This window comes from Halobacillus sp. B23F22_1, assembly GCF_043497005.1.
GTDB lineage: Bacteria > Bacillota > Bacilli > Bacillales > Halobacillaceae > Halobacillus_A.
In genome coordinates this window covers 1-115,343 of sequence record NZ_JBIEKE010000002.1, presented here as the reverse complement: position 1 = coordinate 115,343, position 115,343 = coordinate 1, and the positions used below count along the sequence as shown (strand labels likewise).

The following is a 115,343-nucleotide window of genomic DNA, read 5'->3' as shown; positions in this document are numbered from 1 at the left end:
AGCATAATCGAAACGCGGTCGCCTTTCTCAAGACCCAGCTTTTGCAAATAGCTTGCGAACGCTTTTGTATCTTCATAAACTTCGTTGTAGGTTAATTCTTTCCCTAAAAAATAAAGCGCTTTCTTTTCTCCGTAAACTTTTGCACTCTCTTCTAAATACTGGTGCAGCGGCTTCTCATCATACGTCATGCTAGTAGGAATCTCAGGTGGGTAATGCACATGCCATGGACGTGTTCCAATTGTCATTTTACTTCCCTCCCACTGTATTGTACTTTCATTATAACGATATATCTCTAGAATTTGAAATATTATTTAAATTATTGAAAATATTGAAAGTAAATTGTTGTTTTGGTTTGTTATTTACTTACAGTGACAACGGACACGCTGGAACTTTGCACCGTGTAAATTGGAAGGAGACTGGCCGGACGCTGACAAGTAGTGATTTACGTCAATTTTCCCATCGTGGGCAGACAGAAATATCGAGACCTTTATCATACTTGTAATTCCATTTAGAGTGAAAATATTTTACTTTTTTGAACTCGTCGGTGGGCATAACTCCAAATACATCCTTTTGAGCTGGCCGTGACAAATAGGGTTGGTTACTTATCAGGCATCTTCCAGGGTGAGCTAGGTAAAGGAGAGTCTTTTTCTATCTTAAGGATATGCCAAGGAGGGAGGCCCCTTCCAGTCTTCCTGCGAAAGGACGAGTGAGCCGAGATCGCTGAGCGTGGGTTTCGAGAGGAAACTAGGGTGCTCGTCGCTGGAAGGGAAAGACTTTCGCTCCTGGCGGCAAGAATAAAGCTTGTGGAGAAACCTCTGTTTCTCCACAAGCTGAACCTTCCAATAAAGGAAAGTTTAAACAATCACCATATAAATAACCCCAATAATTATAAAAAGGGCTGCAACTACCATTAAAACTTTTGCTAAAGTCTCCAACATCAGTCTCCTCACATAATATTAGCTCCTATTACATATGACAAACCGACAGAGATGATTAAAGAAATAAAGCCTACTGCACGATTGTCAGCTGCTATTTCCTCATCAATTTTAAAAGAAGGAGTAAGAAATTCAAAGATAAAATATCCAATTACTAATAATATAAACCCATATATCCCCCAGCCCATGGTTTGGAATAAGGTATCATTGTGTTCAATGGAATATCTGAAAATATTAGCAATCCCGAATATTTTCCCTCCCGTTGCCATAGCCACGGCAACGTTTCCTGCTTTGATTTCCTTCCAGTTGTTATAAGAGGTCACGATTTCAAAGATAGCCATGAAGACGATTAAACATAAAACAACTACACTATAGCTTGCGGCTGTTTCTACATAAATGTTTTCCCAAAACCCCGTCATCTAAATCCCCCTGCACATTATCACTTAAGTTCTAATACCGTTACTCCGCTACCGCCCTCATTCATTCCACCGAAACGGTAAGAGGAAATTGAACGATGTTTTTTAGCGTAATTTTGAACGGCTGTTCGTAAAGCGCCTGTACCTTTACCATGAATGATAGAAACTGTTGGATAACCAGCTAACAAAGCATCATCTACATATTTTTCAAGTTTTTTCAATGCATCTTCATACCGTTCTCCGCGTAAGTCAAGCTCGGGCTTAACGTGGTGGCTTTTTCCTCTTACTGTGGCCATAGGTTTCTCTTTAGTCGGCTGCTTTGTCTTTATAAACTCAATATCTTTTCTTTTAGCTTTTACTTTCATCACGCCTACTTGTACTTGAAATTCATTTGACCCTGTTTGCCCTACTATCGTACCTTGTTGATTGAGAGTAAGCAATTTCACTTCGTCTCCCGCTTGTAACTCTTTTTGAGGTTGAGTCGAGGGTTGTGTGTTGTTTTTTTGTTTACTCGCTAAGTTGGGCTGAGCTTCGTCAAGCATTTTTCGTGCTTCAATCCATTCGTGCTCTTTCAGCTCCGCACTATTTTTCATATTGCGAATTTCATTCACAATTTCTTCCGCTTCTTCTCTTGCCTTACGAATCGCTCTCTCTGCTTTTTCTTCAGCTTTTTTATATAACTTCTCTTTCTGCTGTTCGAATTGGCGCCACTGCTCCTGTAAATCTTGATGAAGCTGCTCTGCTTCCTGTCTCTTAAGATCAGCTTGTTCGTAATCTTTTTCTGCTTCTCTTGTTGAAGCTTCTAAAGAAGCAATCATATTTTCAACGCTTTGTGAATCGACTCCCACATGCTGTTTCGCTGTTTCAATAATGTTCTCCTCTAATCCTAAGCGTCTTGAAATTTCAAATGCATTACTTCTGCCTGGTACTCCAATCAGCAGGCGATACGTAGGCTTCAAAGTTTGAATATCAAACTCTACAGAGGCATTAATCACACCATTTCGATTATATCCATAAGCTTTTAATTCAGGATAGTGGGTTGTAGCAATAACACGAGCGTCTCGGCTGACTACTTCATCTAAAATTGACATCGCTAACGCAGCCCCTTCTTGAGGGTCTGTGCCCGCTCCTAATTCATCAAAAAGTACTAACGTACGATTGTTTACGTGTTTTAATATTTCTACAATATTCGTCATATGTGAAGAGAACGTTGACAAGCTTTGTTCTATCGATTGTTCATCACCTATATCAGCAAAAACTTGTTCAAATACGGCAAGTTCGCCCCCATCCATGGCTGGGACTTGAAGTCCTGACTGAGCCATGAGGGTAAATAGCCCTAAAAGTTTCAAGGTCACCGTTTTTCCACCTGTATTCGGTCCCGTAATTACGATTGAAGTAAAATTTTCTCCAATTTCAATATCATTAGGGACCACCTCTTCTGGAGATATAAGGGGATGACGTGCTTGTTTTATTTTTACTCGTCCTTCATCATTCATTACTGGCATAGAAGCTTTCATAGAGGCACCAAGTTTTGCTCTAGCGAACATGAAATCGACATGACCTAATCGATCCACGTTATTGTAGAGAGCACTTTGTTCCTCAGCGATCGCCTGCGATAATTGGGACAAAATCCTCTCTACTTCCTGCTTTTCTTCCACCCGGGCCTGCTGTAATTGATTATTTACTTCCACTACAGCTTGAGGCTCAATAAATAGTGTGGCGCCTGACGCTGATTGATCGTGTACAATTCCTCCGATTGATCCACGGTACTCTTGTTTAACAGGAAGAACATAGCGATCATTTCGTATGGTGACAATAGAATCAGAAAGCATTTTAGATTTTGACTTTGTATATGAATCTAACTTGTCACGAACACGGCTTTCAGAAGTCCGGATTTTAGAGCGGATCGTGCGTAGTTTATCTGAAGCTCCATCCATCACTGAACCATGGTCATCAATACAGCTTTTAATGTTTCGTTCCAGTTCGGATAAAGGAAGTAACTCTTTCACTAAATCTCTTAAAATCGGCATTTCTGGTTCTTCCATGTCTTCAATAAAACGTTTTAACTGTCGTCCCCCATAAATCGTGCTTGCTACATCCAAACATTCCAGAGAACTTAAAATACCACCAATCATCGTCCTCTTAATATTAGGTTTAATATCAAAGATCCCACCTAATGGGACATGCCCTTTTAAACGCAGCACCTGGGCTGCCTCATCCGTTTCATTTTGCAGGTTTATTACTTCTTCTAAATGAACGGAGGGTTTTAAAGAAGCTGCTTTCTCTTCACCTAAAGAAGAAGCGGTATGCTGTGTTAATTGAGAAATAATCTTATTATATTCTAAAACATTAAGGATACGTTCATTCATATCGGTATCTCCTTTTACTAACTGAGTCCTAACCTCTTCATCAATTGTTTCGTAGTCATTGTATTTATTACTGATTCCTTTTTCAGCCACCCTTTACGGGCAGTACCGACCCCGATCTCCATATGTTCAAGCATCGGATAACTATGGGCATCTGTGTTTATTGCAATTTTGACCCCTTCTTCTTGGGCAGTCCTTACCCAGTTAGAATTTAAGTCCAGTCGATTGGGGTTCGCATTAAGTTCCAGAATAGTCCCTGTTTCTTTAGCACCTTTAATGAGGGATTCAACGTCTATTCGATAGCCTTCCCTGCGTCCAATTAATCGTCCAGTGGGATGAGCAATCATATTTACATACGGATTTTCTAATGCATTTCTTAACCTCTTCATAATTAAGTTTTCTGACTGACTGAAGCTAGAGTGAATGGATCCGATAACAAAATCCATTTCTTTGAGAAAATCATCATTAAAATCAAGAGACCCATCTGGTAAAATATCCATTTCTATACCACAAAAAATGTGAAAATCTTTCATTTCTTCATTAATCTTTTCGATTTCTTCTCTTTGCATACGCAGACGTTTTTCATCTAACCCGTTAGCAACACGCAGATACTTAGAATGGTCCGTAATGGCTATATAATCATAACCCATTTCTTTACTCTGCTGCGCCATTTCTTTTATAGATTGAGCCCCGTCACTCCACGTTGAGTGCATATGAAGATCACCACGAATGTCTTCATGCTCTAACAAGGAAACTTCTTCGTGATAAGCTTCTACTTCGCCTGTATTTTCACGAACTTCAGGAGGAATGTAATTCAAGCCAAAATGGTTAAAAAATTCTTTTTCAGACTTGAACGTAACTACTTCCCCTGTATCAGAGTTTTCTACTCCATATTCACTAATTTTTTCATTTTTTTCTTTAGCTAATTGCCTCATAGCCACATTGTGATCTTTTGAACCTGTGAAATGATGAAGCGTGGTTGAAAATTCGTGAGGAGCTACAATTCTAAAGTCCACCCCTATATCATAGCCTTCATGAACTATAACAGATACTTTTGTCTCCCCTGAAGCTATCACTTCCGTTATTTCTGCAAAACTTAACAATTCGTCTCTAGTAGCTTGTGCATCATTAGAAGCAATGATAAAGTCCAAATCTTTAATGGTTTCTTTCATTCTTCTTACACTACCAGCTCGAGAAAAGGTAACCGGTGTTTCAAGCTGAGCTAAGAAAGACCCGATTTTTTCTGCGATCGGCAGCATCCTTGCTATAGGAAGGCGTTCTGGTCTTGAACCTGCTTCTTCGAGGGATTTGAGCATCTTTTCAGCTGATTTCTTACCGAAACCTTCGAGCTCTTCGACTTTACCAGATTCAAGTGCTGACTTTAACGTTTCTGCATTTGTCACACCGAGCTGTTGATAGAGCTTAGCAAGCTTTTTACCTCCAAGGCCTGGTAAGTCTAATAAAGGCACTAATCCAGAAGGAACTTCTGCTTCTAATTGCCGGAGGGTTTCGGAATCCCCATTTTGTACAAATTCTTCAATAACAGAAGCTGTTCCCTTCCCAATGCCTTTCATCTTTGTAAAATCATTGATTTCAATTAATGAATGATCATCTGTCTCTAGTGCCTGTGCTGCTTTGCGGTAAGCAGAAATTTTAAAAGGATTTTCACCTTTAAGCTCCAAATATACAGCGATTTTTTCCAATAGTTGAATAACCTGTTTTTTATTCACCGACATGACGTTTCTCATCCTCTCTAAATTTACCTTACTCATACAAGAAAGAGCCGCTATGCATATAGCGGCTCTTTTATTACCGTTTCGTTAGAACATACTTGCCACTTGTTCTATCCATAGATTTTTCAACTGGGCAGACAGTACCGGGGTATGCTCAATAATCAACTGAGCTAAAAACGAACCGTCAATTGCATTTTGTATCCCTGAGACTGGAACAAGTGCAGATATATATAACAATATAAAAACAATTACATAACGCTCTACAAATCCCAGGATCGCTCCTAATAAGTTATTTATGGAATTTAAAATAGGAAGTTCCGATACAAAGTCAAGCATTGACGCTACGATGGAGAGCGCGATTTTAACACCAAAAAATATAATAGCAAAAGCTATGGCATTATAAAAACCAGCTTCCAGCGGTAAATTGTCTAAGAATACAGCCCACGAACTATCTTGTGGAAGATCTGGGTAAGGGATCCACAGCACCAGTTTAGGTGCTAGATCGTCGTAAAAAAGCACCCCTGCAACAAATGCCACAATAAATCCAATCAGGTGAAACAGCTGTAATATGAAACCACGCTTAAAACCTGTAAAAATACCTAGTAGTAAAATTATAATTATAAGTAAATCAATCATTTTAATTGTCTTCCTTTTCCTCTAGCTTCTCGATGTAATTCATTAGTTCAGTACATTCTTCTTTAAGTTTTATGTACTCATTCATTGTATTAACGGCTGTTAATACGGCTAGTTTTGATGTGTCTAAAGTTGGGTTGGCTTCATGGATTTCTCGCATCTTCTGATCGACAAGGTTAGATACCATGCGGATATGGTGTGATTCTTCTTTGCCTATTACTGTGTAAGAGCGATTATAAATTTCAACTGTAATTCGTTTGCGTTCTTGATTTGATTGGGACACATCCATACCCCCTTGATTCTAATATCCTACGCTTAATAGTAACACGAAGCTATTCAATTAGGAAACCAATAAGATTCATTTCCTGAGCCATGCTGTCATTTGCTATAATTAAGGAAGAAATCTATAGGAAAGGGACTCAATATGCCACAAGTAGTACTTAAATTACCAAAAACCAAGTTAGCGGAATTAAAAAAACATTATCGTACTTTTTTGAAAAGCAGCACCCCAACCCATGCTGCGTTTGCAGCAAGGACTCCCCATTGTACAGTAACTGCCTATACTTCAGGGAAAGTCCTCTTTCAAGGACAAAACCCTGAAGCAGAAGCAAATAAATGGGGGGATCCAAGTCCAGAAAAAAAGGGGAAAACACCATCGAAAAAACAGCACCGTTTCCATCCCCCGGAGAAATTATTCACAAGCTCTCACATTGGTTCTGATGAAGCGGGTACTGGTGATTTCTTCGGACCGATTACTGTGGCCGCAGCTTATGTTAAAGACCACCAGATAGGACAATTAAAATCAATTGGTGTTAAAGATTCTAAACACTTATCCGATGATCAAATTGCTCATCTTGCAAAAGAAATCGTTAAAATGAAAGTTCCTTATACTTTAATGCGACTTCATAATACCAAATACAATCAATGGCAGGAAAAAGGGTGGTCCCAAGGGAAGATGAAAACGATCCTCCACCACCAAGCTATTGAAAAACTGATGGAAAAAATTCAACCAGAACAACCTGAAGGAATATTAATCGACCAATTTTCTCAACCAGACGTCTATCAAAAGCACCTTCGCTCAGAGAAAAAAGAGCTACAACCTAATGTGTACTTTATGACGAAAGCCGAAAGTTCCTCCATTGCTGTTGCCGTTGGGTCAATTATTGCCAGATCAAGTTTTGTGAAAGCCATGAAACAGCTGGAGATGGATACAGGACTTTCCATCCCAAAAGGAGCTTCACCTATAGTAGATAAAGCAGCTGCTAAAGTGATCGAAGTATACGGGGAGGAGAAGCTCCATGAATTAGCAAAAGTTCATTTTGCAAATAAAGAAAAAGCAAAAAAATTAATCAAATAAATAAAGCGGGCATTGAGCCCGCTTTATTTTATCCTCTTAATTCAGCATTATGGTTTTCCTTAACCGAGCTTAAGATTTGTTGATGAGCAGTTTCGACTTCTTCATCTTTAAGTGTTCGTTCTGGATCAAGGTATAACAAACGGTAAGCTAATGATTTCTTGCCTTTTTGCAAATGTTCCCCTTGATACACGTCAAATACACGTACTTGCTTTACTAACGGAGCCCCTGCTTCATATATTGTACTTTCAATATGACCAGCTGGAACTTCTTCGTCTACGACCAGGGCGATATCACGATTTACACTAGGGAAGCGGGGGATCGTTTCAAACGCTTCTTCTTTTTGATAGAGCTCGATTAATTTTTCAGCATTGATATCAAAAACATAGGTTTCCTTTAATCCCCATTCTTTTTGAAGTTTAGGATGAACCTGACCTAAGAACCCAATGTTCTCATTGTTCCTTTTAATAAGAGCGGTTCTACCAGGATGCATTCCATCTACTTTAGCTTTAACAAATTCAACATCAATATTTAACCACTGGACCAGCCCTTCTACAATCCCTTTAACCACAAAGAAGTCTGCCTCTTTTTTTTCTTGCTGCCAAGGATGAGACATCCATTCCCCTGTAAGGGCTCCAGCTGCTCTCAGCATTTCATGCGGTTGTTTTGTAACTTGTTCTTCCTCGCTAAGGAATACCGTTCCTACTTCATAATAAGCAACATTATGCTGTTTACGAGCGACGTTATAACTAATGGACTGGAGCAATTCCGGCAAAATGCTCAAACGTAAATGACTATGATCTTCACTCATAGGCATAGCAAGCTTAACTGGTGATTTTGCATTTTGTTTAACTTCTTCACTCACAAGCATTTCAGCTTGCTGTTCGCTTGTTAATGAATAAGTAATGGTCTCATCTAAGCCCACCCCTTCAAAGTAGGATTTCATGCGTCGTTTCAACTCTTGCTCACGAGATAAACCGCCAGCTTGAGACGCACCGCTTGGTAACGTAAACGGAAGATTATCATATCCGTAAATTCGAGCAACCTCTTCTAATATATCTTCAAAACGTTCCACATCCCCTCTTCTAGTTGGGACGTACACAGTAAAATTGTCATCATTTTGATCATAGTTGAATTGTAAACGTTCTAGAATTTGTTGGATTTCTTCATTTGAGATCGTTGTACCTAACCGATCATTAATTCGATTCGAATTCATCTCCACCGTTTTTTCGGATCGGTCCAGTTGATCAACCTTTGCTACACCTTCTAATACGATTGCGCCTGCATATTTTTGTAACAACTCACAGGCACGAACGCCTGCACGTTCTACACGATTGGGGTCCACACCTTTTTCGAATCGTGTACTTGCTTCACTGCGTAAGCCATGATCTTTAGCGGCTTGTCGCACGTTAGCAGGATTAAAATAGGCAGCTTCTAATAAGATGGTTGTTGTATCTTCCTGTACTTCTGAGTCTGCTCCTCCCATGACACCAGCGATCGCATGCGCTGATTCTCCGTTTGTAATCACTAAATGGTCTGGAGTCAGTGTACGTTCTTGATCGTCTAACGTCTTGATCTTCTCTCCATCTTTTGCTCTTCGAGTCACAACCTTGTTGGAGCCAAAACGGTCGTAATCAAACGCATGAAGGGGCTGACCATATTCCAATAATACATAATTTGTAATATCTACAACGTTATTGATCGGTCTAACACCAGCTGCCGTTAAACGATTTTGCATCCATAAAGGAGATTTACCAACGGTCACATCTCGTAAGATAAACGCTCCATAATATGGGTTAGCCTGTGGATCATCTACTAGTACTTCTACAACCTCTGAAGCATCTTCTTTCGATCTTTCTACTCTTTCTTCAGCTAATTGGTAATCACGATCTAAAGCAGCAGCCACTTCATAGGCTACCCCCGCCATGCTTAAACAGTCTGCGCGGTTAGGAGTTAATCCAAGTTCAATAATGATGTCATTAAGATTCAATAAAGAAATCGCATCGTCTCCTGCTTTAACATCCTCAGGATAAACGTAAATACCATCCTGGTACTCTTTAGGTACTTCTTTTTCGTCAACGCCTAATTCTTGTAAAGAACAAATCATGCCGTTTGAAACTTCGCCTCTGAGCTTCGTTTTCTTAATTTTGAAATTCCCAGGTAAAACGGCCCCAGGAGTGGCTACGGCCACTTTTTGACCTTGAGCTACGTTTGGAGCACCACAAATGATTTGTAAAATTCCTTCACCTACATCAACTTGACATAATGATAATTTATCCGCATTCGGATGCTGCTCACAAGATACTACATGTCCCACCACTACTCCTGTCACGGCTTCAGCTACCGGCTCAACACTTTCTACTTCAATCCCTGTTTTCGTAATAATCTCTGCCAGGTCTTCTGGTTTATAATCACTTACATCAATATAATCATTTAACCAATTTAATGAAACTAACATCGTTATTCCTCCTTACGCCTTATGATATTGTTTTAAGAATCGTTGATCATTAATATAAAAGTTACGGATATCGTCGACACCATATTTCAACATGGCTATACGTTCCGGACCCATCCCAAAAGCAAAGCCGGAATACTCTTTCGGATCATATCCAGCCATTTCAAGCACATTTGGGTGAACCATCCCTGCACCAAGTATTTCGATCCAGCCGGTACCTTTACAGACAGAACAGCCTTCTCCCCCGCAAACTTTACAAGATATATCCATTTCTACAGATGGTTCTGTAAAAGGGAAGAAACTTGGACGCAGACGAATTTCTCGTTCCTCCCCAAACATTTGCTTAGCAAACGTATTAAGTACACCTTTCAAATCACTCATACGAACATGTTTATCTACAAGCAAGCCTTCAATTTGAGTAAATTGGTGAGAGTGTGTCGCATCATCCGTGTCACGTCGGTACACTTTCCCGGGACAGATCATTTTAACGGGTTCGTTACCGTTTTTCATTCCCATCGTTCTTGCTTGAACAGGAGAAGTGTGGGTTCTTAATAGTAACTCTTCAGTAATGTAAAAAGAATCTTGCATATCACGAGCCGGATGACCTTTTGGTAAGTTTAAAGCTTCAAAATTGTAGTAGTCGGTTTCAACTTCAGGTCCTTCTTTAATTTCAAAACCCATTCCAATAAATAAGTTTTCAATTTCTTCAACAATGCTCGTCAGTAAATGTGGTCCACCTACTTGAACTGGACGACCCGGGAGTGTTACGTCTATACTTTCAGCTTCAAGCTGTTCCTCTAAGACCGCTTCTTCTAATCCGGTCTGCTTCTTTTCAATCGCTTGAGCAATTTCTTCTCGCACGTCATTGGCAAGCTGACCAATAACCGGCCTTTCTTCCTTCGATAATTTCCCCATCCCTCTTAATACTTCTGTAATTGGACCTTTCTTTCCTAAATATTCAACGCGAACATTTTTTAAGTCCTGTATTTCTTCAGCTTTTTCTACTTTATTTAACGCTTCAGCTTTTAACTCTTGTAAACGTTCCTTCATGGTACGTTCCTCCTTTTAAAAAATAAAAAAGCCCCATCCCCATAAAAAGGGACGAGACTTGAATAATCGTTTCGCGGTACCACCCTTGTTGACACTATGTGCCCACTTAGATCATTAGATAACGGACTAAAATCCGGACGCTCATCGGCGTCAGCTCCAGAGTGAAAATTCAATCCTTGCCACGTTAGAAATGCTTCCAGTCTAAGGCATTTCTTCCCTAAAACGCTGATGCAATTATTTACTTTGCTCTTTCCTAGCTTTTGTCTATATAACTGTTGATAATTATAGAGAAAAGACGCTCGTAATGCAACCCTAGGCTTTAAAATGATACATTAATATAGCAGCCGCAATAGCAACATTAAGTGATTCCGCCTTACCGTAAATCGGAATATTTACATTTTGATCAACAAGGTTCAGTATATCTTCACGAACGCCCTGCCCTTCGTTTCCAACGAGTAAGGCTACATTCGATTGAGCTTCCATACGCTTATATGGAACAGAGTCTGCTAACGTAGCAGCATATACATAAACATCCTTTTCTTTTAAATAAGGAATAACTTCTTCTAACTCTGCTTGGATCACGGGTAAGTGAAAGAGCGATCCTTGGGTTGCTCGAACTACCTTTTCATTAAAAACATCAACGGAGCCTTTCCCTACAATCACTTGATTAAATCCTGCAGCATCCGCTGTTCGAATAAGCGTTCCCAAGTTTCCTGGATCTTGTACAGAATCAATAAGCAATGAATAAGGAGCGGGCTCATAACTAAAATCTTTAAACTCTATAACCGCCGCTACTCCTTGAGGGGTTTTCGTTTCTGCAATTTCATTAAAAACTTGGTCACTCACATACGTAACTGGAAGATCATTCACAGATTCTAATGAAGCTTCTTTCCGAAGAATGATCTCTCTTACCGTCCAGTCACTCTTGACCGCTTCTTCCACTAAGTGATGTCCTTCTACTAAAAACTGACCATTAATCTCCCGATATTTTCTCTTTTGCAGTTTTTTCCACTCTTTTACTTTTTGATTCGTTAAGGATGTTAACATAAAAGACCTCATTTTCATTAAAGTTCTACCTTATCATACATAGGCTTATCATAATTGGTCAAACTAAACATAAACACAAATGGAGGTTAACACAGATGAACTTAAACTTACGACAAGCCATCCTTTCAAACGTATCTGGACACAATGCTGATCAACTAGAAGCAACGATTGATGATGCTCTACAAAAAGGTGAAGAAAAGATGCTTCCAGGGTTGGGAGTATTTTTTGAAATGCTTTGGAAAGAATCCGAAGAACAGGATCGTCAAGAAATACTTCAAACATTAGAAAAAGGTTTGGCAGAATAAAAAGAAAGCGCGTAAAATCAGATTTTAAATCTTGATTTTACGCGCTTCTTTTGAGCCGAGTATTATCCGGCAATCTTAAATTAATTAAATGTGATTTCTTTTACTTTTTTATCGTCCAACCCTTTGATAACTTCTACAATTAAACGAACGGCATTTTCAAAATCATCACGATGAAGCATCGCTGCATGAGAATGAATGTATCGAGTTGCAACAGTAATAGAGAGAGCAGGTACACCGTTGTGACTTATGTGAATAGCTCCTGAATCTGTTCCGCCGCCTGCTAAAGAATCAAATTGATATGGAATTGAATGTTCATCCGCCGTATCAACAACTAAATCACGTAATCCTTTATGAGAAACCATGGAAGCATCATATAAAATAATCTGAGGACCCTCTCCCATTTTACTTGAAGCATCGCGGTCTGAAACACCAGGCGTGTCGCCAGCGATTCCTACATCTACACCAAAAGCAATATCTGGGTTGATTAAATTAGCAGAGGTACGTGCTCCGCGTAAACCAACTTCTTCTTGGACAGTCCCAACGCCATAAACAATATTAGGATGCTTTTCACCTTTTAATTGCTTAAGTACTTCAATCGCAATGGCACAGCCGATACGATTATCCCAAGCTTTAGCTAATAGCATTTTTTCATTTTTCATTTGTGTAAATTCAAAATATGGAACAATTGAATCTCCCGGGGTCACACCGAATTCTTTCGCTTCCTCTCGGCTGGAAGCCCCAATATCAATAAACATATCTTTAATATCTACTGCTTTTTTACGCTGGTCTGCAGGAAGGATGTGCGGCGGTTTAGACCCTATAATTCCTGTTAAATCTCCATTTCGAGTCATAATTGTCACTCGCTGAGCTAACATTACCTGACTCCACCAGCCTCCAACCGGCTGAAAATAAATATAACCACTTTCGTCAATACGAGTCACCATGAAACCTACCTCATCTAAGTGACCAGCTACCATTATCCTTGGACCTTTTTTATTACCCGTTTTTTTCGCAACCAGACTTCCTAAATTATCAGTGTATACTTCATCCGCAAACGGAGAAATGTAACGAGACATAACTTCTCTTGCCTCACGCTCGTTTCCAGGTATACCCTTCGCGTCTGTAAGTTCTTTCAACATCTGCAACGTTTCATCTTTATTTGCCATATGTAAAAATTACCTCCTTTATTCTCTCCTTTTATTATATATCTTTAGGTAAAAATAAACAAAAATTATCCAATAGTTAATACCCTTGATCCTGTCTTTGAAAGTTAACTTTATTCTTTTCCTCATAGGCTTTTTGCAAATCTCTCTCTGTGATTCCTAATGTCTGGCCAAGAATTAGATAGTTTTCAAACATTCTCTGATACGATCGATTATCTTTATCATGTTTAAACTGCTCAATCGAAGTAAAAACATCCAAAAAGGCTTCTGTCTTTTCGGTCGTATAGTTAAATGATCGTGAACGATACCGTAGATCTAAATCTAAACCTAAAGATAAAATAAAATGGAGCCCGTCAACGTACTCCTCTAGAACTACCGACTGATCGCTGGATGGTTTAGTGCTCCAAAACTTAAAACAGCGTGTTTCGTTTGCTAGTTCACCAACTTCAACGAACAGCGCTAATAATTTATCTTCAACCATTGATGTATTTTCCAAATTCTGTTTTTTTACAATGTGGGCATCTAGTTGAGCCTGACTGTCATAAAATGCGTCCCAATTCATTCTTTATCACTCCTCTTTATTCTTTCTTTATAAATGTATCATTTTTTGAAACTAAAAAGCATGCGTAAACGTACAAGAAGTTACAACTGATTACAGGGAGACGATTGTAATGGTAATGATCATATTATTCCGTATCCTCCTGCTTATAGCCTTTGCAGTAATTCTATATACTGCTATTAAATTTTATAGAAACCCCCGAAGGAAATTAGAACAATCTCATCAACAATGTGAATTTTATTTTTGGGATGATCCAGAAAACACAAAACATAACTTCTTAATTACTTACAGAGGAATGATGTTTGAAGGTGAAAAGTATTTAGGAGCGACAGAACATGCATTTGAAGTACTGACCATTCAAATGTCATCTAAAGAACCTGAAAAGCTGCAAGGATTAGAAAGAAACGACATTTACTTTCTTGAAGAACAGGTTTTAATGAAGTACCCTTATGCAAAGATTGAATGGAAATACCCAGTTAATCGATTAAACATAAAACCTCTCCCCGAAGATGAAAAATAAGGCCGCTAATAAATAGCGGCCCTAACTCGCTTGAAAAAACTCCTTCCAGACGAAAACTTCAGATTTTCTTCTTATCGTATAACAAAATAAAAGCAGAAAACTTGTCAATAGTGCTATTACAGGGATTGAAAACAACGTAATCCATTGCCCCATTGAAGTATATACGACGGCCAAAGGGATGTTAGCAAAAAAAGATGATTTTGCATAATCTTTAAAGTCTGAGCTTATTTGTATGAGACAATAAGAAAGAAGGTGAAAATGAATAAATGGGATAAGGCGAAGGATAGCTACTTGCTTGACAGTGAGCTTTATTCTTCGGTTGTTCCACCTCTCATACATTTGCTGAAGCTTTTTAAACCCTGAAGGAACAAGAAGAATCATTCGATAAAATAAAAGGCTGGATAACAAAGTACCTATGACCGAATACGCAGTCCCGGCAACAGGACCAAATAACACACCTCCAGTAATACAAACGAGCATTACCGGTAAAAAAAGAAAGGGGCGCAGCAAATGAATGACGATAAATAGAAGGGGTGCCCATAATCCTTGATGCTCGATCCAACTTAGTAGTGCAGATGATGCTTCACTCATGAAGTTCGCACCTCCTACCTACAGCATATGAACTAAATAAAGGTTTAGACCAGTAAATACCATAGTAAAACAATGACTTGAATAGCAGTAAGGACTGGCATGCCTGCTTTAAAGGAACGGTGCTTTGTTTTGTGTCTGAAAATTTCCATCCCTGAATAACTACCTGCTGCTCCACCTATCCATGCGACCAACCACAAATTCTTTTCACTTATTCTTCTGCTACTCTTAACAGCTTGCCGTTTATCAAAACCCATTAAAATGAATGAAAGTACATTAAGGGTTGTGAGATAAATTAATAATAAGGAAATATCCATAATGATGACTCCAGTTCTATATAAAAAAGTCATTTCCTACCGAACGGAAATGACTTCTTCTTTACTTATTTAAGAGCTGATTTTGCTTGGTCTGCAAGACTTGCGAAACCTTTTTCATCATTTACGGCGAGGTCTGCAAGCATCTTACGGTTCACTTCGATACCAGCAAGCTTAAGACCGTGCATTAAACGGCTGTACGAAATATCATTCATACGAGCTGCAGCGTTAATACGTGCAATCCAAAGCTTACGGAAGTCGCGCTTTTTCTGACGACGGTCACGATAAGCGTACTGACCTGATTTCATTACTTGTTGTTTTGCTGTTTTAAATAAAGCGTGTTTTGAACCATAATAACCTTTTGCTAGTTTAAGGACACGATTACGACGTTTACGTGTCACTGTTCCACCTTTTACTCGTGGCATGGGAATTCCCTCCTATATAATTCTATAATTATCTTTTATTTTTTCGGAAGCATGTGCTTAATACGACGGAAGTCTCCGGCAGAGACGAACGTTGCTTTACGTAGTTTACGTTTCTGCTTCGTAGATTTATTAGCAAACAAGTGACTAGTGAAAGCGTGAGAGCGTTTCACCTTTCCGTTACCTGTTTTCTTAAAACGTTTTTGAGAACCTTTGTGGGTTTTCATTTTAGGCATTACAATTTCCTCCTTCAGCTAATTTTGCTTACTTCTCATTTATAGGAGCAAGCATCATAAACATATTACGACCTTCCATTTTAGGCTTGGTCTCAATTGTAGCGACATCTTTACATTCCTCAGCCAGTCGATCAAGAACTTTTTGTCCAAGTTCTTTGTGCGTAATGGCACGACCGCGGAAACGGACAGAAGCTTTCACTTTATCGCCTTTTGTTAAAAATTTACGAGCATTACGCAGCTTCGTGTTGAAGTCATGCTCTTCAATTCCCGGGCTTAAGCGTACTTCTTTAATTTTTATCGTTGTTTGATTCTTACGAGCTTCTTTTTCCTTCTTCTGCTGCTCATAACGATATTTCCCGTAATCCATAATGCGGCAGACCGGAGGCTTCGCATTAGGTGCAACCATAACAAGGTCAAGATTTGCATTAGCTGCAATATCTAGTGCTTCATTCTTAGATTTAACACCTAGTTGTTCGCCGTTTACATCAATGAGGCGTACTTCACGTGCACGAATTTTCTCATTAACATTCATGTTATCTTTGCTAATATCTAGCCACCTCCAACATATTTTAGAAACCTTATATAAGATCCGTCATCGACAAGTAGTTTTAATCCCATAAAAAAAGTGCCGGTACACATAATGCACCCACACGTCTCCTATCAAAGTCAAAGGATAAGTAACCTGCCAACTGCGTTATGCGTCGATCAGGTGAGAAGCGGGTGCTTCTTCTTGTCTCAGATCCGTTCATTCAGTTACCTAAATTATAATATCATGGTCATTAGCTTGTGTCAATTATCACTACAACAACTTTCTTACTACTTAACAGATAGTATAGGATATTTAACAATAAATCAATAGCATAAAAAGAAAAAGATAAAAATTAAGGATACTCTTCACACGAATAAGCTTATAGAAAAACACATGGTTTTTCTATAAGCTAAAAGCCGTGCATATAAATTTTTATTTACTTATTTAGTAACTTTTGATCAATCTCGTTACGTATCTCTTTGATGAAAGAATCAACAGCTTTTGATTCAGAATTTTGTTGACTGTAACGGCGAACGTTAACTGCGTGATCCTCAATTTCACGATCACCAACCACTAAGGCATACGGAATTTTTTGAGTCTGAGTCTCTCGAATCTTATAACCAATCTTTTCATCTCGCTCGTCAACCTCTACGCGGATACCTGCTTCACGAAGTTCATCTTCAAGTTTTTTAGCATACTCAAGGTGTACATCAGCAGAAACCGGGATAATCCTCGCTTGAACAGGTGCCAACCAAGTAGGGAATGCTCCTTTATACTCTTCGATAAGAAAAGCAACAAATCGCTCCATTGTAGAAACAACACCACGGTGGATAACTACTGGACGATGATCTTTTCCGTCTTCACCTACATATGTTAAATCAAATTTCTCTGGCAAGTGGAAATCTAATTGGACGGTAGAGAGAGTCTCATCTTTACCTAGCGCTGTCTTCACTTGAACATCCAGCTTAGGGCCGTAGAACGCAGCTTCTCCTTCAGCTTCTACATATTCAAGCTTCATATCTTCCATGGTTTCTTTTAACATAGCTTGTGCTTTATCCCACATCTCGTCATTATCTACATACTTTTCTCTATCTTCCGGGTCACGATAAGATAAACGGAAGTAATAGTCGTCAATACCGAAATCCCTGTATACTTCCTGTACGAGACGGACCACTCGCTTGAATTCATCTTTTAGCTGATCTGGGCGAGCAAAGATATGAGCGTCATTAAGAGTCATCGCTCGAACACGCTGTAATCCCGCTAAAGCACCTGACATTTCATGACGATGCATGGTGCCAAGCTCCGCAATCCTTACAGGCAGGTTACGATAGCTGTAAAATTCATTTTTGTAAACCATCATGTGATGGGGACAATTCATTGGCCGGAGCACTAGATCTTCATTATCCATCTCTAATGTCGGGAACATATCATCTTTGTAATGATCCCAGTGTCCACTAGTTTTATAAAGGTCTACACTGCCTAATACTGGAGTGTACACATGGTCGTATCCCAGCCTTTCCTCAGTATCTACAATATAACGTTCAATATTTCGGCGAATAGTTGCACCTTTAGGAAGCCACAAAGGCAGACCTTGGCCGACTTTTTGATTCACTGTGAAAAGCCCCAGTTCTTTGCCAAGCTTACGATGATCACGTTCTTTAGCTTCTTCAAGCATCTGCAAGTATTCATCCAAATGTGCTTGTTTTTCAAATGCTGTTCCATAAATACGTTGAAGCATTTTATTATCACTGTCGCCACGCCAATACGCACCAGATATATTCAAGAGCTTGAATATTTTAATTTTGCTCGTCTGTGGGACATGGACACCGCGGCATAAATCAAAAAATTCTCCCTGCTTGTAAATAGTAAGCGGCTCTCCTTTTGGAATATCTTCAATAAGCTCTAGTTTCAGCTCATCGCCAACTTCCTTATACTTTTCGATCGCCTCTTCTCTAGAGAGTTCAATTCGCTCGACTTCATGGTTTTCATCAACGATCCGCTGCATTTCCTTTTCGATCTTTGGAAGATCTTCAGGAGTCAATGAAACATCAAGGTCAATATCATAATAAAAACCATTTTCAATCACAGGGCCCACTCCGAGTTTTACTTCTCCGTATAGTCTTTTAATAGCTTGTGCCATTAAATGAGCTGTGGAATGTCTTAAAACTTCTAAACCTTCAGGGTTTTTATACGTTAAAATTTCTATCACACCATCTTGCTCAATGGGTCTTCTTAAATCATAGGGCTCTCCATCTAATTTAATCGCCAGAGCTTGTTTACGCAGCCCTGGAGAAATTGAATGAGCAATTTCTTCACCAGTCGTTCCCTTATCAAACTCTTTCTTATTCCCATCAGGAAATTGTATATTAATCATTTCTGACATCTTCATCACTCCTTATTTTATTTATAAAATAAAAACGCCCGTCTCTCAGTACAGAAAGTACTAAGGGACGAGCGTATTATCTCGTGGTTCCACCCAAAATTTCCCACAACCTCAATTGCGGCTTCATTCGTCCTTAACGCAGACCAGACGCTGTTTATTACTAGCAGCCGTTCACAAACAGGGCTCCGAGGTGGTAAACAAATAAAGTCGTCAGGAAGGAGTTTTCAGCCGATGACTCCCCTCTCTAATCCAGCGTCACTTTTTATTCTTGTCCTCATCCAAGCGATCCTAATATTGAATATGTAGGTATTATAGCGGGATTCAATAAAGAAATCAAGCTTTGAGAAAAGGAAAAAACGATAAAGGTTTCCAAACGGCCTTCTCTTCAAAAATATTCATTAAAAGCTCAAGTTTAGCTTCACCCTGATGATCAGAATAAATCATGAGCTCCTCAGGAGAATAGATTAAGGCAGGTAAAATGCCTAAGTCTTCAGGCAGGTTTTGGATCATTGGGTCGGGATGAGAACCTAAATAATTTAAAAGCTCAGCCCTTCCTACTCGATTGCCTTCCGGGAAGTAATATTTAATTTCACTATCATACTTAACGTGTAAAAGAGGAACAACACTCGATTTATTTTTGACTTGTCTTCGCCAAGTATCCACCATCATTTGATGAGCTTCTTCTAATTTGTACTCATCTAACAGCTTACCTGTAAACTCCAAAAAATCGGAGTAAATGTATTCTAAACAAGAAGCAGACAATTCGTCAAAATCTGAGTAATCATGTTCAAAAACTTTTCTCTTAACAAAACGTTCTATTTCTTGGTCAATAGCAGGCAGTGTTACACCTTCAGGCGGGTCAGCCTTTAGTTTAGCTGACAATCGTATTACCCGCTCAATCTCTTTATCATCGTCATAATAAAAGCGGTGCCGCAGTACTCCCTCCATCCAAGCATTCATCTTCCGCTTATAAAGGATATCAAGTATTGCTTGTCCGATGTCCGTCATCGAACTAATACTGTTTTCATTTAAATAAACATACCATTTACTCTTTTCCTCTTTTATTTCACCTTTTAGTTCTCGCCTAGAATATGAATCAAAGAGGATTTGATAAAAAATAAACGCTTCTTTTCGATTAGAAAAATACACACAAGCCAACATCACTTCCCCCTCACCACAACGTGTAAAGCTTTATGATCACACCAATTAATGGTCTTAAAGCATTTTCTACTTTATACATATGTGAGTTGTGAGAAAAACATGCTATATGCTCGCATTAATCGCGGCGATTTTTGCCATCCACTTTGATTAGATCGCTAAGCTGACGTATTCTTTCTGTAATTCGTTGGGCTTTAACTTGCTCTACATCACCACGGTTGCTCGTCGTAAAGATTTGTTCGAGTTCTTTCAAATTATAATTGGAGGTGAAGAAGACAGGGAGCCTCTCCATCATACGATACTGCAAAATCGAGCCAAGCACTTCATCCCTAAACCAGGCAGACTGAGATTCAGCTCCTATATCATCTAACATGAGAACGGGTGTCGTTTTAAAAGCTTCAATTTTACTATTCATCGAATCATCTTTAATCGAATTTTTAATCTCCCGAACAAATTCAGGCATGTATATGAGCATAGAAGAAATGTTTTTTTCGCTTAAACTATTAGCGATAACGCCTAAGAAGTAAGTTTTTCCTACACCGAAGGGGCCGTGAAAATATAACCCTTTACTTGGCAGTTCGTCCGTAACCCCTTCCAAGTACTGAACCGTTTTAGCCACCGCTTCTGTACGATCAGGATCATTTAAATCTAGTCTTTCAGAGCTTGCTTCTAATATTTCTCGAGGCATGTGAAGACTGTTGATCAAAGACTCTTGTTTTCTTTTTTGTTCCAATTTCCTTTCACGCGGACATTTATTGTACATTAATTTCAACTCTGAACCTACCACAGTTGGCTCAGGAGTATATCCCTCTAAAATATTTATACACCTCTCACGAGAAGGGCATTTTTCACAGTTTTTAGATTGAGACTCAAACTCGTAAAATTTAATTAATTGGCGGTCTACCTCCTCTTCCGTTAAGGCAGGGTGTGAGGCAATAAGTTCTTTCACTTCCCGATCTTGAAGTACTTGCTGTTTCATATTATAAAACCGCTGCTGGAACTGTTTATGATCTTTCATCCACTTTTTTAAAGATCTTTGAATCGGCTCCACTTCGGCCACCTCCTTCTATGCTCCATTTCCTTTTTTAGAAAGCTTGCGAATTCTTTCTTCTAAGTCTGAGGTATCATAAGAAGATTGAAGCTTTTCTTGTTGTTGCCTTCTTTCATCTTGCTTTTTAAACCACTCGGGGATAACCTCAGTCTTTTTATTTTGATACTTTCTCTTAGGCTGGTTGCCCCATTGCTGGTATTGTTGATGCTCCGCTTTCGCTAAGTTCATGGCCTGGCGGACAGTACTAACATTCTTCCTGGCCCAGTGACTGGCTATTTTTTCTAAATATGGTTTAGATAGCTTCATATCTGTTTTCAATAATACATAATGGACTAATACATTCATTACACCAGGTGTTAAGCCTTGCTCAGTCATTACATCCCGTACCATTCTCATGTCTTGACTAGAAGCCTGGTTTCCAGTCGAAAGATCTTCTAACAGTTCACGAGGAGAAATTTGTTCCAGTAGTTCAACAAACTGATCTTCTTTACTTCCACTATCCTTAGAAGATGAAATCACTTTTTCTCGCTTGTTCAGAATTTGCTCATTATCATCTGTGTGGCTTTTCATAAAATCATGACATGCCGACTTAAATTCTTCTAGATCAAGTTCGTTATCTTCATTTATCGACCAAGTTAATGCTCTCTCAATCTCGGTAGAACTAAGGTTATACAAAGCACCTAGTTGACTAATCACTTTCTTGTTAATTCCTGTAAGAATTTTCCCGGCCGGATACATTCTCTGCTTGAGGGCTTCCTGAAGCCAATTAAAGTCTATTCTCCGCTCTGAAATGACAGGTCCTTTTTGTATATTGACGTTATCCTGCTTTCCTTCTGCAGAGTTTATATAGGGGTGATCAGTTCCTTTAATTTGAGGGTGAAAGACTTCATCAAATGACACGGTCACTTCCTCATACCCTTCGTACAGACTACTTCTATTAATCATCAATCGTTTCTTCAATTGCTCTAATTTATCTGAACCAATTTCGTGTTGCAGCAACAAAGATAAGAAGGTATCATCTAGAAATTCCTCTGCTGCCAAAGGAGGCCGCAGTTCATATAAGTAAACCGTATCTTCTTCTTTTTTTACAAAAGTCTTTATTAACCCAATGGCTTCTAACTTTTTTCTAGCTTCATAAATTTTATCTAACGGGCAAGATAAATACGTCATAATCGCGTGGTGGGTTTGTACTTGTTCTCTGTCATTTGTTTCCCACTCACTTGTTAAAAACTGATATAGAGAAATACCTAATATCCCTATCACAGGTTGGTATAAGTGGGTAAGCGACCAGTGGGCATGTTTAGGTGTGCTCCCTTTTTTTGTTAACAAAAAACCATCAACCGGCAAAAGCTTACCTATTGAAGATTCCATTTCCTACTCGCCCCCTTTTCACGAAATTAAACAAGAGAAAAAGAAAATGAGCCGATCGGGGCTCATCCTTTATCCTCGTGTTTAATTAAATCCTTTAATTCATCGATAAATACGTTAATATCTTTAAACTGCCTGTAGACAGAAGCAAATCTCACATACGCGACTTCATCAATCTTTGAGAGTCTCTCCATAATCATTTCACCAATATCTTTGCTTTGCACTTCAGAAACACCACGGTTCCTAAGCTCTTTTTCTATATCTTGAGTAACACCTTCAAGCTCTTCTACAGCTACTGGGCGCTTTTCACATGCTCTAATAAGCCCGCGCATGAGTTTCTCACGACTGAACTCTTCACGCGTACCTTCTTTTTTTACAACAATCAACGGAACTTCTTCCACTCGTTCAAACGTTGTATAGCGAAAATTACAATTCTCACACTCTCTTCTGCGCCTTATCGCATGCCCGTCCTCAATAGGTCTTGAATCAAGAACTCTAGTGCTTTTGTAGTGGCAATTAGGACACTTCAAAAAAATCAACTCCACCTATTGTCATTTCATACAACTCACTGTTTAGGATCATATTTAGGGAATTGACGATCCAGCTTATCGTAGCTATCTACGATTAGACTTCGGCTGAATCCGAAATCAATTGGACCTCCTGAATCTGTTGTAACAGAAAAGTCTACAGCCGTTTGAAAAGGACGGACCATGATAATCGTAGCCACTACAAAAGCTTTTCGTTTCCCTTTATATTTTATTGTCAACTCGCCTCTTTCTTTTGATACAGCTACCTTTTCAGAAGGAGAGGGAAACATTTCTTCTACAGCACTAAAAATTTCATCACGCTTCGCTTTATAGTACCTTGTTTGTAGTGAAGCATCACGATGGTCTTCACTGGTTTCAGAATGGTTGCTAAAATATTTTGAAATAAATGCTTTCACTAACATAACCCCTTACCAAAAATTCGACATCATCTCTATATTATTTTAACACGTTTTATTAAAAATAAAAGCAACCACTTTATAAAGATACAGCAAAAAATCACACAGAACGCTGTGTGATTTTTTATTACAATGCTTTTGATTGTTGAACTTCGACTGGCCCCATACCTCTAGGAACCTCTACCGTTTCATTTCTTCCTGCCTCTAAAGCCTCAACGATATAATGAGCGGCTACATTAGGATCAATTCGATCACCGCATGTATAAACATCAATACTCGCATAACCATGCTCCGGAAAACTATGAATCGTTAAGTGGGACTCAGAAATAATAACCACCCCGCTCACTCCATGAGGAGCAAATTTATGAAAGGCTACTTCTCGAACTTCTGCACCAGCCCTTAAAGCAGCATCTACAAAAACCTGTTCAATATAATTCATATCATTTAATTTATCTTCATTACAATTCCACAACTCACTAATAACATGTCTTCCCATTGTATCCATTTTAAGGATCCCCCTTTTTTGTACATTGACTTCGTTCCCTTCTAAATATACCTACATATACTACCACGGGGGAAAGTTAGTCCTGAGAGGTCCTAACCCTTTAAGTAGAGCATGAAATTGACAGTATTCAGAAGTTCAAAGAAAGTATATACGGTTTATCCCTTTTTTGCAAGAAACAATTTTTCATAAATTTGTTTCTTATAATTGTAGGTTACAATGGTTCAACAGTCATTAAGAAACTTTTGCTGGTGTTTCTTGTTTCATTAAATTACCAACATGTTTAGCAAGATCTACTACTCTGCAAGAATAACCCCACTCATTATCGTACCACGCTAGCACTTTTACTTTCCGATCACTCATAACTTGAGTAGATAATCCATCAACAATAGCAGAAGCTGGTGATGTTGTATAATCAATGGAGACAAGTGGTTCTTCGTTATATTCAAGTATACCTTTCATCGCTTGATTACTGATCGATTGAAAGGCTGCATTCACATCTTCAGTCGTCACATCTTTTTTTAGATCGACGACTAAATCTACTAATGACACATTAGGTGTAGGAACTCGCAAAGCCATCCCATTTAATTTCCCATCTAAAGAAGGGATCACTTCACCAAGGGCTTTGGCCGCACCTGTGGAAGTAGGAATAATGGATTGAGTACATCCTCTGGCACGTCGCAGATCCTTGTGGGGGTTATCTAAATTTTTTTGGTCATTCGTAAAAGCATGCACAGTAGTCATTAATCCATTTTCAATCCCAAAACGATCCTCTAACACTTTGACTACTGGTGCTAAACAGTTTGTAGTACAGGAGGCATTTGAAATTACATCATGTTCTTCCGGATTATATGCGTCTTCATTAACTCCCATCACAATCGTTGCATCTACGGACTTACCTGGTGCAGTTATGATTACTTTCTTCGCGCCAGATTTAATGTGTAAGGAAGCTTCTTCTTTTGTTTTAAATTTGCCAGTGGCTTCTATAACGATATCAATATTTAACTTATCCCACGGAAGTTTTAAAGGATCTCGATCAGAACAAAGTTCTACTTTTTCACCATTTATTAATATCCCATCATTAATGGGCTCAATTTCTCCATCAAATCGTCCATGGATACTATCGTACTTTAGCATGTGGGCGATTGTTTCAGCAGGATAACTTGCATTAACGGCTACAAGTTCAATTGACTCATCTAAGACCGCTTTTCTGAAGACCATTCTTCCAATTCTCCCCAGACCGTTAATCGCTATTCTAGTTTTCTTCATAAGGCAATCCCCCTAAATGTGATATACTTTTGAATTGTATTTTCAAAAATAGTATAACACATTGAAACCGTTTTTGTGGCTTGTTTTTTAACATTTTTTAAAAAGGGCTTTAATCCTTTACATCATACAAGAAAATACAAAAAAAGCCTGATTAACTTGTAGTCAATCAGACTTTATCAACACGTTCCATACAGTTAATATACGTTTTAACTGCTGATAACTTTCTTCAATTGTTCCAGAGTTATCAATCACTTCATCAGCTCTTTCAGCTTTTTCTTGAATTGGGATCTGTGACCGGATTCTTTCTAAAGCGTCCTCTTTCGAAGATCTATCTCTATCCATAAGCCTTTTAAGCTGAGTTTCCTCATCAACGTAGACGACAAGCGTACGATCGGCAAAATGAGCCAGGTCACTCTCAAAAAGCAATGGAATATCCAATACCACTGCCTTTTCTCCTTTATTTAAATACCCATCTCTTTGCTCAAGCATTTGTTTTCTAACTTCAGGATGGACAATTTCATTTAATTGCTTCCGCTTCGTTTCGTCTTTGAAAACAATACTTCCTAATTGCTTACGGTTTAATGTTTGATCTTCATGTAACACCTTTTCGCCAAAGCGGTCCACGATTTTTTGATAAGCAGGCCGGCCAATCTCAACCACTTCTCTTGAGATGACATCGGCATCTACGACTGGAATGTTGAACGAGTCAAACATCTTAGATATGGTACTCTTCCCAGTAGCTATACTACCCGTTAACCCTATGATTATACCCATCCCGGCCCTCCTAAACTAGCTTAATTAGTCCAATAATAATTAATAAAATCCCTGGTAACATAGAAAGGTAATCCGTTTTACTGCTGAATTTTTCCCCACTCTTTAACCCGCCATACAGCATAACGCAAGTGGCAAGTATAATAAGTCCGGCCGTATAAAATGGGGGTAAACCAATAAAAACACCACTAAAGCCTGCACCTATTGTATCAAGGGAAAGGGCGGCCCCTAAAAGTACAACTTCTTTGCCGTGGATGCCCCCGGAATGGTCTACATCGGCATCTTCTGGAGATTTTAATACTCGAGTCGGCTGCGTCCAGATAGACTCGTCATGATTAGCATTCGTGCTTTTTTTATTAGACCAGATAAAAAACAAACCTAATCCAACAAATGAAAGTGCTGCTAACCATTCGAATAATTGTGGATTAATATATGGTAACAGCAAGTGTCCGACAGAGGCTGAACATAAGTAACAGAGTCCGGAAAGAAGAGCAATGCCACAGATCCCTTTAAATGATAAATAAATCTTTTTCAAACCGATCATACAGCCAATTCCAAAGCTGTCTATGCTAACCGCTACAACAAAAAGTAAAGTAAGAAAACCAGTCCCCAACACTTTTCACCTCGACATAGTCAATGTGAAATAGTATATGGGCGAAGAACCATTATGTGTTACTTTTGACAGCGAGGACAGACATGGGTTCCTCTACCGCTTACCTTCAGCTTTATTATTGGATTTCCGCAGCCTAAACATCCGGTATTTTCTTTGCCGTATACTTTTAATTGCTGCTGAAACATTCCCATTTCACCTTGTCCATTTAAATAGGAGCGGATGGTTGTTCCACCCTGCTTCACAGCTTCAACAATCGTCTGAGTACTCGCTTCTTTGAGTCGGGAGGCCTCCTCATACGTAAGCTCCTTCCCAGTTCTCTCTGGATGAATCCCTGCTTTGTACAATGCTTCATCAACGTATATGTTACCGAGTCCCGCTACAACCGATTGATCTAGCAGCACCGATTTAATCAAACGGCTTGTTTTCTGCAATTTTTCATAAAAATATTCTGTAGTAAACGAAGGATCAAATGGGTCAGGGCCTAATTGAATAAGAGGCTTTTCATTCCATTCTTGTCCTTTTTCAAATAAGTGCATCGTTCCAAATTTTCGAACGTCATCGTACCTTAGTTCAGAACCATCTGTAAAATGAAAAATTACATGGGTATGCTTTGGTTTAGGAAGGGAAGCTTTATAAACCCCAAACTTCCCTTCCATTCTCAAATGAGACACCATGGAAATGTCCTCAAAATGAAAGATTAAAAACTTTCCCTTCCGATTGATATCTTGAAGCTCCTGGCCTTGAATCCAGGTCCTAAAGTCATTTGGATCTTGAGGTCTTTTAATAATATTGTCCCAAAATATTGATACATCTTTAACTCTTTTATTTAACACCAACTGCTTTAGCGTTTGTCTAACCGTTTCTACTTCTGGTAGTTCAGGCATTCTTCGTTCTCCTCACTTACTTCGCATCGTACCAGGTCGGTCCAAAGGAATAATCAACCTCAAGCGGGACGTCTAATTCGACTGTTTGTTCCATCACATCTGGTACGATTTCTTTTAATCGTTCAAGCTCTTCTTCAGGCGCCTCCAGGATCAATTCATCATGAACCTGTAAAAGCATACGAGCTTGGAGCTTCTCTGTCCTTAACCGTTGATCTAGATCAATCATCGCTTTTTTAATAATATCTGCCGCACTCCCTTGGATTGGAGTATTCATGGCAGTGCGTTCTGCAATGCTGCGCTGATTGAAATTACGGCTCGTAATTTCTGGCAAGTACCTTCTTCGATTCATAAATGTTTTAACGTATCCTAACCTTTTGGCCTCCTGTATAGAATCGCTCATATACTCTTTTACCCCAGGATAGCTCGAAAGATACTTTTCAATAAACGTTTTTGCTTCTTTTCGTGTAATCCCCAGACTTTGTGATAATCCATAATCACTAATGCCGTATACGATTCCAAAGTTGACCGCTTTAGCTTGCCTGCGCATTTGTGAAGTTACATCACCCTCCGAAACATCAAATACTTCACTAGCCGTCTGAGTATGAATATCTTTCCCTTCTTTAAAAGCATTTTTAAGCTTTTCATCCTGCGCAATGTGAGCCAGCACGCGAAGTTCTATTTGAGAATAGTCGCTGGCAAACATTACCCAATTCTCTTGTGACGGTACAAAAGCTTGTCTGATTTTTCTCCCCTCTTCTAAACGAATGGGAATGTTTTGCAGATTGGGCTCAATAGAACTGAGACGACCGGTTTGAGTGAGAGCTTGATTAAACCTTGTGTGAATTTTATTGGTATCCTGATTCACCACTTTCAACAGACCTTCAATATAGGTGGACTTAAGTTTCCCAAGTTGTCGGAACAGCAGAATTTTCTCGATAATTTCATGCTCATCTTGAAGCTGTTCTAATACATCAGCAGAAGTGGAGTAGCCTGTTTTAGTTTTCTTAATCACAGGAAGTTCCAGCTTTTCAAATAAAATAGGGCCGAGCTGCTTAGGTGAGTTTAAATTAAATTCTTCTCCGGCAAGTTCATAAATTTCAGCCTTAATCTCATTAAGTCTACGGTTAAGATCGCTTCCCATTTCCTCTAAGCGGCCGGCATCAACTTGAACGCCACAATGTTCCATCTCCCCGAGAATTAATGCTAGCGGCATTTCTAATTCTTCATAAAGTTTATACTGCTCATTTTGCTGTAGCTGATCCTCCATTGTTTTTTTAAGCTTGTAGAGAACAGCTGCCTTTCTTGTTACGTGTTCCTGCATGACGGATTTATCCTCAGGAACTTTTAATTTTGCCCCTTTTCCATATATCTCTTCATCATACTGGACAGCATGTTCGTTCATACGATGACTGATGGAAGGTACGTCATGATTATTTTCAGAAGGATTAATTAAATAGGAAGCTAGTAATAAATCAAATGAGATCCCACGCAGGGCTATACCATGTCTTCTTAAAGCCACAAGCGTTCGTTTTGCATCAAAAACCCACTTTTCTTGTGAAGGGTCTTCCGCCCACTTGATAAATCCTTCTGATCTCTCCGCATCTTCCATTGTAATAAAATAGTTTCCATTCAGATTGACGATAGAAATTCCTACTATTGGGGACTGATGATAGTTTTCATGAAGCATTTCAACGACCACAGATTCTTCTCCAGTTATCATATCTTTGGTTAATTCATGTATCACATTAACTTTTACTTCATCCCAGTCTTCGGGGACTTCCTGATGAGAGACGGCTTCATCCTTAGAAACTCTGCTTATTAGTGATTGGAAGCCAAGATCTCTAAAGATTGAAGACACTTTTTGTTGATCATATTGCTGGTACTCTAAATCTTCTATGCCAATTTCAATAGGTGCGTTACGTTCAATCGTCACGAGTTCTTTACTCATGAAAGCTTCCTCTTTATGTGTTTCCAGCTTTTCTTTTAATTTCTTACCACTTACTTCAGCCAACTGTTCGTAAACAGTCTCCAGCTTATCAAATTGCTTTAACAATTTAACTGCAGTTTTCTCTCCTACTCCCGGCACCCCCGGAATATTGTCAGAGCTATCTCCCATGAGTGCTTTTAAGTCAATCACCTGATCAGGTCTAATCTCCATTTTCTCTAAAAGAAAAGCAGGATCATACGTATCCACATTAGTGATTCCTTTTTTAGTCAAAGTTACTTTCACTTTATCAGTCACAAGTTGAAGTAAGTCCTTGTCACCAGATATGACTTTTACATCGTACTTCTTCTCTTGTCCCTGTTCAGCTAATGTACCAATAATATCGTCAGCTTCATATTGATCCAGTTGGTAATGTTTAATTTCGAACGCCTCCAGCAGTTCTTTTAGTACAGGGAATTGCTCTGAAAGCTCTGGAGGAGTCTTTTGTCTTCCACCTTTATATTCTTTATACGTTTTATGACGGAAAGTCGTTTTACCAGCGTCAAACGCTACTAAAATATGATCCGGCTTATCTTCTTCTAATATTTTCAACAGCATTGTTGTAAAACCATATACGGCATTTGTGTACACACCCTTATCATTATTAAGTAAAGGAAGTGCAAAAAATGCACGGTAGGCAATGCTGTTACCATCAATTAAAACCAATTTTTCAGCCATTATTTCAGCTCCTCTTAGAAAACATCATTACCTCTATTCTATCATGTTCCTTTCGAAGAAGAAAAAACTACAAAAAAAGAGCAGAAGCGAGGGAAGCTTCTGCTCATCAAGAGAAAACACCTTGGATGAAAGGGTTTCAACTGTATCGTATCAAAAAAAAGTAAATTTCTTTTCAATATAGTATTAATTGTTTGTAAATTCTTTAAGTAGTTTGACGTGGAATCTGGTCCCTTTACCAACTTCACTTTCTACCTGGATCGAACCATCGTGAGCTTCTACGATGTGTTTTACAATCGCCAGCCCAAGGCCAGTCCCTCCTGAATTACGGCTTCTCGCTTTGTCTACCCGATAGAATCGTTCAAAGATTCTAGGGATTTCTTCTTCCGGTATCCCCACACCATTATCTTCAATACTTATTACGACATAATCATCGTATTCTTGAAAATCTAAGCTAACTTTCCCATTTTCCCCCGTATAATTAATTGCATTAGACATGAGGTTAATAAAAACTTGCTTTAACCTGCTTGAATCACCTTCAACTATAGTACTTCCACTAATGTCGGCATGCAATGATATATTTTTTTGAGCAGCTTGCTGTTCAATGATAGGAACGAGATCATGCAAGAAATTCTGCATATTGATTTGTTCGATTGTCAGATGAAAATCTTCTCTTTCTACTTTGGAAAGCTCAAGTAAATCTTGTATAAGAGATTGAAGCCGCTCACTTTCTTTTAAAATAATCTCAAGGAACTGATTTAACATCTGTTCGTCCTTCATCGCTCCATCGAGAAGAGTCTCCGAAAACCCACGGATTGATGTAATCGGTGTTTTTAATTCATGAGATACATTGGCAACAAAGTCTTTACGCGTTTGTTCAAGTTTCTTCATGTCAGTAATATCATGAAAAACTAAAACAATGCCTTTCCATTTCTTCTTATCACTGAAGATAGGAGCACCTGTTACTTCAAGATGTTTACGGTTAATATCCACAGGCAGAATAAAGGTTTCGCTTACTGTCTCTTCAAACATATAAATATTTTGAACAGTTTCATGAATGGTGTTAAAAGGAATCGCGTCGTGATAAAGATATCCTACATAATCAGGCTTCATTCCTCCGAAACTGTCTAGAAATGCACGGTTCACAAGTTGAATATAGCCTTTCTCATCAATAAGTATTAGTCCACTACCCATATTATTTATTACGGCTTCCAGCTGATTCTCTTGCATTCCTTTTGAACTGGTCATTTTTTGTAGGTTTCTAGCAAGAATGTTTATGGAGCGGCTTAGTTGGCCCGCTTCTCCAAAATGCCCTTCATACGTCCTGGCTTTATAGTTCCCTTTAGCTAATTCATCCGCTACTCCCGCTGCAGATCTAATCGGTCGAATGTAGTTTGAAAAAACATTGAATCCAATAAAAAAGATGGCAACTAGACCTATTAATAAGGTCAGCCCTATAATTAACCAAATATTCTTGGTGATATTAGACAAAGATTCTACAGGAGATATGAGAATAAGTGTACCTGAAGTATCTCCTATAGTCTGGGGGAGAGGATAGTAAAAAACATTATCTAGTAACTTTCCTTGTCTCATGGATTCTTCACTTTGTTGAACAAGGTTAATAATTATATCTTTATCCTCTTCAGTCACTTGTTCATTTGCTGCTACTGTATCAATTAACAATTCATCCTCATTAGATATAAATACTAAGCTCGTATTTATCTGTTCACTAAACGCATCCAATGACTCATCGGTTACTTGGTCGTCTTCTAAAAAACCTTCCACATACGTTACGAAATATTCGCTTTCAACAGAAATTCTTTCTTCAAATATTGTAATAAAATAACTGCGTGTCAGCTGTGCTAATAAAACACCTAGACTTACCATAACGATAATAACTAACACCATATAAGTTAATAAAGGTCTAGTTCTCGACCTCATTTATTTTGGTACCTCCATTTTATAACCTAAACCTCGAATCGTCTTAATGTAAACAGGTTTTTTAGTATCAGGCTCAATTTTTTCTCTTAAATGACTTACGTGAACATCTACGATTCGCGTATCTCCAGCAAAATCATAGTTCCAGACCGCACTTAAAAGCTGATCTCTAGACAGCACACGGCCAATATTTTGAGCTAGATAATAGAGAAGTTCAAATTCTTTTGGCGTGAAAACTAGAGGTTCCTCTTTAATTGTCGCCTCGTATTGCTCAGGATAAATCGTCAAATCAGCAATTTGGATAGTTTGAGGTGTATCTTCTGCAGGTTCACGAACCATTCTACGTAGTATAGCCTTTATTCTAGCTACTACCTCCCGGGGACTGAAAGGTTTGGTTAAGTAATCGTCTGCTCCCAGTTCTAAACCTAACACTTTGTCAAACTCATCATCTTTCGCAGTGAGCATAAGGATAGGTGTTTGAACTTGTTTTTGACGCAGCTGTTTACAAACCTCCATACCGTCCATCTCTGGGAGCATTACATCTAGTACGATCATATCGTAAGTAGTGGTTGAAGCTTTTTCTAAAGCTTCACTTCCAGTGTAAGCCACCTCTGTCTCATAACCTGCTTGATCTATATTGTATTTAAGCAAGGTTACAATCGATTCCTCATCATCTACTATTAAAATCTTTTGATTCATTAGAAGTCCCCCCAGCGAGCATAAAATGTCTACACCTTAATGATACATACTAGTTTACAGTTTGGCACGTTTCTTTACAATTTTTACACAGAAATAACAAACAAATTTTACCAATAAAAAAAAGACTGACCTCCGTCAGTCAGCTTGTTGAGAAACCATTGCTTTCTCTTTTAGCTTGAAAGTGTAAACATTTCTTGTATGATCAAGAAATAAGAATTTTAGGAAAGGTCGAGACTCCTGTGGGAGATATGGGCGCCTCCTCCGGGGAATTCTTAAATAGGAAGTCCGGTTCGCCACATCGTGTATCGATGTGTAATCTGGAACCATTTATTCTATCGAACGTTTGAAACTTTCCCTTGCATAAAGTTTAGAGAAGCCAAGGTTTTTCTTCAAGCTTAAGACTAACCTGCGTCAGTCTTAAACATTGTATTAATAAAAGTTTTCCAGCGAGCTTGCATTCATTGACTTCGGTTCATACGGTGGACGCACGGAAACCTTTCCACTTACGACTTCTTCCCCCTCTTCATCGTAACCAATAATCACAACATCTATATAGTGATCCTTTTTATGAATTAAGCTAATTTCTGCAGTTATTTTGACCTCGCTATAATGAAAAAGGGGTTTTGGATAATCCAGCTCCTGCTTGAAAATATGACTCCCCGGCCCGGGTAAATGCATAGAAATGATAGAAGAAACCTTCCCGAATATCATTACACTCGGAACAATCGGCCGGGTATAAGGGGTTTCAGAAGCATAATCATGTTGGATATATAATGGATTCGCATCGTCAGTTAATCCTAAGTACATAAGCAGTTCCTTATCTTCAATAGAGAAAGATGAAGTGTAACAATCTCCAACCTTAAGATCCTGAATTTTTTTCCCTAACTTTCTTTTCTTACCTAACATTCGTCTCACTCCTTTTTAGAAAACGTTTACATAATTAAATAAAGTTGTATCCACAATTGCTGACATTCTTCGTTTAAGTCCTCCATTTCATAAAGCAAAAAAGGATTCGAGGATAAGCCTCGAATCCTTCTATTATTAGTTTAATACATTCAGCACGTTTTTAACAGAGGCAGCTGATTGATCAAGCTGCTTTTTCTCTTCTTCTGTCAAATCTAATTCGATGATCTCTTCAATACCATTACCACCTAAGATGGTTGGGACCCCAAGATAAATACCTTCATATCCGTATTCACCTTCAAGATAGGCGATTGCAGGAAGAATGCGACGTTGATCCTTCAGGATGGCTTCAGCCATCTGAGTAAGAGAAGCAGCAGGTGCATAATATGCACTTCCGTTACCAAGCAAGCCAACGATTTCACCGCCGCCTGTACGGGTGCGTTGAACGATTTCATCTAAACGTTCTTTTGAAATAAGCTTTTCTAGTGGAATTCCTCCAGCAAATGAGTAACGAACGAGCGGTACCATGTCATCACCATGTCCACCAAGAACGAATCCTGTTACATCTTTTACTGAAACATTAAGCTCTTCAGCGACAAAAGTACGGAACCGACCTGTATCCAGAACACCAGACTGGCCGATAACACGGTTCTTAGGGAGGCCGGCTTCTTGGAATACAGAATAAGTCATGGCATCAACCGGGTTAGTTAAGACCACGATGTAGCAATCAGGTGAATATTTTACAATCTCCTTGGTTACGGTCTTCATAATCTTAGAATTCGTATTTACCAGATCATCACGACTCATACCAGGCTTTCTTGCAATACCTGCCGTTATTATGACAAGATCAGAACCTTCTGTATCTTCATAATTTGCTGTACCAGTAATTTTCGCGTCAAACCCTTGTACGGGGCTAGCCTCCAGCATATCCAGCGCTTTACCCTTTGTCGGATCCTCCATATCTGGAATATCGACTAAAACTACATCACCTAGTTCTTTTTGAGCAAGCATTAAAGCTGTCGTAGCACCAGTAAATCCACTACCGATCACTGAAATTTTACTTCTGCGAATCGCCATAAATGATCCACCTCTTAGTCCATATTTTTGATTAGAGCATCACCGAACTCAGAACATTTTACTTCAGTAGCACCGTCCATCATACGTGCAAAGTCATAAGTTACAACTTTGCTGCCAATTGTCTTATCCATAGATTGAGAAATAAGCTCAGCTGCTTCTCTCCATCCAAGGTGCTCAAGCATAAGTACACCTGACAAAATAACAGAAGAAGGGTTTACTTTATCTAGTCCAGCATACTTAGGAGCAGTACCGTGAGTCGCTTCGAAAATTGCATGACCAGTTTCGAAATTAATGTTTGCTCCTGGAGCAATTCCTATGCCACCAACCTGAGCAGCAAGTGCATCAGAAATATAATCTCCATTTAAGTTCATCGTTGCAACAACATCAAATTCTTTTGGACGAGTAAGAATTTGCTGTAAGAAGATATCAGCAATCGCATCTTTAACGATAAGCTTGCCTTCAGCTTCTGCTTTATCCTGCGCAGCATTAGCGGCATCTTTACCTTCTTTTTCTACGATGCGGTCATATTCAGCCCATGTGAATACTTTCTCACCATATTCTTCTTCAGCCACTTCATATCCCCAGTTTTTAAAGGAACCTTCAGTGAATTTCATAATATTACCTTTGTGTACAAGTGTTACGTTTTTACGTCCTTCGTTTAATGCATAGTCGATTGCCGCACGAACTAGACGTTTCGTACCTTCCTCAGAAACTGGCTTGATACCGATTCCAGAAGTTTCAGGGAAACGAATGTTATGTACACCCATCTCATTTTGAAGAAAATCGATCACTTGTTTAACTTCAGGTGTACCTTCCTGCCATTCGATACCAGCATAGATATCTTCAGTGTTTTCACGGAAAATAGCCATGTCAGTGTCCTCAGGACGTTTCACAGGAGACGGAACGCCTTCAAAGTAGCGAACTGGACGAAGACATGTAAATAAATCCAGTTCCTGACGAAGTGCAACGTTAAGTGAACGAATTCCTCCACCAATTGGAGTAGTTAAAGGACCTTTAATGGCAATTTTATAGTCACGAATCGTGTCTAAAGTCTCTTCTGGCAGCCATTCGCCCGTTTTATCGTATGCTTTTTGACCTGCGAGAACTTCTTTCCATTCAATAGATTTTTCTCCATTGTATGCTTTATCTACAGCTGCTTCGATTACGCGGCTAGCTGAAGCCCAAATATCCGGACCAATACCATCACCTTCAATATATGGAATGATTGGACGATCAGGTACGTTTAAACTTCCGTTCTGTTCTACTGAGATTTTCTTAGATTGTGCCAAAATAAACCCTCCTAAAATAATTGCTAGATTAAAAAGGGATATTACACCCCTCTTTATCATACGTTAAATTAATCACAATAAAAAGCGCAAGCTAACTCTTTAGAATTAGCGTTGTTCAATTGGTTTATATGTTTGTCCTTTTGGACCTACATATTCTGCTCTTGGACGGATCAGACGATTATCTGCATACTGCTCTAAGATATGGGCTAACCAGCCTGAAACACGGCTCACAGCAAAAATTGGAGTGAACAGGTCGTGGTCAATTCCAAGACTGTGATAAACAGAAGCGGAATAGAAGTCTACATTAGCTGGAAGTCCTTTGTTTTCTTTAATATAGTCTTCAATTTTAATAGACATTTCATAGTACTTGGAATGTCCAGTTAACTCAGTTAGTTCACGAGACATTTCTTTAAGGTGCTTAGCACGTGGATCTCCATTCCGATAAACTCGGTGACCCATTCCCATGATCTTTTCTTTGTTTTCTAGCTTCTTTTCGATAGCTGGAACAGCATTCTCCACAGAATCTATTTCTGTCAGCATTTGCATTACGCGTTCATTAGCACCACCGTGTAAAGGACCTTTTAGTGCACCAATTGCCGCAGTAACTCCTGAATAAACGTCAGATAAAGTTGCAACACATACACGCGCCGTAAAAGTAGAAGCGTTCAGTTCATGGTCTGCATGTAAAACCAGCGCCTTATTTATTGCCTCAATTTCTACGTCTTCAGGTTCTTTATTGTTCAACATATATAAAAAGTTAGCAGAAAAGCTTAAATCTTTTTTAGGAGATACAGGGTCCTTCCCTTTACGGATTCGAGAGAAAGCTGTTACTACAGTAGAGATTTTTGCTTGTAAACGAACAGCTTTTCTTTTGTTTGCTGCCTCGTCCATTTCGTCTGCTTCAGGATCAAATAACCCCAGCATTGAAATAGCTGTACGCAGCGCCGCCATTGGATGAACGGTTGATAAATCATATGACTTAAGGTGTGCAATCACTTCATCTGGAATGTCCATATTAGAGACGAGCTCTTCTCTAAACTCTTTTAGCTCGTTTTCTTTAGGAAGTTCTTGGTTCCATAATAAGTAAACCACTTCTTCAAAACTAGAGTGGTTGGCTAAATCATCAATGTCATAACCCACGTAGGTTAACTTGTCATCAATGATCGAACTAATAGTCGACTCTGTAGCTGTAATACCTTCTAAACCTTTAGTTGATGCCATAAGATCTCTCCTTTTGAAATAATGCTACATTCCCTCCTGAAGTCCGAGAAAACGCTTTACTAATTCTTTTTAAATTATACTAGGATTTCTTCCCCACCGACAATTATAAAGTATTCTGACTTGAATGTGAATTGAAACCGGTTAATTTCCAACAATTTATAGCAAAACTTTCTATATTTTTATTTAAAGGGGAACCTTCAATGGACTCATTTAACTTTCCACAATTCATTCGTTTATTATTTGTTTTATTAAGCGGAATCTGTCTCTATTTATTAATCTATTTAACATGGAATTTTTTATTTCCTTTTATATTAGCCTTTACAATTTCTTGGTTTATTCAACCTTTTGTAAAACTTTTACATGAAAAACTGCGACTTCCAAAATCCCTTGCCATACTTTTTATCATAGGGGTTATTCTCAGTGTATTTGTAAGTATCTTTGCTGCTATAGTTACCAGAGTGGTGGGTGTAATTCAAGGCCTGTCAAATCAAGATTTCGCAGGATATGTACAGGCTATTAATGTTTTTCACGAACAATTTCTTAGCTGGGTGGACTTTATTTTATCTTATGCAAAAAGCTGGGTGGGCTCATTTGACCCATCATTTAGTCATACGATCTACAGTTATCTGGAAGATATAAAACAACGGTTCGTTCAATTTGGAATCGAGCAATTACATTCTTTATTGCAGCTTTTCAGTGGAGGAATAGCAAATTTACCAAGCATTTTAATGGCTTTTGGGATTATTTTTCTTTCCACTTTTTTCATCAGTAAGGATTGGGATAGAATAAAGTACCTTTTTCAAAATTACTTTTCAAAAAGATTGCGTTCTCCCATAAAGAAAGTATGGTCAAATTTTAAATTAACGATTAAGCAGCTAGTAAAAGCTCAACTCATTTTGATGGCGATTACTATGTTAATTGTAATTACAGGGATGCTATTTATTAAGCACCCTCACCCTCTTTTAATGACTTTGCTGGCAGGAATCATTGATTTAATTCCCTACATCGGAACTGGAATTATTTTTATTCCATGGATCATTTATTCTTTTTTAACCGACCAATTTATGCTTACCATACAATTGTCCATCATTTATATGGTTGTCGTTATATGCCGACAGCTTTTTGAACCCAAGATACTAGCTTCTCATTTTGGAATTCATCCACTTATCCTGCTAATCGGTCTTTTTCTGGGTTTTCAAATTTGGGGAGGATTGGCCATTGTTATTACCCCGATTATTATTGCATTCGGGAAAGCCTTGTTCACTTCTGGAGTACCTTTTCAATTATGGAATTTTATCATTGGTAAATAAAAACCCGGAAAAGGACTGCAATATAAAAAGATCAGCAGCCCTTAAGAACCTTTATTTTCTATAGATGGTAATTGTATTACGATCCATCATTTTATTAATTATACGACGCAAGCCGTTCTTTAACGGTGATCTCGTTGCAGGTATTAACAACAAAAAACCAATAGCGTCCGTAATAAAGCCTGGCGTAAGAAGGACAGCTCCCCCCACTAAAATACACGCTCCATCTAACAATGCTTCGCCTGGAAGCTCATGATTACCGACTGAGGTCTGCAATTTTCGTATCGTCTCTAACCCTTGTTGTTTGGCTAACCAGGCTCCCAGTACTCCAGTTAATAAGATTAACAGTATGACCCACCAAGGGCCAATTAAATTCCCTGCCCAAATTAATAATCCAATTTCTAAAGCTGGCACAATTAAAATCAGCAGTAACAACCAGCGAAACATATGATCTTCCTTTCTTCTTCACCATTTCTTCTATTATATCGAATATAAGAAGAACAAGCGAAAGAAAAAGACAGAGAACAATCCCTCTGTCTTTTTCACTAGTAACTATAGGACACTAGCATGACCATCATAAATATCGCCGCGCGTACTGTCCATAGTTAAGTCAGATCCATCTTTAATTTTATCGAAGGCTTCCTCTACCCCTACGATAACTGGAATTCCTAAACTTAAACCAACTACAGCTGCATGCGAAGTTAGTCCGCCTTCTTGAGTGATAATACCTCCAGCTCTTTCAATTGCAGGCATCATATCACGATCCGTGCTATTTGTTACTAAGATGTTCCCTTCCTCAACACGATCCATAGCATCCTGGGCATTTTTAGCTACTACAACACGTCCGTAGGCACTTTTACGACCTACACCTTGTCCTTTTAATAAAACATCTCCAATGACATGAACTTTCATAAGATTAGTGGTGCCGCTTTCTCCCACAGGGACTCCACCAGTAATAATGACTCGATCTCCTCGAGCAACAATTCCAGAAGCAAGTCCACGGTCAACAGCTACATCAAGCATATCATCTGTTGATTCAGATTGAGGCCCCATAACCGCATACACACCCCAAACTAAGGAAAGCTTACGATTAACTCGTTCACTAGAAGTAATTGCTACAATTGGAGCTTGAGGACGATATTTCGAGATCATACGTGCTGTATGTCCGCTCTCTGTTGGTGTTACAACTGCGTTCACTTGCAAGTTAATTGCTGTGTGCGTCACGGACTGGCTGATCGCATCCGTGATCGTCATATCACTATGCTTAGAACGTTCATCAAGAATCGCTTTATAGTTTAGTCCTGTTTCTGTTTTCGTTGCAATATTACTCATTGTTTGTACTGCTTCACGCGGATAATCACCCGCTGCCGTTTCTCCTGAAAGCATAATGGCATCCGTACCGTCAAAAATAGCATTTGCAACGTCAGATGCCTCGGCCCGAGTCGGTCTAGGGTTGCGCTGCATAGAGTCCAGCATTTGCGTAGCTGTAATAACAGGCTTACCTGCTTTATTGCATTTACGGATCAATTGCTTTTGCACTAAAGGCACATCTTCAGGAGGAATCTCTACTCCAAGATCTCCACGAGCGACCATTAAACCATCACTTACTTCTAGGATGTCATCAATGTTATCGACACCTTCTTGGTTCTCAATCTTAGGAATAATTTGTATATGCCCTGCATTATTACTTTCTAGCAGCTCTTTAATTTCCAAAACATCTGATGCACGACGAACGAATGAGGCAGCAATAAAGTCTACATCTTGTTCAATTCCGAACTCAATATCTTTAGCGTCTTTTTCAGTTATACCCGGAAGGTTTACACTAACGTTAGGGACGTTAACTCCTTTTTTATTCTTAAGAAGACCATTATTTAGAACTGTAGTTTTAATTTCGTTTTGTTCTTTTAACACTTCTTCCACTTGCAATTCAACTAACCCATCGTCAAGAAGGATTTTAGAACCGGGATGAACGTCGTTAATTAGGCCCGCATAGGTAACAGAAAAACGTTCAGCATCACCTTGTATACTCTCCATACTTACATAAGCTGTATTCCCTTTTTCTAAATAAGCTTCTCCACCTTTTAATTCGCCTGTACGAATTTCCGGCCCCTTCGTGTCCAATAGAATTGCTACCGTTTTACCTGTGACGGAAGCAGCTTCACGAATGTTTTTAATTCTAGCACCATGCTCTTCAAAATCCCCATGCGAAAAGTTTAAACGAGCTACGTTCATGCCGGAATTAATTAAATCAGTAAGAATCTCTACAGATTCTGAGGCCGGCCCAATCGTACTTACAATCTTTGTTTTTCTAATCATTCTTTTTCCTCCTCAAAAGCGTCGTTAACTTAAAATTATATAGATAGTTCTTTCGACAAACGGTACATATCCATGTCAATGGAATGTTCTCGATTTAGAACTTCCAAAATATCATGATCGACTAATTCATTATTTTCAATCCCTACCATACAGCCTGCTTTCCCTTTCATAAGCAGGTCAACTGCGTAAGCTCCTAATCGGCTGGCTAATACACGATCTCTTCCTGATGGTGAGCCTCCACGTTGAGTATGTCCTAAAACAGTTACGCGTGTCTCAAGATCAGTCGCCTCTTCCACTCTCTTACTGAAATCTACGCCGCTCGTCACTCCTTCAGCCACAATAATTATACTGTGCTTTTTGCCTCGGTCATGGCCTCGCTTTAATCGTTCAATTACTTCATTAAATTCATCTTCCATTTCAGGAATAATAATGCTCTCAGCCCCATCAGCAAGTCCAGCCCATAATGCTAAATCACCAGCATCTCTTCCCATTACCTCAATGACATAAGTACGCTCATGAGAAGTAGCTGTATCACGAATTTTATCAATCGCATCAATTACTGTATTTAATGCTGTGTCAAATCCGATAGTAAAATCTGTGCCAGGAATGTCATTGTCGATTGTACCAGGAACTCCAATACACGGATAACCTTTTTCGGTTAATTTCTTAGCGCCTCTAAAACTTCCGTCTCCGCCAATCACAATTAATCCTTCAATACCATGTTTTTTAAGTTGTTGAATGCCTTTCTCTTGTCCTTCTTCTGTTTTAAACTCCTCACAACGCGCAGAGTAAAGCATAGTTCCTCCACGCTGAATAATATCTCCAACTGAACCTAGTTCCATTTTTTTAATTGCCCCTTCAATTAAACCCTGGTAACCATGCTCAATACCGTACACTTCCACCCCATGAAAAATTGCTTTACGAACGACCGCTCGAATAGCGGCATTCATTCCTGGTGCATCTCCACCGCTGGTTAAAACACCAATTCTCTTCATTTTCCATCACCTCAAAAGTAGTTCTTTTTAGTCTGTGTGCCCAATTACCATATAAATCAAACCACATTACTCTCCATGAAAGCGTCACCATTCCCATAAGATGACAAAAGTCGCACAACTAGCTTAGTGCGACTTGCTTTAACAAGGATTATCTATTCATTTTCCGTGTCTAATTATATATTAAGTTGTGTGTAATCGCCAATTTTTTTATATTTGTCAAAACGCTCTTCCAATAAAACTTCTTCATTCTTTTTCTGAAGTTCTTTAAGAGCTTCCTGGATATATTGTCCCATTCTTTCTGCCTGTTTTTCAATATCTCTATGGGCACCGCCGCGAATTTCTGGAATAACATCATCTATTACCTTAAGCTCTTTCAGATCTTGAGCAGTAATTTTCATAGTCTCAGCTGCTTTTTGAGCTAAATTCGAATCTTTCCATAACAAAGCAGCGGCTCCTTCTGGAGAAATCACTGAATATGTGGAGTTCTCGAGCATATAGATACGATCACCTATTCCTAAACCTAATGCCCCCCCACTTCCTCCTTCACCTATAACTACACAAATCACTGGTACTGTTAAGCCTGACATTTCTACAAGGTTTCTAGCGATGGCTTCGCTTTGACCTCTTTCTTCTGCAGCTTTTCCTGGATAAGCACCTTTCGTATCAATAAATGTAATAATCGGGCGATTGAATTTCTCCGCTTGCTTCATTAAGCGCAGCGCTTTACGATAGCCTTCAGGGTGCGGCATACCAAAGTTTCGTTTAATATTCTCTTTTGTATCTTTTCCCCGCTGATGACCAATTACTGTTACAGGCTGATCATTAAACTTAGCGATTCCTGATACAATAGCTTCGTCGTCACCAAATAACCGATCTCCATGTAACTCTAAAAAGTCACTAAATAAATAGTCAATGTAGTCTAAGGTAGTAGGCCGTTCAGGGTGGCGAGCCATTTGTACTCGATCCCAGGGAGCCATCCGATCATACACATCTTTTTCTAATTTCTCTAACCGTTTTTCTAGTGTAGTAATTTCTTCACTTAAATCCATTTCACTTTCTTCCGTTAACCTTTTTAATTCAGTTATTTTTTCTCGAAGCTCAATAACCGGTTTTTCAAATTCTAACACGTGTTTCATCAGATGTTCCCTCCCTTACAGTGAATGTCTAGAACAGTGGAAAGGGTAGCTTTCATATCATGACGGTGGATAACTTTGTCTAATTGCCCATGCTGCAGTAAAAACTCTGCAGTCTGGAAGTCATCAGGAAGTTTTTCACGAATTGTTTGCTCTATGATCCGGCGCCCTGCAAAACCAATTAATGCTCCTGGTTCAGCGAAATTGTAATCACCGACAGAAGCGAAACTAGCTGACACTCCCCCCGTAGTAGGGTGCGTCATGACCGAAATAAACAATCCACCTTCTTCGTGAAGTCTCCGGAGAGCAACTGAAGTTTTGCCCATTTGCATTAAGCTTAAGACACCTTCTTGCATACGGGCCCCTCCGGATGCTGTGAAAATAATGAAAGGAAGCTTTTCTTTTCTAGCATTTTCTATTGCATTCGTAATTTTTTCTCCTACAACAGACCCCATACTCCCCATTCGGAATCGGGAATCCATGATAGCTACTGCTGTTTTATTTCCATTTAGAGAGGACTTTCCTGTGATTACAGCTTCGTTTAAGGCGGATTTTAGACGATCCTTTTCAAGCTTCTCTTCATAATCTGGAAATTGAAGAGGATTCGTGGAAATCATATTCTTGTCCCACTCTTCAAAGGAGTTATCATCAAATAAATGCTCAATTCTTTCGAAGGCATTTAAACTATGGTGATGATCACAATGAGGACAAACATTCATATTCCTAATAAGTTCTTTTCTATAAAAAATCTTTTGGCAGCTTGGGCATTTTTGCATCAGCCCTTCAGGTACATCCTGCTTTGCCTCTTGACTTGGTATGGATGCATAGCGCTTTTTCTTGCTGAAAAAATCTCTTAGCAAGGTGATTCCTCCTTTAGGACCAGGCTCATTTCTATGTTCTATGTCATAATACAAAAATTATCGTGCATTTGTTAAGGAAAGCTGTCGAGTGTACAATTGCCCGATTGATTTATATTAAAACAAAGAGTAGATATGCTCTTTGGATTTATGGTTTGATAATGCATGATAAAATCGTTTATACATATCCGGAGTATACGTAATATCATGAACAGTATGTGTAAATCCGCTAATAAATTGCCACATAGATAATAGCAGTGGATGATGGCATTGTTCAAATAAATAAGTAAACATCTGTTGATGCTTTTGACTATTTTGTTCCTCAGGTATTAATCTGCTCAATTCTTCTAGTTGCACATGTGATAATTGCCCGGCGGATAATAGTAAAATTTCTTTTTCAAGCATTTGCTTAGCTGTTAACAGCTCTTCTCTAGTTCTATTATCATTTAAAAGAAACTTCGATAACAAACCAACCATATGGTATGGGCGGTAGGCTCTCATAAATGTTCCTTCGCCGCGCCTTGTTTCTATTAACCCTAACAGTTCAAGGGCACGCAAAGCTTCACGAATAGAAGATCTTCCCACTTGCAACAACTCACTGAACACTCTTTCCGAAGGTAATTTGTCGCCTGGCTTAAGCTTCTGATTTTCAATATAAGCTTTGATCTGTTCTAATACTCCTTCATACACTTTTTCGTTCAAAGTATGGGTCATTGAACAGGCCCCTTTCATAGTGACAAAATTCAAGGAGAAAAGCCAACGGCCTTTCTCCAAGGTTTAGTCCTCTTCATCTATTAATGTAAGGTACCTTGTTTTCTCGGCTACCTCTTCAGGATCAACGTGATGTCGTGCAACGCCAGATTCCATTGCAGCTTTAGCTACACTCGCTGCTACAGCAGGAGCAACACGAGCATCAAAAGGAGCAGGGATGACGTAATCCTCATTCAAATCCTCTTCACTTACCAACGCTGCAATTGCTTCTGCTGCTGCAATTTTCATCTTTTCATTAATTCGAGTAGCTCGAACATCTAATGCCCCTCTGAAGATTCCAGGAAAAGCTAATACGTTGTTAACCTGATTTGGAAAATCTGAGCGTCCTGTACCAATCACCCTGGCACCCGCTTCTTTGGCATCATCAGGCATGATTTCAGGTTCGGGATTAGCCATGGCAAATATAATAGCATCATCATTCATACGTGAAACCATTTCTTTTGATAGCAGACCGCCAACAGAAACACCAATAAAGACATCTGCGTCTTCCATTACTTCCTCAAGCTTTCCTTCTTGTTTATCTTTATTCGTGATTTTAGCAATTTCCTCTTTGACATCGTTCATTCCTGAAGGACGTCCTTCATAAATTGCTCCTTTAGAATCACACATAATAATATCTCTTACCCCAAAGTGGTAAAGTAGTTTTATAATAGCTATGCCGGCTGCTCCTGCACCATTGGCAATCACTTTTATATCAGAGAAACTTTTCCCTGTAATTTTAAGAGCGTTCATTAATCCTGCGACAGTCACGATGGCTGTGCCATGCTGGTCATCATGGAAAATCGGGATGTTCGTTTCCTTTTTTAATTGCTCTTCAATTATAAAGCAGTTCGGAGCAGCAATATCTTCTAAATTCACGCCGCCAAAAGTTGGCTCCATTAATTTAACGGTTTGTACAATTTGATCAATGTCTCTAGTATTTAAACAAATCGGAAAAGCATCGACTCCTGCAAAGCTTTTAAACAAAGCAGCTTTACCCTCCATAACTGGCAGAGCTGCTTCAGGTCCGATATTGCCAAGACCAAGAACAGCCGAACCATCACTGACTACAGCCACCATATTCCCTTTCATCGTATAATCATAGACAGTGTCCTTATGATCATAGATTTCTTTACATGGTTCAGCTACCCCTGGTGAATAGGCTAAGCTTAAATCCTTAGCATTCCTTACAGGTACTTTTGAATTTGTTTCTAGTTTACCTTTATTAGCACGGTGTATATGTAGTGCTTCATCTCTCAAATTTGTCACAGGTACACGCTCCTTTAGAAACTATAGAATAATTCCGAATCGAGTGGTCAGACCACCATTAACCTCTTAATTATAACAGATGAATAGTTTGTGTAAAGAACCTCAAAATACTGGACTAAGATTTCTTTTTTTGATTAAAGTTATTCCTATTTTAAAACTACGGATTCCTCTCCAAAGAAATCATATAACTTTCTTAAACAAGCTTCTGTCGGTTTAACTCGATAAGAATCGTCTAGCTGATACGTTTTCCTATCTTCTTCAACAAGTACAATCACCTCCGTATTGCCCGGGAAATAAGAAGCAACTTTTCTTAATCTTTCTAGTAATAACTGCTCCTCTTTTTTTATCGTTTTTATAAACAGCCTCTTTTTTTCAGAGGCTAAGTGAGAGCTGTTAAAATTTGAAATGTGATTAACGATCCACTGACTCTTTTCATTTCTTTCTTCAATTTTACCTTGTATGACAACAAGTTGATTGTCCTTCAACCACTGTTTCACTCCTCGATATACATCGGGAAATAATACAGCATCCATCTCATCAGTCTCATCGCTAATTGTAAGAAATGCCATCGAGTCACCCCGTTTGGTCCGTATTTCTTTTACTTCATCTACTACAGCCGCGGTTTTTACTGATCGCTTACTTATAAGCTTTGAACTTTCTCTTATAGTTAAATAACCCTCTACAGTTAAGCGCTCCCGATGTGCCTCTAAAGGATGATTTGATAAATATGTTCCTAATACTTCTTTTTCTAAAGATAACTGTTTTAAAATAGGAAAAGGTTCTGTAGAAGATACTTGCCCTTCTATTTCTAAATCTTGATAAAATAACTCTGGTAAATCTTGAAACTCTCGGAAAAGCTCACCCTGTTCCAATGCTTGATCAATGCTTGCCAACAAGCTAGCTCTATTTTGTTGAAGTTCATCAAAAGCCCCTGCCATGATAAGAGCTTCAAGTATATTTCGATTGATTTCTTTTGCGTGTAATCGCAGGCAAAAATCATGGAGGCTCTTAAACTTCCCTTTCTTCCTTTCTTCTACAACAGCTTGAGCTGCCGGGTATCCAATTCCTTTTATGGAAAGGAAGCCTAAACGAATGGCTCCTTGCTCATCTAAAGCATAAGGATAGCTGTAATTAACCGATGGCGCTCTAACCTGCAACTCAAGTTCTTTTGCCTCTCTTACATAGGAAGCTAGTTTTTCTTTATCCCCTAATGTAGAATTTATTAATTCTGCCATAAATACGGAAGGGAAGTGAGCCTTAATATAAGCTAACTGATAGGATATAAAGCTGTACGCTACAGCGTGGCTTCTATTGAAACCATAGTTTGAAAATTTTACTATCCATTGAAAAAGCTGGACAGCTACTTCATTTTCATGTCCATTTTTTATGGAACGCGTCACAAATTGTTCCTGCTGTTTTTCTAAAACCTCTTTTTGCTTTTTACTGACAGCACGACGCAGTAAATCAGCCTCTCCTAAAGAATACCCTGCCACTTTTTGTGCTACCTGCATGATTTGTTCCTGGTATACTAAAACACCAAAAGTCTTTTGAAGAATCGGTTGTAAAATATGGTGGGGGTAACTGACCTTTTCCAGCTTATGTTTTCTTTTTATATAGACGGGGATATATTCCATCGGACCTGGACGGTATAAAGCATTAACAGCCACGACGTCTTCAAAATGACTAGGCTTTAACCTTCTAAGCACACTCTTCATCCCCTGAGACTCTAGTTGAAACACTCCATTCGTGCGACCCTGCTGTAAAAGTTCAAAGGTTTTTCCATCATTAAGGTCTACATTACTATAATGAAAATCAGCTTGTTTATAACTTCTAATTTTTGCTTCCATTCTCCTTAACAGTGACAAGTTTCTCAGCCCAAGGAAATCCATCTTTAAAAGTCCTATATTTTCTAAATCTCCCATAGCCATTTGAGTGAGCAGAACTTCTCCTTGTCCTTGCATTAACGCTGTGTAATTCATTAACGGGTGCTCACTAATGACGACCCCAGCAGCATGTGTCGAAACGTGCCTAGGTAAGCCTTCTAGTTTTGAAGCTACCCTGAAAAGCTTTATTAATTTAGGCGATGAACGAATATAATCTTTAAGTGGCTCTGATTGCTGTACAGCTGTTTTTAAAGAATGACTAGTCCCTCCAGGTAACTGCTTTAAAATGAAAGCTGTATCGCTCTCATCAATTTGAAGTACTTTAAAGAGCTCTCTAAGTACACTTCTAGTTGCAAATGTTCCAAAAGTACATATTTGCGCAACATGATCTTGACCATATTTATTCATAACATACTCAATTACTTCATCCCTGCGGTCATCCGGAAAGTCGATATCAATATCCGGCATCGTTATACGCTCAGGATTTAAAAATCGTTCAAATAACAAATCATAAGCCAAAGGATCCACCTGGGTAATACCAAGTAAGTAACTAACAATAGACCCTGCAGCTGACCCTCTCCCCGGTCCAGCTTCAATCCCTTTGGTTCTTGCGTAGTCGATAAAATCCCATACAATCAGAAAATAGTCGCTGAAATTCATTGATGTTATAACGTCTAACTCATGTTCTAACCTTTCACGAGCTTTTTCTTTATCTTCTGGGTATTTGTCCTTTAATTTACCCAGACAGAGCTTTCTTAAATAATGATTCGCTGTTTCTCCTTCGGGTACCGGAAAAGAAGGCAGCAATGTTTGATTTAAATCCAGCTCTACTTCACATAAATCTACAATAGCTTTGTTATTCTCTAATACTTCCGGCCACCAATCTTTAAAATACGTTTCCATCTCTTTCGGTGATTTTAAATATTGATGGTCTTGATATGTACCCTTATTTTCTTGTACCGGTTCATTTTGAGCTATAGCACGTAAACAGTAATAAGCTTCGGCATCTTCTTTTTCTATATATTTCACTGGATTCATAACCGTGACGGGAATTTGTAATTTATCGGTCCACTGTTTTAACTCTGGATGAAGTTGTTTCTCCACCTGCACACCATGATCTTTAACCCCAAGATAAAAGTTCTTAAATATGTGGCGCCATTCTTCTATTTCCTCTTTCACTCTATCAAATGAGCTGTTCAGGATTGAAGAACCCCATGATGTATCTGACACTGTAATAATCGCAACTAAATCATCAGCTGATGAGGTGAAGTCAATTAATTGCGGTTCCTCTTCCTCTATGTGGGATTTGGTACTTAGTCTCAATAAAGCCTCGTAACCTTTTTTATTTTTAGCAAGCAAGGTAACGGGAATTCTTTCATTCTTGAAAAACACGGTTAAACGCAAACCAATAATAGACTTTATTCCTTCCTCCCTGCACTTCTGGTAGAAAGAAACCGCACCACTTAAAACATCATTATCTGTTAGAGCAAGTGAAGTAAAGCCAAGTTTCTTCGCTTGTTGAACTAAGAGAGGAATTTGGATCGTACTATCCATCAAACTATAACCACTATGAACCTGCAAATGAGCATATGACATCACCGTTCACCTCTTTCTCTCTATTACTTATTATATGGAAATTAGAAGGAGTATAAAAGCGTCCTGCATATATTTTAGTTTTAAAGAATAGCTTGGTTATTAACAATACAATACTTCTATAAGGAAGAGGGAAAAGATGGAAGAAAGATTAGTCATATCAATGATCCAATGCTTCTTCATCGCTTTCGGCGTTATTATGGGTGGTACCTTAATTGGAAGTATAGGAAGTTTTCTTACTGGTGAAGCACCTTTAACATCCATGTTTAGAATTGCAAAAGGTTTACGTATTTGGGCAATTGTTGCAGCAATTGGAGGAACTTTTGATGCGATTAGTAATTTTGAGAGAGGAATATTCGAAGGATCAACGTTTGATCTATTTAAACAAGTGATGATTATTGTTGCTGCCATGGGAGGCGTTCAAGCCGCATTATTTGTATTTGAACTATTATTAGGCGAGGAGGTTACTTAATGTACATCCCCCCTCAATTAAGAAAGAGAGAGTGGAGACGATTTTATGCTGGGTGCGTCTTCGGTGCGATTGCGGGGTACGTTTTATTTGTTTTCATTAACGACCAGCTTCATGAACATTTAGAAGAAGAAAACATTCAATTAGCCTCAAAGCTTAATGAGCTTGAAGCGAAGTATGAGAGTCTTCTAAATGAAGAAAAAGAAGCTGATGAAGAAAAAAATGAAATTTTAACGATTCAAGAAATTGTCCCCTCTTACACGAATGCTAAAGCCCTTCATATAGATAAGTTGACCCAACACCAGCTTTCTTCCATGGTTAAAGATCAACTTCAAAGTCTGTCAGGAGAAGATATTGAAAATATAAGTGATCAAAGCGATCTTATCATCGCCACTATCGAAAACAAACAATTTGTAGTGGAAGATTTCACTTATTCACTTAAGGTCGAAAGACTTATCATTTCTAACCAGCTTCAACTTCAACTATCAATTACAATCGAGAATTAAAGGAGGCATACTTACTTGTGGTCTCTAACAAACGCATCACATGCTTCCTTTAACTCTTCGGCTATGATATTCGTTTCCTCCCATGAACTTGCGGTAGCACCTGCCGCCATAGGATGTCCCCCTCCATTGTGCTTTTCTGCTATTTTATTTACAACAGGTCCTTTTGAACGAAGACGTACTCGAATACTGTCCTCTTCCTCCACAAAGTATACCCATGCTAAAATTCCTTCAATATCTCCTAATAACCCTACAATTGCACTCGTTTCTGAAGGAGAGACCTCATATTTATCTAATATATCTTTTGGTAAGCGCACTGTACTATACCTTTGGGGATGTAAAATGAAGTTTTCTAAAACATAACCTTTAAGCTTAGCTACTTTCACAGGTGTGCTATAAAGTTGATTATACATTTCTGGACGGTCGAAATTATAACTTACTAATTCAGACGCTGCTGCAAAAGTTTTCTCTGTTGTACTTGGAAACAAAAACCGGCCGGTATCTCCAACTATCCCCGCATACAACAGTGAGGCCGCTCTTTCGTTTAACGTATATCCTTGTTCAGCCACTTCTTTATAAAGAAAATATACCATTTCTGAAGCAGAACTTGCTTGCGTATTTACCCAGCTAATATCGCCATATTCATCTACTAGAGGATGGTGATCTATTTTAATTAACATTGCTCCCTCAGCATATCTTTGATCATCAATTCTTGGTTGATTAGCTGTATCGCAAACGATGACTAGAGCTCCTTTGTAATCATCATCAGCAACCACATCCATCTTCGTCAAAAATTGTAAGGAAGGTTCATTTTCTCCTGTAATTAATACTCTTTTGTCAGGAAAGTTATAACGAATGAATTCAGCCAAGCCTCCTTGAGATCCCAGAGCATCAGGATCCGGTCGAACATGACGGTGAATAATAATTGTTTTGTGCTGCTTAATCGCATCCATTATTTTATAGTGAGTCATCTATACCAAGCCTCTTTCTCTACAAATCTTTCTCCTATTATCCCATAACTTCTATTATTGAGGTAGCAAAACACTGAAAAACAAGCTACAATGAACATCGGAAATACATTTTAAGCAGGAGTCGATTTATTTTGATACTTTTCCCGACTATTATACTTATCTCGTTCATACTTTATATATACTATAAAGTGATGGTAGTAAAAACCAAAGACCCTTTATCCCAAGAATACTTAAATAGCAAAGCTAAAATGTGGCTTGGTATATTTATTTTTTTCTTTGGGATTAACCAGTATTTACTTTATGAAACAAGACTCTCTCTATTTATAGGCATCGTGTTTCTTATTTTAGGCGTCATGCAGTTTAGGTTAGGCTTTAAAGCGAGTAAACATTATCAAAGTGAATATCAAAAACTTCGTGAAAAAAGTCGCTGAATCAGCGACTTTTTTTATCGGTCAATAAGCTGAGCCATGAGAAGAGCTTTTCCTACTACTGCGTGTTCATGGTGAACCTCGACGTCTACCTTTGCTACTTTTCTCCCCATTTCTAATAATTGAGGCTTTATCTCGATCTCGCTTTCAAGTTGTACGGGCTTAATAAATAAGAGCGAGATGTTTTCGACTACTAGATTGCCTTTCTTATGTTTACTTAACAATCGACTTGAAGCTTCAGTAACGAGAGTGGTAAATACACCATAAGAAAGAGTTCCCAGTTGATTTGTCATTTGAGGGGTAACGGTAGTCCGAAGTTTAAATAATTGCTCATCATCTTCACTTAATTCTAATTGTTTACTCACCAAGTCATCTATTGTTTCCCCTATTTGTGGTTGTCGCTGTAAATTTTGCAAACCTTTTAATACATCCTGCCTTGATATAATCCCCTGAAGCTTTTGAGATTGATCAACGACCGGCATCAACTCTATTCCTTCCCACACCATCATGTGCGCAGCATTCGTAAGAGAAGTGCTCGTTTGGACAGTCATAGGATTCTTCGTCATTACTTTATCGATTTTTAAAGAAGGATCCTTGTTAATGACATCCTTTGAGGTCACCATTCCAACAACTCGATTTTTTAAATCAACTACCGGATAACGACTATGTTGTGTACTTTCATTTAATTCATGCCAACGTTCCACAGAGTCCTTCGTCGTTAAGTAACTTGCTTTTTCAAATGTCGTGTAAATATCATCTACTAGTACGATTTCTTTTTTTATTAATTGATCATAAATGGCTCTGTTTATCATAGTCGCTACCGTAAATGTATCATAACTAGTGGATATGACTGGAAGTTTCTTTTCGTCAGCTAATTTTTTTACTTTGTCAGTTGTATCAAATCCACCTGTAACTAAAACAGCCGCTCCTTCCTTAACTGCTAATTCATGTGCATTCGTTCTATTACCTACGATTAATAAAGACCCTGCTTCTGTGTAGCGCATCATAGCTTCAAGCTTCATAGCCCCTACAACAAATTTGTTTAAGGTCTTATGTAATCCTTCCCGACCACCTAACACTTGCCCATCTACTACTTTTGTAATTTCTGCAAAAGTTAGACGTTCAATATTTTCCTTCTTCTTTTTTTCAATCCTAATTGTACCCACACGTTCTATGGTGCTTACCATATTTTGATTTTCAGCTTCTTTAATGGCTCTGTATGCGGTTCCTTCACTCACATTTAGAGCTTTTGCAATTCCCCTGACTGAAATTTTGCTGCCAACAGATAAAGAGTCAATATGTTCAAGAATCTGTTCATGTTTGGTAGCCAATAAAATCACCAATCTTTCTAACTGTACTAATATTTTTTCTTATTATTGTTATTATACAAGTGATACAGTTAGACCGCAATCGTTCTTAAAGGTACGAGTGATCAAGTTAGAAGATTTCTTTTAAAAAAAGCCCACAACAATGTGGGCTTTTAAGTCTATTACAGTTCTATCGCTTCTCCCGGCTCAAGAGCTTTTCCTTTTCCAGGTCCTACTTTTTCAGCAAAACCTTTACCATCCTGCTCAATTAATTCAAATGTGTTGTAATGGATAGGAACAATCTGTTTTGCTTTTATCCACTCAGCAGCTAACAATCCGTCCTCAGGTCCCATTGTGAAATTATCACCAATAGGAACGAAAGCCAGATCAATTGAGTTTTGCTCCCCAATCATTTTTAAATCAGAGAATAATCCCGTATCTCCCATATGGTAGATCGTCTTCCCTTCAATAGTCAACAAGATTCCAGTCGGCATTCCAGTATATACGATTGAACCATCTTCTTCAGTGTATGAAGAACCATGAAAAGCTTGAGTCAATTTAACTGTTCCAAAATCAAATTTATGGCTCCCTCCGATGTACATTGGATGGGCATTTAAACCTTTATTCCCTAAATACGTAGCAAGCTCAAATGGGGCAATAATTTGAGAATCACAGCGTTTCGCAATTTCAACCGTATCTCCTACATGATCGTTATGGCCATGTGTAAGTAGAATAATATCAGCATGAACGTTTTCCGCATCTAAGTCAGTATTTCCATTTTCTGAAATATACGGATCAAATAATATCGTTTTACTTTGTGCTTCCACTTTAACTACTGCATGTCCATGAAATGAAACTTTCACTCTACCACTCCTTAAAGTTTAATAATTCTGCCAAGCCTGTTCATATTTCTGAATCAAGTTCGGATGGATTAAGGTATTAGGTGCTAATGACACAGACTCGCCTTCACTGTTAACGATTTCCCTATCTTCATCTTTTCCAAACACCATCATAGATTGCAATAGTTCCTTCGTTAAAAACTTTGTTTCTTGAGTAAGTTCAATATCCTCTACATCTATTTTACTTCTACTAGCCATGATGAATCCCCAGTTTCCAAAGCTTGGTATATCAACATGAAAGTTTTCAACGTTTAAACCTGTATCCCTTACCGTTTCATCAATCGTCCAGTACACCTCTCTCGCAAACACCGGACTGGTAGCTTGAATCATTGCTGCCCCGCCGGGTTTCAAGTGATTACGCACTAATGAATAAAATTCTCTTGTATATAATTTGTTCAGGCTTTCATTATTAGGATCAGGTAAATCTATGATCACTACATCAAAAAGCGCATCCGTATCTTCCAAAAACTTAAATGCATCTCTATTCTTAATTTGAACACGTTCATCCTCTAAGGCATTTTCATTTAACTGTTTCAAATGAAAATTTGTAGAAGCAAGCTCAGTAACTGCTGGATCTAAATCAACAATAGTTAGCTGCTTCACGTCACTATATTTTAATACTTCTTTAGCAGCTATACCATCCCCGCCTCCAAGAATAAGAACTTCCTCTTTCTTATCAGCTTCTTCCATTGGTGGGTGAACAAGAGTTTCATGATATCGATGCTCATCCGTTGAGCTAAACTGAAGGGAGCCATCCAGGAATAGACGTGTATCTTCTTGATCACGAGTAAGAATAATTTTCTGGTAAGCACTATCCTCACTATAAACAATCGGATCTTTATATAATTTTTGCTCAAAAGAGAAAGCCATTTCCTCTCCAAAAAATAAGCCGGCTATGAGTAATACTCCGATAAAAGCTGCGGCTGCAGCATGGATCGTTACTTGCTTAATTTCTTTACGAAACAAATATAATATAATAACTGCCACGGATAGATTTATACAAGCGACGAAAAATGCACTTTTCACCATCCCCATTTCCGGACGCAGATAAAAAGCAAAAAGCAATCCACCGATTAATCCTCCTGCATAGTCTGAAAATAATACTCTAGCTGTACTCCGGCTTAATTCGACTCCTATCTCGCTGGCTTTACGAATGAGTATTGGAAGTTCCAATCCGGTTAACGCACCAATTGTAAAAGTAACTAAATACAAGAAGAACGCATCCGTTCCCTCAGGCGCAAAAGCTGTCATACCAAACATCGTGAAGCTGGAAAATCCACCAATCAAGGCAACCATAAACTCAATCCAAACAAAAGTCACAATTAGATTTTTCATGACTTTTTCACTTATACTAGCACCTATCCCCATGCCAGTCAGGAAGAGACTGATTGTAATAGTGTACTGTTTAACACCGTCCCCTAAAATATACGACCCCAGGGCTCCAAACAATACTTCAAAGATAATCCCGCATATTGAAACAATCCCTGAGGCCCAGTAGATAAGCCGGCTCTTTTTTATTCCATCCGTTTCCATCCCGTTTCACTCCGATATTAATGCTGTGATTACCATGAAAAGGCCACTATGAGTTACATAGCGGCTCTCTTTTTTCTTATTCCATACTATGTAATTGATGCGCCAATTACTAAAGCTAGACCGATCGAAACTCCTATGGAAATAATCCCAACAGCTGTGTTGTTGTTCTTCAACTGAGTTTCCACAGAAAACTTTCTAGTAAATAACTCAAATAACAAGTAAGCAATCATTTGAAGTACTACTCCACAAGCACCCCATAATAACGTATCCCATATAGTAAAGCTATGATAAATAGCAAATGAAAGAACGATGCAAATTCCAATAATCTTCCCTGCAATTGACATTGCTACAGCTTGGTTTCCAGCCTTTACCTCATCCCAATCTTTATACTGTTTAGTAAGTATTTCAAATATAAATAAACCTATAACAACAACAACGATCCCAATGGCAAAATAACCTATTGTAGCTAATAATGGTTCCATAATAATTCCTCCTTTATTTTCCTGTTCCAGGTCCTCCACCGCGATTAGAAGAGCCTCTAAAGGAACCTGAATTTGATCCACCATACATTGAATAGCCGCCATAACATCCGCCTTCAGATTGACAGCGTGCCTCTCTTCGATTGGCCCAATCGCTAGAACCAAGCATTCGATTTAACAAAGAATAAGCCAACAACCCTTGAAAGAAACTTGGTGAATAATTGTTACGAACAAATTCGTCACTTGCAAGTTCAATAAGAATAAGTCCTGGCTCCTCATCACTCTCTTGTAAAATTACAAATTCGTCAGGGTAGATTAAGACTTGTTTCCCTTCATCTCGATCGCTAACTTCTTCTGGTTCAATTTTGTTTTCGATTTCTTCCGCCGTTTCTGAAAGAGTTAAGTTTTGAGTCATAAATATTTCAGAGTGCCCTTCATCCGTTTCTACCGTGTCAAGAAGCGGAAAGCTATCGCTAAGCAGCTGTCTGATCGAAGCTGCTTCTGATTGCTTAATAGAATTAAGCACATCATTCCTAGAAGGTTCACTTGGCAACTCTTCATATGTATCTTGGGCGTTCGATCCTGACATCCCTTTTGATCCATTGCCCATAGAACCAAAAGAGTTGTAACCTATTACCACGGCAATGAGTACCACAATAATGACCCCAGCGTAATCCCTCAATTAGAGTTCCTCCTTTCCATAAAAATGAGATGTGCCTGAACATTTGTCAGGCACAACTTAAGTCTTTACTTATTCAATTTTTTCTTAAGAGCAGCAAGTTCGTCATCTACATCATCTTTCTTATCCAACTCGTTAAATTCATCATCTAGTGAGCGATTCGATTGAGAAAGATCCTCACTCGTCTCCGCTTCTGCTTCATATTGCATCACACGTTCTTCCATACGTTCAAAACCTTGACGCGATTCATCACTACCAATGTTAGACATCGTTCGATTCATTTTCGTCCGGGTTTGCGCTGATTCAGCTCTAGCTTTAAGCGAATCTTTCTTCAGTTTCATTTCCTGGTATTCATTTTTCATCTCCTCTAGTTTCTGACGAAGGTTATTAGAATCTTGTTCCGCACGCTCAAAAGAAGATTTAAATTGATCAGCCTGCTGCTGCTGATTGTTTTTATCTTCTAATGCCCGGCGGGCTAGATCGTCGTTCCCTGATTCAATAGCTTTCTCCGCTTGCTTCATACGTTTATCTGCTAAAGCTTGAGCATCATCGTATTTTCTTTTAAGCATCTTTTCATTGGCAATCTGTTTAGCTACAGCTGTTTCCGCTTCGCGAATATCATTTTCCATATCTCGCATAAACTGCTCTAACATTTTCACCGGGTCTTCTGCTTTATCCAGCATTGAATTTAACTCACTACTTACAACAGTTTTTACACGATTAAAAAATTTAAACATTTAAATTCCTCCTTAGTTATTCGATCCAGCAATTATTTTTATTTCATACTCTTCAATATCAAAACCATAGCTTACCTCTACTTCGCTTCCCCATGACTCTAATGACAAATAAGTTTCTTCATCTTCGGATACATACTCGGCATAGCGTATTGTTTGACCGTTAACGTTTTGACTGCGGCCTTCCCCTACTACATACGCTTCTCCCTCCTCATCCTTGTAATAAGTCATGTCAGTGTAATTGATTTTATCAGGAAAAGTATTCATTGGCAGTTTCACGGTCTCGTAAATCCCGATCTCTAATTCCTCATCCATTTCAGCTGAGAGCCACTTAATGTTCCTGCCTTCCAACAATTGATAAGAAAACCATTCATACCCGCTATCTCGATAAGTAATTTTTCCTACCACTTCGTAATCCACAAGATCATACGTGATAATATCCCCTATTTGGATATTTAAAGCATCCCGTTCTTTCACTTCTCCTCTATCTTTATCCTGTTGTTTAGAAAATAACCTTGAAAAAAAGCCCAAGTCTCCACCTCTCCTTCACCTTTGACCTTGCTTATCTGTATTTACGATTGAATATCAATTTTGTTTCACTTTATATACATTTTATCAAAGAAATATAAAAACAGCAGAACATTTGCATGTTCTGCTGTTTTCAAGCTGTCGAAAAAGCTAAGATTTACGTCATATAAGTATGGAGAAAAGAACAGGGAAAAGCGCTGTTTTCCGCGGGGCAAGACGGAAAATATCCTCAGTCTGTGAAGTGAACTCTAACATCGGACGCGCATAAAATTGTATTAAACGACTGCTTTTTCCGAGCCTTTGACCAGAATGAAATCTTGAAACCTTCGTAATGTGAATATCCTTTTGCAAACGCTGCTTTTATAAGGGCACAGCTTGAGTAAATGAATGCCCATGATCTATTTCGAGAAAGGGTTTGAGGAAACGGCGAGCCTCCTGCGGGAAATGGGAATCAGGTGTGACCCCGGAGGGCTGATAAAGCCCGAGGAGGCACACCATTCCCTTGCGGAAAGGGAGTCGTTTCCTCAAACCCTTTACACTCTATAAGGTTTCTCTACAAGCTGAAACAGCAGAACATTTGCATGTTCTGCTGTTTTCTTCTTTACTTCAAAATTAAATCCTTTGCGTTCGAATATTCAAAGCCGTGGGCTTCCGCCACTGCTGCATAGGTGACGAAACCGTCTAATGTATTGATCCCTTTAAAAAGAGCTTCATTATCTAAACAAGCTTTCTTGTATCCTTTATTTGCTAATTGCAGCGCATAAGGGACCGTTACATTCGTAAGACCCAGTGTTGATGTTCTTGGAACTGCCCCTGGCATATTAGCTACAGAGTAGTGAAGAACTCCATGTTTCTCATAGGTTGGGTTATCATGAGTTGTAATTCGGTCAGTCGTTTCAAAAATCCCTCCCTGATCGATAGCTACATCAACAATTACTGATCCTTCAGGCATATCTTTAACCATTTCTTCAGTTACAATTTTAGGCGCTTTTGCCCCTGGGATAAGTACGGCACCAATCACTAAGTCTGATTCCTTTAGAGCTTCATGTATATTTAAAGGATTGGACATTAACGTATTAATTTCTTTTCCAAAAAGGTCATCTAGTTGACGCAGACGATCGGGATTCAAGTCAATAATTGTTACATCAGCACCTAATCCAACCGCGATTTTAGCAGCATTTGTACCTACTACTCCACCACCCAGCACCGTCACCTTGCCCCGGCTGACACCTGGAATTCCCGAAAGTAAGACGCCTCGTCCACCGTGCGTCTTTTCCAATACTTGTGCGCCAATTTGAGATGCCATCCTGCCCGCCACTTCACTCATTGGTGTAAGCAGCGGCAGTGAACCATTAGAAAGCTGCACCGTTTCATAAGCAATGGCCACAACTTTTCGCTCCACAAGCGCCTTTGTTAATTCTGGTTCTGGAGCCAAATGTAAATAAGTAAATAGTATAAGTCCTTCATAAAAATAATCATACTCTTCAGGCAGCGGTTCTTTAACTTTCATAACCATTTCCTGACTCCAGGCTTCTTGTCCAGAATTCACTATACTCGCTCCTGCTTCGATATATTGCTCATCTGTAAACCCTGAACCTAAACCCGCGCCTTTCTCTAAAAACACTTCATGACCTTCTCCTACAAGGCTTACTACACCCGCAGGAGTCATTGCTACTCGATTCTCATTATTTTTCACTTCTGTAGGTATGCCAATTTTCACAGTTATACAACCTCCCAATTCCTATGTAATTTTCATCCAATACTATCCAGTTCGTTACTACTATATCATTAAAGACTGTGAGCGGATAGACACTTAATGTAAGCACTTACATTGTACCAAACCTGTTCTTCACAACCTACACCTCTAAAAATAATAAAAATTTTCTTTTTTCTTCATTAGCGGAAGCGATGGATAACATCCATTCCTCCAGTTACTTCATATATAGTACCAGTAATCATATCCGAGTCTTCCTGGCACAGAAACTCAATGGAGCGTGCGATATCTTCACCAGTGCCCGGACGGCCGATCGGTGTACTCTCATCACTATTTGATCGACTTTCCTTTATAGAAGCTTCCTTCATTTGACCTGTAATATTCCCAGGGCAAATCATATTTGAAGTAATTCCGTATTCAGCTTCTTCAAAAGCGATACTTTTTGTTAAGGAAACGAGTCCCACCTTCGCAGCTGCAAAGGCCGAACGATAAATCCATCCTGGTGCAGACCCCGCACCTTGAAACCCATAGTGAATAATTCGCCCAAAATTCTGCTGACGCATAACTGGAATAGTTAACTTCAATAGATGAAACGATGCATCTAGGTTTCCACGAATCATCGAATCCCATTCATCAACTGTATAATCCATAAGTTTTTTTCTTTCAAATATATAAGGGCCAGCATTGTTTATAAGGAAATCAATACGCCCAAAACGATTCATCGTGTCGTCTACGAGTTTTTCTAATTCTACTTTATGCCTTACGTCTACACGGACCACCTGGATACGATCCTTTAAATGAGCATAATTCTCTAACAGCTCTTCCGCTTTAGAACGGTCTGTTAAATAAGTTACAGTTACAGAATGGCCTGCATTTAGAAACTGCTCTGTTACTTTTCTTCCTAACCCTTTAGTTCCTGCGGTGATAATTGCGTGCCTCATTACTAGCCCTCCTTAAGCGATTCTAAGTACTACGAATTAATGTATAGGTTAACATTTGCAGATATTCCGCCATTTTAATCTATTTCACTGCCCCATTGTATACTTTAACTTTACTACAAAAGTAAGAGATTTTTCACAGGAGACGCTCGTAATCAATATGTTTTAAAAGTTCATGAAAAAAGTAATGTCTACCCCCTTTGTTTAATTTGTAGCATGATATAATATAGGTAACAAAAGGAAGGGAGCGTTCACGATGACATATGAATACAAAAATATAGTTGTAGCAGTTGACGGGTCTGAAACAGCGGAGGTCGCTTTTAAAAAAGCAATTGATATCGCAAATAGAAATGACGCGCAGCTTATTTTATCTCATGTTGTTGATACTAGAGCTTTTTCTACAGTAGAAGCTTATGATCGTTCACTTGCTGTTCGTGCAGAGAAATACGCCAAAGAACTCCTGGATGACTATCAGCAAAAAGCCGAAGATGCAGGTGTCCAAAATGTAACCGTTAGTATTGAATACGGTTCTCCGAAAGTAAAGATTGCAAAAGACGTAGCACCTAAATTTCATGCTGATTTAATTATCTGCGGGGCAACCGGATTGAATTTAATGGAACGTTTTTTTATTGGAAGTGTCTCCGAACATATTACAAGGTATGCAACCTGTGATGTACTCGTAGTGAGGGAAGCAATCAAGTAAATATTATTTTCTTTAATAACACGAGTTCGGGACATGAGTAAAGCCACGTTTTCAAGAGCGTACAAAAAACGAACTATCGTATAAACCCAGATCATTAGCGTAATTATAATGTCTCAACAGTGTAGCACTCTATTGCATCGCATAAGGGACCAGGTACCGAAAACTGTAAAAAGAGCGAAGTGCCAAGTGTGAATTCCGGTACGTACCTGATATCGTGCGCAATAGGAAGCTGAGGCCGTGCCCAAACAAGGCGAAGTATTTTGACGGAGCGATGGTGTAATTTCGATTAAATATAAATAATCCGAACTGATTTCAATAGTATCGTTCGGATTATTTTAAGCTTTTTTCAGTTTTGTCACAGCCTGATTTCTCAATTATAAATCTTTTTTTATTTCTCTCACGAGATGCTCGATTTCAGGAAGAATTAGTTTGTTCATAGCTAGCTTTACAGCCCCACTGGAACCCGGTAAGGAAAATATACCTGTGTCATCAGCAACTCCAGCCGTTGCTCTTGATAAAATAGCCGCAGACCCAATATCTTCCGTATAACTCAACATACGAAAAACTTCTCCAAATCCCGGAATTTCTTTATCAAACAAGGGCGTTACCGTCTCTATTGTCACATCACGTTTAGCGACCCCTGTTCCACCATTCATTACTATTACATTTACATCTTCATTTGCCATGCCATAACGAACGGCTTCTTTAATTTTTAGATGATCATCTTTGACAATGAGATGATTAACAATTATGTGGTTATCATTCTTTAAAGCCTCCGCAATATAATTACCGCTTTTATCCGTTTCTTTTGTGCGAGTATCACTTACAGTAATGATCATGCATTGAACTGACGATGGCGCATCTCTTTTATGTTGTTCAACAGACATTACATCCCCTCCTGTTGTATAAGATGACGATATTGATAAAATTTCGTAGCAAATTCAGAAATTCTTTTCGTTAAATTGTAATTTGATTGAGCACCAATAGCCACACTTACTAAAGGTATACCTTGAAAAAGTTTCTTTCTAAACATGAGTATAAATAAAGATTTAAATGTTTGTTTTAATGGGTGCTCGATCCACGTGGACCCTGTTAAATCATCTTCTCCTTCATACAGATAGGGCGAAGGGTTATGCCTTACTTCTGCAATAAGATGTTCCCAAGCAGCCCCCTGCAGCCGTTTAGGTAACGTAGCCGCATGAAATACCTTTAATGAGAGCATCATTTCGTAGGGATGATTCATTTCATGGCCGAAAGTTAAACCTACTAACTGTACAGTACGAAGGTTCATACCCAACATTAATGGAAAATCCATCCCTAATAAAAACAATCCACCTGTTCCAGTAAGTCCACCTTGAGCAAAAGAGTAAAGCCGGCTTCTTGCCGTTTGTTGATCAGCTATGTAAGTTAATTGATCAACATTCAGTTTTTTCATATCATTCATCTGCTTTATATCGTTTTCAAAGATTCGACCAATGGTTAAAATGCGTTCTCTAGCCTCCATTTGAAAGTTTGTTCCTTGCAAAAAAGCGTGAGTATGAAACAACCAACCATCCAGCCTGGAGAAAAACTTCTCTTGCAGGGCAGGGCTTATTTGTTGAAAGGAATCTTGCAACCAGCTCGCATAAATCATTTCAAAGTCATTCGCCTCATAATTCAATCGCTGCTCTTCCCAATCTTTAATTTGCTCATATACCCTTCTTGAAGACAAATGTATCCCTCCTATGCCATGCCTCTTCTTTCTATTGTATCCATAATATGAATATTTGAAAAATAAGTGCTTTATTTTCAGATATAGCAGCTGTATATTATGGGACGATTACTCTATCCCATCTTTAGTTAAAAAATAAAAACAGGTTAGCCATTTAAGCTAACCTGTTTTTATTACAAACCTTTTTCTACTGTATCACGTGCGATCATTACCTCTTCATTTGTCGGAATGATCATTACTTTAACAGGAGAGTGCGGATAGTTAACAAAGTCCTCTTTTCCACGTACTTGGTTTAATGCAGGATCCCAATAAACACCCATAAACTCTAATCCTTTTAGAACACGTTCACGGATGGATGTACTATTTTCACCAACCCCTGCCGTGAAAATAATACCGTCGATTCCATGCATACGTGAAGCATAAGACCCGATATATTTATGAATACGAGCAGCAAAAACTTCTAGTGCTAACTCTGCACGCTCATCACCTTCTGCAGCTTTTAGCTCTATATCGCGTAAGTCACTTGAAAAACCTGATAGCGCAAGCATACCACTCTCTTTATTCAGTACATTCATTACTTCTTGCGCAGATTTACCTGTTTTCTCCATAATAAATGGAATTAAGGCAGGATCAATATTTCCAGAACGGGTTCCCATCGTTACTCCTGCAAGCGGAGTGAATCCCATGGACGTATCAATTGATTTTCCACCTTCAATTGCAGCAATGCTGGCACCGTTACCAAGATGGCAGGAAAGTAGTCTTAACTGCTCTAATGGACGGCCGAGCATTTCTGCGGCACGCTCAGATACGTACTTGTGTGACGTTCCGTGGAAACCGTATTTACGAATACCATAATCTTCATAGTACTCATATGGCAAGCTATATAAATAAGACTGTTCAGGCATCGTTTGGTGAAACGCAGTATCAAAAATAGCTACATGAGGTACATTCGGCAATACTTCACGAAAAGCACGAATGCCTGTTAAGTTTGCCGGGTTATGAAGAGGAGCTAAATCAGATACATCTTCAATTTCCTGAATAACTTCATCTGTAATCAATACAGAATCGCTAAAACGCTCTCCTCCGTGTACGACACGGTGACCTACACCATCTATCTCATCGAGAGATTCAATAATACCGTGAGCAGTCAGTTTTTTCAAAAGCATTTTGACGGCTACTGCGTGATCTTCAATGTCTGTGACCGTTTTATCTTTTTCTTCATTGAATTCAATTGTAAAAACTGAATCCTGTATTCCAATTCGTTCAACTAACCCTTTAGTTACAACGGTTTCTTCAGGCATTTCAATCAATTGAAACTTTAGTGAAGAACTACCGGCGTTAATTGCAAGAATATTATTCAACGTTGTTCATCCCCTTAAATTAGGCTCGCTTCTTTCTACCAATACCATTTAATCACCCGAATCTTTCAATTTCAAGGCGGAAACTAATTGATAACGTTTACTTGTTATATTTTTTATTTTCTCATAATTCACCCGATTTATAATCGTCAAACCATTGGTTCATTTGAGATAAAATATCAGCCATTGCATTAGGATTTTTAAATGATGGAAGCTTGGCGAGTAATGCTTGTTTAGGTGGCTTGGATCCCTTACCTTTTTTCTGTAAGATAAGAATACTCTTTCCGTGTTTCTCATCTTTAAACAGGGATTCTGAAAGTTGAAGCATTCCAACGATATGGGCACGTTCTCTTAAAAATTCGTTTAGAGCTTGTGATTGCTCACTATCAAATAAGAAGTTTGGAACAATGAACATTAAGTAACCCTCTTCTTTTGTATAATTCAAACTCTGTTCAATTAACAAATGGTGAGCATAAGAATGCCCTTCTCTTGCCTGGAGTTGATATTTTCCAGCTTGTATATCGTCTGGATAATAACCAACAGGCAGGTCCCCAATGACGAAGTCAACAGGTTCCATAAGAAATGGTTGTAAACTGTCTTGATGGAAAAATTCAATTTGATTTTTTTGAAGATTCGCATTAGCGACAGCCAGTTGAATTAACGTTTGATCTACTTCGCTTCCATAGGCTTTCACATTCATATCTAATTGATTCATAACAGAAGTAAGCAAATTAGCTGTTCCCGCCACAGGGTCAAACAACTTCACGTCATCTTTACCTTCTAGTATCTTAGAGGCTACATACCCCATAAACATCGCTACAGAGTCCGGAGTGATTAAATGCTGTTGCTGTGTAGCATCCTTCATTCCTTTTAAAATAGCTAATTGGACCGCTTTTCTAACTTCTTCTCTTTCAAACTCTTCTTTATTCACTTTAACAAGCTGATTCGTTAATTTAGTTTGCAAAGCTTCATCCAAGTCTTCGAATGGCTGACCTTGGAAAATCGTATCTAACGTTTCTGCTAGAGCTTCTAAATAAGTAATGTTCATATCGCTCTCGATTGTCAAAGATGTTTCATCAATCCATTGAAATAAGGCTTCAACATTTTCCTGCTTCATTGGTGATCCTCCGTTCATATAAAAAGACGCTATTGTTCCGAAACAACAAGCGTCTGTCAATTTCATCTTCATTCTACCTATTACCATATCGAATATAGCCAACAACTTCAACATTTCACTATATGAGAAGTTCGTTAGTTTGTCCAGCTAAATGATCCGTGCTATCTATTCACGTTATGAAATGATAAAATACAACCATGAAATCGTTAACAGGAGGTTTTGAAATGTCTAATGACCGTAGAAACTTATATTTTTACTATCACCCTAATGATCAATTAAACGAGCAATTAAAACCTTTATTTGATTTAGCTCTGGAAAACAACTTCGAGATTGTGGAAGAACCGAAAGATGCAAATATTATTATTGCAGTAGGTGGAGACGGCACTTTCTTACAAGCTGTTCGCAAGACGGGGTTTCGTCAGGATTGTTTATATGTGGGAGTCCGCAGCGAAGATGAAGCTGGTTTATATTGTGATTTTAACTTAAATAACTTTAATGAAATGGTCGACTCTATGCTCAATGCCGAATTAGAAGTTCGCCGCTTCCCTATTATTGAAGCTAGAGTGAACGACGAATATAGCTTTCATTGCTTAAATGAATGCAGCGTTCGTTCTACCTTAATTAAATCCATTGTGGTTGACGTCTATATTGATGACATTCATTTTGAAACTTTTCGTGGAGACGGTTTAATTGTAGCAACACCAACTGGAAGTACTGGATATAACAAGTCCATTAACGGTTCAGTTGTGGACCCTAAGATTCCTTGCTTCCAAGTAAGCGAACTAGCTTCCTTAAATAATAACCGCTACCGTACACTTGGGTCGCCTTTCATCTTAGGTGCTGAACGAACGTTAAAATTAAAAGTCATTCAAGATGGTAATGACTTTCCTATTATCGGCATGGATAATGAAGCACACTCGATAAGGAATATTCAAGATGTGACTGTCAAATTAAGCGACCAGCAAGTCAAAACTGTTAAGCTTAAAAATAACTCATATTGGGAACGCGTCCAGCGTACCTTTTTATAGTAAAATAACCATTCTGGGACAAAACTTAGTAAAGCATAAAATAATCCGGACGTTTCTATTAAAATCAGTTCGGATTATTTATATTTAATCGAATATACGCCCCACCGCCATAAATACTTAGCTTTTCTGCTGGGATCCTCGACTCGTGCTCTTCCAACAGCAGTATTCACATTATGGCTACGTTAAAATCTGCGTTTATATGAATGTTCGATTATTGGTATTATTGCTTTACTTATATTTCAACATCGTTTTTTAAAATCTTTGATACATAATCTCTCCGTCTACAATTGTCATTGTAACCGTAGCCTCAGCTAGTTCGTAAGGTTTCAGCTGAAATAAATCACGATCTAAGACGGTAAAATCTGCTTTGTATCCTTCTGATATAATGCCTTGAGAATCTTCTTTTCCAATGGCATAAGCGCTCCCCGTTGTATAGAGAGCAATGGCTTCATAAACAGATAATCGTTCCTCAGTCTGATAAGATTCGTTATCATAGCTGGATCGACGATCAACTGCAGCCCGAATGCCTAGCAAAGGGTTAATTTCTTCAATCGGAGCGTCAGACCCTCCTGCGCATACGACCCCTGAATTTAATAATGTTTTCCATGAATAGGAGGTCTTCAATCGAATGTGGCCTAATCGTTCAATCACCCATGGAAAATCAGAAGAAACAAATGTAGGCTGGATATCTAAAATGATATTTAATTTTTGCAATCGCTGAATAAGGGATGGATTTAATATTTGCCCATGGATCAGCCGATCTCTTTCGCCCGTTTTCAATGGGTGGGCTTCAATCATACCTATTACTGCTTCAGCAGCGGCATCACCTATAGCATGAACAGCTACGGGCATATTTCGTTCTCTAGCCTTCTTCAGAAGCTTCTTAAGCTCCTCAGTAGAATGGATCGCCACCCCTTTATTGCCTGGATCATCTGCATAATCTTCAGCCAACCACGCAGTTCTTCCCCCAAGCGCTCCATCAGAAAAAATTTTCATGGCCCCAAGCTCCACAAAATCATTTCCTTTCTTAAAACCAAGTCGTTCCTTGTCCATATCTTCCACCACTTCATGATGGACAAGCAAATGAGCACGAAATTTTATTTTATCTCCATCAATAACTTTTTTGTAAGCGTCTAACGTTTTCTTAAACCCTCCATAGTAATTTAAATCTTCACTATGTCCTCCTACGAGACCAAAAGCATGCATGTCGCGTATGGCCAATTCTGTTGCATGCGACAAATATTCAGGAGTTACCTCGGGCATTGCTTGCTTGATTAATTCTTGGGCTTGATCCAAAAAATATCCGGCAGGTTGACCTTCTTCGTCTTTAACGATTACTCCCCCCTGGGGGTCTTGGGTAGCTTTAGTTATTTCAGCTAATTCCATGGCTTTAGAGTTAGCTAACAAAGCATGGCGGCAGACACGTGTAAGCATCATCGGATGTTCGCTGGACACCTGATCCAATTCCTTTCTATGTATTACCCGCTTGTCTTCCCACTGATTTTCATTCCAACCGTCCCCTATAATCCATTCTCCTGGCATTAGCTGCTCAGCATGTTGACGCAGGGCTTGTAATACCTCTTCAGCTGATTTTAAAAAAGAGAGGTCTAGTCTCATTAACCGTTCTCCATGACCAATAATATGAAGGTGGCTATCCGTAAATCCGGGATACATGACCGCCCCTTTTAAATCGTGTTCAACCTTTATACTTTTTTTATAGGCAGCATATAAATCCTGCGTGCTTCCAGTTGCTACAATATTGCCTTGTTTCGTAACAACAGCTTCCACCCAGTCCCCTTCATTCTTCATAGTATAAATCTTACCACCATACCATAGCTCCATTAAGCGCATCTCCCTTCTCTGGCAACACAATTTGTTATAAAAAATCCACCCGAAAATAGCAGGCTAAAGTAAGTCTTCAAAATCCGTATCTGCTTTTTCATCCGCTCTTACTTCTACGATTTTCGTCTTACGTACAGCTTCTAAAATTTCTTCCTCAAATTCTACGTTAGACTCGTAATAGCTTGAGTTTTCTCTAGTCGGCTTAGTTTTGGGAGCTTTCGGGACAAAAATAGTACAACAATCTTCGTAGGGTAAAGTAGAAATAGAATAAGTATTAATACGCTTAGAAATACTTATAATATCCAATTTATCCATAGTTACAAGAGGACGAATCACTGGGTAATTGGTTACTTCATTTATCGCATTCATACTTTCCATGGTTTGGCTTGCGACTTGTCCCAGGCTTTCCCCTGTCGTCATAGATAAGATGTTTCTTTCGGCGGCAATTTTCTCACTAACTCTCAACATCATTCTGCGCATTACTGTCATACTGTAACCCTCAGGAATTTCGTTATGAATTTTTTGCTGAAGTGCAGTAAAAGGTACAATATGAACGTTAATCCGATGTCCATACTTAGCTAGCTCAGCGGCTAAATCTAAAACTTTTTGTTTCGCTCGATCACTCGTAAAAGGAGGGGAATGAAAGTGGATAGCTTCTAATTGTACCCCTCTTTTCATCATTAAATACCCTGCTACAGGACTATCTATTCCACCTGATAACATGAGCAGCGATTGGCCAGAAGTTCCAACAGGTAATCCGCCGGCCCCAGGGTAATCCTGAGCTGTAATGTAAGCAGCATCATTTCTTACTTCTATTTTTATTTCTACATCGGGATGATGTACATCCACTGTCACACTCTCTGTATTAGCGAGAATGTGGCCTCCTATCTTGTAGTTTAAGTCTTGAGAACCTATGGGAAAAGTTTTGTCAGCTCTTCGACAGGAAACTTTAAATGTGTTAGCTTCTGGGTCATCATTAAAAGCATAAAGGGCAGCATCTTTAATAGCTTGTTCTTCTTTTTCAACCTTAATTGCAAATGATAAAGTGTGAATACCAAACACTTGCTGGCACTCCTGCATCACTTTATGAGGGTCCTCTCCATTTAACAACACATACATCCGGTCCCTTTGTTTTCTCACCCGGGTGTAAGTAAATTGCTGACTTAATTTCTTTATAAGGTGATCTTGGAGCTTTCGTTCAAAATATTTTCGATTTTTGCCTTTGATCGCCATTTCCCCATAGCGAATTAATATAGAATCAAACTTCATCATTTTTCTCCTTTACCTTTTAAGTAATGTACCGCTTGTTGAAAGGATTTCATAAATGGTTCTACTTCAGAACGATCGTTTTGATAGGATAGGCTAATTCTAAGAGCAGATGTTGTAACATGTTCCCTTAGATTACAAGCTTGCAACACAGAACTGACATCCGGTCGTTTTGAAGAACAGGCAGACTTAGTAGAAATAAAAATTTCTTTTTCAGCTAAGGCATGGACCATTACTTCAGGCTTAACCCCAGGAACTGATATATTTAATATATGGGGAGCCCCTTCCTGAGGAGAGTTAACAATAACCTCATTCATTTGTTCCAACCGAGAGATTAATTCTTCTCGAATCCCTTTAAGGTCATTTACGTGATCTCTTTCCTTTTCTGCAATTAAGCGCATAGCTTTTCCAAAAGCCACCATTCCAGCAACATTTTCTGTGCCGGAACGTCGGTTATTTTCATGGCCCCCGCCGTGAAAAAGAGGAAATAACTTTATACCCTCTCTCACAAACAGTACCCCTGTCCCATTTAGACCATGTATTTTATGGCCTGATACTGTTAATAAATCAATAGAAATTTCCTCGAGAGATAAAGGGACCTTTCCTACACCTTGTACGTGGTCCACGTGTAAATATAGCTTAGGATGACGTTTTGCTATTTTCGCAATTTCTTCAATAGGTTGGATAGTGCCAAGTTCATTGTTAACAGACATAACGCTTATCAGGATAGTATCATCACGAATTTCCCTCTCTATATCTAATGGATTTACATATCCATAACGATCTACGTGAATGTAAGTAACTTCAAAGCCTAGCCGTTCCAACCCTTTTAAAGCTTCAATGACAGAAGGGTGCTCAACTTGAGTTGTAATTACATGTCTCCCTCTACCTTGATGCTCGAGAGCAATCCCTTTTATAGCCAGGTTGTTCCCTTCAGTCCCTCCAGAAGTAAAGATAACTTCATTCGACTTTACCTTTAATTGTTCCGCAATCTTTTTTCTTGTGTGCTCTAAAAGACGCTCTGCTTCAGCTCCTAAATAATGAGGAGAAGAAGGATTGGCAAAATATTGAGCGGCTGCTTTTTTAAAAACATCAATCACTTCTGGAAAAGGGCGAGTGGTCGCACTATTATCAAAATATATCATTAAGGTAACTCCTTTAATCATTCCATAGCAGTCCATCATCTTATCACATACTGCATGGAGACGTCCATTTCTACATTTAGAGCTAGTATTCCCTAAAGAATACTAGCTCTCATTTTTTCTTTACTATTCTTTTTCTAAACTAGGGCTGCCTATATCTAAAGCATTTAAGAGCGTATCAATACTAACTTTCCCGTCCAATCTCATATCTGTAACCCAATCATCTGTTAACAGGTGCTTCCCAATGACGGTATTCACTTCATGTTCATTGTCTTCTTCAGTTAAAGCAACATAATGAACATTCACATCTCTTCGATCCAGGAAAGACGGAGTGTACGCTTGACTAAGATTGCCGCTCTCACTAACTTCCTTACCGCTTGTAACATAAATGAGGATCGTCGTGGTCCAAATTACAATGGCTGCGCCTGCCAGGATTGAAATAATCGATTTTTTCATTTAATTCACCTTAAACAGGAACTTCTTCTTTATTTTCAATCTTACTTAGTGCGCCAGGATCTATCTCTTCTATAGCCGAAGAAGCTCGCTCTAGTGCCTCTTCATAACGATAGGCTCGAAAGTCGTTTTCTGCTTCCATCAATCGTGCAGCAATTAAGGGGTACTGACTGCGATAACGATTTCCATATTGGATAACACGCTCCGCTAAGTTCGCTTGGTATAACAATTGTTTTGCTTGTTCGTTTACTTCTTCGGTTTGAGAAACAGCAGCATCAAGTTTTTCATGCACTTCATTCATATCTAAGGGTTGTTTTTCCAAGCTCTCAAATACATCCTCTATATGCTGGCTTGCTTGCTGCATACCCTCAAAGAATAAAGTTGGTATTCCCGGCAAGTTACTTCTTCGCAGGCGTCGATCTGTATCATTTATAATTTGTTCCAATTCAGCAAGCTTTGCTTTAGCTTCAATCTCATCACTGCGTAACGTTTGAATTCTCTCACTAAACAGCTGATGGCTTTCTTTTAGATCTTCGAGTTCACTCACCATCACATCTAAGTCACTTCTAAGTTCTGTGTATGATGTTTTATTATCATTTAGTTTCTTATCGAAGCTTAAGTATTTCTTTTTCAGCTGTGTCATTTTTTGCACAATATTGTGATGAACTTCTTGATCTTCGTTTTCCATCTGATAAGTCATGTGCAAATCATCTAGCTCATCATTGGTTGATTTCATCACTTCTTCTAAGTCTTCCAAAAGACCTTTTAAAGATGGGTGCTGCTGATCTACATAGCTGTGAGCCAGGGCTTCTTTTTCTAGTGACTGATACATTTCCTGTATACGTGGCTCTAACTCATCAATCAATTGTTGTACGTCTTCTTGATCCCCTTTTTCCAGTCTCTCTACATTATGCTTTAATTGCTCTTTATAATTTTCAATTTGTGGCTGGTAACCCAGATGCTGGATCCTATATCCGTCCTCTTCCATTTCTTTTAAACCGCTAAGAAGTTCATCAAGTTGCTCTGGAAGCTCTTTATGAGTTTTCTTATAACGTTCAGGAAAATGAGCTACCTCTTCTTTGACGATTTCTAATTTTCCCCGGATGGTCTTCACAAGTTCACTAGCTTCTAAGTAATTACCTTGTTCTACAAGTTCTTCATACTCTTTTAAGTTCACTTCCAGGTTTTTCATCCGTGCCTCAAATATTGTAGCAGCTTTTCCATATTGATGGCGGCTATGTAAGAGTGTTCTTCTAAGCTCTTTTAATTCAGGTTCAATTGCTTCTATTTCCATACGGCTGCTTTTTTCAGAATCTAAAAGCATTTCAAGCTCTTTAAGCATATTCGCAATGTCTTCTTCAATTCGATGTAACTTTTGTTCTGTATCGTTTAATACCTTTTTTACTTTTGTAAGACGGTATCGATCCGCTGCTTCTTCAGCATCAAACAGATCTTCTTCCAAGTCAGGCAATTCTTTTGTTAGGATTTGATCCCAACGGTCCCGCCAAGATTCAAATCTTTCTTGTGTCTCACCTGAGAGATTGAGAGCCTTCACTCTCGACAATTCATCCGAGACATTCCGATGCATAATATCCATCTTCCAGCCTTCGAGTCTATCGACTTCATCGTACACTTTTTTTCGCCAAATTAAGCCAACGATAATTAGAGCAATCAGTATTAAAATGCCCCCAATAACGTACCTCATAGACAGCCTCCTTACAAAATCAACAATGGTAAATTTCTATCGTCCAAAATTAAATTTAGTTGTCTATTATGATACCATGAGAGAGACCTATTTGGCTAAAATATTTCAAATAAATTATTAGATTGACATTAAATTCAAGTTAGAAAGGAGAATTTCGTCATGAACGACGGCCATATACATACTCCCTATTGCCCACACGGTTCTGACCAACCTTTAGAAGCTTACGTCAACAGGGCTCTCACATTAGGGTATTCATCCATGACATTTACGGAGCATGCACCCCTGCCTCCATCATTTATAGATCCAGTGCCTGATCAAGACAGTGCTATGCGCTCCAATGATGTCGAGGACTATATCAAAACGATCCATCAACTAAAGGAAAGTTATAATTCCGACATCGATATTCGGCTAGGTTTTGAAGTCGATTATATAAAGGGGTTTGAGGATGAAATAACATCTTTTCTAGATGATTATGGGGATTATATCGATGATAGTATACTTTCCGTTCATTTTTTAAAAACGGGCGGGCAATGGTATTGCATTGACTATAGTCCTGAGATGTTTAAAGAAGCTATTGATGCTTCCGGCTCTATAAAAGAGCTCTATGACCTCTATTACCAAGCAATGGAGCAATCTGCTCTTGCTGATCTAGGCCCGCACAAACCTAACCGCATCGGTCATATGACACTTATCAAAAAGTTCCAACTTCTATATGACCCGCCTGAAAACTGGTATCACTCAGCTTCTTTATTTTTAGACACAGTAAAGAAGCAAGGGATGAGCCTCGATTATAATGGAGCGGGGGCAAAAAAGTCCTATTGCCATGAATCTTATCCGCCTTTATCTATCGCAGCCCTTGCTTCTTCAAAAAAGATTCCTTTAGTGTATGGATCGGATGCACATCATCCAAATCAATTAAAACAAGGTTATTCTGAATTGAAACAGAGTTTTATAGTGAGGTAACAGGCTTCAATTTAACAGAATCTTGTTTTTTCATTAATTCCGCATACGTTTGAATAAAATGATGAACTGATTCTTCCGATAAATATAATCCCTCAAATTCTTGAGGCATCATATGAGGTACATTTAATAAACCCTTGAATTGTAACAGCCCTAATTTCTCCCGATACGTAAGTTCAAATTTTGTATGCTTGTCAAATAGAATTTGAGCAAGTAAATGGTTCTCTTTCGCCAAATATGTCACGAGCATTTCTTTGGCAAAAGTGGTATTTAAAGATAACTCCCTATAAACTAAACAAGAAAGTTGATAATGAACCTGTTTATAATGTAGAATTCCTTTAATTAACTGTTGTAAATCTGTTTCAGATGGACCTTGCACTTCATGTTCAAGCATTTCTAAATAAGGCTCGAAGTATTGAATGGCTAAAGATTCAAACAGACCTTGCTTACTTTTAAAGTAATAATGAATCAACGAAACATTAACTTTTGCCTTTTTGGCAATATCCCTGACAGAAGTACCGTTAAACCCATTGCTATAAAACAAACTACAAGAAACATCCAACACCCTTTGCCTTGTATTCATTTCACGGTTCATAATTGGATTCCTCCCTATATGGAGGATTCGTTGTATTTCGCTCGATACCTTTAAGAATCGTTCACCAATTCCCGACAATACAGCAAATATCTTGTCGAAAAATTTGAGGAGGACTTTATTATGTTTCAAGCAGAACAGTATAAAGGATCAAAAGAAGAGCAATATCAATTACTAATTAAACAGCTCGATGCTTTACTTGATGGAGAACCTGATGAAATTTCTAACTTATCTAACGCCTCTGCACTTCTAAATCAATTTTTGGAGGATGTTAATTGGGTAGGGTTCTATATTTGGAAACAGGATGAGTTAGTTCTCGGTCCATTTCAAGGCCTCCCGGCTTGTGTAAGAATTCCCTCAGGTAGAGGTGTCTGTGGCACAGCCGTAGCTGAAGGTAAAACGCAGCGGATCGAAGACGTCAATGCTTTCCCAGGACATATTGCTTGCGATGCTGCAAGCCAGTCGGAAATTGTCGTGCCTTTATTTAAAAATAGTAAAGTTTATGGTGTTTTAGACATTGATAGTCCTTCAGTAGGACGATTTGATGAAGTGGATGAATCCTCTCTCATTGAATTTGCAAAAACTTTAGAAAAACATTTATAATGCGAGCAGTCTGCCTGCTCGTTTTTTATTTCCTCTTGACTTTAACTAAAAGAATCTTATATAATAGCCTTTGTGTAAAATAAATGGCAGCCTATGTGAAACCGGCGACTGTTTTCATTTTATTCCTCTTAACGTGAGGTGCATCGTGTAACTCTCTGCTGCTGGAGCGATGGTGCATGAAAATAAAATGTGCAGCGTTATCAGGAACACACTGTTTTTATTTTATGCAAAATAAAATAAAAGGAGGAAATACCTATGGCACGTTATACAGGTCCTACCTGGAAAAAATCACGTCGTTATGGCATTTCTTTAAGCGGAACTGGTAAGGAGCTTGACAAGCGTCCTTACGCTCCTGGACAACATGGTCCAAATCAACGTAAAAAACTATCTGAATTCGGACTTCAACTTCAAGAGAAGCAGAAGCTTCGTTTTATGTATGGATTGACTGAACGTCAATTCCGTCGTCTTTTCGAAGAAGCAGGCAATATGAAAGGGATCCACGGTGAGAACTTCATGATTCTTCTTGAATCTCGTCTGGATAACTTAGTTTACCGTTTAGGTTTAGCTCGTACGCGCCCACAAGCTCGTCAGCTAGTAAACCACGGTCACGTAACTGTAGATGGCGGACGTGTAGACATCCCATCTTACCGTGTGAAGCCTGGTCAGGTTATTGGTCTTCGTGAGAAATCTCAAAGCTTAGACATCGTTCAGGAAGCAGTTGAAGTTAATAACTTCGTACCTGAATACCTTACTTTTGATGATGAAAAGCGTGAAGGTTCCTACTCTCGTTACCCTGAGCGTTCTGAACTTCCTGCTGAAATCAACGAAGCTCTTATCGTTGAATTCTACTCTCGTTAATAAAAAAATGTTATTAAACCCCTCAAAGGTTCTTTGCCTGCGAGGGGTTTTTTCATGAGATCAAACAGCTGTAAAAGCTGATCCCATGTTTATTGTGAGTTTTGTTGGAAACCGCCAGCCATTTTAGCCGCATTCTGTACTACACTAGTCAGCTGATTTGATTGACCTGTCATCATACTATACGTTGCTGCACCTATTCCTACAGATGCTACAAGCGGCAACCATTGAATATTATTTTTCATTTGAATATCCTCCTCACACTTTTTTGCCGGAGCCTTTATATTGTCACACGTATCTAAATAAATATAATTGTTAATCGTTGCCAAGCGGTATTTAACCATTCTCTTCGTATAAGCATAAAAAAGCCGAATGTAACGTTACATTCGGCTTTTCATTTTCTGATTATGATGAGAAGCGTATAAGGAAATATTTCTTCTTACCGCGACGAATAATGGTAAAGCGATCCTCTATACGGTCTTCTTTTGTAATGGAATGATTTAAATCTTGGTTTCGCTCACCATTGATATAAACTGCTCCATTCTTAATATCTTCACGAGCCTGGCGCTTAGAAGAAGCTATACCAGCCTCGACTAGCAGTTCAATAAGAGCTGCATCCTTTGTGTCTGTGTCAAAAGCAGGAACATCTTTGAAGCCTTGTTCTATCTCATCCCCCGTTAGTTGCTTAATATCCCCACTAAATAAAGCTGCTGAAATTTTTTCAGCTTGTGTTAATGCTTCTTCATCATGAACGAGCTTAGTCATTTCTTCAGCTAAACGTTTCTGTGCTACTCTCTTCTCAGGCTGACTTTCTACTTCTTTCTTAAGTTCATCTATCTCTTCATGACCCAAGAATGTAAAGTAATTAAGGAATTTAATCACGTCCCGGTCATCTGCATTAATCCAAAATTGGTAAAATTCATAAGGTGAGGTTTTATCTCGGTCCAGCCAAATCGCGCCTCCTGCAGTTTTACCGAATTTTGAGCCGTCCGCTTTTGTAATTAAAGGCATAGTCAGTCCGTAAGCTTCTACCTCTTTTTCTCCAGCCGCAGAACGTCGAATAAGTTCTAAGCCTGCCGTAATATTTCCCCATTGATCACTTCCACCAATTTGAAGCGTGCAATTCTCCTTCTCATTTAACTTCTGAAAATCCAGCGACTGAAGAATCATGTAACTAAATTCAGTGAAGCTAATTCCACTTTCAATGCGTGACTCAACAGAGTCTTTAGCCAGCATGTAATTGACTCCAAAATGTTTCCCGGTATCCCGGAGAAAGTCAATAATTGTCATTTCAGACAGCCATTCGTAATTGTTACGAGCAACAGCTGCATTTTCACCTTGATCAAAGTTCAGAATCTTTGCTAATTGACCTTTTAGCTTTTCACTGTATTGATGAACAACTTCGGCAGAGTTAAGTTGACGTTCCGTTGAACGGCCGCTAGGATCACCGATCATCCCTGTCCCTCCACCTACAAGTGCAATAGGGCGATGTCCTGCCTGTTGAAACCTTTTCAGCAATAAAACGGGTAATAAATGTCCAATATGCAAGCTGTCCCCTGTTGGATCAAATCCACAGTAAAGAGTGACTTGATTCTTTGTTAAATGCTTCCTCAACCCTTCTTCATCGGTTATTTGATTGACTAACCCTCTTTTTTCTAAATCCTGTAAAAAATCCATTTTTCTAAGCACTCCTTCATTTTTTCATACAAAAAAGACCTCTCCCTAAAAAGGGACGAGGTCTTGTCGCGGTACCACCCTGATTGCATAGATAAACCTATGCCGCTCAAATTGATAACGGTATAACACCGTCTTCTGATTCATACCAGAAGAATGCTCCTGACCGTACTTCAATAACTAATATGTGCCAACTTTCACCAGCCGTCAGCTCTCTGAAACAGGGAATAGTTACCTACTGCAATCATTCATCGCTCTATCTTAAACTGTATTTTATTATTAGCACAATCCTTTTCAAAAAGCAACAGATTTTATATCGAATCATGTCCGTAAGCCATGGGGTATGTTATAATATAATGTGGAATTTAGGAGGTTTTGCAATGACAAACAACCCAAAAAATGGTCGAAATAAAGTCGATTGGAAGGCACTATGGCAAAGTGGCAAAATCCAAAAGAACAGTAGAATCAGTTATGAAGTAGCCTGGAATGTGATCTTATTTTTTATCATTATAGGTATTATCGGATTATTTTTTGCCGGAGGAGTCGGAGCAGGGTATTTTGCTTCTCTTGTCAAAGATGAACCAACAAGAAGTCAGGCTGACATGGCTGAAGAGATTTACAACTACGAAGAAACTTCTGAAGTGTATTTCGCCAATGAAGAGCTGCTCGGGGATGTGCAAACAGACCTTTACCGAGATGAAGTAGCACTTAGTGATGTTAGTGAAAATTTAACGAATGCTGTGATTGCTACTGAAGACGAATATTTTAATACACATGATGGGGTCGTGCCTAAAGCCGTTCTTCGAGCGATTGTACAAGAAGCAACCAACTCTTCGGTAAAAACCGGAGGCAGTACACTCACTCAGCAAATTGTTAAAAACCAAATCTTAACAAACGAAGTATCTTTTGAGCGTAAAGCAAAAGAAATACTTATAGCCATGCGAGTAGAAAAGTTTTTTGAAAAAGACGATATTTTGGAAGCCTACTTAAATATCGTACCGTTTGGCCGAAACGCAAACGGAGATAACATAGCAGGTGCTCAAACAGCAGCTGAAGGAATATTCGGAATTAATCCTGACGAGCTAACTATACCTCAAGCAGCTTTTATTGCAGGTCTCCCACAAAACCCTTTTAGCTATACTCCGTTTTTAAACAATGGTGAAATTAAATCTGAAGAAGAACTTCAAGCTGGCTTAAATCGTATGGAAGATGTATTAAGTCGGATGCATGATGCAGACTACATTACGGATGAAGAATATGAAGAAGCTCTAGAGTTTGATTTAATAGATAGTTTAGCTGAACCCAAGAGTAAATCTAGAGACGAATATCCTTACCTTACAGACGAAGTTCAAAGAAGAGCTAAAGACATAATGATTAAACAACTTGCAGAGGAAAACGGAGATTCTATGGAAGATCTTGCTGAAGATGAAGAGTTAAATAGTGAATACGAAGCCTTAGCTGAACGTCAACTAAGTTCAGGCGGGTACAAGATTCATACAACTGTAGATAAAGAAGTATATGATGTGATGCAGGAAGTTAAAGACAATTACAATAATTATGGAGCCGACCGCACTGTCTCGGTTCAAAATGAAGAAGGTGAATTTGTCGATACTCAAATTCCCGTACAAGTAGGTAGCACACTAATCGAAAACTCCACTGGGAAAATTATTGGTTTTATTGGAGGACGTGACTTTCATCAACAAGAGTTAAATCATGCTACTCAAGCAAAACGATCTCCTGGTAGTACGATGAAACCATTAGTAGGTTACGGTCCAGGTATTGATATAGGAGAAATACATCCTGGCTCTGTTTTTGCTAATGTCCCTTATGAATATCCTGGTGGAGGGGATATTAAAAACTACGGAGGTGGTTATGGAGGATTCACATCTGCCCGCCAAGCATTAACCGAATCCTCTAACATTCCAGCAGTTCAGGCTTATATGCGAATAATTGATGAAAATCCTGCCGAGAAATATTTAGATAAAATGGGGATTACCTCACTAAACAACGACCAGTACACCAACCCATCGTTAGTCTTAGGTTCAGCAGAAATTACTGTTGAAGAAAACACGAACGCTTATGCGACTTTTGGTAACAACGGTAAGTTTGTTGACGCTTATATAATCGAAAGAATTGAAACAAAAGAAGGAGAAACTTTTTATGAACACGAAACAGAAGAAGAGGAAGTTTTCAGCCCTCAAGCAACCTATTTGACGCTTGACATGATGCGGGATGTCCTGGATTCTGGTACAGCATCCTCTGTTCCAGGACGCTTATCTAACCCTGGTGTAGATTGGGCCGGTAAAACCGGTACTTCACAAGAGTATAAAGATGCGTGGTTTGTTGCCACGAACCCTAACGTTACTATGAGTTCATGGATGGGTTATGACTTCCAGGAGCAGTTAAGCCGTAATGGGTATAGCCGAAGAAATACAGACTTATGGGCTCAAATAGTAAATGCCGTATCAGAAGTAAGACCTGATCTTATGATTCCTGAGGGTGATTTCGAACAACCCGATGGAATAGTTACACGTTCGTATTGTGAAACTTCCGGACTGTTAGCCTCCGATTTATGTGAATCAGTAGGGCTGTCTAAGAGTGATATGTACATTTCTAAGTTTGCTCCTTCTGAAGAAGATGACAGTTTGATGGATGGGGACTTTGTCGAAATAAAAGGAGATATATATCCTGCAGGCAACAATACGCCAAGTGAGTTTATTATTGATGAAGGTGGCGGCGTAGTTATAAAGCCTGACTTTCTTGAGGAGAATGACTATGATTCTTCTGAAACTCTAGAACATTTAATACCGGATTCAGGCGCGTGGGACAATGTAGCTCTCCCATCTGGAGAGGGTTCAAATGCATCAAGTGATGAAGTAGAAAATGATGGAGAAAGCCCAGCGGCTCCTGGATCAGTATCAGCTAATTCATCGACCATCAGTTGGTCCCACTCTTCCAGTGATGATGTTGTGGGTTATCGAGTATATCGCGCATCCTCACCAAATGGCTCGTTCTCACGAATTGGAAGCACGAGAGGTACGAGTTATGACTTTTCTGGAGATGATGGGATCTATGCAGTCCGTGCTGTAGATTACTTTGGAGAATCATCCAGTCTCTCCTCTTCTACTAAAGTGGGTAACCCAGGAGAGTCAGAACAAAATGATTCTGACCAAGATAATTCTAATGAAAACAGTACTAGCGGAGACAATTCCAGCAGTGGTGATGATTCCGACGGTGATGACTCTGGTGGTGATGACTCCGGTGGTGATGACTCCGGCAGTGATGACTCCGGTGGTGATGACTCCGGCAGTGATGACTCCGGTGGTGATGACTCCGGTGGTGATGACTCCGGTGGTGACGATTCCGGTGGTGATGATTCCGGTGGTGATGACTCCGGTGGTGATGACTCCGGCGGTGATGATTCCGGCGGTGATGATTCCGGCGGTGATGATTCCGGCGGTGATGATTCCGGCGGTGATGAATAAAAAATTTCATGAAGATTAATAACTTTTAGTTGAGATAAAAAATAAACTCCAGCCCTTTATATAAGGCTGGAGTTTTCTATTGTTAGATAATTTAAAATCGTTCGTATTCATGTATAATGAAAACTATGAAGCTCTCATCTTCCAAATAGGTGGTGACACTATGGAACATAAAAAAAACTTTAATGAAAGAACATTTGAAACAGATTATGGATTTATGACTATTCAGGGTCCTTTATCAGCAGACCAGCTATCCGAGTATACTTTTCATGAAGATCTAAATGCTTTTCGCCCTCCTGCTAAACAATTCGAAGCTTTAAAAAGTATTGCAGAATTTGAAGAAGGCAGAATTATAGTAGCTACTCATGAACAGATGATAGTAGGGTATGTTACCTATCTCCACCCTGATCCTATGGAAAGATGGTCTGAAGGTAATATGGATAATTTGATCGAGCTGGGTGCGATTGAAGTTGTCCCCGAATTCCGTGGATTCCGTGTAGGTTCTAGGATTTTAGAATTATCTATGCTGGACCCATTCATGGAAAATTACATTATTATCTCTACAGAGTACTATTGGCACTGGGATTTAAAAGGAACAAAATTAAGTATTTGGGATTATCGTCGCGTTATGGAAAAAATGATGGGTGCAGGCGGACTAACCCCTTCCCCAACTGATGATCCCGAAATTATTTCTCACCCTGCCAATTGTTTAATGGTACGAATAGGTGAAAATGTCCCTCGATCATCCATTGAGCAGTTTGACGAACTTAGATTTTTAACGAGAAATCAATACCGGAAAGTGAAGGGGGAATAATAATGCTAGTAGAAGAAGTGATGAAGACAGACGTAATTACATTAACTCCTTCAGACTCCATTGAAACGGCTTTAAAATTATTAAACCAGCATCATATTCGGCATATCCCTATTGTTGATTATAACCACTGTGTCATTGGTATCGTCTCGGATCGAGATGTAAGGGATGCAAGCCCCTCAATATTAGATGAGATCTCTGAAGGTGGCCAGTTGAAAAAACCAATTGAAACGATTATGACTAGTCCCGTTATTACTGTACATCCTCTTGATTTTGTAGAAGAAGTAACGTCTATCTTTTATGAACATGAAATAGCATGTGTTCCTGTAACTAAAAATGAAGAGCTCGTCGGCATCATAACTGAAAAAGATATGCTGCATACTTTAATTCAACTCACCGGGACTCATGTACAAAGCTCTCAAATTGAGATTAAAGTCCTCAATAAACCTGGTATGCTTCCTCAAGTAATGCAAGTATTCGGAAAACGTAAAGTGAATATCAGCTCTGTTCTTATCTACCCTTATAAGCCAGACGCTCAATATAAAATTATCGTCATTCGCATTCAGACCATGAACCCTTTACCTACCATTGAAGATCTTAAAGAGGACGGATATGAAGTCCTCTGGCCAAAGATGCCGGGGATGACCCCATGAATTGTTCCTCTAAATTTGTATTCGCAGATGACTTCATAAACTATAAGTTTCGTGATGATCATCCGTTTAACCAACTAAGAGTGTTGATGACGAAAGATTTGCTTGAGAAAGAGAAAGTTTTGAGTAAAGAACAATTACTAGAGCCGAGAATAGCTACAGAGGATGAGCTTAAACTTTTTCACAGTTCGAAATATGTAGATGCTGTAAAAAGAGCCAGCCGTAATGGATTAACGGAAGATGAAGGGTTAGAGTATGGGATAGGGACAGAAGATACTCCTATGTTTAAAGGAATGCACGAAGCTTCTTCTTTGCTAGTGGGAAGCACACTTAGTGCTATTGATTCGGTTATTAAAGGTCATTCCGACCACGCCTTAAATTTAGGCGGCGGATTGCATCATGGTTTTGAACGAAAAGCCTCTGGATTTTGCATCTATAATGATGGTGCTGTAGGTATAAAGTATATTCGAGAACATACTGACTTCAAGGTTCTCTACGTGGACACAGATGCTCACCATGGGGATGGGGTTCAGTGGGCATTTTACGATGACCCTAACGTTTGTACCTTTTCCATTCATGAAACTGGCCGATATTTATTTCCAGGCACGGGGAACGTAAATGAAAGAGGTCTCAAAAAAGGCTATGGTTATTCTTTTAATTTACCTATTGATGCCTTTACAGAAGATGAATCTTTTTTAGAACTATATGAATACGCTTTCAGGGAGATTGTTGAATATTTTCAACCAGACATTATCATTACTCAAAACGGGGCTGATGCTCATTTCTTGGATCCGTTAACCCACCTATGTTCAACGATGAAAATATATGAGCAAATTCCAGCTATTGCTCATGAATTAGCTCATGAATTTTGTGAAGGCAGATGGGTAGCATTAGGGGGCGGAGGCTACGACATCTGGCGAGTGGTTCCTCGAGCATGGGCTCAAGTATGGAAAGTGATGGCTACGGGACAACCGTTCTCCGGGAAGCTGCCTGCAGAATGGGTAACAGAGTGGCAAAAACAATCGCCAGTAGAGCTACCTGGTGAATGGCAAGATCCTGAGCAGGCTTATAAAGAGATCCCTAGAAAACAAGAGATCACTGAAAAAAATAAAAAGATCTTGAACAGTTGTATGCAATTTATTCATAATCAAAAAAAGTTTGACTCTTCTCGTTAATACATTCAAAAAAGACTCCCTCTCCGGGAGTCTTTTTTGTCATTTACGAGGAATAATCAGGGTCTAAAATAACGATCTCTACTCGTCGGTTTTTTCTATAATTCTCTTCGTTGTCATTAGAAGCAACAGGGCGAGTATCAGCATAGGCAGCAGCTGAAATTCTTTCCCCGTTTAATTGATCAGTATTTGTAGTTAGAAACCGAATAACACTTCCCGCCCGAGCTCCAGATAATTCCCAGTTGGACGGGTACTGAATCGTAGAAATTGGCCGATTATCAGTATGGCCTTCTACTTTTACATGATTAGGTATGTTTTCTAACAGTTGTCCTACTTTTGTTAAGAATGGTTCGCCCGACGGTAAAATATCCGCTTCCCCTGTTTCAAACAACAATTGCTCCTGCAAAACTAAAACCACACCTCGGTCAGTTCGAGTAGCAGAGATAATATCCTGTAAATCATTGCTCTCAAGGAACTCATCAACTTCTTCAACGAGTTCATCTAAGTCGGAATTTCCCATTTCTTCATCGCCAGCTGCTTCTTCTTTCTCTCTATCTGCAGCCTCAACAGGTTCGTCAAATTCGTTACTCTCTTCGCCCTTTTCTTCAATCTTTGATTGCTGCGTTGGGTTCTCATTTTCAATTGGTGAAGGGTAGAAATCAAAGATCATCTGATTTCTAAACGATTCGGCTACTGCATCAAATTTCACTAAGTTAATTTGTGACATGGAAAAAAGTAAGATAAAAAACACAAGAATCAGAGTAATCATATCCGCGTAAGTAGTCATCCATTTTGGAGAGCCTTTCGAACTGCGCCGATGTCTCCTTTTAAGCTTCATTGGCTGCTTCCTTTACTTGTTCCTCTTCATCTATAAGATCCTCTGGGACAAGTCTATCCTCTTCTGATAGAAAAGCACTCAACTTCTCTTCTAAAAGCTTTGGGTTCTGACCGGATTGAACACCAATTACCCCTTCAATAATAACTTGCTTAGCAAAAATCTCTTCATCCGTTTTGTTCGCTAGTTTGCCTGCCATTGGAAGAAACACCAGGTTAGCAAGCAGTGTTCCATATAAAGTTGTAAGAAGAGCCACAGCCATTTTAGGCCCAAGGGTTTCGGGATCTGTTAAAGATTGCAGCATAAGAACGAGACCGATGAGCGTCCCAATCATCCCCCATGCGGGTGCAAATTCCCCTGCCTTTTCAATAATCGTACGACCTTTATAATGACGTTCTTCTAAAGCAGTAATCTCAGCACTTAAAATGTCATTGATGACTTCAGGTTCAATACCATCCACCGCTAGCAGGATTCCTTTTTTTATATAAGGATCCTCAACTTCCTCAAGCTCAGCTTCAAGAGCTAGTAAACCTTCTCGTCGAGCTCTCTCAGATAATCGTACAAACAATTGGATTAATTCCTTGATATTCATATCACTTTTTTTAAAAGCTTCTCTAACTACTCTGAACGTTAGCTTGACTTCATTTACGTTAAAGTTTACTAAAAGTGCAGCTATTAACCCGCCTAGTACAATCACAATGGACGATACTTGAATAAAAGAAGTAACGCCATCTAATCCAGCATTGGTCAATATCCCGAACATCACCATAATAAATCCAAGAGTAATCCCTATTGGAGTTAAGAAATCTCTTTTACTCATTCAACTCTCTCCCCGATTCACAAATACCATTACAGTATTTATATCGGCACTAATTGTTACGAGTTGAGTTTCTTTCAATAATTCGGTGTGGTAAAGTTACATTTTGTTCTTCTACTTCTTCTTTATTCATAAACTTCGTTAGCAGTCTCATCGCTACAGCCCCAATATCATACATAGGCTGAACAACTGTTGATAAAGTTGGACGGACCATTGTAGCTAAACGAGTGTTATCAAACCCAAACACTTCAATATCCTCAGGAACATTTAATCCGTTATCCTGCGCCCCGTGGATTACACCTAATGCCATTTCATCAGAAGCTACGAAAACGGCTTGCGGCTTATCTTGCAAGCTCCAAAGCTGATCAAAGGCTTCCAGCCCTGAATCATAGGAATAGTCTCCTGTGGTAATAAGCGCTTCTTCTACATCTATCCCCTGATCACGTAAAGCTTTTTTATATCCTTCAAGTTTTTGAGTGTTAATTTCTGTATTTTCAGGACCAGATACAAAGCCTACCCGTTTATGACCGTGGGAAAGGAGCAGTTCTGTTGTTTCATAAGCAGCATGCTCATAATTAATATTAACAGAAGGTGTTTCTCCAGACTCATCAATCGTTGCTGCTAACGCAACAGGAACCGATGCATTTTTAAATTCACGGGTATGATCATCAGTTATTTTCCCACCCATAAACACAAGACCGTCTACTTGTTTGCCCAGCATCGCATTGATCAGGTGCAACTCTTTATCTTTGTTTTGGTCCGAGTTACTTAAAATAATATTATAGTTATACATGGTTGCAATATCTTCAATTCCTCTTGCCAATTCCGCAAAAAAGATGCTGGAAATATCGGGAATGATGACACCCACCGTAGTTGTTTTTTTACTAGCCAGTCCTCTGGCAACTGCGTTTGGACGGTATCCTAAGCGTTCTATAGCTTCGTGGACTTTTTTTCTTGTGGCTGGCTTTACGTTCGGATTTCCATTGACTACTCTGGAAACTGTTGCCATTGATACATTTGCTTCTCTTGCTACATCATATATTGTTACATTCATACTTCTTCCTCCTTCGTCAATCGATTGACGACATGTTAATAAAATAATCATACGATAGTTGTACTCGTTCCGCAATCTTCGAGTGAATCTTCTTGTATATGAATACCTTCCCTATTATAACGGATTTTCATACAACAAAAAAATAAGTCAGGCTATTTCACTAGCCTGACTTGATTCATTTATTGTTTTCTCAGCTCTGCCATGAAGTTTTCGAAGGTTGGGATATCCATCTGTTGAGCTGAATCTGAAAGGGCTACTGCTGGATCTGGGTGTACCTCAGCCATTACTCCATCTGCCCCTACAGCTAGTGCTGCTTTAGCTGTTGGAAGAAGCAAGTCTCTTCGTCCAGTAGAATGAGTAACATCTACAAGAACAGGAAGATGTGTTTCTTGTTTCAAAATAGGTACTGCGGAAATATCTAACGTATTTCTCGTTGCTTTTTCATAAGTTCGAATACCGCGTTCACATAAGATAATGTTTTCGTTTCCGCGTGAAATAATATATTCAGCAGCGTTTATAAATTCGGAGATTGTCGCAGAAAGACCGCGTTTTAGAAGCACCGGCTTATTAACAGAGCCGGCTGCTTTCAATAGCTCGAAATTCTGCATGTTACGTGCTCCGATTTGAATTACGTCCAGGTAATCGACTGCTTTCTCAATATCTGCAGGGTTTACAATTTCACTAACCACAGCTAAATCATGTTCATCAGCTGCTTCTTTTAGGATTTTCAGCCCTTCTAGACCTAATCCTTGGAAATCATATGGGGAAGTACGCGGTTTAAACGCTCCTCCGCGCAGCAATTTAATTCCTTGTTTCTTAACAGCTTCAGCAACTTGTGACACTTGTTCATAACTTTCTACCGCACATGGTCCCATAACAAAGTGTGGATTGCCATCACCAATACGGTCGCCCTTAATATCAACAATTGTATCTTCGGGCTTTTTCTTACGAGAAACGAGAAGTGCTTTTCTATGATCATCTTCTTGCAATTCAAGACCCGCCTTAAAAATCTCCTTAAACAAATGTGTGATCGTGGAGTCTTCAAATGGGCCATCATTATTTTCTGTAATTTGATCAAACATTACGCGCTCACGGACAGGATCAAAACGGTTCATACCTTGTTTCTCCTTAATTTGACCAATATCCTTTACCAGTTCACCGCGTTTATTGATTAAATTCAAAAGCTGCAAATTGACCTCTTCAAGCTGACCGCGCAGCTCATCTAATTGTTGGTTACTCATATTGAATCCTCCTAAAATTTTGTTGTACTAATTATTATAATACTTTCATAGATAATTAGGGACAATTATAGCTAATATTAGAGCTGTTGTCACCCTTTATAGAAATATTCGCTAAAATTTCTTTTGAATTTTATAACCCTTTCACCACATCCTGCAAAGCTTCCTCCGTAATGTTGTGATGACTTGCGTGCCATACAGGTTCCTTTTGTTTAAAACAAAGTGCCTGTGGAGACTCATGACGCACTCTATACTCTGTTTGTATGAAGTTACTCAGTTGTCTTGCTTCCTGTACATGCAATAAATAACAAGGTGTGTCTGATTTCTCACTAAACCTTTCGTACTCTCTTTTAGCATTTGAACTTATTGGACACGTTAAGCTGTGTTTCAATAAAAAAAATGTCGCTTGATCTTGTGTTAACTCTTCCCATTCTCTCTCACTGCTTATTAATTTAATCATTCTTCATCCTCCAATTTTATGTATTATAAAAACAGAGGCGAAAAGCCGCCTCTGTTTTTGTTTTTAGATATTAGATGAAGTTGTTGAACTTTGCTGCTTTTCAAGCTCTTGTGCAGCTTCTTCAATGGCTTCTGCAACTTCCTGCGCCGCCTTCTCTGCTTCTTCATCTTCACTGGACTTACTGCCTTTAACCTTGTCTTGAATGTTCTTAGTAGAATCTTTTACTTTAGCTCCAAACTCCTGAGACTTCTCGGAAACATTTTTTGAGAGCTGAGAAGATGACTCTACCGCACGGTCTTTCCATTCACCCGCACGGGCCTTCCATTCGTTTGAGCTCTCGTTAATATTTCCTCTTAGTTCTTTACCTGATTTAGGTGCCATTAGTAGAGCAACTACCGCGCCTACAACACCACCGATAAGTGACCCGAATACAAAGTCTCTTCCGGCAGTACTGTTTTTCTCTTCAGCTTTGTTAAATTGATTGTTTTCTGTAGTCATTGTACATTACCTCCTGTTTAATTTAAGTCCTCTTTCTTTGCTTTCTTCCATAAATTAATAGCAACTTGACCCCACTTAATAGCTTGAGCAGCGGAGTCTGTGTGGTCCTGTGCAGAATGGCTTAAACCTCGAGATATGGAACGTATAGAATGATTAAACTCCTGTACTGAATCTCCTATCCCTTTTACCCCGTCCACGAGAGTATTTAACTTTTGGGACTTCTCCCCGACATCTTCAGCTAATTTATTTGTTTTGTTTAGTAAAGCTGTCGTTTCTAAGGTCATTCCCTCCATTTGTTTCTCAACCCCCTCGAGGGTATCAGCAACGTTATTCATAGTCCGGCGGACAGCTGTCAGCGTTCTTGCTAGAAAAATAACCAGCACACTAAACGCCACGGCTGCTATTAATGCCGAGATGTACAAGATGATAACCATATCCAAGGTACACTCCTCCACATATGTATTTACCACATTAGTATTTACCCAAAACAGTAAATTATAAACTATTTTGGTTTAATTTTATATTCGCCATATGTTTAAGAAACCCTTTATTTTTATTTTAATTAATTGGAAAAGCGCGTAAAAAGTTTACACGCCTTCCCTTATTAATTTACTTGCTCATATGCACGCTGGAATTTTTGAATATCTCCTGCTCCCATGAATAGAAGAACTCCTTCGCTATGCTCAGCCAGGTGAGCTGTCTCAGAAACATCTAAAATTTGTGCTTCAGGAATTAACTCCTGTAAGTTTTCAATAGTTAATTTACCACTATTTTCACGAGCAGAACCAAATATATCACACAAGTAAACAGCATCAGCTAATTTAAGGCTTTCTGCGAATTCCTTTAAAAACGTCTTCGTTCGAGTAAATGTATGGGGCTGAAATATAGCGACAACTTCTCGCTCAGGATACTTTTTGCGTGCTGAATCAATTGTAGCTGTAATTTCAATCGGATGATGAGCGTAATCATCAACAAGAATTTGGTCGTTCCAATTTTTTTCTGTAAAACGTCTCTTCACACCGTTAAACGTAGCCAGCTTACGAATTTGTTCCACACTCATTTCCTCATAGTGACAGATGGCAATAACACTTAATGCATTTAGCACAGTGTGTGTGCCATATTGAGGAATAGTAAACGTTGCATAGAATGTATTTCTCACAAACACATCAAAAGTAGTTCCATTTTCATCTTCTTGAATGTTTTGTGCTTGAAAGTCATTAGTATCTGCTAAACCGTAGTAAAGAACGGGTACGTTTGCTTGAATATGCTGCAAGTGATCATCGTCTCCACAAGCAATAATTCCTTTTTTCACTTGTTTGGCCATCTGTTGAAAGGCTTGGAAGACATCCTCAATGCTCGTAAAATAATCTGGATGATCAAAGTCAATATTTGTCATTATCGCGTAATCAGGATAATACTCTAGGAAGTGTCTCCGATATTCACATGCCTCAAAAACAAAATATTTACTATCTTCATTTCCTCTACCTGTGCCATCACCAATTAAGTAAGATGTTGGGTAATTCTCTTTTAACACATGAGAAAGCAGTCCAGTAGTTGAAGTTTTCCCGTGAGCCCCAGTTACAGCTATGCTTGTAAATTTGTTTAACCATTCTCCAAGAAACTCATGGTAACGGTAATATGGAAGACCTAATTCCTTAGCTTTAATAATCTCTTCATGATCATCCTTAAAAGCATTTCCTGCAATAACGGTTAACCTGTCTTTTATGTTTTCTTGAGAAAATGGCATTACAGGGATGTTCTTTTCCTCTAAAACTTCTTGGGTGAAAAAGTATTTATCTATATCTGAACCTTGAACTGTTTCTCCAGAATCATGAAGGATTTGTGCCAGAGCACTCATCCCAGTTCCTTTAATACCAACAAAATGGTAAGTCGTCATAAACCAGTACCTCCAAAATAAAGTGGAACACTTTAAGTATTATATGTAACTTTCCTTAGCATGCGATTGAGTACTCGTACATATTCTGAGTATTTTAAGTTAATCAATATCCTATTCTAACACGTTACCTCTTTGATAAAAAGCGCTAAACGACATGAAGCTTACTCCCTTTAAAGATTCCAAAAAGAGCAAGCTTCTAATAATATAGTCTTTAGTTATCTTCAAGAAAAGGAACTCTCTCCAAGCGAGGATTCGGTTTGTAACGCCGTCCTTCCTTAGCTTCATGATCACCGTTCATAATAACGTTATCTCCAGTAAATCCTATTCCAATTTTAAGAAGACTGCCGCCAACCCCGTACATGTCTACGGGTACCTTCATTTCTTCAAAAGCACGAATTCGATCTTCTGTAAATCCTCCGCTCACAACGATCTTTACATGTTGAAATCCTTCTTCATCTAGCGCCCTGCGTAAAGCAAACACTAGTTCAGGGTTTACACCACGGGGATCGAAGGTTCCCATTAAATGTTGATTTCTAAGAAAATACTTATCCACAAGATTACGGGAAGTATCAAGTCGTACACCTTTTAATTCGCTTCTAAATTCTCTAGCAACTTTTAATGAATCGGTAATAACGTCATTGTTATAGTCTACTAATGCCATCAATTCATCCTCAGGAAATTGCTGTTTATAAGCTTTTGTTGCTGTGACTACATCTCCTTTAAACATCTGAATTAAAGCGTGAGGCATTGTGCCCATCCCTTTTTTACCCCACCATTCATTCATGGCATGCGTCGCCTGTGCTGTAGAACCTCCTATAAAAGCAGAGTAACCGTCTCCAGCCTGCTGGGTAAAATGATCATCACGATCGCCCATAAATATAATAGGTTTTTGTTTACCAGAAGTTCTGCCTGCTTTCACGACATCATACACATTTGTTGCGACTGATGTGCGTCTCGCTAAAATTCCATCGATAATCCCCTCTAAATACCCGAAGTATTGGTATGGTCCCGTAATCGTTAGTACGGTTTCATAAGGTTCGATCCGATCTCCATCTTTTAATGAATGAATCTCTAACTTTTCTGGGTGGTCAGAAAAAGTATGAATGAGTGCAATGGCTTCATCTGTTCCACAAAGAACGGCGTGGCCTTTTTGAAAAAATTGCATAGTTACTACGTTGTCATTCAAATGATGTTCAACGATTTCTTTTGTTTTTAGAAAATAAACAGCTGAAAACCATCCTTCAGCCACTCGTTCATCAAACTTAAAGGTTTGATTGGTTAAACGCGAAATTTCACCATTTAGCTTTCTTGCAATTTCTTTTTCCATGACGTAACTCCTTAAACAATAGGTTCATTCACCAGAGTGGTATTCTTAATTTATCATATAGAATTAAGTCTTTTTTAACAAGTCCACAAGCTCAAACCATCATATCTTCTACTTGCTGAGGTGTTAGCAATACATCACGAGGTTTACTGCCTTTAGCTTCTGAAATAATTCCATAATCGGCCATTTGGTCAATGAGTCTCGCCGCCCGATTGTACCCCACTTTAAATCGACGTTGAAGTAATGAAGCACTCGCCCCGTTCTGTTCCATAACAAACTGAACAGCTTGTTCGAAAAGTTCGTCAGTAGATTCTTCATTTGAAACTTGTTTTATTAATTCTTCCTGCTCAAATAAATAATTCGGCGGAGCAACTTTCTTTACATAGTTTGTTACTCGTTCAATTTCATCATCTGAAACAAATGCTCCTTGAATACGAACAGATTGACCTGCACCATTTTCTATAAACAGCATATCACCTTTACCTAATAACTTTTCGGCGCCACCCGTGTCTATAATTGTACGCGAGTCTACTTGAGAAGACACACTAAAGGCTATCCTCGTAGGAATGTTGGCTTTTATCAGCCCTGTGATAACGTCTACGGATGGACGTTGGGTAGCCAGTAGGAGGTGAATTCCACAAGCTCTTGCTTTTTGTGCAATTCGACATATCGCATCCTCTACATCTTGAGGCGATACCATCATTAAATCAGCCAGCTCGTCTATCACGATAACTAAATAAGGTAACTTCTCTGTCTGACGCCCTTGCTGAATCATTTTTTCATTGTAACGTTCTACATCTCTTGCTCCCTCGGCTACAAATTTCTCGTACCGTTCTTCCATTTCCTTAACCGCCCACTTTAATGCGGAAGTAGCTGCTTTAACATCTGTAATAACGGGGGAAACTAAATGCGGAAGCCCGTTATACGGAGCTAACTCTACCATTTTAGGATCAATCAGTAAAAATTTCACATCATCATAATGCGCTTTATAAAGCAGGCTAATGAGAATTGTATTGATACATACACTTTTTCCAGAGCCAGTTGCTCCAGCAATTAGACCATGAGGCATTTTCTTTAAATTGGTTACAACTGAATCTCCGCCAATATCTAACCCTAACCCTACAGATAACGGGGAAGAATCATGGGTAAATGCGTTTGAAGCAAAAATCTCCTGCAAACCAACCATTTCAGGTTTACGATTAGGGACTTCAATACCAACAGCTTGTTTGCCTGGAATTGGTGCTTCGATTCTAATATCACGGGCTGCCAAACTTAACTTAATGTCATCGGCCAAATTAGTAATTTTACTTACTTTTACACCTGGCTCAGGCTGGACTTCAAATCTAGTTACTGCCGGGCCTTTCATGGCATGGACAACTTTTGCCCTTACATGGAATTGACGAAGCGTATTCTCTAACAGTTCCATTTGAGAGCGAATCCATCCATCGTCTTCTGAAGATTTAGGCTTTTTGTCATTTAATAAGTGAAGAGGCGTTGCCTGGGGAAGTGGACGCTCTGAAAAGTATTTATCATTACTCTTCTGTTGCTTACCAGTTCCCTTATTTAGAGTTTTTTTTTGCTGGTCTCTAGAGCGTTTATCTCTAGGGGTCATCACTACATTAAATGGAACACTTTTTCTTTCTGCATTCTTTTCTTTAACCAAAGGTCTGCTTTCCTTTTTTGTTTCGTTATCCTCTTCTTTTGAGTCGGTTTGCTTCTCAATCTGCTTATTTTCTCTACTATTTGATCCGCCTTCTTCCTGCTCATCAGTATGAATTTCCCGCTCTGGCTTCTGAATCAATTCTTCCGATTTATCCGGTATTTCTCTAACTTGAACTAAACTTTGTTCCTCTTTTTCCTCAACCGTATCCGTTTCTTCCCCTTGATCCATTCCGCTGACTGTATCCTGAAACTCACTTTGTTCATTTGCATGAGTTTCTTTCTCTTGATCCATAAAGCTGTCTTCTACATGAAGTGGGCTTTCTATATCATGAAATGTACGCTGCTCTTGCTTTTCCTCATTCGAATGGGTTTCTTCCTCTTGATTCAAATAGCTGTCTATGGAATTAAATGCGTTTTCTTCCCCTTGAAACGTACGCTCCTCCTCTGTTCTCTCAGAAGAAGGCTTTTCTTCCACTTCAGAATCAACACTTGCCGCAGCTTCAGTTTCCCCATCTTCCTTACGTTTTTTCGCGCGTTTACTTGATTCTATTTTTCCTAGAACACGTTGACGTACACTTTGCCAGTGCTCTTCATCATAACGAGATTGTTCCATACGGGCAGTTTTACCAGTTTTATCAACTTGATCCGCTTGCTTTTCATAATTTGTCGCTGGAGTGGAACGAGGATGAAACCCATATACAGGCGAAGGAACGTCAGTAGGTGTAAACGGAATAGAAGAAGTCTCAGGCAACTCCTCTTCCTTCTTGCCTTGATTTTTTTGACCTTCATAACGATACCTTTCCTGTGAATGCTTTGGTTTTAACTGTTCTCTATCTTTACTTTTATTCCTCTCTCTTCTTCGAACCGGTCGTTCACTACTCTGTTCTGTTTGTTCTGAGGATCCCGATTGATCCGGAATAACAGGAAAGCGAAAATTACCCTGCTTTGGATATCGGTAGGTCATCTTTGTATTAGCATTTAATTCTTTATACTCTTTCTCGCTGCCTGGTTGTTTCGAGTTTTTAAAATCACGATTTTGCTCATCATCAAAGAAGCCTTTAAATTTATTTTTAAATTGATTCCACATGATATTCTCACACTTTCCTTTTCTCTCTATATAAGTATAGTTAATTCTTATTTTAACAGGTTTTAAACAAAAATTGGTTTACATTCTATTTAAAATTTTTTTGATAAATAAAAAGAAGCAAAGGGCTTAGTTCTTAAGGGCCCTTTGCTTCTTTCTATTAAAATTCGAATGGTTGGCCAGGTTTTTCTTCACCAGTTAAAACAAGAATCCCTTTCTCTTGGGGAGCGTTCTTTAACCCAAGTTCTTTAGCCGAACATATCATTCCTGCGGATGGTACACCGCGTAGTTCAGTTGATTTTATTGCCATACCGCTTGGCATTACAGCCCCAACTTTTGCCACTACCACGTTTTGACCTTCCTTTACGTTTGGAGCACCGCAGACAATCTGCAGAGTCTCTTTTCCTACATCTACTTGGCAAACACTTAGCTTGTCAGCATTTTCGTGTGAATCCTTCGTTATCACATGACCTACAACAAATTTTGGAGATAAATCAAACTCTAAAGAATCCTCTATATTATTTCTTTTAAATAAATTTTTTAATTGATCGAGGATTTCTTCTGTCATTTGCAGCTTGCCGTGCTCAGCAAAATTAAAATAGTTAGATGCCTGGAATATATTATAACCAAGTAAAGAACCGTCATTTTGATCCGTGATTTTGACAATATCACCAAACTTATCGTAAGTGACAGCAAGTCGTTCCCCCTGTTTCACAGGTATAATTAAAACGTCTCCAATCCCATTAGGATTATAAAAAACATTCATGCTTAATCTTCCTTTCGCTTTTCTTTTGGTTTTTTCTGGGCCAAGATAAATATTGGTTCTAAAGTTTTATCTTCGTATAAGAAGGAGAGAGAAGTAACGGGGACCGTCCCCTCGGCAAAAAATTTCATCGCCATTTGAGCTAAAATGTCATACCCTTCAGAATTCTTTATATCCGCAAAAATAATAACATCTTGATGCGGGATACTAATAGCTAACTCACCTTCAAACTCTGCCTTCATTTTTTCGAGCATCACTTCATTTAATATACGACTTGCATCATAACCGTCACGGGTTGATTGAAAGTAAAAATCATTCCCATATACAGTGTCCTTTTTCATATCTACGGGAAGCGAACGCACGTTAAAGCTCGCTACCTCTTTTAAGCGTTCTTCAGACCAGTTTTCACGTTTCACCATTTCTTTATCAATGAATTGATAAGATTTCCCAAGGTCTAGTGCGTAATAAATACGGGTTTCCGCCGTATGATCCGCGTACACTAGCTTTTTACCACTATCAGTTTCGGTTGGAAAAGATCCCGCACGAATAACCGGGAAAATATTCTTTTCCTTGCCATTTAACGAATGAGTTTCATTCATGATACGCAGCGCTTCTTCAACATGGTCCGCCAACTCTTCTACAGCGGGTTCGCCGCGTCTTTCATATTTAGCGATAACGTTTGGGAGCGTAATGGTAATGCCTTTACCAGAGTCTTTCCATTCAATTCGAAATGTATCTTTATCTCGATTAAAAATGGTTTTCCAGTCTTCTCTTTGAAAACGTTCTTCTAAAATTTTCTTCATTTTTATACTCGTTATTTTCATATCTGATGTTCCTCCTTAGAAATGAAGAGGTTTAATCCGTTGTCTATTTTAGCACAATTTGCTGCAAGAAACGAAAACGATAAACCCAAAAAGAAAACAAGCTGAATAATGTCAGCTTGTTACACATTAAGATTTTTAATGAAATTTTCAATTTCTTCTTTTGTTTTAGCTTCTTTACTGACAAACCTTCCAACTTCTTCACCGTTGTGATAAGCAAGAAAACTTGGAATACCAAACACATCATTTTCTGCACAAATATGTATGTACTGATCTCGATCTACATAAACGAAGGTCCACTCCGAGAATTCATCTTCAATCTCTGGGAGAATAGGCTCGATGGCTCGGCAGTCCGGGCACCAGTCCGCTGAAAATAGTAATATTGCTTTACTGTCATTTATTATTTCATGTAATTGTTCATCAGATTTTAGATTAATCATATCGGCACCTCCGCTTGTTATTTTAGCATAAGTTTATTCATAATCAATTATCATGTCTCCTGGTTTAATCCATCCTTTTCTCCTAAACCATTCAGCAAGAAGTAAACTAATAATGGCAGGCCCTATAAAATGCAATAAAATAATCCCACCAACGACTTCCCATGAGAACCCTAACGATTCAAACGTCATTATTTGGCCAACGAACCCACTCGTTCCCATTCCTGCGCCGGCTGCATTATTTTCAAATTGAAACCAAACAGTAGCAATAGGAGCTAATAACACCCCTGCAATAGTCGGGGGGATGAGTATAATGGGTTTTTTCACAATATTAGCCACTTGGAGCATAGAGGTTCCTATTCCTTGGGCAATTGCTCCTCCTATACCATTGTCACGATAACTAATCGTGGCGAAACCAATCATTTGAGCGGCACATCCTACCGTTGCAGCTCCCGCGGCAATTCCATCTATGGATAACATTAAAGCGATAGCTAAGCTTGAAATAGGAGCGGTAAGTGCGATACCCATTAAACCAGCTACAATTATTCCCATAATGACAGGCTGTTGCATTGTCGCCCAATTAATAACTTGACCGAATCCTGTCATAAATTGATCGATAGGGGGACCTATGAAAGATCCAATTGTAAATCCAATCATTATAGTGACGAATGGGGTTAGAATAATATCTATTCTCGTTTCTTTACTAATTAATTTACCAAACTCTGCTGCGATTAAGGCAGATACATAACTGCCTGCAGGTCCGCCAAATTCTGCACCATAAGCACCACTAAACAGCGCTGCGAAAATAACTAGAGGAGGAGCTTTTAATCCGTAAGCAATGGCTGCTCCAATCGCTCCCCCCCATATCTTAGAATCCATCGCAAAACTTCCCATATCCATAAAAGCAGCTATATTCAATTGTTCACCAATAGTCTGGATGATCAAACCTATGATCAGAGAAGAAAATAACCCTAACGCCATGTAACTTAAAGCTGTTATAAAATAAGCATGAAACGAGATATGTACTCCTTTTTTATTCAAAAATTCATTCACTTAAATTCCCCCTTTCACAACGGTTTTATATTACATTAAGTTTTTACAAGTGTAAAGACACTAAACGGATGAGCATTTATTCTTTTCTTTCTATTAGTTTTTCCTCGTATTTTTTTGCTAAACAAGTTCAAGACCCCTGTTTCTCAATTATTGTCTGTAGAAAAGATAGGCAAAAATATTCGTTTCAACGGTCAGCACGTCGCTTTTGGAATAAGCCCATCAAATATCATAAATGAAAATTCTGTCAATTTGAATAGTTATGACTAGACAGATTTAGCATTCTATGAACATACTAAACGTAGAAAACAAGAGGAGGATGAATCCTATGGAATTTACTGTATATTTAGCTGGTCAAATACATGACAATTGGAGAGATGAAGTAAGGACGAAGGCAAAAGAAAGAGAGCTGCCTGTTACATTTGTTGGCCCCCAAGAAAATCATGAACGATCTGACCAAGTGGGAGAAGATATTTTAGGTGAACAACCAGGTAAAGTATTCACAGATGAGGCTGCATCTGATATTAATAATTTTAGAACTCAACTTCTCCTAGAGAAATCAGACGCAGTAATTGCTCTGTTTGGGGAAAGCTACAAACAATGGAATACAGCTTTAGACGCTGGGTTAGCTTTAAAAGGAAATAAACCATTAATTTTAGTCCGGCCTGAATCGTTAATTCATCCATTAAAGGAATTATCGAACCAGGCGAATGTAACTGTAGAGTCAATAGATCAAGCTTTAGACGTCTTAGCCTATGTATACGAGTAAAAGAAAGAACATCCCTAAATTTGCAGGGATGTTCTTATTATTGGTGCTTATCATGTTCCCACTGGCCTTTTAGAAGTTTAACGACATGAGTAAACATTTCTTCTCTTTTAATAACCCCATTGGTAAAAATACCTATGGCTCCTTCATGCTTACTTACATTAGCACTAGACGCATAAGCATCCATAAGTTCACCTAGTTCTCTTCCTGTTTGTAATCCTTCTTTAATTTCATCAGGCAAGGGAATTCTAGCACCACTTGCTCGATAAATGTTTTCTTTTTGATCGACTAACACTCCCCAATTACAAAGGAACAAGTCGTCATCAATTTCCATAACGCCGCCTTCAAGACCGATCCCCAGTTCACTTTTTTTCATTGTAGCGCACTCACGAGCCCTATTCACAGCTCCTTCTAATGTTTCTTCATCAGAAAAAGGTTGAGCAGCTACTTTTGATTCGACTTCTACACTTGATACATCATCGTTAGAGAATACACGTTTTACAGCTTCTACTTTTGTAGGATTGGTCGATCCAATAAAGATCTTCACTCAACGTCCACCTGCCTCAATCTAATCTCGTTTCACTATCGTAACATAAAGCCTCACAGGCTGGCAGCCGTACGCGGCTTTATTTTTTCATTAACTATTGGCCTTAATATAATCAACGGTATTTTGGTCCGTTGACTTCACGAGTCGTACAATTAATTCTTTAGCTGCTGCATAGTCGTCTACGTGAATAATAGAAGAAGAGGTGTGAATATACCTTGAACATATTCCTACAACTGCAGAAGGAACTCCATCGTTAGCAATATGCACCCTCCCAGCATCAGTTCCTCCTTGAGAAATAAAATACTGATAAGGAATATCATGCGTTTCAGCAGTGTCTAGCACAAAATCTCTCATTCCTCTATGCGTCACCATCGACTTGTCTAATATTCTTAAAAGGGCCCCCTTGCCTAATTGACCAAATTCTTTATCATCACCACTCATATCATTTGCAGGAGAAGCGTCCAGCGCATAAAAAACATCTGGATCAATCATATTAGAAGAGGCCTGAGCTCCGCGCAATCCAACTTCTTCCTGCACAGTAGCTCCTGAGTATAGTTGATTTGGTATTTTTTCGTCTTTTAACTCTTTAAGTAATTCAATAGCCAGCCCACAGCCATAGCGGTTATCCCAGGCTTTAGCTAATATCTTCTTTTGATTTGCCATAGGTGTAAAAGGACACACGGGAATAATTTGCTGCCCTGGTTTAATACCAATCTTCTGAGCATCTTCTTTATCATCAGCACCAATATCAATGAGCATGTTTTTTATTTCCATCGGTTTCTTCCGCTGTTCAGGTGTTAAGTTGTGAGGAGGAATAGATCCAATAACTCCAGTAACTGGCCCCTGCTCAGTTACTACTTGAACACGCTGAGCAAGAAGGACTTGATTCCACCAACCGCCTAATGTTTGAAAGCGAATCATGCCATTCTTAGTAATTTGAGTCACCATAAAACCCACTTCATCCATGTGACCAGCAACCATTACTCGAGGACCTTTCGATTTTCTAACACCAAAAACTCCGCCTAAACCATCTTGAATCGTTTCATCTGAGTACCTGTTCAATTCTTCTCTCATAAACTTTCGTACCAGATGTTCATTACCAGGAGCACCAGGCAATTCAGTAAGCGTTTTAAAAAGATCTTGGGTTACTTGGTTCATTTATGTACATCTCCTTTATTTCCATCTTCTTATAGTTTACCTAAAAATGCCTTTCGTTTCTACATTATCGATTGTAGGTTTTAATTTCCTTTTAATGTGATATCTAGTATACTGAGTGTTAGTATATTGATTAGAGGTGAGTGAACTATGAATTGGAAAAAAGTTGCCATAGCCGCTGGTGTTGGAGCACTTGCAGGTTATGTCGTAAAAGAACAAGTGGCTAACAAACAAGGCGTCACTCCAGAAAAAGCTCTAAAAATTGCCAAAGAAGCATTTAAAAAACAGGGGCCGATTAGTGGTTCTTGGATTTACATGAAGCCTGAGGAATTAAACAAAAATGGTATTAATTACGACGTTTACCGTGGAGGAATATCTAAGAACCAAGACGGGGAAACTTCTCAGTATGAATTCTTTATTGATTCTGAAACAGGTACTATTATTGACGTAACTGAACAAACGGCTTAAAAAGACTACACCCCCGACTTTCTTAAAGTCGGGGGTGTTATTTACTCATAGGAAGATTGGGGACGTGCCAGCGATTCAATAACATTACCCTCTTCATCAAATTTCAATGCTCGATAGTATGCATCGTGATAAAACGTATACCACGCTTTTTTACGGTAACCAAGTTTCATCCACTTTTCTTTTTGGTGCACCGACGTCACTGGAAAGTCGTCATACGCTAAGGCCCATAGTGTATTTTGATGAGCATGAGTTGGCATTAAATCGGCCATGTGAATGAAAGTTTCGTCTCCATCTTCGAAGAAAACGATAGAGTGACCATCACTATGACCGCTCGTATGAATCATTTTTAACCCTTCAACAATTTCAACTTCTTCATTAAACGTATGTACCTGGTGAACAATGGGTTGCCAATTTACTTTCCAATACGTATTCACGGAGCGAATGTTAGGATTTCTCATTTCGTCCCACTCCACCGCACTTGTATAAATATCAGCATTAGGAAAAGCAGGAACCAGCTTGCCCTCCACCCACTTAGTCAGCCCGCAAGCATGATCAAAGTGCAAATGCGTCATACAAATAATATCAATATCTTCCGAGGTCAATGAATGGGTGGCAAGCCCCTCAGTCAGTTTGGACTCTTCCCATACGCCAAAAATTTTCTTTTGCTTCTCTGTTAACTTATCATTACCAATCCCTGAATCTATTAACACATTTAACCCATCTACTTGAAGCAGTATCGGGTCAGTTCTTAACTCAATTTGATTGGCATCGTTGACCGAATATTTCTTACTCCACAAGGCTCTTGGAACTACACCAAACATAGCTCCACCATCTAAATGAGTCACTCCTCCATTCAGCCAAGCTAGCTTCGCCTTACCAATTTCTATCGATTCCACCAATGTCACCTCCATGAACATAGTTTTATTCTATCATAAAAAAGAGGATGTTTGTAAGCGTTATCATTCTTGGAACCTGGCTTTACATCTATAGATCGGCTGGCCTTTTTCAGAGAATTTTTCTTCATACTCTGTTTCGACATTAAGAGGATCGTTTAAGTCATGCAAATCTAATGAAAGCTCTTCAATAATCATCCCATATTTAGAAAAACTAGCAACTGAATATTCAAAAAAACCTCTATTATCCGTTTTTAAAGTAATTTCACCTTCTTGTTTTAATACATCTTTATATTGATCTAAAAAAGCGGGATAGGTTAATCTTCTTTTCTCATGCCGACTCTTAGGCCACGGATCGGAAAAATTCAAATATATATGGTCAACTTCATTCGATTGAAACAAATCTCTTAAGTCTTGAGCATCTTCATTTAGGAGACGTACATTTGCTGCTTCTGAATCAATTACTTTCTTTAACGCTCCTACAATGACACTTTTCACTCGTTCTACTCCAATAAAATTTACTTCAGGGTGTTGTTTACCCATTCCTGCGATAAACTGCCCTTTACCAGAACCAATTTCTAAATGGATCGGCTGTTCTTTATTAAAAGCGGACTGCCATTTCCCTCTATATTGAAAGGGCTCTTGAACGACAATATGGCCATTGTCCCTCATAAAATCATCTGCCCACGGTTTGTTACGTAATCGCATATAACTTTACCTCCTTCTTTTCTTTCCAAATCTTATCACGAAACCCCTCCCTATAAAAGTTTTTATCAAAAATGCAGAAATCAGAGGTATCTAAGGGTATAACCCCTTATATCTTATTAATCAGCAGTTATTTCTTGTGAACCGAAACATTTTCAAATCAGATCGTTAATTAAAAGAAAAACGGGTGTTGGGTTGAAAACGCTTACTGATATATGATTAAGAAAGTGTTATTATATATAACTATTAGAGGAGTGAATGTTACTTTTATGAAATTATTACGCCAAACGACTGAATTGTCTGTTGTAGCCACGTTTTCCGTCCTTTTCGCAGGTTATGCTGTATTTATATACCCTTTTGAAAAGCTTAACGAAAAACTTAGCTCTGAAGTTCGTGAAAAGAAAGTAAAATATGCGACCTTTTCCCAGGGTTAATATAAAAGAGCGATCCTTTTCTTACAAGGATCGCTCTTTTTCTTTATGGTAAAATGTTATTTTGACTCATCATATTGCTTAACTTATTAATTCTTATTTCAGCTTCGTTATATTCTCCACGCATCATGTGCCACTGGATAAAGGAGAGAGACTGGGAAACAGCGTACCATTTCATCCGCTCCATCAAATGGTCACTTTCAACTCCCCCATATTGTTTCATCCAACTATCCCAGTTTTCCTTAGGGATATAGGTAAAGAGCAGCATCCCTAAATCTAATGCTGGATCAGCTACCATTGCATTGTCCCAGTCAATTAAATAAAGTTGATTATCCGATGAAAGCAGCCAATTATTATGATTAGTGTCGCAATGACAAACAACATGTTGATCATGATGGGCACGACTTACATTCTTTTCTAAATATTTTATAGCTTGATGAATTTCCAGGCGTGAATCCACGTGATCAAGGACTTTTTGATTTTCTTTAATATCCCGCAGAATCTCGTCAGGGGTAAGTGGATGCTTCCCCAGCCTCATCAGCATATCTAAAAGTTCTGTCGAGTGATGAATTTTACTCAGCAAAGCAGCTACTCTTGGGTGCTTCATCTCTTCTGTGTTTAATTCTCTTCCTTCTAGCCATTCTTGAGCAGTGATGACATCACCATTCTCTAGTCTTTTTGTCCAAACGAGCTTAGGAACAATTCCCTCCGCAGAAAGAACGGCAAGAAAAGGTGAGGAGTTACGTTTTAAGAATAAACGTTTTCCTTCATTTTGAGCGTAATATGCTTCCCCAGTGGAACCTCCAGCGGGAGTAATTGTCCAGTTTTGCCCTAGTATATGCTCCAACCAATTCACCTTCAATTCCTCAATTCTTCCTGTGATAGCTCACGTATTATTACTACCATTATATCGTATTTTTCAAATACCTGTAGTGCATCTTACACCGTTCAAAATAAACACCTTTTTACAGGTTAACTCAAAAGCAGATAAACTTTCAAGGAAAACTTTTTAGTCAGTTAAAAATACTAAAGTGTTATTTGATTTCTTAACATGACATTCCACACACCAGTATGACTGCCCATCAAGCTGTAGAAGTATTGGCACTGTTGACTTTATCTTTATAGAAGATCCACTCAATTCATGAACTTTTCTTAGTCTAGTATGGACTCCCATAAAGACTGTTAAAAATAAAATTAGTACTTTCCATTTAGCTAAAGGTTCAATGAGTATCACCGAAAATGAGAAAGAGTTTACATCTGCGTTAGGTGCAATTTTCATCCCCTTTCCAAAAAAAGGATGATTAGCAATCGTTGTTAGCAGAAATGACTTGTACTTTACTGTTCTCCCATTTATATCGACCTCTGCTTCTACATGTTTAAATTTTTTCAATGTCTTAAAGAGAGCAACCACATATTGCAGTTGACTTATATGCCACTTTTTCACTTCCTTACGGAAACGTGAGTCATTTGAAAGAAGAGCAATTTCACTATCTAAACCTGTTCCTAAACTGTTCTGAAAATAGTAATCTCTTATCTTTTGATTTTGATGTTTGCATGTAGCCTGGCCAATTTTTATGCGGGAAGCGTTAGGGGTTGTCAAGAGTTTCCTAAATAACTCTACACCTTGTAAACGCAGCCCTAATCCTTTGGCAAAATCATTCCCCGATCCAGAGGGAATGAACCCAACCGGCAGGTCTGGGTAGTTCATTAATCCATTAACTATTTCATGAAGAGTACCATCTCCCCCTATAACTATAACACCGTTAATAGGGATGGGATGAGTTCTAAGCACAGATTGGATTAGGGTTTTCCCATGGCCGGCAAATTCAGTTTGAAAGGAACGACAATTTTTAATAGTAAATAGCTCTTCATTTTGAATTTCTTCAAGTAACCTTTTTGCTTTTCCATTTCCAGCCATTGGGTTAGTTATGACAATATACATAAGTCATTTATCCTATTAAGGGGCATTTTATTATAAGACTATGGTATTGTTTAATTATACTATGAAAGAAAAGGAGGAGTTCAATTGGCCGCTGATTGTCAATTTTGCGGAACGTCTGTCTTGTTATCTAATACAGGCGCATTCATAGTGAATAAACAGAGAGAACAGGCAGCCATTCATCTTCCTGTCCATTACGAAGACCAAGCCCAAATTATTCATAACTATCACTCTAATGCCCAGCTTTTAGCATCCTTACATATAATTTTTCAGAAGAGCACTCCATGTGTATGGATTCATATTCTTAATAAAGTTCACTCCCAGTCTTTTCCGATTTCCAAAAACCACGACATCAGCTGTACAAGCACAGGCAGAGCAAATTGATCGGGGCAAAAAGTGTTTATTACCTTACACTATTTATGTACCTGAATTCTGTTTAAAACATACGTTTAAAATGGTTAAAGAATTTGAGGTTGATCCTAACGATATCATTTTTGAAGTCGTGGAAACTGAAAAAGTATCAGATGTTAATCATTTAAAATCAATATTCAATACGTACAAGTCGTCAGGAATGAAGGTAGCATTAGATGATGGAGGCACGGGATTTAGCACGTTGGAGATGCTTACACACCTTCCGCCCGATTACGTTAAAGTTGATCGATCTTATACTCAAAATTGCCATCTAAATTAGAACATCAAAATTTCTTAAATGATGTAATCCACCGCGACACTAATTCTGGGATTACTGTCTTAGCAGAAGGTATAGAAACAAAAGAAGAAGCTGAATGGCTTCGATCTTCGGGAATCCACTCTGGCCAAGGCTACTACTTCGGGAAAACCGCAACTACCCCGAAAAAGAAAATTACTCTTTAGTGTTATCAGACTCCCATTCTGGCCTTTTCACAGCTACAGTTCTTGTATGATTCAATAATTTTTCACTCAATAACAGCTGTTCATATTTTAGCGGGGTGGACAGTTTTCTTTTTTCTGTTAACCATTGCTCAAAATTGTGCTTGTCTATGTACGAAGTTAAATAGGGTGCCTCCAAAGCTGAAATAGTAACTTCAGGTGCTAATATAGTGAGTTTGAAATTAATGTTGAGTTTGTACTTTTGAGCGATACTTCTTAGAAATGTCTCCGTGCGCTTTAAGCCGATTAATGGACTGGACACGGTTTTCTTTTCTCCATTCTTTTCTACATACCATTGATATGGTGTATGAGGAGTAATTATATCTGCATTTACATCAAGGTATGTAATCACTTCTACTTGATGAGGACCTATAACAATAATCTCTGCTTCCATAGGAGCTTTTTTAAATTTTACAATAGGCTTATACATAATCAAATAGTGATCAGGAATGCGCTGCAATAACATTTTTAATTGAGAGTTATGTTGAAGATTAGCATCAACAAATGATTTTTCTAAGAGAGTGGTGCTTGCCCACTTTAATTGAAAGGGATACAGACCATCTAGAAAATACTTTTTTAAAGTCTCTATATCCTCGGGGACCCACTCCTCCTCTACTATTTTATTCACATCTTCTTGGTATTCTTTTTTACGCTTAAAGAAATTTTTCCACTTAGAAGGAGACTCTTTTTCATATTCCGTATCTTCGTCCTCTTTCTCTGTACTCCTTAAATATCCACTTTCCCACTTTTTTTTCAGTTTTATCCAATTTTCTTGCTTAAGACGAATATATTTCGTAGGATAATGGTATATATCACTTTCGTATCTTGATATATAATCATAAATCTTTATAAGTTGCGCCACGTTGATCCTCCTTTAAATTATATGTAGCCACAATCTCATATTTAGCTTTGCTTTTAGGATGTATTTTATAGATGTGTAAACGATCGATGAGCAGTTCCAGCTGCTCATTAAAATAGTTCCCCCCTTTATATATTGGTGATTCTCCGCCCTGCCATTTTTTCGCCAATGTTATATGTGGCAGATAGTCTCTTTTTTCCTTAGGGAAACCTAGCAACTCTCCTACTTCTTCAATTAGTTCTTTTATTTCAAGTAACAAATTATTCCTTTCAACGTTTACATAGAATACTCTTGGATGCTTCTTATCCCCGAAAGTTCCTGCAGGCCCCGCTTTTAAAGAAAAAGAAGGAAGGGCTTTAACTTTTGTTAAGTGGGCTGCCCATTCGTCGATTTGTCTCTCTGTGCAGTCTCCTAAAAATTTCAAGGTAATGTGAAGGTCGTGGGGATTAGTCCAAACTTTATAACTCATTGAATGACGTAGTTCTTGCTGCCAGTTGGCACACTTCTCTTTTACAGAATTCTCAATCGGAATCCCTATAAAATAATGTGAACTCATGACACCAGCTCCTTTATTTCAGGATTTGTCCACCTTTGAACGAAGAGGACAAGTACAATACCTATCATAGACATAAAAGAAAAGAAACCATACATGCCATTTACATTCCATACATCGATTAAAAAGCCACCCATAAAAGTGAAAAATGCATTTCCTATTCCATTTCCCACTGCAGAATACAAACCTACAGCTGTCGCTCGTACTTCCTTAGGAACCAGTTCTCTTACTAAAATAAGAGCGGCTGGTATATATAAACCTACAGATAAACCTTGAGCAATAGTAGTAAAATAGACAACCGTAGTTGAAGGATCAAAATAATACAATAACCACCTTCCCGCTGAAACGGCACTTCCTGTAATGACAACAGTGATAACTCCTAACCGATCAATAATTAATTGTGAAATTTTCATAAATGGTGCTTCACTTCCAGCTGCAAGTAAAAAAGCAAGTCCAACTCCAGCCAGTGTCCCTCCCACGGTTAAGATGAAAGTCCCAAAATAATAGTTATTCGCCAGGATTGGACCAAATACTAGAAAATTCGAGACGAGGAAGAGTAAAAAAGGTTTTTGCTGAAGCAAAGTTATGAGCCCAGAACGAAAGGAAACAGAAACATCATCTGCTTGTTTAGGAAACTGAAATAAGGTAATGAGTGAGAAGAGTAATCCAATAGAGAAGAAATAAAAGATCCAGCTGAGAGAACCTGTTTCTTCCGTTACTCTTCCTACTATAAATACAGCAATCGCAAATCCTACTGCTCCCCATAATCGAATGTTTCCATATTGTTTATGGTAGGATTGAGAAAAACTTAAACTCAAGCTGTCCGATAAAGGGACAATACCAGCTTGAAAGATAGCAATAATTGCAATACCTGCTAACAATACAGGAAACAACTGTAATACAGGGTAGAAAACACCCAGTAAAGATGCTAAAGCAGCAGCCACCATCAATAAGATACGAGGCTTTCGTGTATAATCACTTAACATTCCCCATAAAGGCTGAATAAAAATTGTAATGATTGGTAGCGCAGCAATAACAATTCCAATCTGTGTATGGCTAAGACCTTTTTCTTCTTCAAGAAATACCGAAAGAAGCGGAAAGAGAGCGCCAAACCCGAAAAAAGAAAAGAAATAAAAAGCTTGAATGGATCGATATGTTTTCTCTACTCTCATAAATGTTACCTCTTTATTCTTTTATTTACTTAATTGATAAATTGCTTCTGCATAAATAGCAATAGCTTTAACCATATCTACTACCCTAATGTGTTCATTAGGTTGATGGGCCGTATCTGGGCTATCTTTAAATAGCGCACCATATGCGACTCCCGACTGTAAAGCTCTGGCATAAGTAGCTCCACCGATAGCTTTTGGGGTGGCCGTATCATTGACTGTCTGATTATAAATTTTCAGCAACGTTTGTACGTAAGGATGATCTTTTTCAATGTGAAGCGCTTTGAGGTGGTCATATATGTTTAAAGCTCCTCGGCCTTTTACAGCAAATCGCTCTAAAGAAGCGAGAATCTTTTCGTAACTTATCGAATCTGGATAACGAATATTAAGACCAACTTGACACTCTGCCCCCATACTCCATTTCACGCTTCCTGTATTACATGTTAAAGCTCCTGAAACTGCATCTTTAAACTTACATTCAATGCCTTGCCCATCGGTAGGAGCTAAGGAATGAACTAAATATTTTACTATCGTTTGATGAGGAGTTTCCAATTGTAAGCTACTTAAAAAGCTAAGTAATTGTAATGCTGCATTTACACCTGCTTCAGGCGTGCTTCCGTGCGCAGTTTGACCGAACATCGTAATTACATACATATTGTCTTTCTTCTCAAGTGATCCTTCTAAAAGTTGATGATCTAAATAACTTTGGAAATACGGTTCTATACTTTTGTTATAAAGTACTGTCGCCGTGGCTTGTTCGGGAACCATATTTAATCTGTCGCCACTAAAGAAAGATAATAAAGCATTGCCTTCAACTTCCGGAACAGCCAAGGTCACGTAAGCATCAATTAATCCCTTCTCAGCATGAATCACAGGAAAGCAAGCGTCTGGAGTAAAGCCAAATTCCGGCATCTCCTCTTTAGTAAAATAGTAATGAATTCCTTGCCAATCTCTTTCTTCATCTGTCCCCATAATTAATCGCACCCTCTTTTTCGGTACAAAACCTTTTTCTTTTAATAGCTTCATTGCCATATAAGCAGCAATAACAGGACCTTTATCGTCTTGTGCACCCCGAGCGTAGATATTCCCTTGCTCAAGGACTGGCTGGAAAGGATCATTCTTCCACCCTTCTCCTGCAGGAACGACGTCCAAATGACCTAATATACCAATTAATTTCTCTCCTTGTCCAAATTCGATATGACCTGCATAACCATCCACATTTTTTGAAACAAACCCGTCATCTGCTGCCATCCTGAGCATATAATTAAGGGCGTCATCAATCGATTTTCCATAATGGTACTGATCACTTTTTTTATAAACACTTTGAATTTGAAGAAGTGGAAATAACTTATTTATAAACTGGTCCTGATAAGATTCGGCAATTTTAGAAAAGTCCATAAGCTATTACTCCTTTTTATTTATTTTTTTATACGTTTCATAATCACAAACGACATACAACTCAGCATCTTTTGGAATCTCTTCTGTTAAGCGCCGGTTAATCGTTAAATCATTACGATTTGCAATTAAGGTTGCTCCTTCTTTTAATAAGTCATGAAAAGCATCTCCATAGGTCTTCCAACTATTTTGAACAGAAATATGAAATAAATCGTCACCGACTGAACGACTGAGCAATTGACTAAATATGCCTGATACGCCTTTTCTAAAAGCTGAACGAACGGCGAGAGATGAAATGGTTTCATTAGATATAATAAATTCGTCCACTTTGGCATGTTGAAAATTTTTGATGTGTCTCTCTTCCATTACTTCAACCACAGTATGCACTTCAGGTGCTATCGTTTCAATTGTAGAAGCGATAAGCAGTGTTTTTCCATCTGTCATTTGATCATTCCCTAAAGCATCATCAGCAAAAATAAGAACAGCCTTCGCATCTGTAAGGTTAGCCTTTAATAAAGTGGATTCTTCTGATGCATTGCCTCTTATGTAATGAATATTCTCAGTTAGTAGCGGGGCTTCCTTAAGCTCATCTATAATAACGATATCTACATCTTTATTTGTATCAGTAATTTCATTTACTGCAAATCGAGCTTTTTGTGACCACCCAATAATAATAAAGTGCTGCCGATCCTTATACACAATATCACCTTCCACTCTCTTTTTTCGAAAAACTGTAAGCCCATCAATGATTTTTCCAATAGCTACTCCAATTAGGCCAATTCCAAAGATATATAAAAAAATCGCGATGATTCTTCCTGCTGCAGTTACAGGATAGTAGTCACCATACCCCACGGTTGTTACTGTAGTCATTACCCACCAAAAACCATCAAATAAGGTGGGGAAAGTATCATTTTCCAAAATAACGATAAGTATGGAAGATATAAAAACAAGTGCTGCACTGGATATAAATAAAACATAATTGTTAATCTTAACCATTCTTAAAAAAAGCCTTCTTAAAATAAACAATTTAATATCTCCTTATTAATATGTAAATTTCGTGAATTATCTGTTAAATCCGATCATGGATGTAGCCCTTTTTCTCATGGTAGTGTAAAATAAAAAATGATTAAACGATTCACTGGCACCACAAATTCCTCTAATGATAATAAGGAGTGGTTTTTTGAATCATCCATCATCCCGTATGTTAAACCGAATTAAAGCCGTTTACATGTTTATTCACACGAATGGACCTGTAACTACAGCCCAACTGGCTGATGAATTTGGACTTACGGACAGGACGATGCAAAGAGACTTAGGCATTTTGGAATACAACGGACTCGTATGCAGTCCGATTCGTGGAAAGTGGACAACAACTGAGAAAAAAGTAAAAATTTCATAGTATGTAAAGGAACACCCAGAGAATCTGGGTGTTTTTTAATGATCAAGATTTGTTAGTTCTTTTAAATAACCAATTTCCTCATCTCTTAATTCCCGGTATTCACCAAGTTCCAGTTGTTCATCCAAAAGTAAGTCTCCCATGCTTATCCTTTTTAAATAGGTGACTTTTTTTCCAACAGCCTCAAACATTCGTTTAACTTGATGAAACTTGCCTTCCGTAATCGTCAGGAGAATTTCTGAATAATCGCCAGTTTCTATTATTTCTAAATCAGAAGATTTCGTCACATAGCCATCATCCAGTGTTAAACCTTCTCTAAAGGCCACAATATCCTCTCCAGTGACTTTACCTTCAATTTCTGCAAAATACGTCTTACCGACATCCTTCTTGGGAGAGGTCAACCGATGAGCAAGCTGCCCATCATTTGTAATTAACAGTAAACCCTCTGTATCCTTGTCTAATCGACCTACAGGAAAAGGTTCAAACAGAGCATCCTCTGGCTGCAATATATCGATTACAGTTAAGTCATTCGCGTCTTCTGTAGCGGAAACCACATCTCCCGGTTTATTAAGCATTAAATAAATAAACTCTCGATACTCTACAACCTTTCCATTAACGCTTACATCTTGCTTTTGAGGGTCCACATGAGTTTTAGGACTTTTCTCAACTTGGTTATTGATACGGACATGGCCAGACTTCAGCAACTGCTTGACTTCCTTACGTGTTCCGTACCCCATATTTGCTAAAAGCTTATCAATTCTCATAAATAACCATTCCACCTATCTTCGCTTTAAAAATTTATCCAATACTCGAACACGACCGCCTAAAATACGTTCTAACAATGTTGTCTGATAGGCCATCCACAAGTATAGTAATCCCCCTAGACCTGCACTTATCATCAAAATAAATAACGAAGCAAGACGATCATCTAATGGGTTCCAAACTAGACCAAAACCAAATTTTACGATCCATACGGTAAAAGTCATAATTGCCGTTAAAATAAGAATAAGTAAGGTACGCTTAAAGACAGGTTTATAAGAAAATCGTATTCCTCTATTTATTCTCCATAAGTTTAGTGATAATGCTACTAATACAGCCAGGCCAGTAGAAATAATCGATCCTTTTGCTCCAAATGATATGATAAACAACGAGTTCGTGACTAATTTTATAAATAATCCTGCCCCCAAGCTGACTAAAGCAAAATTTTGCCTATTAATCCCCTGCAGAATCGCGGCAGAAACAGTATACGTAGCAAACAGCAAACCGACAGGGGCGTACCATCTTAGAAGACTCCCGTAGTAGTCCACATTCTCTACTCCATAAAAGGAACCGTAAGCTTCATAAGCCAGTACAGCTAAACCTGTAACCGCTGGAATAATGAGCAGAGCTACAATTTGTAAAGCTTGGTTAATTTGATGATTGAGCTGATTCATATTATTTTTTGTAAATGACTTGGTTATCGCAGGCAGCAGGGCAAGTGATAGCCCGATTCCTAAAGTCACTGGAATAATAACAAGTTTGTGACTAAGAACGTGAATCGCTGATAAGGATGCCCCGGAAATGCTGCCTAATCCTGCTGTAGCCATCGCTTTATTAAATGTAAATTGGTCGATTAACTGATAAAGCGGGGTGGCAATTCCCACAAGCACAAATGGGCCTGCATAACTAATCAATTCCTTGAACATTGATTTTTTTGATAGATCATAGGAATACTCCTGATTTTCCAACTGACGGTCTAGATAAGGTTTTCGCTTTTTCCAAAAAACAATTAATACGAGAAGTGAAGCAATGCCGCCAATAAAAGCAGCAAAGGTAGAATAACCAATCGCTGTTGGAATTGATCCTTCGAATACGTACAACACTAAGTAAACAGAAACCAGCAGAAAGATAATTCGGACAATCTGCTCAATAACCTGTGATATCCCCGTAGGAGCCATTGACTCATTTCCCTGAAAGAAACCTCGAATAATACTCATACTTGGAATGATTAAGAGTGCAAAAGCTACCATCCTGATAACCATTGCGGTGTCTTCTAAGGAAGCATTCGTATCTTCATTTGATAAACTAAATTGAGCAATAGGTTCAGCACTTAAAAATAAAATTAAAAATGTAATGATTCCTGTAATGCCCATTAACTGCATGCCGGCCTTAAACATATCTCTTCCGGTTTGATAATCTTCTAGAGAGTTATACTTAGAAACAAATTTTGAAACTGCCATAGGAACACCAAGTGTAGATAAACTTAACAAAATGTTGTATGGTGTATAGGCGTAGAAATAGAGTTCCATTCCTTCGGGACCTACCATCTGTTCAAAAGGAACAGTATAGATCATCCCTAAAAATTTGGACAGAAAGGTAGCGCCTGTTAAAATCATCGTGCCTTTTAATATTTTCGACATATTTTTATCTTCACCTTCAATTATTTTAGAGTCAACTTTGTCTATTTTATCATAAAACTTCAGAAAACAATGAATTAGAAGAAATAAAGAAAGGAAGAATCATCATGGCTTATCAAGTAATTGTGATCGGAGGAGGACCCTCAGGATTAATGGCAGCGATTGCTGCAGCTGAACAGGGGGTCAAAACCTTACTCCTTGATAAAGGGAAAAAATTAGGGACAAAGCTTGCTATATCAGGGGGAGGCCGTTGTAACGTTACTAATCGACTGCCAGAAGAGGAAGTAATAAAACACATACCAGGCAATGGACGTTTCTTATACAGTCCTTTTTCGATTTTTAACAACTACGACATAATAGATTTCTTTGAGACCTTAGGAGTTTCTTTAAAAGAAGAAGACCATGGAAGAATGTTTCCAGTAAGCAACAAAGCAAAAGATGTCGTTAATGCTCTTCTTAACAGATTAGACGAATTAAATGTGGAAGTACGTACTAGCACCCCTGTTAAAGCTATCCACTATGATGAATCTCAACATGAAGTCATACTCACTTCAGGCGAAAAATTAAAGACTCAGTCGCTGGTACTTGCTGTAGGAGGAAAAGCAGTCCCTCATACTGGTTCAACAGGAGATGGATATGCCTGGGCAAAAAAAGCAGGTCATACCATCACTGAATTATTCCCAACAGAGGTTCCTCTGTTATCGAATGATTCTTTTATTAAAAAGAAAACGTTACAAGGGCTTTCTTTGAGAGATGTGGCTGTTTCTGTCTTAAATAATAAAAATAAAAAGATAATCTCGCACAAAATGGACATGCTTTTTACTCATTTCGGTGTATCTGGTCCTGCTATTTTAAGGTGTTCTCAATATGTAGTTAAAGAATTTATGAAGGGTCACAAACTGGTTACTCTTGAAATTGATTGCTTGCCTGAGGAAACAGAAGAAACTCTAGTTAATGATTTACAATTACAAATGAAGAATAATGCTAAGAAATCATTTAGAAACCTTGTTAAAGGTCAGCTTCCCGAAAGGTTGTTAGATTACCTCCTGGAAGTTTTAGAGATCTCTCAATATGAGAAAGCTGCAAATATTTCTAACACTCAATTGCATATGTTTGTAAAACAACTTAAACATTTTGTAGTCCATATTCACGGATCTCAACCTATTGAGAAAGCATTTGTTACAGGGGGAGGCGTATCCATTAAAGAAGTAGTGCCAAACACAATGCAATCTAAACTTATGAATCGTTTGTATTTCTGCGGAGAGATCCTCGACATTCACGGCTATACAGGAGGCTATAACATTACTGCTGCAATGGTAACGGGAAGAGTAGCTGGAATGCATGCAGCCTATGAAGCCATGACTTAATATAAATAAAGAATCAAAAAGTCGAGAAGCTTTATATACTTCTCGACTTTCTTTTAAGATATTCATTTTTACTACCTAAAACTTCATTTATTAAATACTGCATCTCTTCTCTATCTTTATTTGTAACCATAGGATCTTTCTCGTCCCAATCTAATGTATATATTATATAAAATCGTCTGATTCGCTTGAAATAGATGACTGAATTAGGGAATTTGCTATAGTATCCTCTCACCATTTTCCTTCTTGAGTAACTCCATCGAATTAACCTAATAAAAAAACCCTCCCCGAACGTACATTCTCTCCGAGAAGTATAAAGCTTAACGTTTATATATATCAATAATAAAACTAATAGTCTTCTATAAAAAAGCAAAATAAAATCCTTAGAAGATTTGGATCTTCTAAGGATTTTTTACGTTAACGTGGCAGCGTCCTACTCTCACGGGGGTAAACCCGACTACCATCGGCGCTGAAGAGCTTAACTGCTGTGTTCGGCATGGGAACAGGTGTGACCTCTTCGCTTTCGCCACCACATCGATTGAGGTGAACCCTCAAAACTGGATAAGACGTTTTCGACATCCGATCATCAAATCTTTTCACAAAGGCATGTAGTTAAGTCATCGATTGATTAGTATCCGTCAGCTGCACGTGTCGCCACGCTTCCACCTCGGACCTATTGACCTCATCGTCTCTGAG

At 38.7% G+C, this 115,343-nt stretch carries 114 protein-coding genes, 2 rRNA genes, 1 pseudogene and 2 other annotated features (1 of these 119 running past the window's edge); of the genes and pseudogenes, 23 read left to right on the top strand and 94 right to left on the bottom strand.

The features are described from left to right. The 6 genes from ACGTNH_RS08295 to zapA form a co-directional block, all read right to left on the bottom strand. On the bottom strand, window positions 1–245 hold the start of the coding sequence (locus ACGTNH_RS08295; protein WP_394586271.1) for a long-chain-fatty-acid--CoA ligase. The gene continues 1,465 nt to the left of window position 1, outside the view; only the first 245 of its 1,710 coding nucleotides appear in the window; its start codon is at window positions 243–245; its stop codon lies off the left edge, out of view. Window positions 246–946: 701 nt separating this feature from the next. Further along, a complete protein-coding gene (locus ACGTNH_RS08290; RefSeq protein WP_394586270.1) occupies window positions 947–1,354 on the bottom strand; it encodes a DUF350 domain-containing protein in 408 nt (135 codons plus the stop codon). Between the two features lie 20 nt (window positions 1,355–1,374). Beyond that, window positions 1,375–3,720, bottom strand: coding sequence for an endonuclease MutS2 (locus ACGTNH_RS08285; protein ID WP_394586269.1), 2,346 nt, complete (start codon window positions 3,718–3,720; stop codon window positions 1,375–1,377). A 17-nt stretch (window positions 3,721–3,737) separates the two neighbouring features. Beyond that, the gene (gene polX, locus ACGTNH_RS08280; RefSeq protein WP_394586268.1) at window positions 3,738–5,453 is read right to left on the bottom strand and encodes a DNA polymerase/3'-5' exonuclease PolX; all 1,716 of its coding nucleotides are present in this window, start codon (window positions 5,451–5,453) and stop codon (window positions 3,738–3,740) included. A gap of 84 nt (window positions 5,454–5,537) precedes the next feature. After that, the gene (locus tag ACGTNH_RS08275; protein ID WP_394586267.1) at window positions 5,538–6,086 is read right to left on the bottom strand and encodes a CvpA family protein; all 549 of its coding nucleotides are present in this window, start codon (window positions 6,084–6,086) and stop codon (window positions 5,538–5,540) included. A gap of 1 nt (window position 6,087) precedes the next feature. Then, complete coding sequence (gene zapA, locus ACGTNH_RS08270; protein ID WP_394586266.1) at window positions 6,088–6,372, bottom strand: cell division protein ZapA; 285 nt, start codon at window positions 6,370–6,372, stop codon at window positions 6,088–6,090. A 135-nt stretch (window positions 6,373–6,507) separates the two neighbouring features. Here zapA and rnhC point away from each other — a divergent pair, with 135 nt between their 5' ends. Next, window positions 6,508–7,440, top strand: coding sequence for a ribonuclease HIII (rnhC, locus tag ACGTNH_RS08265; protein WP_394586265.1), 933 nt, complete (start codon window positions 6,508–6,510; stop codon window positions 7,438–7,440). Between the two features lie 28 nt (window positions 7,441–7,468). Here the strand turns inward: rnhC and pheT are convergent, their stop codons facing one another. The 3 genes from pheT to ACGTNH_RS08250 all read right to left on the bottom strand — a co-directional run bounded on the left by pheT (window position 7,469) and on the right by ACGTNH_RS08250 (window position 11,989). Then, window positions 7,469–9,895 (bottom strand): phenylalanine--tRNA ligase subunit beta, encoded by a 2,427-nt coding sequence (gene pheT / locus ACGTNH_RS08260; protein ID WP_394586264.1) that lies wholly within the window; start codon window positions 9,893–9,895, stop codon window positions 7,469–7,471. Between the two features lie 12 nt (window positions 9,896–9,907). Continuing rightward, complete coding sequence (pheS, locus tag ACGTNH_RS08255) at window positions 9,908–10,942, bottom strand: phenylalanine--tRNA ligase subunit alpha (protein ID WP_394586263.1); 1,035 nt, start codon at window positions 10,940–10,942, stop codon at window positions 9,908–9,910. 312 nt (window positions 10,943–11,254) lie between these two features. Next, window positions 11,255–11,989 (bottom strand): TrmH family RNA methyltransferase, encoded by a 735-nt coding sequence (locus ACGTNH_RS08250; protein ID WP_394586262.1) that lies wholly within the window; start codon window positions 11,987–11,989, stop codon window positions 11,255–11,257. 95 nt (window positions 11,990–12,084) lie between these two features. Here ACGTNH_RS08250 and sspI point away from each other — a divergent pair, with 95 nt between their 5' ends. Then, window positions 12,085–12,294 carry a small acid-soluble spore protein SspI gene (gene sspI, locus ACGTNH_RS08245; protein WP_394586261.1) on the top strand — a complete coding sequence of 70 codons (210 nt, stop codon included), beginning with the start codon at window positions 12,085–12,087 and terminating at the stop codon, window positions 12,292–12,294. Between the two features lie 80 nt (window positions 12,295–12,374). On the opposite strand, the gene ACGTNH_RS08240 is transcribed toward sspI, so the two are convergent. Next, window positions 12,375–13,460, bottom strand: coding sequence for a M42 family metallopeptidase (locus ACGTNH_RS08240; RefSeq protein WP_394586260.1), 1,086 nt, complete (start codon window positions 13,458–13,460; stop codon window positions 12,375–12,377). Window positions 13,461–13,536: 76 nt separating this feature from the next. Further along, window positions 13,537–14,019, bottom strand: coding sequence for a dUTP diphosphatase (locus tag ACGTNH_RS08235; protein ID WP_394586259.1), 483 nt, complete (start codon window positions 14,017–14,019; stop codon window positions 13,537–13,539). A gap of 109 nt (window positions 14,020–14,128) precedes the next feature. Between ACGTNH_RS08235 and ACGTNH_RS08230 the strand changes: the two genes are divergently transcribed. After that, on the top strand, window positions 14,129–14,536 hold the full coding sequence (locus ACGTNH_RS08230) for a sigma-w pathway protein ysdB (protein WP_394586258.1): 408 nt from the start codon (window positions 14,129–14,131) through the stop codon (window positions 14,534–14,536). A 21-nt stretch (window positions 14,537–14,557) separates the two neighbouring features. Here ACGTNH_RS08230 and ACGTNH_RS08225 read toward each other — a convergent pair whose 3' ends face one another. The 23 genes from ACGTNH_RS08225 to citZ all read right to left on the bottom strand — a co-directional run bounded on the left by ACGTNH_RS08225 (window position 14,558) and on the right by citZ (window position 37,353). Continuing rightward, window positions 14,558–15,127, bottom strand: a complete 570-nt coding sequence (locus ACGTNH_RS08225; protein ID WP_394586257.1) for a TVP38/TMEM64 family protein — start codon at window positions 15,125–15,127, stop codon at window positions 14,558–14,560. Between the two features lie 44 nt (window positions 15,128–15,171). After that, the gene (locus ACGTNH_RS08220; RefSeq protein WP_394586256.1) at window positions 15,172–15,441 is read right to left on the bottom strand and encodes a DUF1294 domain-containing protein; all 270 of its coding nucleotides are present in this window, start codon (window positions 15,439–15,441) and stop codon (window positions 15,172–15,174) included. Between the two features lie 65 nt (window positions 15,442–15,506). Next, entirely contained in the window at window positions 15,507–15,863 is a 357-nt protein-coding gene (gene rplT / locus ACGTNH_RS08215; protein ID WP_394586255.1) for a 50S ribosomal protein L20, read from the bottom strand. A 35-nt stretch (window positions 15,864–15,898) separates the two neighbouring features. Further along, window positions 15,899–16,096 (bottom strand): 50S ribosomal protein L35, encoded by a 198-nt coding sequence (gene rpmI / locus ACGTNH_RS08210; protein WP_101844577.1) that lies wholly within the window; start codon window positions 16,094–16,096, stop codon window positions 15,899–15,901. 28 nt (window positions 16,097–16,124) lie between these two features. Then, window positions 16,125–16,628: a translation initiation factor IF-3 gene (infC, locus tag ACGTNH_RS08205; protein WP_394586254.1), complete on the bottom strand. Its 504-nt coding sequence runs from the start codon at window positions 16,626–16,628 to the stop codon at window positions 16,125–16,127. An 81-nt stretch (window positions 16,629–16,709) separates the two neighbouring features. Next, window positions 16,710–16,834: a sequence feature (ribosomal protein L20 leader region), on the bottom strand. A 227-nt stretch (window positions 16,835–17,061) separates the two neighbouring features. Then, window positions 17,062–19,008, bottom strand: a complete 1,947-nt coding sequence (gene thrS / locus ACGTNH_RS08200) for a threonine--tRNA ligase (protein ID WP_394586253.1) — start codon at window positions 19,006–19,008, stop codon at window positions 17,062–17,064. A 333-nt stretch (window positions 19,009–19,341) separates the two neighbouring features. After that, complete coding sequence (gene ytxC, locus ACGTNH_RS08195; protein WP_394587673.1) at window positions 19,342–20,157, bottom strand: sporulation protein YtxC; 816 nt, start codon at window positions 20,155–20,157, stop codon at window positions 19,342–19,344. Between the two features lie 127 nt (window positions 20,158–20,284). Then, entirely contained in the window at window positions 20,285–21,217 is a 933-nt protein-coding gene (gene dnaI / locus ACGTNH_RS08190) for a primosomal protein DnaI (RefSeq protein ID WP_394586252.1), read from the bottom strand. A 15-nt stretch (window positions 21,218–21,232) separates the two neighbouring features. After that, complete coding sequence (locus ACGTNH_RS08185; RefSeq protein ID WP_394586251.1) at window positions 21,233–22,588, bottom strand: replication initiation and membrane attachment family protein; 1,356 nt, start codon at window positions 22,586–22,588, stop codon at window positions 21,233–21,235. A gap of 62 nt (window positions 22,589–22,650) precedes the next feature. Beyond that, window positions 22,651–23,115, bottom strand: coding sequence for a transcriptional regulator NrdR (gene nrdR / locus ACGTNH_RS08180; protein ID WP_394586250.1), 465 nt, complete (start codon window positions 23,113–23,115; stop codon window positions 22,651–22,653). A gap of 35 nt (window positions 23,116–23,150) precedes the next feature. Further along, on the bottom strand, window positions 23,151–23,528 hold the full coding sequence (locus tag ACGTNH_RS08175) for a cytosolic protein (protein ID WP_394586249.1): 378 nt from the start codon (window positions 23,526–23,528) through the stop codon (window positions 23,151–23,153). A gap of 127 nt (window positions 23,529–23,655) precedes the next feature. Further along, a complete protein-coding gene (gene speD, locus ACGTNH_RS08170; protein WP_245345276.1) occupies window positions 23,656–24,033 on the bottom strand; it encodes an adenosylmethionine decarboxylase in 378 nt (125 codons plus the stop codon). Window positions 24,034–24,264: 231 nt separating this feature from the next. Continuing rightward, window positions 24,265–25,299 carry a glyceraldehyde-3-phosphate dehydrogenase gene (locus tag ACGTNH_RS08165; RefSeq protein ID WP_394586248.1) on the bottom strand — a complete coding sequence of 345 codons (1,035 nt, stop codon included), beginning with the start codon at window positions 25,297–25,299 and terminating at the stop codon, window positions 24,265–24,267. A 162-nt stretch (window positions 25,300–25,461) separates the two neighbouring features. Further along, window positions 25,462–26,073, bottom strand: a complete 612-nt coding sequence (gene coaE / locus ACGTNH_RS08160) for a dephospho-CoA kinase (RefSeq protein WP_394586247.1) — start codon at window positions 26,071–26,073, stop codon at window positions 25,462–25,464. A 10-nt stretch (window positions 26,074–26,083) separates the two neighbouring features. Next, window positions 26,084–26,683 (bottom strand): manganese efflux pump, encoded by a 600-nt coding sequence (locus ACGTNH_RS08155; protein WP_394586246.1) that lies wholly within the window; start codon window positions 26,681–26,683, stop codon window positions 26,084–26,086. 59 nt (window positions 26,684–26,742) lie between these two features. After that, window positions 26,743–27,567 carry a DNA-formamidopyrimidine glycosylase gene (mutM, locus tag ACGTNH_RS08150; protein ID WP_394586245.1) on the bottom strand — a complete coding sequence of 275 codons (825 nt, stop codon included), beginning with the start codon at window positions 27,565–27,567 and terminating at the stop codon, window positions 26,743–26,745. Between the two features lie 16 nt (window positions 27,568–27,583). After that, the gene (gene polA / locus ACGTNH_RS08145; RefSeq protein ID WP_394586244.1) at window positions 27,584–30,229 is read right to left on the bottom strand and encodes a DNA polymerase I; all 2,646 of its coding nucleotides are present in this window, start codon (window positions 30,227–30,229) and stop codon (window positions 27,584–27,586) included. Window positions 30,230–30,412: 183 nt separating this feature from the next. Next, on the bottom strand, window positions 30,413–32,167 hold the full coding sequence (pnpS, locus tag ACGTNH_RS08140) for a two-component system histidine kinase PnpS (RefSeq protein ID WP_394586243.1): 1,755 nt from the start codon (window positions 32,165–32,167) through the stop codon (window positions 30,413–30,415). Then, on the bottom strand, window positions 32,168–32,863 hold the full coding sequence (locus ACGTNH_RS08135; protein WP_394586242.1) for a response regulator transcription factor: 696 nt from the start codon (window positions 32,861–32,863) through the stop codon (window positions 32,168–32,170). A gap of 429 nt (window positions 32,864–33,292) precedes the next feature. After that, window positions 33,293–33,769, bottom strand: coding sequence for a MaoC family dehydratase (locus ACGTNH_RS08130; protein WP_394586241.1), 477 nt, complete (start codon window positions 33,767–33,769; stop codon window positions 33,293–33,295). 135 nt (window positions 33,770–33,904) lie between these two features. After that, window positions 33,905–34,843: a malate dehydrogenase gene (mdh, locus tag ACGTNH_RS08125; protein WP_394586240.1), complete on the bottom strand. Its 939-nt coding sequence runs from the start codon at window positions 34,841–34,843 to the stop codon at window positions 33,905–33,907. 14 nt (window positions 34,844–34,857) lie between these two features. Continuing rightward, complete coding sequence (gene icd, locus ACGTNH_RS08120; RefSeq protein WP_394586239.1) at window positions 34,858–36,132, bottom strand: NADP-dependent isocitrate dehydrogenase; 1,275 nt, start codon at window positions 36,130–36,132, stop codon at window positions 34,858–34,860. Between the two features lie 105 nt (window positions 36,133–36,237). Continuing rightward, window positions 36,238–37,353: a citrate synthase gene (gene citZ, locus ACGTNH_RS08115; protein WP_394586238.1), complete on the bottom strand. Its 1,116-nt coding sequence runs from the start codon at window positions 37,351–37,353 to the stop codon at window positions 36,238–36,240. A 200-nt stretch (window positions 37,354–37,553) separates the two neighbouring features. On the opposite strand from citZ, the gene ytvI reads away from it, so the two are divergent. Beyond that, the gene (gene ytvI / locus ACGTNH_RS08110) at window positions 37,554–38,663 is read left to right on the top strand and encodes a sporulation integral membrane protein YtvI (protein ID WP_394586237.1); all 1,110 of its coding nucleotides are present in this window, start codon (window positions 37,554–37,556) and stop codon (window positions 38,661–38,663) included. A gap of 51 nt (window positions 38,664–38,714) precedes the next feature. On the opposite strand, the gene ACGTNH_RS08105 is transcribed toward ytvI, so the two are convergent. From ACGTNH_RS08105 to dnaE, 8 genes are all read right to left on the bottom strand, one after another. Then, window positions 38,715–39,107, bottom strand: coding sequence for an FxsA family protein (locus ACGTNH_RS08105; protein ID WP_394586236.1), 393 nt, complete (start codon window positions 39,105–39,107; stop codon window positions 38,715–38,717). Between the two features lie 105 nt (window positions 39,108–39,212). Continuing rightward, on the bottom strand, window positions 39,213–40,973 hold the full coding sequence (gene pyk / locus ACGTNH_RS08100) for a pyruvate kinase (protein WP_394587672.1): 1,761 nt from the start codon (window positions 40,971–40,973) through the stop codon (window positions 39,213–39,215). 38 nt (window positions 40,974–41,011) lie between these two features. Then, window positions 41,012–41,971 (bottom strand): 6-phosphofructokinase, encoded by a 960-nt coding sequence (gene pfkA, locus ACGTNH_RS08095; protein WP_394586235.1) that lies wholly within the window; start codon window positions 41,969–41,971, stop codon window positions 41,012–41,014. A gap of 173 nt (window positions 41,972–42,144) precedes the next feature. Next, complete coding sequence (gene accA / locus ACGTNH_RS08090; RefSeq protein WP_394586234.1) at window positions 42,145–43,107, bottom strand: acetyl-CoA carboxylase carboxyl transferase subunit alpha; 963 nt, start codon at window positions 43,105–43,107, stop codon at window positions 42,145–42,147. Continuing rightward, the gene (gene accD, locus ACGTNH_RS08085) at window positions 43,107–43,964 is read right to left on the bottom strand and encodes an acetyl-CoA carboxylase, carboxyltransferase subunit beta (RefSeq protein WP_394586233.1); all 858 of its coding nucleotides are present in this window, start codon (window positions 43,962–43,964) and stop codon (window positions 43,107–43,109) included. Before accD ends, accA begins: the two co-directional genes overlap by 1 nt. A gap of 114 nt (window positions 43,965–44,078) precedes the next feature. Beyond that, a complete protein-coding gene (locus ACGTNH_RS08080; RefSeq protein WP_394586232.1) occupies window positions 44,079–44,675 on the bottom strand; it encodes a FadR/GntR family transcriptional regulator in 597 nt (198 codons plus the stop codon). 63 nt (window positions 44,676–44,738) lie between these two features. Then, window positions 44,739–45,980 (bottom strand): NADP-dependent malic enzyme, encoded by a 1,242-nt coding sequence (gene ystJ, locus ACGTNH_RS08075; RefSeq protein WP_394586231.1) that lies wholly within the window; start codon window positions 45,978–45,980, stop codon window positions 44,739–44,741. A gap of 146 nt (window positions 45,981–46,126) precedes the next feature. Continuing rightward, complete coding sequence (gene dnaE, locus ACGTNH_RS08070) at window positions 46,127–49,459, bottom strand: DNA polymerase III subunit alpha (protein WP_394587671.1); 3,333 nt, start codon at window positions 49,457–49,459, stop codon at window positions 46,127–46,129. 136 nt (window positions 49,460–49,595) lie between these two features. Here dnaE and ytrH point away from each other — a divergent pair, with 136 nt between their 5' ends. Further along, the gene (gene ytrH, locus ACGTNH_RS08065; RefSeq protein ID WP_188375480.1) at window positions 49,596–49,928 is read left to right on the top strand and encodes a sporulation membrane protein YtrH; all 333 of its coding nucleotides are present in this window, start codon (window positions 49,596–49,598) and stop codon (window positions 49,926–49,928) included. Beyond that, window positions 49,928–50,431, top strand: a complete 504-nt coding sequence (ytrI, locus tag ACGTNH_RS08060; protein ID WP_394586230.1) for a sporulation membrane protein YtrI — start codon at window positions 49,928–49,930, stop codon at window positions 50,429–50,431. The genes ytrH and ytrI overlap by 1 nt, the downstream gene beginning before the upstream one ends. Window positions 50,432–50,442: 11 nt before the next feature. Here ytrI and ACGTNH_RS08055 read toward each other — a convergent pair whose 3' ends face one another. Then, window positions 50,443–51,399 carry a DHH family phosphoesterase gene (locus ACGTNH_RS08055; protein ID WP_394586229.1) on the bottom strand — a complete coding sequence of 319 codons (957 nt, stop codon included), beginning with the start codon at window positions 51,397–51,399 and terminating at the stop codon, window positions 50,443–50,445. A gap of 131 nt (window positions 51,400–51,530) precedes the next feature. Here ACGTNH_RS08055 and ACGTNH_RS08050 point away from each other — a divergent pair, with 131 nt between their 5' ends. Next, window positions 51,531–51,830 carry a YtpI family protein gene (locus ACGTNH_RS08050; protein ID WP_394586228.1) on the top strand — a complete coding sequence of 100 codons (300 nt, stop codon included), beginning with the start codon at window positions 51,531–51,533 and terminating at the stop codon, window positions 51,828–51,830. Window positions 51,831–51,844: 14 nt separating this feature from the next. Here the strand turns inward: ACGTNH_RS08050 and ACGTNH_RS08045 are convergent, their stop codons facing one another. From ACGTNH_RS08045 to ACGTNH_RS08005, 9 genes are all read right to left on the bottom strand, one after another. Next, entirely contained in the window at window positions 51,845–53,158 is a 1,314-nt protein-coding gene (locus tag ACGTNH_RS08045; protein ID WP_394586227.1) for a DRTGG domain-containing protein, read from the bottom strand. Window positions 53,159–53,316: 158 nt separating this feature from the next. Then, on the bottom strand, window positions 53,317–53,997 hold the full coding sequence (locus ACGTNH_RS08040; protein ID WP_394586226.1) for a metal-dependent hydrolase: 681 nt from the start codon (window positions 53,995–53,997) through the stop codon (window positions 53,317–53,319). Between the two features lie 18 nt (window positions 53,998–54,015). Then, entirely contained in the window at window positions 54,016–55,566 is a 1,551-nt protein-coding gene (locus tag ACGTNH_RS08035) for a polyamine aminopropyltransferase (RefSeq protein WP_394586225.1), read from the bottom strand. 86 nt (window positions 55,567–55,652) lie between these two features. Continuing rightward, on the bottom strand, window positions 55,653–56,048 hold the full coding sequence (locus tag ACGTNH_RS08030; protein ID WP_394586224.1) for a DUF350 domain-containing protein: 396 nt from the start codon (window positions 56,046–56,048) through the stop codon (window positions 55,653–55,655). 13 nt (window positions 56,049–56,061) lie between these two features. After that, window positions 56,062–56,727, bottom strand: coding sequence for a DUF4247 domain-containing protein (locus tag ACGTNH_RS08025; RefSeq protein WP_394586223.1), 666 nt, complete (start codon window positions 56,725–56,727; stop codon window positions 56,062–56,064). 65 nt (window positions 56,728–56,792) lie between these two features. Continuing rightward, on the bottom strand, window positions 56,793–57,461 hold the full coding sequence (locus ACGTNH_RS08020) for a PspA/IM30 family protein (RefSeq protein WP_394586222.1): 669 nt from the start codon (window positions 57,459–57,461) through the stop codon (window positions 56,793–56,795). A gap of 12 nt (window positions 57,462–57,473) precedes the next feature. After that, a complete protein-coding gene (locus ACGTNH_RS08015; protein WP_394586221.1) occupies window positions 57,474–57,989 on the bottom strand; it encodes a DUF4178 domain-containing protein in 516 nt (171 codons plus the stop codon). A gap of 598 nt (window positions 57,990–58,587) precedes the next feature. Next, a complete protein-coding gene (gene ald / locus ACGTNH_RS08010) occupies window positions 58,588–59,706 on the bottom strand; it encodes an alanine dehydrogenase (protein ID WP_394586220.1) in 1,119 nt (372 codons plus the stop codon). Between the two features lie 176 nt (window positions 59,707–59,882). Further along, complete coding sequence (locus ACGTNH_RS08005) at window positions 59,883–60,641, bottom strand: SDR family oxidoreductase (protein ID WP_394586219.1); 759 nt, start codon at window positions 60,639–60,641, stop codon at window positions 59,883–59,885. A gap of 253 nt (window positions 60,642–60,894) precedes the next feature. Here ACGTNH_RS08005 and ACGTNH_RS08000 point away from each other — a divergent pair, with 253 nt between their 5' ends. Continuing rightward, entirely contained in the window at window positions 60,895–61,341 is a 447-nt protein-coding gene (locus tag ACGTNH_RS08000) for a universal stress protein (protein WP_394586218.1), read from the top strand. Window positions 61,342–61,715: 374 nt separating this feature from the next. On the opposite strand, the gene ACGTNH_RS07995 is transcribed toward ACGTNH_RS08000, so the two are convergent. From ACGTNH_RS07995 to ACGTNH_RS07980, 4 genes are all read right to left on the bottom strand, one after another. Next, window positions 61,716–62,228 carry a MogA/MoaB family molybdenum cofactor biosynthesis protein gene (locus tag ACGTNH_RS07995; protein ID WP_394586217.1) on the bottom strand — a complete coding sequence of 171 codons (513 nt, stop codon included), beginning with the start codon at window positions 62,226–62,228 and terminating at the stop codon, window positions 61,716–61,718. Then, window positions 62,228–63,052 (bottom strand): EcsC family protein, encoded by an 825-nt coding sequence (locus ACGTNH_RS07990; RefSeq protein WP_394586216.1) that lies wholly within the window; start codon window positions 63,050–63,052, stop codon window positions 62,228–62,230. The genes ACGTNH_RS07995 and ACGTNH_RS07990 overlap by 1 nt, the downstream gene beginning before the upstream one ends. Window positions 63,053–63,225: 173 nt before the next feature. Further along, the gene (locus ACGTNH_RS07985) at window positions 63,226–64,413 is read right to left on the bottom strand and encodes an acetate kinase (RefSeq protein WP_394586215.1); all 1,188 of its coding nucleotides are present in this window, start codon (window positions 64,411–64,413) and stop codon (window positions 63,226–63,228) included. A gap of 121 nt (window positions 64,414–64,534) precedes the next feature. Continuing rightward, on the bottom strand, window positions 64,535–65,527 hold the full coding sequence (locus tag ACGTNH_RS07980; RefSeq protein WP_394586214.1) for a class I SAM-dependent methyltransferase: 993 nt from the start codon (window positions 65,525–65,527) through the stop codon (window positions 64,535–64,537). Window positions 65,528–65,751: 224 nt separating this feature from the next. On the opposite strand from ACGTNH_RS07980, the gene ACGTNH_RS07975 reads away from it, so the two are divergent. Then, the gene (locus tag ACGTNH_RS07975; RefSeq protein ID WP_394586213.1) at window positions 65,752–66,555 is read left to right on the top strand and encodes an NAD kinase; all 804 of its coding nucleotides are present in this window, start codon (window positions 65,752–65,754) and stop codon (window positions 66,553–66,555) included. Between the two features lie 252 nt (window positions 66,556–66,807). On the opposite strand, the gene ACGTNH_RS07970 is transcribed toward ACGTNH_RS07975, so the two are convergent. From ACGTNH_RS07970 to ezrA, 5 genes are all read right to left on the bottom strand, one after another. After that, complete coding sequence (locus ACGTNH_RS07970; RefSeq protein WP_394586212.1) at window positions 66,808–68,397, bottom strand: amidohydrolase; 1,590 nt, start codon at window positions 68,395–68,397, stop codon at window positions 66,808–66,810. A gap of 63 nt (window positions 68,398–68,460) precedes the next feature. Beyond that, window positions 68,461–69,666: a tRNA uracil 4-sulfurtransferase ThiI gene (gene thiI / locus ACGTNH_RS07965; protein ID WP_394586211.1), complete on the bottom strand. Its 1,206-nt coding sequence runs from the start codon at window positions 69,664–69,666 to the stop codon at window positions 68,461–68,463. After that, window positions 69,666–70,808 (bottom strand): cysteine desulfurase family protein, encoded by a 1,143-nt coding sequence (locus tag ACGTNH_RS07960; protein WP_394586210.1) that lies wholly within the window; start codon window positions 70,806–70,808, stop codon window positions 69,666–69,668. Before ACGTNH_RS07960 ends, thiI begins: the two co-directional genes overlap by 1 nt. Window positions 70,809–70,931: 123 nt before the next feature. Next, window positions 70,932–71,261 (bottom strand): hypothetical protein, encoded by a 330-nt coding sequence (locus tag ACGTNH_RS07955; RefSeq protein ID WP_394586209.1) that lies wholly within the window; start codon window positions 71,259–71,261, stop codon window positions 70,932–70,934. A 10-nt stretch (window positions 71,262–71,271) separates the two neighbouring features. Further along, window positions 71,272–72,963 carry a septation ring formation regulator EzrA gene (gene ezrA / locus ACGTNH_RS07950; protein ID WP_394586208.1) on the bottom strand — a complete coding sequence of 564 codons (1,692 nt, stop codon included), beginning with the start codon at window positions 72,961–72,963 and terminating at the stop codon, window positions 71,272–71,274. A gap of 159 nt (window positions 72,964–73,122) precedes the next feature. On the opposite strand from ezrA, the gene hisJ reads away from it, so the two are divergent. Next, window positions 73,123–73,926, top strand: coding sequence for a histidinol-phosphatase HisJ (hisJ, locus tag ACGTNH_RS07945; protein WP_394586207.1), 804 nt, complete (start codon window positions 73,123–73,125; stop codon window positions 73,924–73,926). Here hisJ and refZ read toward each other — a convergent pair. Beyond that, window positions 73,913–74,518 carry a forespore capture DNA-binding protein RefZ gene (gene refZ, locus ACGTNH_RS07940; protein ID WP_394586206.1) on the bottom strand — a complete coding sequence of 202 codons (606 nt, stop codon included), beginning with the start codon at window positions 74,516–74,518 and terminating at the stop codon, window positions 73,913–73,915. The two genes, hisJ and refZ, sit on opposite strands and share 14 nt — an antisense overlap. 120 nt (window positions 74,519–74,638) lie before the next feature. On the opposite strand from refZ, the gene msrC reads away from it, so the two are divergent. Together msrC and rpsD are read left to right on the top strand one after the other, a co-directional pair. Continuing rightward, window positions 74,639–75,118, top strand: coding sequence for a free L-methionine (R)-S-oxide reductase MsrC (gene msrC / locus ACGTNH_RS07935; protein WP_394586205.1), 480 nt, complete (start codon window positions 74,639–74,641; stop codon window positions 75,116–75,118). A gap of 255 nt (window positions 75,119–75,373) precedes the next feature. Then, on the top strand, window positions 75,374–75,976 hold the full coding sequence (gene rpsD / locus ACGTNH_RS07930) for a 30S ribosomal protein S4 (protein WP_394586204.1): 603 nt from the start codon (window positions 75,374–75,376) through the stop codon (window positions 75,974–75,976). Window positions 75,977–76,065: 89 nt separating this feature from the next. Here the strand turns inward: rpsD and ACGTNH_RS07925 are convergent, their stop codons facing one another. Both ACGTNH_RS07925 and tyrS read right to left on the bottom strand, forming a co-directional pair. Then, window positions 76,066–76,317, bottom strand: a complete 252-nt coding sequence (locus tag ACGTNH_RS07925; protein WP_394586203.1) for a hypothetical protein — start codon at window positions 76,315–76,317, stop codon at window positions 76,066–76,068. Between the two features lie 61 nt (window positions 76,318–76,378). Beyond that, entirely contained in the window at window positions 76,379–77,650 is a 1,272-nt protein-coding gene (gene tyrS, locus ACGTNH_RS07920; RefSeq protein WP_394586202.1) for a tyrosine--tRNA ligase, read from the bottom strand. Between the two features lie 48 nt (window positions 77,651–77,698). Next, window positions 77,699–77,908: a binding site (T-box leader), on the bottom strand. A 119-nt stretch (window positions 77,909–78,027) separates the two neighbouring features. On the opposite strand from tyrS, the gene ACGTNH_RS07915 reads away from it, so the two are divergent. The 4 genes from ACGTNH_RS07915 (at window position 78,028) to ACGTNH_RS07900 (ending at window position 83,765) form a co-directional block, all read left to right on the top strand. Beyond that, on the top strand, window positions 78,028–81,132 hold the full coding sequence (locus ACGTNH_RS07915) for a transglycosylase domain-containing protein (protein WP_394586201.1): 3,105 nt from the start codon (window positions 78,028–78,030) through the stop codon (window positions 81,130–81,132). 160 nt (window positions 81,133–81,292) lie between these two features. Beyond that, the gene (locus ACGTNH_RS07910; RefSeq protein WP_394586200.1) at window positions 81,293–81,943 is read left to right on the top strand and encodes a GNAT family N-acetyltransferase; all 651 of its coding nucleotides are present in this window, start codon (window positions 81,293–81,295) and stop codon (window positions 81,941–81,943) included. A 2-nt stretch (window positions 81,944–81,945) separates the two neighbouring features. Next, entirely contained in the window at window positions 81,946–82,593 is a 648-nt protein-coding gene (locus ACGTNH_RS07905; protein WP_394586199.1) for an acetoin utilization AcuB family protein, read from the top strand. Continuing rightward, a complete protein-coding gene (locus ACGTNH_RS07900; protein ID WP_394586198.1) occupies window positions 82,590–83,765 on the top strand; it encodes an acetoin utilization protein AcuC in 1,176 nt (391 codons plus the stop codon). The genes ACGTNH_RS07905 and ACGTNH_RS07900 overlap by 4 nt, the downstream gene beginning before the upstream one ends. A gap of 43 nt (window positions 83,766–83,808) precedes the next feature. Here ACGTNH_RS07900 and motS read toward each other — a convergent pair whose 3' ends face one another. The 14 genes from motS to ACGTNH_RS07830 all read right to left on the bottom strand — a co-directional run bounded on the left by motS (window position 83,809) and on the right by ACGTNH_RS07830 (window position 97,705). Beyond that, complete coding sequence (motS, locus tag ACGTNH_RS07895) at window positions 83,809–84,600, bottom strand: flagellar motor protein MotS (protein WP_394586197.1); 792 nt, start codon at window positions 84,598–84,600, stop codon at window positions 83,809–83,811. After that, on the bottom strand, window positions 84,590–85,417 hold the full coding sequence (motP, locus tag ACGTNH_RS07890) for a flagellar motor protein MotP (protein ID WP_394586196.1): 828 nt from the start codon (window positions 85,415–85,417) through the stop codon (window positions 84,590–84,592). Before motP ends, motS begins: the two co-directional genes overlap by 11 nt. A 49-nt stretch (window positions 85,418–85,466) precedes the next feature. After that, window positions 85,467–86,468: a catabolite control protein A gene (ccpA, locus tag ACGTNH_RS07885; protein WP_394586195.1), complete on the bottom strand. Its 1,002-nt coding sequence runs from the start codon at window positions 86,466–86,468 to the stop codon at window positions 85,467–85,469. 179 nt (window positions 86,469–86,647) lie between these two features. Next, window positions 86,648–87,709 (bottom strand): bifunctional 3-deoxy-7-phosphoheptulonate synthase/chorismate mutase, encoded by a 1,062-nt coding sequence (locus ACGTNH_RS07880; protein WP_394586194.1) that lies wholly within the window; start codon window positions 87,707–87,709, stop codon window positions 86,648–86,650. 130 nt (window positions 87,710–87,839) lie between these two features. Next, window positions 87,840–88,166, bottom strand: a complete 327-nt coding sequence (gene ytxJ / locus ACGTNH_RS07875; RefSeq protein ID WP_394586193.1) for a bacillithiol system redox-active protein YtxJ — start codon at window positions 88,164–88,166, stop codon at window positions 87,840–87,842. Between the two features lie 63 nt (window positions 88,167–88,229). Next, window positions 88,230–88,664 carry a YtxH domain-containing protein gene (locus ACGTNH_RS07870; RefSeq protein WP_394586192.1) on the bottom strand — a complete coding sequence of 145 codons (435 nt, stop codon included), beginning with the start codon at window positions 88,662–88,664 and terminating at the stop codon, window positions 88,230–88,232. Between the two features lie 17 nt (window positions 88,665–88,681). Then, entirely contained in the window at window positions 88,682–89,098 is a 417-nt protein-coding gene (locus ACGTNH_RS07865; RefSeq protein ID WP_394587670.1) for a DUF948 domain-containing protein, read from the bottom strand. 170 nt (window positions 89,099–89,268) lie between these two features. After that, on the bottom strand, window positions 89,269–90,561 hold the full coding sequence (murC, locus tag ACGTNH_RS07860; RefSeq protein WP_394586191.1) for a UDP-N-acetylmuramate--L-alanine ligase: 1,293 nt from the start codon (window positions 90,559–90,561) through the stop codon (window positions 89,269–89,271). A gap of 211 nt (window positions 90,562–90,772) precedes the next feature. Beyond that, entirely contained in the window at window positions 90,773–91,888 is a 1,116-nt protein-coding gene (locus ACGTNH_RS07855) for a nicotinate phosphoribosyltransferase (RefSeq protein WP_394586190.1), read from the bottom strand. 91 nt (window positions 91,889–91,979) lie between these two features. After that, entirely contained in the window at window positions 91,980–94,634 is a 2,655-nt protein-coding gene (locus ACGTNH_RS07850; RefSeq protein WP_394586189.1) for a DNA translocase FtsK, read from the bottom strand. Window positions 94,635–94,791: 157 nt separating this feature from the next. Then, window positions 94,792–95,397, bottom strand: coding sequence for a YtpR family tRNA-binding protein (gene ytpR / locus ACGTNH_RS07845; protein WP_394586188.1), 606 nt, complete (start codon window positions 95,395–95,397; stop codon window positions 94,792–94,794). 2 nt (window positions 95,398–95,399) lie between these two features. Further along, entirely contained in the window at window positions 95,400–96,218 is an 819-nt protein-coding gene (locus tag ACGTNH_RS07840; RefSeq protein WP_394586187.1) for a DUF1444 domain-containing protein, read from the bottom strand. Window positions 96,219–96,337: 119 nt separating this feature from the next. Next, a complete protein-coding gene (locus ACGTNH_RS07835) occupies window positions 96,338–96,655 on the bottom strand; it encodes a thioredoxin family protein (RefSeq protein ID WP_394586186.1) in 318 nt (105 codons plus the stop codon). Window positions 96,656–96,688: 33 nt separating this feature from the next. Next, the gene (locus ACGTNH_RS07830) at window positions 96,689–97,705 is read right to left on the bottom strand and encodes a PTS sugar transporter subunit IIC (protein WP_394586185.1); all 1,017 of its coding nucleotides are present in this window, start codon (window positions 97,703–97,705) and stop codon (window positions 96,689–96,691) included. Window positions 97,706–98,030: 325 nt separating this feature from the next. Here ACGTNH_RS07830 and ACGTNH_RS07825 point away from each other — a divergent pair, with 325 nt between their 5' ends. Beyond that, on the top strand, window positions 98,031–98,471 hold the full coding sequence (locus tag ACGTNH_RS07825; RefSeq protein ID WP_394586184.1) for a YtoQ family protein: 441 nt from the start codon (window positions 98,031–98,033) through the stop codon (window positions 98,469–98,471). 37 nt (window positions 98,472–98,508) lie between these two features. On the opposite strand, the gene ACGTNH_RS07820 is transcribed toward ACGTNH_RS07825, so the two are convergent. Together ACGTNH_RS07820 and ACGTNH_RS07815 are read right to left on the bottom strand one after the other, a co-directional pair. Then, the gene (locus ACGTNH_RS07820; protein WP_394586183.1) at window positions 98,509–99,015 is read right to left on the bottom strand and encodes a DUF84 family protein; all 507 of its coding nucleotides are present in this window, start codon (window positions 99,013–99,015) and stop codon (window positions 98,509–98,511) included. 90 nt (window positions 99,016–99,105) lie between these two features. Further along, a complete protein-coding gene (locus ACGTNH_RS07815) occupies window positions 99,106–100,173 on the bottom strand; it encodes a M42 family metallopeptidase (RefSeq protein WP_394586182.1) in 1,068 nt (355 codons plus the stop codon). 147 nt (window positions 100,174–100,320) lie between these two features. On the opposite strand from ACGTNH_RS07815, the gene ACGTNH_RS07810 reads away from it, so the two are divergent. After that, entirely contained in the window at window positions 100,321–100,638 is a 318-nt protein-coding gene (locus ACGTNH_RS07810; RefSeq protein ID WP_188375430.1) for a PepSY domain-containing protein, read from the top strand. Window positions 100,639–100,679: 41 nt separating this feature from the next. Here ACGTNH_RS07810 and ACGTNH_RS07805 read toward each other — a convergent pair whose 3' ends face one another. Together ACGTNH_RS07805 and trmB are read right to left on the bottom strand one after the other, a co-directional pair. Further along, the gene (locus tag ACGTNH_RS07805; protein WP_394586181.1) at window positions 100,680–101,534 is read right to left on the bottom strand and encodes a YtnP family quorum-quenching lactonase; all 855 of its coding nucleotides are present in this window, start codon (window positions 101,532–101,534) and stop codon (window positions 100,680–100,682) included. Window positions 101,535–101,597: 63 nt separating this feature from the next. Further along, window positions 101,598–102,239, bottom strand: coding sequence for a tRNA (guanosine(46)-N7)-methyltransferase TrmB (gene trmB, locus ACGTNH_RS07800; RefSeq protein ID WP_394586180.1), 642 nt, complete (start codon window positions 102,237–102,239; stop codon window positions 101,598–101,600). A gap of 266 nt (window positions 102,240–102,505) precedes the next feature. Here trmB and ACGTNH_RS07795 point away from each other — a divergent pair, with 266 nt between their 5' ends. Continuing rightward, a complete protein-coding gene (locus ACGTNH_RS07795) occupies window positions 102,506–102,670 on the top strand; it encodes a hypothetical protein (RefSeq protein WP_394586179.1) in 165 nt (54 codons plus the stop codon). Between the two features lie 43 nt (window positions 102,671–102,713). Here the strand turns inward: ACGTNH_RS07795 and ACGTNH_RS07790 are convergent, their stop codons facing one another. Next, window positions 102,714–103,529, bottom strand: a complete 816-nt coding sequence (locus ACGTNH_RS07790; protein WP_394586178.1) for a phosphotransferase — start codon at window positions 103,527–103,529, stop codon at window positions 102,714–102,716. 147 nt (window positions 103,530–103,676) lie between these two features. Beyond that, window positions 103,677–104,609: a diacylglycerol/lipid kinase family protein gene (locus tag ACGTNH_RS07785; protein ID WP_394586177.1), complete on the bottom strand. Its 933-nt coding sequence runs from the start codon at window positions 104,607–104,609 to the stop codon at window positions 103,677–103,679. Between the two features lie 84 nt (window positions 104,610–104,693). Between ACGTNH_RS07785 and ACGTNH_RS07780 the strand changes: the two genes are divergently transcribed. Further along, window positions 104,694–104,990, top strand: coding sequence for a hypothetical protein (locus ACGTNH_RS07780; protein ID WP_394586176.1), 297 nt, complete (start codon window positions 104,694–104,696; stop codon window positions 104,988–104,990). Between the two features lie 70 nt (window positions 104,991–105,060). Further along, window positions 105,061–105,479, top strand: a pseudogene (locus tag ACGTNH_RS07775) (EAL domain-containing protein). Here the strand turns inward: ACGTNH_RS07775 and ACGTNH_RS07770 are convergent. From ACGTNH_RS07770 to ACGTNH_RS07750, 5 genes are read right to left on the bottom strand one after another with little or no spacing between them, the layout of a single operon-like run. Beyond that, window positions 105,469–106,377: an NERD domain-containing protein gene (locus ACGTNH_RS07770; RefSeq protein ID WP_394586175.1), complete on the bottom strand. Its 909-nt coding sequence runs from the start codon at window positions 106,375–106,377 to the stop codon at window positions 105,469–105,471. The pseudogene ACGTNH_RS07775 and the gene ACGTNH_RS07770 overlap by 11 nt on opposite strands. Continuing rightward, a complete protein-coding gene (gene thpR, locus ACGTNH_RS07765) occupies window positions 106,352–106,930 on the bottom strand; it encodes an RNA 2',3'-cyclic phosphodiesterase (RefSeq protein ID WP_394586174.1) in 579 nt (192 codons plus the stop codon). The genes ACGTNH_RS07770 and thpR overlap by 26 nt, the downstream gene beginning before the upstream one ends. Further along, window positions 106,927–108,099 (bottom strand): MFS transporter, encoded by a 1,173-nt coding sequence (locus tag ACGTNH_RS07760; protein WP_394586173.1) that lies wholly within the window; start codon window positions 108,097–108,099, stop codon window positions 106,927–106,929. The genes thpR and ACGTNH_RS07760 overlap by 4 nt, the downstream gene beginning before the upstream one ends. 21 nt (window positions 108,100–108,120) lie before the next feature. After that, a complete protein-coding gene (pepV, locus tag ACGTNH_RS07755; protein ID WP_394586172.1) occupies window positions 108,121–109,494 on the bottom strand; it encodes a dipeptidase PepV in 1,374 nt (457 codons plus the stop codon). A gap of 6 nt (window positions 109,495–109,500) precedes the next feature. Then, complete coding sequence (locus ACGTNH_RS07750) at window positions 109,501–110,487, bottom strand: potassium channel family protein (RefSeq protein ID WP_394586171.1); 987 nt, start codon at window positions 110,485–110,487, stop codon at window positions 109,501–109,503. Between the two features lie 163 nt (window positions 110,488–110,650). Here ACGTNH_RS07750 and ACGTNH_RS07745 point away from each other — a divergent pair, with 163 nt between their 5' ends. After that, window positions 110,651–110,890, top strand: coding sequence for an HTH domain-containing protein (locus tag ACGTNH_RS07745; RefSeq protein WP_394586170.1), 240 nt, complete (start codon window positions 110,651–110,653; stop codon window positions 110,888–110,890). A gap of 35 nt (window positions 110,891–110,925) precedes the next feature. Here ACGTNH_RS07745 and ACGTNH_RS07740 read toward each other — a convergent pair whose 3' ends face one another. Together ACGTNH_RS07740 and ACGTNH_RS07735 are read right to left on the bottom strand one after the other, a co-directional pair. Further along, window positions 110,926–111,651, bottom strand: coding sequence for a pseudouridine synthase (locus ACGTNH_RS07740; RefSeq protein WP_394586169.1), 726 nt, complete (start codon window positions 111,649–111,651; stop codon window positions 110,926–110,928). Between the two features lie 15 nt (window positions 111,652–111,666). After that, window positions 111,667–113,286 (bottom strand): putative polysaccharide biosynthesis protein, encoded by a 1,620-nt coding sequence (locus ACGTNH_RS07735; RefSeq protein WP_394586168.1) that lies wholly within the window; start codon window positions 113,284–113,286, stop codon window positions 111,667–111,669. A 104-nt stretch (window positions 113,287–113,390) separates the two neighbouring features. Here ACGTNH_RS07735 and ACGTNH_RS07730 point away from each other — a divergent pair, with 104 nt between their 5' ends. Beyond that, complete coding sequence (locus ACGTNH_RS07730) at window positions 113,391–114,650, top strand: BaiN/RdsA family NAD(P)/FAD-dependent oxidoreductase (protein WP_394586167.1); 1,260 nt, start codon at window positions 113,391–113,393, stop codon at window positions 114,648–114,650. Window positions 114,651–114,681: 31 nt separating this feature from the next. Here the strand turns inward: ACGTNH_RS07730 and ACGTNH_RS21160 are convergent, their stop codons facing one another. The 3 genes from ACGTNH_RS21160 to ACGTNH_RS07720 all read right to left on the bottom strand — a co-directional run. Next, entirely contained in the window at window positions 114,682–114,987 is a 306-nt protein-coding gene (locus ACGTNH_RS21160; RefSeq protein WP_507161313.1) for a protein YuzH, read from the bottom strand. A gap of 80 nt (window positions 114,988–115,067) precedes the next feature. Further along, window positions 115,068–115,181, bottom strand: a 5S ribosomal RNA gene (gene rrf, locus ACGTNH_RS07725). Between the two features lie 74 nt (window positions 115,182–115,255). Then, window positions 115,256–115,343, bottom strand: a 23S ribosomal RNA gene (locus ACGTNH_RS07720); the annotation flags it as partial.

What these genes read in the sequence shown, in the direction of transcription:
- ACGTNH_RS07825 (WP_394586184.1), top strand. Translation starts at nt 98,031, where the DNA reads ATGGAATTTACTGTATATTTAGCTGGTCAAATACATGACAATTGGAGA.
- ACGTNH_RS08000 (WP_394586218.1), top strand. Translation starts at nt 60,895, where the DNA reads ATGACATATGAATACAAAAATATAGTTGTAGCAGTTGACGGGTCTGAA.
- ACGTNH_RS08220 (WP_394586256.1), bottom strand. Translation starts at nt 15,441, where the DNA reads ATGGATATTTCCTTATTATTAATTTATCTCACAACCCTTAATGTACTT.
- motS (WP_394586197.1), bottom strand. Translation starts at nt 84,600, where the DNA reads ATGAAGCTTAAAAGGAGACATCGGCGCAGTTCGAAAGGCTCTCCAAAA.
- ACGTNH_RS07760 (WP_394586173.1), bottom strand. Translation starts at nt 108,099, where the DNA reads ATGAGAGTAGAGAAAACATATCGATCCATTCAAGCTTTTTATTTCTTT.
- ACGTNH_RS07850 (WP_394586189.1), bottom strand. Translation starts at nt 94,634, where the DNA reads ATGTGGAATCAATTTAAAAATAAATTTAAAGGCTTCTTTGATGATGAG.
- accA (WP_394586234.1), bottom strand. Translation starts at nt 43,107, where the DNA reads ATGAAACACGTGTTAGAATTTGAAAAACCGGTTATTGAGCTTCGAGAA.
- hisJ (WP_394586207.1), top strand. Translation starts at nt 73,123, where the DNA reads ATGAACGACGGCCATATACATACTCCCTATTGCCCACACGGTTCTGAC.
- ACGTNH_RS08165 (WP_394586248.1), bottom strand. Translation starts at nt 25,299, where the DNA reads ATGAAGAAAACTAGAATAGCGATTAACGGTCTGGGGAGAATTGGAAGA.
- trmB (WP_394586180.1), bottom strand. Translation starts at nt 102,239, where the DNA reads ATGCGATTACGTAACAAACCGTGGGCAGATGATTTTATGAGGGACAAT.
- ACGTNH_RS08035 (WP_394586225.1), bottom strand. Translation starts at nt 55,566, where the DNA reads ATGGAAACGGATGGAATAAAAAAGAGCCGGCTTATCTACTGGGCCTCA.
- msrC (WP_394586205.1), top strand. Translation starts at nt 74,639, where the DNA reads ATGTTTCAAGCAGAACAGTATAAAGGATCAAAAGAAGAGCAATATCAA.
- ACGTNH_RS07810 (WP_188375430.1), top strand. Translation starts at nt 100,321, where the DNA reads ATGAATTGGAAAAAAGTTGCCATAGCCGCTGGTGTTGGAGCACTTGCA.
- ACGTNH_RS08290 (WP_394586270.1), bottom strand. Translation starts at nt 1,354, where the DNA reads ATGACGGGGTTTTGGGAAAACATTTATGTAGAAACAGCCGCAAGCTAT.
- ACGTNH_RS07980 (WP_394586214.1), bottom strand. Translation starts at nt 65,527, where the DNA reads ATGAAGCAGGAAAATGTTGAAGCCTTATTTCAATGGATTGATGAAACA.
- ACGTNH_RS07970 (WP_394586212.1), bottom strand. Translation starts at nt 68,397, where the DNA reads ATGGAGCTATGGTATGGTGGTAAGATTTATACTATGAAGAATGAAGGG.
- ACGTNH_RS07735 (WP_394586168.1), bottom strand. Translation starts at nt 113,286, where the DNA reads ATGTCGAAAATATTAAAAGGCACGATGATTTTAACAGGCGCTACCTTT.
- thpR (WP_394586174.1), bottom strand. Translation starts at nt 106,930, where the DNA reads ATGAGTTCACATTATTTTATAGGGATTCCGATTGAGAATTCTGTAAAA.
- ACGTNH_RS08285 (WP_394586269.1), bottom strand. Translation starts at nt 3,720, where the DNA reads ATGAATGAACGTATCCTTAATGTTTTAGAATATAATAAGATTATTTCT.
- rpmI (WP_101844577.1), bottom strand. Translation starts at nt 16,096, where the DNA reads ATGCCTAAAATGAAAACCCACAAAGGTTCTCAAAAACGTTTTAAGAAA.
- ACGTNH_RS08250 (WP_394586262.1), bottom strand. Translation starts at nt 11,989, where the DNA reads ATGTTAACATCCTTAACGAATCAAAAAGTAAAAGAGTGGAAAAAACTG.
- polA (WP_394586244.1), bottom strand. Translation starts at nt 30,229, where the DNA reads ATGGCTGAAAAATTGGTTTTAATTGATGGTAACAGCATTGCCTACCGT.
- ACGTNH_RS08240 (WP_394586260.1), bottom strand. Translation starts at nt 13,460, where the DNA reads ATGGCAAATAAAGATGAAACGTTGCAGATGTTGAAAGAACTTACAGAC.
- rnhC (WP_394586265.1), top strand. Translation starts at nt 6,508, where the DNA reads ATGCCACAAGTAGTACTTAAATTACCAAAAACCAAGTTAGCGGAATTA.
- pheT (WP_394586264.1), bottom strand. Translation starts at nt 9,895, where the DNA reads ATGTTAGTTTCATTAAATTGGTTAAATGATTATATTGATGTAAGTGAT.
- ytpR (WP_394586188.1), bottom strand. Translation starts at nt 95,397, where the DNA reads ATGAATGTTTTTTATAATCCTAATGGGATTGGAGACGTTTTAATTATA.
- pnpS (WP_394586243.1), bottom strand. Translation starts at nt 32,167, where the DNA reads ATGAGGTCGAGAACTAGACCTTTATTAACTTATATGGTGTTAGTTATT.
- rplT (WP_394586255.1), bottom strand. Translation starts at nt 15,863, where the DNA reads ATGCCACGAGTAAAAGGTGGAACAGTGACACGTAAACGTCGTAATCGT.
- ACGTNH_RS08005 (WP_394586219.1), bottom strand. Translation starts at nt 60,641, where the DNA reads ATGAGGCACGCAATTATCACCGCAGGAACTAAAGGGTTAGGAAGAAAA.
- ACGTNH_RS07910 (WP_394586200.1), top strand. Translation starts at nt 81,293, where the DNA reads ATGGAACATAAAAAAAACTTTAATGAAAGAACATTTGAAACAGATTAT.
- ACGTNH_RS07905 (WP_394586199.1), top strand. Translation starts at nt 81,946, where the DNA reads ATGCTAGTAGAAGAAGTGATGAAGACAGACGTAATTACATTAACTCCT.
- ACGTNH_RS07925 (WP_394586203.1), bottom strand. Translation starts at nt 76,317, where the DNA reads ATGGTTAAATACCGCTTGGCAACGATTAACAATTATATTTATTTAGAT.
- ACGTNH_RS08030 (WP_394586224.1), bottom strand. Translation starts at nt 56,048, where the DNA reads ATGGAACCATTATTAGCTACAATAGGTTATTTTGCCATTGGGATCGTT.
- ACGTNH_RS07740 (WP_394586169.1), bottom strand. Translation starts at nt 111,651, where the DNA reads ATGAGAATTGATAAGCTTTTAGCAAATATGGGGTACGGAACACGTAAG.
- ccpA (WP_394586195.1), bottom strand. Translation starts at nt 86,468, where the DNA reads ATGAATGTAACAATATATGATGTAGCAAGAGAAGCAAATGTATCAATG.
- ytrH (WP_188375480.1), top strand. Translation starts at nt 49,596, where the DNA reads ATGGAAGAAAGATTAGTCATATCAATGATCCAATGCTTCTTCATCGCT.
- ytrI (WP_394586230.1), top strand. Translation starts at nt 49,928, where the DNA reads ATGTACATCCCCCCTCAATTAAGAAAGAGAGAGTGGAGACGATTTTAT.
- pepV (WP_394586172.1), bottom strand. Translation starts at nt 109,494, where the DNA reads ATGGACTTTTCTAAAATTGCCGAATCTTATCAGGACCAGTTTATAAAT.
- ACGTNH_RS07995 (WP_394586217.1), bottom strand. Translation starts at nt 62,228, where the DNA reads ATGTCTGTTGAACAACATAAAAGAGATGCGCCATCGTCAGTTCAATGC.
- ACGTNH_RS08135 (WP_394586242.1), bottom strand. Translation starts at nt 32,863, where the DNA reads ATGAATCAAAAGATTTTAATAGTAGATGATGAGGAATCGATTGTAACC.
- ACGTNH_RS07880 (WP_394586194.1), bottom strand. Translation starts at nt 87,709, where the DNA reads ATGAGTAACCAACAATTAGATGAGCTGCGCGGTCAGCTTGAAGAGGTC.
- speD (WP_245345276.1), bottom strand. Translation starts at nt 24,033, where the DNA reads ATGGATACAATGGGAAGACATGTTATTAGTGAGTTGTGGAATTGTAAT.
- zapA (WP_394586266.1), bottom strand. Translation starts at nt 6,372, where the DNA reads ATGGATGTGTCCCAATCAAATCAAGAACGCAAACGAATTACAGTTGAA.
- ACGTNH_RS08235 (WP_394586259.1), bottom strand. Translation starts at nt 14,019, where the DNA reads ATGAATTGGGACGCATTTTATGACAGTCAGGCTCAACTAGATGCCCAC.
- polX (WP_394586268.1), bottom strand. Translation starts at nt 5,453, where the DNA reads ATGTCGGTGAATAAAAAACAGGTTATTCAACTATTGGAAAAAATCGCT.
- ACGTNH_RS08230 (WP_394586258.1), top strand. Translation starts at nt 14,129, where the DNA reads ATGGTAATGATCATATTATTCCGTATCCTCCTGCTTATAGCCTTTGCA.
- ACGTNH_RS08185 (WP_394586251.1), bottom strand. Translation starts at nt 22,588, where the DNA reads ATGGAATCTTCAATAGGTAAGCTTTTGCCGGTTGATGGTTTTTTGTTA.
- ACGTNH_RS07750 (WP_394586171.1), bottom strand. Translation starts at nt 110,487, where the DNA reads ATGGTTAAGATTAACAATTATGTTTTATTTATATCCAGTGCAGCACTT.
- dnaE (WP_394587671.1), bottom strand. Translation starts at nt 49,459, where the DNA reads ATGTCATATGCTCATTTGCAGGTTCATAGTGGTTATAGTTTGATGGAT.
- ACGTNH_RS08020 (WP_394586222.1), bottom strand. Translation starts at nt 57,461, where the DNA reads ATGTTTAAATTTTTTAATCGTGTAAAAACTGTTGTAAGTAGTGAGTTA.
- thrS (WP_394586253.1), bottom strand. Translation starts at nt 19,008, where the DNA reads ATGTCAGAAATGATTAATATACAATTTCCTGATGGGAATAAGAAAGAG.
- ACGTNH_RS08130 (WP_394586241.1), bottom strand. Translation starts at nt 33,769, where the DNA reads ATGTTAGGTAAGAAAAGAAAGTTAGGGAAAAAAATTCAGGATCTTAAG.
- murC (WP_394586191.1), bottom strand. Translation starts at nt 90,561, where the DNA reads ATGACGACTTACCATTTTGTTGGTATTAAAGGAACTGGGATGAGTGCT.
- tyrS (WP_394586202.1), bottom strand. Translation starts at nt 77,650, where the DNA reads ATGGATTTTTTACAGGATTTAGAAAAAAGAGGGTTAGTCAATCAAATA.
- thiI (WP_394586211.1), bottom strand. Translation starts at nt 69,666, where the DNA reads ATGAAGTTTGATTCTATATTAATTCGCTATGGGGAAATGGCGATCAAA.
- ACGTNH_RS07795 (WP_394586179.1), top strand. Translation starts at nt 102,506, where the DNA reads ATGAAATTATTACGCCAAACGACTGAATTGTCTGTTGTAGCCACGTTT.
- ACGTNH_RS07785 (WP_394586177.1), bottom strand. Translation starts at nt 104,609, where the DNA reads ATGTATATTGTCATAACTAACCCAATGGCTGGAAATGGAAAAGCAAAA.
- refZ (WP_394586206.1), bottom strand. Translation starts at nt 74,518, where the DNA reads ATGAACCGTGAAATGAATACAAGGCAAAGGGTGTTGGATGTTTCTTGT.
- ACGTNH_RS07815 (WP_394586182.1), bottom strand. Translation starts at nt 100,173, where the DNA reads ATGAACCAAGTAACCCAAGATCTTTTTAAAACGCTTACTGAATTGCCT.
- ACGTNH_RS08275 (WP_394586267.1), bottom strand. Translation starts at nt 6,086, where the DNA reads ATGATTGATTTACTTATAATTATAATTTTACTACTAGGTATTTTTACA.
- ytvI (WP_394586237.1), top strand. Translation starts at nt 37,554, where the DNA reads ATGGACTCATTTAACTTTCCACAATTCATTCGTTTATTATTTGTTTTA.
- ytxJ (WP_394586193.1), bottom strand. Translation starts at nt 88,166, where the DNA reads ATGATTAAATTAATAAGCAGTGAGAGAGAATGGGAAGAGTTAACACAA.
- sspI (WP_394586261.1), top strand. Translation starts at nt 12,085, where the DNA reads ATGAACTTAAACTTACGACAAGCCATCCTTTCAAACGTATCTGGACAC.
- ACGTNH_RS07855 (WP_394586190.1), bottom strand. Translation starts at nt 91,888, where the DNA reads ATGGAAAAAGAAATTGCAAGAAAGCTAAATGGTGAAATTTCGCGTTTA.
- ezrA (WP_394586208.1), bottom strand. Translation starts at nt 72,963, where the DNA reads ATGAGGTACGTTATTGGGGGCATTTTAATACTGATTGCTCTAATTATC.
- ACGTNH_RS07745 (WP_394586170.1), top strand. Translation starts at nt 110,651, where the DNA reads ATGATAATAAGGAGTGGTTTTTTGAATCATCCATCATCCCGTATGTTA.
- rpsD (WP_394586204.1), top strand. Translation starts at nt 75,374, where the DNA reads ATGGCACGTTATACAGGTCCTACCTGGAAAAAATCACGTCGTTATGGC.
- ACGTNH_RS07870 (WP_394586192.1), bottom strand. Translation starts at nt 88,664, where the DNA reads ATGACTACAGAAAACAATCAATTTAACAAAGCTGAAGAGAAAAACAGT.
- citZ (WP_394586238.1), bottom strand. Translation starts at nt 37,353, where the DNA reads ATGGCATCAACTAAAGGTTTAGAAGGTATTACAGCTACAGAGTCGACT.
- ACGTNH_RS07960 (WP_394586210.1), bottom strand. Translation starts at nt 70,808, where the DNA reads ATGATATATTTTGATAATAGTGCGACCACTCGCCCTTTTCCAGAAGTG.
- pheS (WP_394586263.1), bottom strand. Translation starts at nt 10,942, where the DNA reads ATGAAGGAACGTTTACAAGAGTTAAAAGCTGAAGCGTTAAATAAAGTA.
- mdh (WP_394586240.1), bottom strand. Translation starts at nt 34,843, where the DNA reads ATGGCGATTCGCAGAAGTAAAATTTCAGTGATCGGTAGTGGATTTACT.
- ACGTNH_RS07730 (WP_394586167.1), top strand. Translation starts at nt 113,391, where the DNA reads ATGGCTTATCAAGTAATTGTGATCGGAGGAGGACCCTCAGGATTAATG.
- ACGTNH_RS07915 (WP_394586201.1), top strand. Translation starts at nt 78,028, where the DNA reads ATGACAAACAACCCAAAAAATGGTCGAAATAAAGTCGATTGGAAGGCA.
- ACGTNH_RS07835 (WP_394586186.1), bottom strand. Translation starts at nt 96,655, where the DNA reads ATGATTAATCTAAAATCTGATGAACAATTACATGAAATAATAAATGAC.
- motP (WP_394586196.1), bottom strand. Translation starts at nt 85,417, where the DNA reads ATGAGTAAAAGAGATTTCTTAACTCCAATAGGGATTACTCTTGGATTT.
- ACGTNH_RS07900 (WP_394586198.1), top strand. Translation starts at nt 82,590, where the DNA reads ATGAATTGTTCCTCTAAATTTGTATTCGCAGATGACTTCATAAACTAT.
- ACGTNH_RS08055 (WP_394586229.1), bottom strand. Translation starts at nt 51,399, where the DNA reads ATGACTCACTATAAAATAATGGATGCGATTAAGCAGCACAAAACAATT.
- ACGTNH_RS07955 (WP_394586209.1), bottom strand. Translation starts at nt 71,261, where the DNA reads ATGAAAAAATCGATTATTTCAATCCTGGCAGGCGCAGCCATTGTAATT.
- ACGTNH_RS07840 (WP_394586187.1), bottom strand. Translation starts at nt 96,218, where the DNA reads ATGAAAATAACGAGTATAAAAATGAAGAAAATTTTAGAAGAACGTTTT.
- pfkA (WP_394586235.1), bottom strand. Translation starts at nt 41,971, where the DNA reads ATGAAGAGAATTGGTGTTTTAACCAGCGGTGGAGATGCACCAGGAATG.
- ACGTNH_RS08105 (WP_394586236.1), bottom strand. Translation starts at nt 39,107, where the DNA reads ATGTTTCGCTGGTTGTTACTGCTGATTTTAATTGTGCCAGCTTTAGAA.
- coaE (WP_394586247.1), bottom strand. Translation starts at nt 26,073, where the DNA reads ATGGGTATAATCATAGGGTTAACGGGTAGTATAGCTACTGGGAAGAGT.
- infC (WP_394586254.1), bottom strand. Translation starts at nt 16,628, where the DNA reads ATGAATGTTAATGAGAAAATTCGTGCACGTGAAGTACGCCTCATTGAT.
- ACGTNH_RS07975 (WP_394586213.1), top strand. Translation starts at nt 65,752, where the DNA reads ATGTCTAATGACCGTAGAAACTTATATTTTTACTATCACCCTAATGAT.
- mutM (WP_394586245.1), bottom strand. Translation starts at nt 27,567, where the DNA reads ATGCCTGAACTACCAGAAGTAGAAACGGTTAGACAAACGCTAAAGCAG.
- ACGTNH_RS08225 (WP_394586257.1), bottom strand. Translation starts at nt 15,127, where the DNA reads ATGAGTGAAGCATCATCTGCACTACTAAGTTGGATCGAGCATCAAGGA.
- ACGTNH_RS08080 (WP_394586232.1), bottom strand. Translation starts at nt 44,675, where the DNA reads ATGACCCATACTTTGAACGAAAAAGTGTATGAAGGAGTATTAGAACAG.
- ACGTNH_RS07865 (WP_394587670.1), bottom strand. Translation starts at nt 89,098, where the DNA reads ATGGTTATCATCTTGTACATCTCGGCATTAATAGCAGCCGTGGCGTTT.